119 protein-coding genes and 1 other RNA gene (2 of these 120 only partly in view) are annotated in these 115,343 nt (G+C 36.0%); 83 read left to right on the top strand and 37 right to left on the bottom strand.

The genetic code is table 11. The features are described 5' to 3' along the window. From AC4BC7_RS04130 to AC4BC7_RS04120, 3 genes are all read right to left on the bottom strand, one after another. Positions 1–576, bottom strand: partial view of an NAD(P)/FAD-dependent oxidoreductase gene (locus AC4BC7_RS04130; RefSeq protein WP_207942577.1) — the 5' portion only. It extends 330 nt beyond the left edge of the window; 576 of the gene's 906 nt are visible here — the first part of the coding sequence; its start codon is at positions 574–576; its stop codon lies off the left edge, out of view. A 28-nt stretch (positions 577–604) separates the two neighbouring features. Beyond that, positions 605–1,411, bottom strand: coding sequence for a sulfite exporter TauE/SafE family protein (locus AC4BC7_RS04125; RefSeq protein WP_490503925.1), 807 nt, complete (start codon positions 1,409–1,411; stop codon positions 605–607). Between the two features lie 111 nt (positions 1,412–1,522). After that, on the bottom strand, positions 1,523–1,927 hold the full coding sequence (locus tag AC4BC7_RS04120) for an Rrf2 family transcriptional regulator (RefSeq protein ID WP_207942575.1): 405 nt from the start codon (positions 1,925–1,927) through the stop codon (positions 1,523–1,525). 243 nt (positions 1,928–2,170) lie between these two features. Between AC4BC7_RS04120 and AC4BC7_RS04115 the strand changes: the two genes are divergently transcribed. Together AC4BC7_RS04115 and AC4BC7_RS04110 are read left to right on the top strand one after the other, a co-directional pair. Then, positions 2,171–3,904 carry an ABC transporter ATP-binding protein gene (locus AC4BC7_RS04115; protein WP_490503924.1) on the top strand — a complete coding sequence of 578 codons (1,734 nt, stop codon included), beginning with the start codon at positions 2,171–2,173 and terminating at the stop codon, positions 3,902–3,904. After that, positions 3,901–5,628 carry an ABC transporter ATP-binding protein gene (locus AC4BC7_RS04110; RefSeq protein WP_490503922.1) on the top strand — a complete coding sequence of 576 codons (1,728 nt, stop codon included), beginning with the start codon at positions 3,901–3,903 and terminating at the stop codon, positions 5,626–5,628. Before AC4BC7_RS04115 ends, AC4BC7_RS04110 begins: the two co-directional genes overlap by 4 nt. Before the next feature lie 49 nt (positions 5,629–5,677). Here the strand turns inward: AC4BC7_RS04110 and AC4BC7_RS04105 are convergent, their stop codons facing one another. Beyond that, positions 5,678–6,460 carry an L-threonylcarbamoyladenylate synthase gene (locus AC4BC7_RS04105; protein WP_207942608.1) on the bottom strand — a complete coding sequence of 261 codons (783 nt, stop codon included), beginning with the start codon at positions 6,458–6,460 and terminating at the stop codon, positions 5,678–5,680. 261 nt (positions 6,461–6,721) lie between these two features. Here AC4BC7_RS04105 and AC4BC7_RS04100 point away from each other — a divergent pair, with 261 nt between their 5' ends. Continuing rightward, complete coding sequence (locus tag AC4BC7_RS04100; RefSeq protein WP_490503921.1) at positions 6,722–10,333, top strand: ABC transporter ATP-binding protein; 3,612 nt, start codon at positions 6,722–6,724, stop codon at positions 10,331–10,333. 42 nt (positions 10,334–10,375) lie between these two features. On the opposite strand, the gene AC4BC7_RS04095 is transcribed toward AC4BC7_RS04100, so the two are convergent. Further along, complete coding sequence (locus AC4BC7_RS04095; RefSeq protein WP_490503919.1) at positions 10,376–11,338, bottom strand: ABC transporter substrate-binding protein; 963 nt, start codon at positions 11,336–11,338, stop codon at positions 10,376–10,378. Positions 11,339–11,540: 202 nt separating this feature from the next. Here AC4BC7_RS04095 and AC4BC7_RS04090 point away from each other — a divergent pair, with 202 nt between their 5' ends. The 6 genes from AC4BC7_RS04090 to hemH all read left to right on the top strand — a co-directional run bounded on the left by AC4BC7_RS04090 (position 11,541) and on the right by hemH (position 17,484). Continuing rightward, the gene (locus AC4BC7_RS04090; RefSeq protein ID WP_207942607.1) at positions 11,541–12,344 is read left to right on the top strand and encodes an ABC transporter ATP-binding protein; all 804 of its coding nucleotides are present in this window, start codon (positions 11,541–11,543) and stop codon (positions 12,342–12,344) included. Beyond that, complete coding sequence (locus tag AC4BC7_RS04085) at positions 12,337–13,341, top strand: FecCD family ABC transporter permease (protein WP_207942571.1); 1,005 nt, start codon at positions 12,337–12,339, stop codon at positions 13,339–13,341. Before AC4BC7_RS04090 ends, AC4BC7_RS04085 begins: the two co-directional genes overlap by 8 nt. After that, the gene (locus tag AC4BC7_RS04080; protein ID WP_490503918.1) at positions 13,338–14,324 is read left to right on the top strand and encodes a FecCD family ABC transporter permease; all 987 of its coding nucleotides are present in this window, start codon (positions 13,338–13,340) and stop codon (positions 14,322–14,324) included. The genes AC4BC7_RS04085 and AC4BC7_RS04080 overlap by 4 nt, the downstream gene beginning before the upstream one ends. A gap of 153 nt (positions 14,325–14,477) precedes the next feature. Then, positions 14,478–15,230 (top strand): hydrogen peroxide-dependent heme synthase, encoded by a 753-nt coding sequence (hemQ, locus tag AC4BC7_RS04075; protein ID WP_207942569.1) that lies wholly within the window; start codon positions 14,478–14,480, stop codon positions 15,228–15,230. 13 nt (positions 15,231–15,243) lie between these two features. Next, the gene (locus AC4BC7_RS04070; RefSeq protein WP_207942568.1) at positions 15,244–16,581 is read left to right on the top strand and encodes an MFS transporter; all 1,338 of its coding nucleotides are present in this window, start codon (positions 15,244–15,246) and stop codon (positions 16,579–16,581) included. A 6-nt stretch (positions 16,582–16,587) separates the two neighbouring features. Next, complete coding sequence (gene hemH, locus AC4BC7_RS04065; protein WP_490503917.1) at positions 16,588–17,484, top strand: ferrochelatase; 897 nt, start codon at positions 16,588–16,590, stop codon at positions 17,482–17,484. Positions 17,485–17,554: 70 nt separating this feature from the next. On the opposite strand, the gene lexA is transcribed toward hemH, so the two are convergent. Further along, on the bottom strand, positions 17,555–18,172 hold the full coding sequence (gene lexA, locus AC4BC7_RS04060; protein ID WP_207942566.1) for a transcriptional repressor LexA: 618 nt from the start codon (positions 18,170–18,172) through the stop codon (positions 17,555–17,557). 173 nt (positions 18,173–18,345) lie between these two features. Here lexA and AC4BC7_RS04055 point away from each other — a divergent pair, with 173 nt between their 5' ends. The 8 genes from AC4BC7_RS04055 to nth all read left to right on the top strand — a co-directional run bounded on the left by AC4BC7_RS04055 (position 18,346) and on the right by nth (position 25,328). Next, positions 18,346–18,588 (top strand): DUF896 family protein, encoded by a 243-nt coding sequence (locus AC4BC7_RS04055; protein ID WP_490503916.1) that lies wholly within the window; start codon positions 18,346–18,348, stop codon positions 18,586–18,588. A 101-nt stretch (positions 18,589–18,689) separates the two neighbouring features. After that, the gene (gene tkt / locus AC4BC7_RS04050) at positions 18,690–20,684 is read left to right on the top strand and encodes a transketolase (RefSeq protein WP_490503915.1); all 1,995 of its coding nucleotides are present in this window, start codon (positions 18,690–18,692) and stop codon (positions 20,682–20,684) included. A 243-nt stretch (positions 20,685–20,927) separates the two neighbouring features. Further along, complete coding sequence (locus AC4BC7_RS04045; RefSeq protein ID WP_490503914.1) at positions 20,928–21,815, top strand: glucosaminidase domain-containing protein; 888 nt, start codon at positions 20,928–20,930, stop codon at positions 21,813–21,815. Positions 21,816–22,032: 217 nt separating this feature from the next. Further along, positions 22,033–22,965, top strand: a complete 933-nt coding sequence (cysK, locus tag AC4BC7_RS04040; protein ID WP_490503913.1) for a cysteine synthase A — start codon at positions 22,033–22,035, stop codon at positions 22,963–22,965. A gap of 124 nt (positions 22,966–23,089) precedes the next feature. After that, positions 23,090–23,521, top strand: a complete 432-nt coding sequence (gene perR / locus AC4BC7_RS04035; protein ID WP_490503912.1) for a peroxide-responsive transcriptional repressor PerR — start codon at positions 23,090–23,092, stop codon at positions 23,519–23,521. Between the two features lie 2 nt (positions 23,522–23,523). Further along, the gene (locus tag AC4BC7_RS04030; RefSeq protein ID WP_207940619.1) at positions 23,524–23,907 is read left to right on the top strand and encodes a RidA family protein; all 384 of its coding nucleotides are present in this window, start codon (positions 23,524–23,526) and stop codon (positions 23,905–23,907) included. A 72-nt stretch (positions 23,908–23,979) separates the two neighbouring features. Continuing rightward, positions 23,980–24,678: a DnaD domain protein gene (locus tag AC4BC7_RS04025; RefSeq protein WP_207940618.1), complete on the top strand. Its 699-nt coding sequence runs from the start codon at positions 23,980–23,982 to the stop codon at positions 24,676–24,678. A 2-nt stretch (positions 24,679–24,680) separates the two neighbouring features. Further along, a complete protein-coding gene (gene nth / locus AC4BC7_RS04020; RefSeq protein ID WP_490503911.1) occupies positions 24,681–25,328 on the top strand; it encodes an endonuclease III in 648 nt (215 codons plus the stop codon). Between the two features lie 48 nt (positions 25,329–25,376). Here the strand turns inward: nth and AC4BC7_RS04015 are convergent, their stop codons facing one another. Continuing rightward, complete coding sequence (locus AC4BC7_RS04015) at positions 25,377–27,797, bottom strand: PBP1A family penicillin-binding protein (RefSeq protein ID WP_490503910.1); 2,421 nt, start codon at positions 27,795–27,797, stop codon at positions 25,377–25,379. Positions 27,798–27,799: 2 nt separating this feature from the next. Further along, a complete protein-coding gene (gene recU, locus AC4BC7_RS04010) occupies positions 27,800–28,420 on the bottom strand; it encodes a Holliday junction resolvase RecU (protein ID WP_207940615.1) in 621 nt (206 codons plus the stop codon). A gap of 70 nt (positions 28,421–28,490) precedes the next feature. Here recU and AC4BC7_RS04005 point away from each other — a divergent pair, with 70 nt between their 5' ends. The 7 genes from AC4BC7_RS04005 to AC4BC7_RS03975 all read left to right on the top strand — a co-directional run bounded on the left by AC4BC7_RS04005 (position 28,491) and on the right by AC4BC7_RS03975 (position 33,954). After that, positions 28,491–29,036 carry an SLOG family protein gene (locus AC4BC7_RS04005; protein ID WP_207940662.1) on the top strand — a complete coding sequence of 182 codons (546 nt, stop codon included), beginning with the start codon at positions 28,491–28,493 and terminating at the stop codon, positions 29,034–29,036. Positions 29,037–29,110: 74 nt separating this feature from the next. Next, positions 29,111–29,527, top strand: coding sequence for a cell division regulator GpsB (gpsB, locus tag AC4BC7_RS04000; RefSeq protein ID WP_207940614.1), 417 nt, complete (start codon positions 29,111–29,113; stop codon positions 29,525–29,527). 23 nt (positions 29,528–29,550) lie between these two features. Then, positions 29,551–29,926, top strand: an RNA gene (rnpB, locus tag AC4BC7_RS03995) — RNase P RNA component class B. Positions 29,927–30,027: 101 nt separating this feature from the next. Continuing rightward, positions 30,028–31,191 (top strand): THUMP domain-containing class I SAM-dependent RNA methyltransferase, encoded by a 1,164-nt coding sequence (locus tag AC4BC7_RS03990; RefSeq protein ID WP_490503909.1) that lies wholly within the window; start codon positions 30,028–30,030, stop codon positions 31,189–31,191. 14 nt (positions 31,192–31,205) lie between these two features. After that, positions 31,206–32,705, top strand: coding sequence for a carboxypeptidase M32 (locus AC4BC7_RS03985; protein ID WP_207940613.1), 1,500 nt, complete (start codon positions 31,206–31,208; stop codon positions 32,703–32,705). Positions 32,706–32,871: 166 nt separating this feature from the next. After that, entirely contained in the window at positions 32,872–33,513 is a 642-nt protein-coding gene (locus tag AC4BC7_RS03980) for an HD domain-containing protein (protein WP_207940612.1), read from the top strand. Between the two features lie 81 nt (positions 33,514–33,594). Further along, positions 33,595–33,954 carry a hypothetical protein gene (locus AC4BC7_RS03975; RefSeq protein ID WP_207940611.1) on the top strand — a complete coding sequence of 120 codons (360 nt, stop codon included), beginning with the start codon at positions 33,595–33,597 and terminating at the stop codon, positions 33,952–33,954. 61 nt (positions 33,955–34,015) lie between these two features. On the opposite strand, the gene AC4BC7_RS03970 is transcribed toward AC4BC7_RS03975, so the two are convergent. Further along, positions 34,016–34,342, bottom strand: a complete 327-nt coding sequence (locus AC4BC7_RS03970) for a hypothetical protein (RefSeq protein WP_207940610.1) — start codon at positions 34,340–34,342, stop codon at positions 34,016–34,018. Positions 34,343–34,431: 89 nt separating this feature from the next. Here AC4BC7_RS03970 and AC4BC7_RS03965 point away from each other — a divergent pair, with 89 nt between their 5' ends. After that, complete coding sequence (locus tag AC4BC7_RS03965; RefSeq protein WP_490504409.1) at positions 34,432–35,583, top strand: VanZ family protein; 1,152 nt, start codon at positions 34,432–34,434, stop codon at positions 35,581–35,583. A gap of 59 nt (positions 35,584–35,642) precedes the next feature. After that, positions 35,643–36,989, top strand: a complete 1,347-nt coding sequence (locus AC4BC7_RS03960) for a DEAD/DEAH box helicase (RefSeq protein WP_490503908.1) — start codon at positions 35,643–35,645, stop codon at positions 36,987–36,989. A gap of 37 nt (positions 36,990–37,026) precedes the next feature. Here AC4BC7_RS03960 and AC4BC7_RS03955 read toward each other — a convergent pair whose 3' ends face one another. After that, positions 37,027–37,932: a DNA-deoxyinosine glycosylase gene (locus AC4BC7_RS03955; RefSeq protein ID WP_490503907.1), complete on the bottom strand. Its 906-nt coding sequence runs from the start codon at positions 37,930–37,932 to the stop codon at positions 37,027–37,029. 70 nt (positions 37,933–38,002) lie between these two features. On the opposite strand from AC4BC7_RS03955, the gene AC4BC7_RS03950 reads away from it, so the two are divergent. The 4 genes from AC4BC7_RS03950 (at position 38,003) to cls (ending at position 44,772) form a co-directional block, all read left to right on the top strand. Continuing rightward, positions 38,003–39,055, top strand: a complete 1,053-nt coding sequence (locus AC4BC7_RS03950) for a DUF7278 family profilin-like fold-containing protein (RefSeq protein WP_490503906.1) — start codon at positions 38,003–38,005, stop codon at positions 39,053–39,055. A gap of 285 nt (positions 39,056–39,340) precedes the next feature. Next, positions 39,341–41,983, top strand: a complete 2,643-nt coding sequence (gene alaS / locus AC4BC7_RS03945; RefSeq protein WP_490503905.1) for an alanine--tRNA ligase — start codon at positions 39,341–39,343, stop codon at positions 41,981–41,983. Between the two features lie 175 nt (positions 41,984–42,158). Continuing rightward, a complete protein-coding gene (locus AC4BC7_RS03940) occupies positions 42,159–43,295 on the top strand; it encodes a cation diffusion facilitator family transporter (RefSeq protein WP_207940658.1) in 1,137 nt (378 codons plus the stop codon). A gap of 10 nt (positions 43,296–43,305) precedes the next feature. After that, positions 43,306–44,772 (top strand): cardiolipin synthase, encoded by a 1,467-nt coding sequence (gene cls / locus AC4BC7_RS03935; RefSeq protein ID WP_207940606.1) that lies wholly within the window; start codon positions 43,306–43,308, stop codon positions 44,770–44,772. Here cls and AC4BC7_RS03930 read toward each other — a convergent pair. Next, positions 44,752–45,168, bottom strand: a complete 417-nt coding sequence (locus tag AC4BC7_RS03930; RefSeq protein ID WP_207940605.1) for a ribonuclease HI family protein — start codon at positions 45,166–45,168, stop codon at positions 44,752–44,754. The two genes, cls and AC4BC7_RS03930, sit on opposite strands and share 21 nt — an antisense overlap. A 74-nt stretch (positions 45,169–45,242) precedes the next feature. Between AC4BC7_RS03930 and AC4BC7_RS03925 the strand changes: the two genes are divergently transcribed. The 18 genes from AC4BC7_RS03925 to AC4BC7_RS03840 all read left to right on the top strand — a co-directional run bounded on the left by AC4BC7_RS03925 (position 45,243) and on the right by AC4BC7_RS03840 (position 64,455). Next, entirely contained in the window at positions 45,243–45,644 is a 402-nt protein-coding gene (locus AC4BC7_RS03925) for an EbsA family protein (RefSeq protein ID WP_207940604.1), read from the top strand. A gap of 96 nt (positions 45,645–45,740) precedes the next feature. Continuing rightward, the gene (locus tag AC4BC7_RS03920; RefSeq protein ID WP_207940603.1) at positions 45,741–47,405 is read left to right on the top strand and encodes a formate--tetrahydrofolate ligase; all 1,665 of its coding nucleotides are present in this window, start codon (positions 45,741–45,743) and stop codon (positions 47,403–47,405) included. Positions 47,406–47,540: 135 nt separating this feature from the next. Next, positions 47,541–48,200, top strand: coding sequence for an HI_0552 family protein (locus AC4BC7_RS03915; protein WP_207940602.1), 660 nt, complete (start codon positions 47,541–47,543; stop codon positions 48,198–48,200). 123 nt (positions 48,201–48,323) lie between these two features. Beyond that, a complete protein-coding gene (locus AC4BC7_RS03910; RefSeq protein WP_207940601.1) occupies positions 48,324–49,013 on the top strand; it encodes a CBS domain-containing protein in 690 nt (229 codons plus the stop codon). Between the two features lie 17 nt (positions 49,014–49,030). Beyond that, positions 49,031–49,489, top strand: a complete 459-nt coding sequence (gene lspA / locus AC4BC7_RS03905; RefSeq protein WP_207940600.1) for a signal peptidase II — start codon at positions 49,031–49,033, stop codon at positions 49,487–49,489. 1 nt (position 49,490) lies between these two features. Beyond that, complete coding sequence (locus tag AC4BC7_RS03900) at positions 49,491–50,396, top strand: RluA family pseudouridine synthase (protein WP_490503903.1); 906 nt, start codon at positions 49,491–49,493, stop codon at positions 50,394–50,396. 246 nt (positions 50,397–50,642) lie between these two features. After that, positions 50,643–51,179, top strand: a complete 537-nt coding sequence (pyrR, locus tag AC4BC7_RS03895; RefSeq protein WP_207940598.1) for a bifunctional pyr operon transcriptional regulator/uracil phosphoribosyltransferase PyrR — start codon at positions 50,643–50,645, stop codon at positions 51,177–51,179. Between the two features lies 1 nt (position 51,180). Next, positions 51,181–52,464 (top strand): solute carrier family 23 protein, encoded by a 1,284-nt coding sequence (locus AC4BC7_RS03890; protein WP_207940597.1) that lies wholly within the window; start codon positions 51,181–51,183, stop codon positions 52,462–52,464. Between the two features lie 12 nt (positions 52,465–52,476). Next, the gene (locus tag AC4BC7_RS03885) at positions 52,477–53,403 is read left to right on the top strand and encodes an aspartate carbamoyltransferase catalytic subunit (protein WP_207940596.1); all 927 of its coding nucleotides are present in this window, start codon (positions 52,477–52,479) and stop codon (positions 53,401–53,403) included. A 12-nt stretch (positions 53,404–53,415) separates the two neighbouring features. Continuing rightward, positions 53,416–54,702 carry a dihydroorotase gene (gene pyrC / locus AC4BC7_RS03880; RefSeq protein ID WP_490503902.1) on the top strand — a complete coding sequence of 429 codons (1,287 nt, stop codon included), beginning with the start codon at positions 53,416–53,418 and terminating at the stop codon, positions 54,700–54,702. A 2-nt stretch (positions 54,703–54,704) separates the two neighbouring features. After that, the gene (locus AC4BC7_RS03875) at positions 54,705–55,784 is read left to right on the top strand and encodes a carbamoyl phosphate synthase small subunit (protein WP_207940594.1); all 1,080 of its coding nucleotides are present in this window, start codon (positions 54,705–54,707) and stop codon (positions 55,782–55,784) included. A gap of 1 nt (position 55,785) precedes the next feature. Further along, complete coding sequence (gene carB, locus AC4BC7_RS03870; protein ID WP_490503901.1) at positions 55,786–58,968, top strand: carbamoyl-phosphate synthase large subunit; 3,183 nt, start codon at positions 55,786–55,788, stop codon at positions 58,966–58,968. Positions 58,969–58,989: 21 nt separating this feature from the next. After that, positions 58,990–59,769, top strand: a complete 780-nt coding sequence (locus tag AC4BC7_RS03865; RefSeq protein WP_207940592.1) for a dihydroorotate dehydrogenase electron transfer subunit — start codon at positions 58,990–58,992, stop codon at positions 59,767–59,769. Beyond that, entirely contained in the window at positions 59,769–60,701 is a 933-nt protein-coding gene (locus AC4BC7_RS03860; protein ID WP_207940591.1) for a dihydroorotate dehydrogenase, read from the top strand. Before AC4BC7_RS03865 ends, AC4BC7_RS03860 begins: the two co-directional genes overlap by 1 nt. Continuing rightward, entirely contained in the window at positions 60,698–61,414 is a 717-nt protein-coding gene (gene pyrF, locus AC4BC7_RS03855; protein WP_243430445.1) for an orotidine-5'-phosphate decarboxylase, read from the top strand. The genes AC4BC7_RS03860 and pyrF overlap by 4 nt, the downstream gene beginning before the upstream one ends. A 3-nt stretch (positions 61,415–61,417) precedes the next feature. Beyond that, on the top strand, positions 61,418–62,050 hold the full coding sequence (gene pyrE, locus AC4BC7_RS03850; RefSeq protein WP_243430443.1) for an orotate phosphoribosyltransferase: 633 nt from the start codon (positions 61,418–61,420) through the stop codon (positions 62,048–62,050). A gap of 83 nt (positions 62,051–62,133) precedes the next feature. Then, positions 62,134–63,684, top strand: a complete 1,551-nt coding sequence (locus AC4BC7_RS03845) for a histidine kinase N-terminal 7TM domain-containing diguanylate cyclase (protein WP_243430441.1) — start codon at positions 62,134–62,136, stop codon at positions 63,682–63,684. A gap of 90 nt (positions 63,685–63,774) precedes the next feature. Further along, entirely contained in the window at positions 63,775–64,455 is a 681-nt protein-coding gene (locus AC4BC7_RS03840; protein ID WP_207940656.1) for a carbonic anhydrase family protein, read from the top strand. Between the two features lie 281 nt (positions 64,456–64,736). Here the strand turns inward: AC4BC7_RS03840 and efbA are convergent, their stop codons facing one another. After that, positions 64,737–66,431 (bottom strand): fibronectin-binding protein EfbA, encoded by a 1,695-nt coding sequence (gene efbA / locus AC4BC7_RS03835; protein WP_207940590.1) that lies wholly within the window; start codon positions 66,429–66,431, stop codon positions 64,737–64,739. A 200-nt stretch (positions 66,432–66,631) separates the two neighbouring features. Between efbA and AC4BC7_RS03830 the strand changes: the two genes are divergently transcribed. From AC4BC7_RS03830 to AC4BC7_RS03755, 16 genes are all read left to right on the top strand, one after another. Then, positions 66,632–67,213 carry a hypothetical protein gene (locus tag AC4BC7_RS03830; RefSeq protein ID WP_490503899.1) on the top strand — a complete coding sequence of 194 codons (582 nt, stop codon included), beginning with the start codon at positions 66,632–66,634 and terminating at the stop codon, positions 67,211–67,213. A gap of 336 nt (positions 67,214–67,549) precedes the next feature. Further along, positions 67,550–68,569, top strand: a complete 1,020-nt coding sequence (gene trpX / locus AC4BC7_RS03825; protein ID WP_207940588.1) for a tryptophan ABC transporter substrate-binding protein — start codon at positions 67,550–67,552, stop codon at positions 68,567–68,569. Beyond that, positions 68,566–69,450, top strand: a complete 885-nt coding sequence (locus AC4BC7_RS03820) for an ABC transporter permease (protein WP_490503898.1) — start codon at positions 68,566–68,568, stop codon at positions 69,448–69,450. Before trpX ends, AC4BC7_RS03820 begins: the two co-directional genes overlap by 4 nt. Further along, a complete protein-coding gene (locus AC4BC7_RS03815; protein WP_490503897.1) occupies positions 69,450–70,214 on the top strand; it encodes an ABC transporter ATP-binding protein in 765 nt (254 codons plus the stop codon). Before AC4BC7_RS03820 ends, AC4BC7_RS03815 begins: the two co-directional genes overlap by 1 nt. Before the next feature lie 360 nt (positions 70,215–70,574). Further along, entirely contained in the window at positions 70,575–71,441 is an 867-nt protein-coding gene (aroE, locus tag AC4BC7_RS03810) for a shikimate dehydrogenase (RefSeq protein WP_207940585.1), read from the top strand. A gap of 33 nt (positions 71,442–71,474) precedes the next feature. After that, positions 71,475–72,494 (top strand): 3-deoxy-7-phosphoheptulonate synthase, encoded by a 1,020-nt coding sequence (gene aroF, locus AC4BC7_RS03805; protein ID WP_207940584.1) that lies wholly within the window; start codon positions 71,475–71,477, stop codon positions 72,492–72,494. A 30-nt stretch (positions 72,495–72,524) separates the two neighbouring features. Continuing rightward, positions 72,525–73,580, top strand: coding sequence for a 3-dehydroquinate synthase (gene aroB / locus AC4BC7_RS03800; RefSeq protein WP_207940583.1), 1,056 nt, complete (start codon positions 72,525–72,527; stop codon positions 73,578–73,580). Positions 73,581–73,591: 11 nt separating this feature from the next. Beyond that, positions 73,592–74,758, top strand: coding sequence for a chorismate synthase (gene aroC, locus AC4BC7_RS03795; RefSeq protein ID WP_490503896.1), 1,167 nt, complete (start codon positions 73,592–73,594; stop codon positions 74,756–74,758). An 18-nt stretch (positions 74,759–74,776) separates the two neighbouring features. Next, positions 74,777–75,874 carry a prephenate dehydrogenase gene (locus tag AC4BC7_RS03790; RefSeq protein WP_490503895.1) on the top strand — a complete coding sequence of 366 codons (1,098 nt, stop codon included), beginning with the start codon at positions 74,777–74,779 and terminating at the stop codon, positions 75,872–75,874. A gap of 9 nt (positions 75,875–75,883) precedes the next feature. Next, entirely contained in the window at positions 75,884–77,170 is a 1,287-nt protein-coding gene (gene aroA, locus AC4BC7_RS03785) for a 3-phosphoshikimate 1-carboxyvinyltransferase (RefSeq protein WP_207940580.1), read from the top strand. 1 nt (position 77,171) lies between these two features. Continuing rightward, the gene (locus AC4BC7_RS03780) at positions 77,172–77,678 is read left to right on the top strand and encodes a shikimate kinase (RefSeq protein ID WP_207940579.1); all 507 of its coding nucleotides are present in this window, start codon (positions 77,172–77,174) and stop codon (positions 77,676–77,678) included. Further along, positions 77,679–78,512, top strand: a complete 834-nt coding sequence (gene pheA, locus AC4BC7_RS03775) for a prephenate dehydratase (protein WP_207940578.1) — start codon at positions 77,679–77,681, stop codon at positions 78,510–78,512. A gap of 116 nt (positions 78,513–78,628) precedes the next feature. Beyond that, entirely contained in the window at positions 78,629–79,696 is a 1,068-nt protein-coding gene (locus tag AC4BC7_RS03770) for an LCP family protein (RefSeq protein ID WP_490503894.1), read from the top strand. An 80-nt stretch (positions 79,697–79,776) separates the two neighbouring features. After that, positions 79,777–80,625, top strand: coding sequence for a DegV family protein (locus tag AC4BC7_RS03765; RefSeq protein WP_207940576.1), 849 nt, complete (start codon positions 79,777–79,779; stop codon positions 80,623–80,625). Positions 80,626–80,778: 153 nt separating this feature from the next. After that, the gene (locus AC4BC7_RS03760) at positions 80,779–81,171 is read left to right on the top strand and encodes an HIT family protein (protein WP_207940575.1); all 393 of its coding nucleotides are present in this window, start codon (positions 80,779–80,781) and stop codon (positions 81,169–81,171) included. Continuing rightward, entirely contained in the window at positions 81,168–81,758 is a 591-nt protein-coding gene (locus tag AC4BC7_RS03755) for a histidine phosphatase family protein (protein WP_207940574.1), read from the top strand. The genes AC4BC7_RS03760 and AC4BC7_RS03755 overlap by 4 nt, the downstream gene beginning before the upstream one ends. A 2-nt stretch (positions 81,759–81,760) precedes the next feature. Here the strand turns inward: AC4BC7_RS03755 and AC4BC7_RS03750 are convergent, their stop codons facing one another. Continuing rightward, positions 81,761–82,126, bottom strand: coding sequence for a PaaI family thioesterase (locus tag AC4BC7_RS03750; protein ID WP_207940573.1), 366 nt, complete (start codon positions 82,124–82,126; stop codon positions 81,761–81,763). 140 nt (positions 82,127–82,266) lie between these two features. On the opposite strand from AC4BC7_RS03750, the gene menB reads away from it, so the two are divergent. The 13 genes from menB to AC4BC7_RS03685 all read left to right on the top strand — a co-directional run bounded on the left by menB (position 82,267) and on the right by AC4BC7_RS03685 (position 92,830). Then, positions 82,267–83,082 carry a 1,4-dihydroxy-2-naphthoyl-CoA synthase gene (menB, locus tag AC4BC7_RS03745; RefSeq protein WP_207940572.1) on the top strand — a complete coding sequence of 272 codons (816 nt, stop codon included), beginning with the start codon at positions 82,267–82,269 and terminating at the stop codon, positions 83,080–83,082. Then, entirely contained in the window at positions 83,082–84,491 is a 1,410-nt protein-coding gene (menE, locus tag AC4BC7_RS03740) for an o-succinylbenzoate--CoA ligase (protein ID WP_490503893.1), read from the top strand. Before menB ends, menE begins: the two co-directional genes overlap by 1 nt. Beyond that, positions 84,472–85,824, top strand: coding sequence for an isochorismate synthase (locus AC4BC7_RS03735; protein WP_207940570.1), 1,353 nt, complete (start codon positions 84,472–84,474; stop codon positions 85,822–85,824). The genes menE and AC4BC7_RS03735 overlap by 20 nt, the downstream gene beginning before the upstream one ends. Further along, positions 85,799–87,493, top strand: coding sequence for a 2-succinyl-5-enolpyruvyl-6-hydroxy-3-cyclohexene-1-carboxylic-acid synthase (gene menD, locus AC4BC7_RS03730; protein WP_490503892.1), 1,695 nt, complete (start codon positions 85,799–85,801; stop codon positions 87,491–87,493). The genes AC4BC7_RS03735 and menD overlap by 26 nt, the downstream gene beginning before the upstream one ends. Further along, positions 87,486–88,283: a 2-succinyl-6-hydroxy-2,4-cyclohexadiene-1-carboxylate synthase gene (gene menH / locus AC4BC7_RS03725; RefSeq protein ID WP_207940568.1), complete on the top strand. Its 798-nt coding sequence runs from the start codon at positions 87,486–87,488 to the stop codon at positions 88,281–88,283. The genes menD and menH overlap by 8 nt, the downstream gene beginning before the upstream one ends. Then, complete coding sequence (gene menC / locus AC4BC7_RS03720) at positions 88,280–89,389, top strand: o-succinylbenzoate synthase (RefSeq protein ID WP_207940567.1); 1,110 nt, start codon at positions 88,280–88,282, stop codon at positions 89,387–89,389. The genes menH and menC overlap by 4 nt, the downstream gene beginning before the upstream one ends. Positions 89,390–89,413: 24 nt before the next feature. Beyond that, positions 89,414–89,956, top strand: a complete 543-nt coding sequence (locus tag AC4BC7_RS03715) for a DUF1697 domain-containing protein (RefSeq protein WP_207940566.1) — start codon at positions 89,414–89,416, stop codon at positions 89,954–89,956. Positions 89,957–90,102: 146 nt separating this feature from the next. Beyond that, a complete protein-coding gene (gene rpmF, locus AC4BC7_RS03710) occupies positions 90,103–90,270 on the top strand; it encodes a 50S ribosomal protein L32 (protein ID WP_207940565.1) in 168 nt (55 codons plus the stop codon). A 12-nt stretch (positions 90,271–90,282) separates the two neighbouring features. Further along, positions 90,283–90,651, top strand: a complete 369-nt coding sequence (locus tag AC4BC7_RS03705) for a hypothetical protein (protein ID WP_207940564.1) — start codon at positions 90,283–90,285, stop codon at positions 90,649–90,651. Between the two features lie 56 nt (positions 90,652–90,707). Continuing rightward, the gene (gene rpmG, locus AC4BC7_RS03700) at positions 90,708–90,857 is read left to right on the top strand and encodes a 50S ribosomal protein L33 (RefSeq protein ID WP_207940563.1); all 150 of its coding nucleotides are present in this window, start codon (positions 90,708–90,710) and stop codon (positions 90,855–90,857) included. 100 nt (positions 90,858–90,957) lie between these two features. Next, positions 90,958–91,488 (top strand): nucleoside/nucleotide kinase family protein, encoded by a 531-nt coding sequence (locus tag AC4BC7_RS03695; protein WP_207940562.1) that lies wholly within the window; start codon positions 90,958–90,960, stop codon positions 91,486–91,488. Further along, complete coding sequence (locus AC4BC7_RS03690; protein ID WP_490503891.1) at positions 91,485–92,003, top strand: GNAT family N-acetyltransferase; 519 nt, start codon at positions 91,485–91,487, stop codon at positions 92,001–92,003. The genes AC4BC7_RS03695 and AC4BC7_RS03690 overlap by 4 nt, the downstream gene beginning before the upstream one ends. A gap of 275 nt (positions 92,004–92,278) precedes the next feature. Then, positions 92,279–92,830 carry a tyrosine-type recombinase/integrase gene (locus AC4BC7_RS03685; RefSeq protein WP_207940560.1) on the top strand — a complete coding sequence of 184 codons (552 nt, stop codon included), beginning with the start codon at positions 92,279–92,281 and terminating at the stop codon, positions 92,828–92,830. A 799-nt stretch (positions 92,831–93,629) separates the two neighbouring features. On the opposite strand, the gene AC4BC7_RS03680 is transcribed toward AC4BC7_RS03685, so the two are convergent. From AC4BC7_RS03680 to AC4BC7_RS03665, 4 genes are all read right to left on the bottom strand, one after another. Then, positions 93,630–94,985: an amidase gene (locus tag AC4BC7_RS03680; RefSeq protein WP_490503890.1), complete on the bottom strand. Its 1,356-nt coding sequence runs from the start codon at positions 94,983–94,985 to the stop codon at positions 93,630–93,632. Between the two features lie 39 nt (positions 94,986–95,024). Further along, positions 95,025–95,459 (bottom strand): VOC family protein, encoded by a 435-nt coding sequence (locus AC4BC7_RS03675; protein WP_207940558.1) that lies wholly within the window; start codon positions 95,457–95,459, stop codon positions 95,025–95,027. Between the two features lie 65 nt (positions 95,460–95,524). Continuing rightward, the gene (locus tag AC4BC7_RS03670) at positions 95,525–95,962 is read right to left on the bottom strand and encodes a GNAT family N-acetyltransferase (RefSeq protein ID WP_490503888.1); all 438 of its coding nucleotides are present in this window, start codon (positions 95,960–95,962) and stop codon (positions 95,525–95,527) included. Between the two features lie 140 nt (positions 95,963–96,102). Further along, complete coding sequence (locus tag AC4BC7_RS03665) at positions 96,103–96,603, bottom strand: GNAT family N-acetyltransferase (RefSeq protein WP_490503887.1); 501 nt, start codon at positions 96,601–96,603, stop codon at positions 96,103–96,105. 107 nt (positions 96,604–96,710) lie between these two features. Here AC4BC7_RS03665 and AC4BC7_RS03660 point away from each other — a divergent pair, with 107 nt between their 5' ends. Beyond that, complete coding sequence (locus AC4BC7_RS03660) at positions 96,711–97,598, top strand: AraC family transcriptional regulator (protein ID WP_490503886.1); 888 nt, start codon at positions 96,711–96,713, stop codon at positions 97,596–97,598. 139 nt (positions 97,599–97,737) lie between these two features. Here the strand turns inward: AC4BC7_RS03660 and AC4BC7_RS03655 are convergent, their stop codons facing one another. The 9 genes from AC4BC7_RS03655 to AC4BC7_RS03615 form a co-directional block, all read right to left on the bottom strand. Further along, the gene (locus AC4BC7_RS03655; protein WP_490503885.1) at positions 97,738–98,355 is read right to left on the bottom strand and encodes a histidine phosphatase family protein; all 618 of its coding nucleotides are present in this window, start codon (positions 98,353–98,355) and stop codon (positions 97,738–97,740) included. A 42-nt stretch (positions 98,356–98,397) separates the two neighbouring features. Beyond that, a complete protein-coding gene (locus AC4BC7_RS03650) occupies positions 98,398–99,189 on the bottom strand; it encodes a GNAT family N-acetyltransferase (RefSeq protein ID WP_490503883.1) in 792 nt (263 codons plus the stop codon). A gap of 12 nt (positions 99,190–99,201) precedes the next feature. After that, positions 99,202–99,570: an ACT domain-containing protein gene (locus tag AC4BC7_RS03645; protein ID WP_490503882.1), complete on the bottom strand. Its 369-nt coding sequence runs from the start codon at positions 99,568–99,570 to the stop codon at positions 99,202–99,204. Further along, positions 99,561–100,091, bottom strand: a complete 531-nt coding sequence (locus AC4BC7_RS03640) for a GNAT family N-acetyltransferase (protein ID WP_490503880.1) — start codon at positions 100,089–100,091, stop codon at positions 99,561–99,563. Before AC4BC7_RS03640 ends, AC4BC7_RS03645 begins: the two co-directional genes overlap by 10 nt. A gap of 278 nt (positions 100,092–100,369) precedes the next feature. Beyond that, on the bottom strand, positions 100,370–101,251 hold the full coding sequence (locus AC4BC7_RS03635; RefSeq protein WP_207940551.1) for a cation diffusion facilitator family transporter: 882 nt from the start codon (positions 101,249–101,251) through the stop codon (positions 100,370–100,372). A 336-nt stretch (positions 101,252–101,587) separates the two neighbouring features. Further along, complete coding sequence (locus tag AC4BC7_RS03630) at positions 101,588–101,920, bottom strand: type III secretion system protein PrgN (protein WP_207940550.1); 333 nt, start codon at positions 101,918–101,920, stop codon at positions 101,588–101,590. Between the two features lie 147 nt (positions 101,921–102,067). After that, on the bottom strand, positions 102,068–102,286 hold the full coding sequence (locus AC4BC7_RS03625) for a hypothetical protein (protein ID WP_207940549.1): 219 nt from the start codon (positions 102,284–102,286) through the stop codon (positions 102,068–102,070). A gap of 16 nt (positions 102,287–102,302) precedes the next feature. Beyond that, complete coding sequence (locus tag AC4BC7_RS03620) at positions 102,303–102,476, bottom strand: DUF6366 family protein (protein ID WP_207940548.1); 174 nt, start codon at positions 102,474–102,476, stop codon at positions 102,303–102,305. Positions 102,477–102,518: 42 nt separating this feature from the next. After that, positions 102,519–102,959 carry a GNAT family N-acetyltransferase gene (locus AC4BC7_RS03615; RefSeq protein ID WP_207940547.1) on the bottom strand — a complete coding sequence of 147 codons (441 nt, stop codon included), beginning with the start codon at positions 102,957–102,959 and terminating at the stop codon, positions 102,519–102,521. 64 nt (positions 102,960–103,023) lie between these two features. On the opposite strand from AC4BC7_RS03615, the gene AC4BC7_RS03610 reads away from it, so the two are divergent. Then, the gene (locus AC4BC7_RS03610; protein WP_490503879.1) at positions 103,024–103,437 is read left to right on the top strand and encodes a MarR family winged helix-turn-helix transcriptional regulator; all 414 of its coding nucleotides are present in this window, start codon (positions 103,024–103,026) and stop codon (positions 103,435–103,437) included. A gap of 93 nt (positions 103,438–103,530) precedes the next feature. Here AC4BC7_RS03610 and AC4BC7_RS03605 read toward each other — a convergent pair whose 3' ends face one another. Beyond that, on the bottom strand, positions 103,531–104,334 hold the full coding sequence (locus AC4BC7_RS03605) for an HAD-IIB family hydrolase (protein WP_490503878.1): 804 nt from the start codon (positions 104,332–104,334) through the stop codon (positions 103,531–103,533). Between the two features lie 156 nt (positions 104,335–104,490). On the opposite strand from AC4BC7_RS03605, the gene AC4BC7_RS03600 reads away from it, so the two are divergent. After that, a complete protein-coding gene (locus AC4BC7_RS03600) occupies positions 104,491–105,492 on the top strand; it encodes an ROK family protein (protein ID WP_490503877.1) in 1,002 nt (333 codons plus the stop codon). 130 nt (positions 105,493–105,622) lie between these two features. On the opposite strand, the gene AC4BC7_RS03595 is transcribed toward AC4BC7_RS03600, so the two are convergent. The 7 genes from AC4BC7_RS03595 to AC4BC7_RS03565 all read right to left on the bottom strand — a co-directional run bounded on the left by AC4BC7_RS03595 (position 105,623) and on the right by AC4BC7_RS03565 (position 110,073). Further along, positions 105,623–106,447, bottom strand: coding sequence for a dihydrodipicolinate synthase family protein (locus AC4BC7_RS03595; protein WP_207940543.1), 825 nt, complete (start codon positions 106,445–106,447; stop codon positions 105,623–105,625). A 13-nt stretch (positions 106,448–106,460) separates the two neighbouring features. Next, a complete protein-coding gene (locus AC4BC7_RS03590) occupies positions 106,461–107,237 on the bottom strand; it encodes a PhzF family phenazine biosynthesis protein (RefSeq protein WP_490503876.1) in 777 nt (258 codons plus the stop codon). 12 nt (positions 107,238–107,249) lie between these two features. Then, entirely contained in the window at positions 107,250–108,128 is an 879-nt protein-coding gene (locus AC4BC7_RS03585; protein WP_207940541.1) for a PhzF family phenazine biosynthesis protein, read from the bottom strand. Positions 108,129–108,207: 79 nt separating this feature from the next. Continuing rightward, complete coding sequence (locus tag AC4BC7_RS03580; RefSeq protein ID WP_490503875.1) at positions 108,208–108,717, bottom strand: QueT transporter family protein; 510 nt, start codon at positions 108,715–108,717, stop codon at positions 108,208–108,210. A gap of 120 nt (positions 108,718–108,837) precedes the next feature. Further along, positions 108,838–109,578, bottom strand: coding sequence for a 3-oxoacyl-ACP reductase (locus tag AC4BC7_RS03575; protein WP_490503874.1), 741 nt, complete (start codon positions 109,576–109,578; stop codon positions 108,838–108,840). Further along, entirely contained in the window at positions 109,575–109,799 is a 225-nt protein-coding gene (locus tag AC4BC7_RS03570) for a DUF2829 domain-containing protein (protein ID WP_207940538.1), read from the bottom strand. The genes AC4BC7_RS03575 and AC4BC7_RS03570 overlap by 4 nt, the downstream gene beginning before the upstream one ends. An 85-nt stretch (positions 109,800–109,884) precedes the next feature. Beyond that, positions 109,885–110,073: a hypothetical protein gene (locus AC4BC7_RS03565; protein ID WP_490503873.1), complete on the bottom strand. Its 189-nt coding sequence runs from the start codon at positions 110,071–110,073 to the stop codon at positions 109,885–109,887. 146 nt (positions 110,074–110,219) lie between these two features. Between AC4BC7_RS03565 and AC4BC7_RS03560 the strand changes: the two genes are divergently transcribed. The 3 genes from AC4BC7_RS03560 to AC4BC7_RS03550 are packed head-to-tail and all read left to right on the top strand — an operon-like array spanning position 110,220 to position 113,104. Then, complete coding sequence (locus tag AC4BC7_RS03560; protein WP_490503872.1) at positions 110,220–111,128, top strand: AraC family transcriptional regulator; 909 nt, start codon at positions 110,220–110,222, stop codon at positions 111,126–111,128. 11 nt (positions 111,129–111,139) lie between these two features. Continuing rightward, complete coding sequence (locus tag AC4BC7_RS03555; protein WP_490503871.1) at positions 111,140–112,300, top strand: MFS transporter; 1,161 nt, start codon at positions 111,140–111,142, stop codon at positions 112,298–112,300. A 3-nt stretch (positions 112,301–112,303) separates the two neighbouring features. After that, the gene (locus AC4BC7_RS03550) at positions 112,304–113,104 is read left to right on the top strand and encodes a Cof-type HAD-IIB family hydrolase (protein ID WP_490503870.1); all 801 of its coding nucleotides are present in this window, start codon (positions 112,304–112,306) and stop codon (positions 113,102–113,104) included. Between the two features lie 79 nt (positions 113,105–113,183). Here AC4BC7_RS03550 and AC4BC7_RS03545 read toward each other — a convergent pair whose 3' ends face one another. The 3 genes in view from AC4BC7_RS03545 to AC4BC7_RS03535 are tightly spaced (at most 25 nt apart) and all read right to left on the bottom strand, a layout consistent with a single transcriptional unit that may run on beyond the window. Continuing rightward, positions 113,184–113,564, bottom strand: coding sequence for an iron chaperone (locus AC4BC7_RS03545; RefSeq protein WP_207940534.1), 381 nt, complete (start codon positions 113,562–113,564; stop codon positions 113,184–113,186). A 15-nt stretch (positions 113,565–113,579) separates the two neighbouring features. After that, positions 113,580–114,839: an MFS transporter gene (locus AC4BC7_RS03540; RefSeq protein ID WP_490503869.1), complete on the bottom strand. Its 1,260-nt coding sequence runs from the start codon at positions 114,837–114,839 to the stop codon at positions 113,580–113,582. A gap of 25 nt (positions 114,840–114,864) precedes the next feature. Beyond that, on the bottom strand, positions 114,865–115,343 hold the 3' portion of the coding sequence (locus AC4BC7_RS03535; RefSeq protein WP_490503868.1) for an NAD(P)H-binding protein. Its footprint extends 139 nt past the window's final position; the window shows 479 of its 618 coding nt (coding positions 140–618); its start codon lies off the right edge, out of view — the gene reads right to left on this strand; the stop codon is at positions 114,865–114,867.

Raw genomic sequence — 115,343 nt, 5'->3', positions numbered from 1 at the left:
TATTAAGGTAATTTTTTTAGCCTTTAATTTAGCTTTGATTTTTTCATTTACAGATAAGCCATTTGTAAAGAGCGTTAATTCGTTACTCCAGTGAAAAATCATTGCGGCAAAATGGAGAATCATTTCTTCTTGTTCAACGATTACACCTAAAGATTTATCTTTCATTTCCCAACCATCACAAAATGGGCAATTGAAAAATGATTGACCATATACATTAGTCAGACCAGAAATTTCAGGTAATGTTTCCTTTAAACCAGTGGCTAAGAGGAGTCGACTAGCTGTAAATGTTTGGCTTTTAGTTGTAACATTAAAAATTTGATTCTGCTCATCAATGGTTTCAACACGATCTATCACTGTGTGAATCGTCGAATAATACGATAAATCATTCAAGGCTCGTTTTTTTATTTCAGAAGGTGCCAAACGATCATTAGTGATAAAGCCATGTGCTTCATGAGTTACCTTGTTTCGGGCATTGTTATCATCAATTACTAAAACCTTTAGTTTTGCTCTGCCTAATACTAAGGCAGCACTTAAGCCAGCAGGGCCTCCGCCAACAATAATACAATCATATAACATTTTTAATAAGCTCCTTTATCTATATCATCTAATTAAATAGCGTATTGAATAACATATAAACACTCAAACTGATTAAAAAGAGTGCAAATAGAGTTTTTACTTTTCTTTCAGGTAATTTAAGCATCAATTGAACACCAATTTTTGCTGTGGGGATAGATAGCAGTGCTAGAATAAGCACTGTCGGTAAGTGGATATAACCCAAAGAGTAGGGAGGTAAATTTGTTTGAGAAAGACCACTAAAAATAAAGCCTAACGAAGCAAATGTGGTTAAAAAGACGCCACAAAACGATGCTGTGCCAATTGCCTTTTTCAAAGAAAGACCAGTTTTATTCAAATAAGTGATGATTAAACCCGACCCAGAAATACTACCTAAAGTTGCAATTGTTCCGATAGAAAGAGCATAGAGGAGATCTTTTAATTTACTTGTTTGTTGACTGTCAACTGCTGTTTTTTTTCTTTGTAAAAGCATTTTACCACCTAGATAAATTAAAAAAATTGAAAAAGCTATTTTTAAAAAGTTTGGATTAATTGATGTTACAAATTGACTAACGAGTAATGTAGTCAATAATAAAATTGGTAAGAATAAACGAATCCGTTTAAAATCGATATTTTGATTCTTGTAATGCGTATAGGCTGAAGCGCTGGTACTAATAATCATAGTAGCAAAAGCAGTTCCCATCGCCATAAATATTACATGGGTTTGAGGAACGTGAATCATTGGGAGAAAAATTAAGAGCGCAGGGACGATAATACCACCACCACCTAAACCAAACATACCAGAGACTAAACCTACGAAAAAACCTAAAAAAAGAACACCAATCAAATAGCTGAGCATTCATCACACCTCATTTCATTTTTAGAAGTATTTAAAAAGAGTTATTAAAGATATATTATATCTCTAATCATTGGATAAAAGAAAGAGAAACACTTTTAGTTTCTCTTTCTTTTATCCAAAAACAGCTTTTTTTTGCTGAACAATGGACACCAAACATTGATTTTTTAAATAATCTTCCATCAAGTCTTCTGCTTGATACATGATATTTTTTACAACACATTTTGGATTATCATGTACATAACATTCGAAAATTGATTGTTTTCCTTCAATCGCTTGAATAATATCTAGAAAAGAAATGGATTCCCAATCATTTCGAATAGAATAACCACCATTAGCACCTGAAATAGCTTTAACTAAGCCTTCCTTAGACAGTTTAGTCAATATCTTTGATAGATAAGTGGGTGAGATAGTTTGATATTCAGCTAATTCCACGACACTAATAGGTGGTTCTTGATGTTTTTCGGCTAATAAAACCATGGTGTGGAGCGCATAGTCGGTAGCTTTTGAATATTTCATAACTGTTCCCTCTTTTTGATTAACGACTTTATATATCTATAATAGCGACTAAATAAGTAAATTGTCAAGCTCTAAAATGATTCTCCTAAGATTGTCGCGAATTTGTAGTTGCTTTTTTTGTATGAAAGAATATAATTGGTAATGAGAATCATTCTCAATTGAAGTTGTTGCGATTATTCTAACGACTTTAATAGTGTATCGAAATATTTGTTACATTACTCACGAGAGCTAGGAGGGTATAGCATGGAAACCAAGAGAAAAACAAATATTGCGTTTATTTTAAAAGAAGCGGATTCACAAAAGTACAAAATGTATTTATCAGTTTTTTTTAGTGTCGTTTCTGGTTTATGTAAGATTTTCCCCTATATTTTGTTGCAAGTTATTATTGTAGAGTTGTTGTCTGCCAGTCCAGATAAAGAAAAAATTCAGCTGTATATATTTATTTGTTTTGGAACCGTGGGTATTAATATTTTATTTTTAGCATTAGGATTAGCCTTTTCACATATTGCCGCTTTTTCTATTTTATTTAAAATTAGGGAAAATGCGATTGACCATATGGGAAAACTAGGTTTAGGTTTTTTTCAAGAACGTTCATCAGGGCAAATAAAAAAAGCATTGGATGAAGATATTGAAAAGCTAGAATTATTTATTGCTCATCAAATTCCTGACTTGGCAGAATCGATTATTACACCGTTAGTCGTTATTATTTATTTGATGCAAATTAATTTTTGGTTGGCACTTATTTTATTCATTCCTTTTCTTCTTTCTTTGCTATTACAAGCTTGGATTTTTAAAGGATACGAAGAAACAATGACGAATTATAATCAAGTATTGAAAATTATGCATGGAACAATTGTAGAATATATTCATGGAATGCGCGTGTTTAAAGCTTTTAATTTAAGTGCTACTAACTTTAAGAAATATACACGAACGGTAGATGAATATTTAAAATATTGGATTAAAATTTGTGATGATACCATTAAAAGCTATACGATAGGTTTAACAATTATTGACACCTCGGGATTATTATTAACTATTCCAGTAGGTGGATTGCTATATTTATCAGGAAAATTAGATTTTTCTGGTTTTGTGATGTTTTTATTACTGTCTACGGTATTTTTAACAGCTTTTTTGAAGATTTTATCGATGGGTGGGAATTTAGCACGATTGTTAACGGGAGCCGATAATATTAGAGAGATGATGGAAGTTCCTGCTTTAACCAATGGAGACGAATATTTAGAGGATGCTATAGGAGAAGTGGCGTTCCAAAAAGTAACTTTTGCATATGATGAAAAAAACGTTTTGGAAAATCTCTCATTTACTTTAAAACCAAATACAGTAACTGCTTTAGTCGGACCTTCAGGATCAGGAAAAACAACAGTAGGAATGTTACTGGGGCGTTTTTGGGATATTTCGCAAGGAAGTATTACAATTGATGGCAAAGAGCTACAAGCACTTGCGTTGGACTCATTGATGGAAAAAACAGCTTTTGTTTTTCAAGACGTTTTTATGCTGAATGACACGATTCTAAATAACATTCGTTTGGGGATGGATAAAACGGAAGAAGAAGTTTTTGTTGCGTGTCAAAAAGCTCAAATACATGATTTCATTTTAACTTTGCCAAATGGCTATGGCACGGTTATTGGAGAGAAATCAGGCATTAAATTATCTGGTGGTGAGAAACAACGAATTGCTATTGCTAGAGCGTTATTAAAAGATGCTCAAATTGTGATATTAGATGAAGTGACAGCATATTCTGATATTGAAAATGAAAAAAATATCCAATTAGCATTAAGGAATCTTTTGTTAAATCGTACGGGATTAATTATTGCTCATCGTCTCTATACTATTCAAAACGTAGATCAAATTTTAGTTTTAGATGAGGGGCAGTTGGTGGAACAAGGAACACATCGAGAATTACTCGCTAAAGAAGGTCTTTACCAACGATTGTGGCAAAAAGGAGGAAAAGGCGCATGATAAAAGAAATCAAACGATTGATAGGTGAAGCCGATTACCGTTTATTTTTAAAAGCTGTGAAATTGTTAGTGGCCGATGCCTTGTTTCATGCAGTTATTTATAGCATGTTATTTCTAGTTTTATTGGACTTGGTAAATGATTCGTTAACCTCTGTTAAGATTAGTTCCTATACAGTCATTACTTTTGTCATGATGATTGTGCGTTTTTTTGTTTTAAATAAAGGTTATTATGCAGCACAAGCTGATGGTGCGCGAATTGTGGCTCATTTACGAATTAAAATGGGAGATTATATTCGCAAGTTAAACATGGGATTTTTCAATAAAAATAATATTGGTGAGCTAACAAATACCCTCACAAATGATTTAAATGATTTCGAAACATTGATTACGCACATGGTGTCTGATTTTATCAAATATTTCATTCTAACGATTTATCTAGCAGTTTGTTTGCTTTTTATTAACCCAATGATTAGCTGGCTCCAAATGTTGTCAGTTATCCTCACTTATTTTATTTTGAAATTAGGCCGAAAACAGTTGAAAAAAGTAACGATTAACTCAAAAAAAGTGCGTTCAGGTATGTTATCTAATATTATCGAATACGTCAATGGAATTAGTGTATTTAAATCGTATAATATGATGGGTAGTCAATTTGAACGTTTAAATAAAAGCTTATCAGAAGTAAAAAAAGAATCAATCAAAGTTGAATTATCTGCAATTCCGTATATTTTACCTGTTCAAGTGATTCTCATGCTTTCTTTCCCACTATCTGCTTATCTAGCAACGCAACAATTTTTTAATAATCAACTATCAATGAATGAATTATTGATTTATTTAGTAGCTTCTATTTCATTTATGAATGTAGCGATTAGTTGGGCGGTGTTGTCTTTAGAATCTGCATATTATCAAACAGCTGTACAAAAGTTATTGAACATCCTTGATTTGCCAGAAATTTCCTATGAAACGACTACTTTTGAACCAAGTGATTATGCAATTCGTTTTCAAGATGTGGCTTTTGGTTATCTTGCGGATAAAGCGGTTCTTGAAGAATTAAATTTTGAAGTAAAACAAGGGGAGATGGTCGCTTTAATCGGCGCTTCTGGTTCGGGAAAATCGACTGTTTTAAATCTACTTGCTCGATTTTGGGATCCAACACGTGGAGAAATTTTGATAGGTAATCAAGATATCAAAACAATTTATCCAGATTCGTTATTAAGTAAAATTAGTATGGTATTTCAAGATGTGTATTTATTACAAGATACTATTTTTGAAAATATTCGCATTGGTAATCCTAAGGCAACGGTAGAAGAAGTAATCCAAGCAGCTCAAATGGCGAATTGTCATGAATTCATTCGTACCTTACCGGATGGTTATGAGACCATGTTACATGAAGGAGGAGCGGGTCTTTCAGGTGGAGAAAAACAACGAATATCAATTGCTCGCGCCTTTTTAAAAGATGCACCGATTATTTTATTAGATGAAGCAACGGCGTCTTTAGACATAGATAACGAAGCGATTGTTCAGCAATCAATTCAACAATTGGTTACGAATAAAACCGTAATGGTCATTGCTCATCGCCTAAACACTATCCGTAAAGCGTCAAAAATCATTTTGTTGGAAAATGGCCGGATTATTGAAGCTGGTTCACATGACGATTTATTGAAGCAACAAGGAAAATATTATCAAATGTTCCAGACAATGCATGCGGCTTCTGAATGGAGTTTATAACAACAAAGAACTCGACTATTTGCAAATAGTCGAGTTCTTTGTTGTTTTTTTAATAGTATTCCCCTTGACGATAGTCCCAAGAGTTGAATTGTTCTGATAAATACATCATGATTTTATCAATATCCAAACCTTTACGAATAACAATCGGTGCAGGAGAGATTGAGCGTTCAGTTCCTTGTTCCGGAACCAAGTTACCATCTTTATCTACAAATGATACCATTACCCCTTGTTCGTAACGAGTTTCAATTGTTTTATCTGGTTGAATGGATGCGACATAATCGTTACCTTCGATGATTAAATCAGCTTCATTTTCAATTTGTTCACCAATACCTTCGACAAGACCGCGATTTCCTTTTCCTGAAGGATTTGCAGAACTTGCAAATAATAATGTTTTATCTTTCGCCCAAAGTTCTTGTGCGATTTGTTCACCAGGTACACCGAATTTTAATACAAAACAGCTTGTTCCACGTGTATCTGTCATTAATTCGTCAGAACCATCATTTGGAATGTATTGTTTTCCAGATTCTTTCCAAGGAAGGATTGCGCCAAAAAGAACATCTTCTTCCCAACATTTTTTATAAACAGCAGCCATTTCTTCGTTCATATCAGCTAGTTCAAAAAGTTGTTCAAGTGAGCCACATAATACGACTCCAGGTTTATTTCTTTTACGATTTTTTGCAGAGAATTTTCTTTCTAATCCGGCTTTATCTGCTACAGTGATGATGTAGCCAACTTTTGTTGGACAAACAACCACTTTGCCTCCGCTTTGTAGTAAATCAATGGCCTCTTGTGTAGGGGCACCTGTCCATGAAATGTATTTATCTTGACTCATGTAATCCAATCCTTCCTTAACTAACATTTTCTTATGCTCTTAATGAGTAATATTCAGAAAATTTTGATTTTTCTAAGTGTATCAAATGATAGTATATCTTACACGGATAGTCAAGAGGGATTTCACAAAATGTTCCTAATTAAAATAGAAGAGGTTATTCTAATTAGGCAAAAGGACAAAATATTCTAAATATATTGCAATTATTCAATGAATAGCTATAATTGACGTTGAGAATCATTCTCAATTGAAAGGGGAGCGTTTATGAGTAAAAAGAAAAAACAGCCTTCTGTATTGAAGAAATTACAACCTTTTTTAGGGAAGCGCAAGTTGTTTATTTATAGTTCAATGGTAATGTCTATTTTGGCTGCACTTTTTGGTTTAGTACCATATGGTATTGTTTATTTATTTTCTGTTGAAATTTTAGAAAGACCAGCAGATAATCCTAATATTTTTATTTTATATGCAGGAATTGCATTTTTAGCAATTATTTTAAAAGGCATTTGTTATAAATTATCGAGTGATTTTGCCCACCAAGCGGCGTTTGATATTTTATATGATATTCGTATCACTTTAGCAGAGAAGTTGACCAAATTACCTTTGGGCTATTTTGATACGCATGATACAGGAAAAATTAAAGTTACGATGAATGAAGATGTAGAGCAACTAGAAGAAGGCATTGCTCATTTAATTCCAGACATTACGACGGGCGTTTCGATACCACTTTTGACGTTCTTGGCCATGTTTATTTTAGATTGGCGCATGGCAATGGCAGCATTATTGATTATTCCATTGTTGGGTCTTTTTTATGCGAATGTCATGAAAAAAATGAAGCCGTTAGTTCCGAAACAAATTGAGGTAGGCGGTTTAATCACTAATGCTGTTTTACGTTATGTTTATGGAATGAAAGTTATTCGTGTGTTCTCACAATCAGAAAAAGCCTTTGAAGAATATGCCACTGTTGTAAAAAAAGCCGCAGATTTAAGTGTTGAAATTGAAAAAGAAACGCTTGAGGGGAAAACAATTTTTGCAGCTGTCGCTCAAATGCCGTTATTAATTGTGATTCCAATGGGTGTTTGGTTATACAGTGCAGGTGAAATTTCACTGTCTTTATTTGTTTTATTTATCATGTTAACGATTGGAATTGGCAATACATTGGTTAAGGCATTTCGTTCGAATGGTCAAGTATCTTTTCGTTTAGCTGGTGTCACACGTAAAATTACAGCAATGTTAGATGAGCCAGAATTAACCCAACCAACACAGGCGGTACAACCACAAGAAGCAACGATTACTTTTGAAAATGTATCCTTTGCTTATAATGAAGAACGTGATGTATTAAGGAATGTTACTTTTACTGTACCAGAAGGAACCTTGACCGCTCTTGTTGGAGAATCGGGAGCTGGTAAAACTACGATTGCTCGTTTAGTGCCACGTTTTTGGGATGCAACAAGCGGACAAGTCAGCATTGGTGGAGTAGATGTTAGAAATATCGGCAGTCAAGATTTAATGAATTTCGTTTCTTATGTTTTTCAAGATGTTTATTTATTTGAAGGAACCATCATGGACAACATTCGCATGGGACGACCAGAAGCAACAGACGAAGAAGTGATTGCTGCCGCTAAACAAGCCTATTGTCATCATTTTATTATGCAATTAGAAGACGGCTATCAAACAGTAGTCGGAGATGGTGGTGGAAAACTAAGTGGCGGACAACGCCAACGAATCAGTATTGTTCGAGCTTTTTTGAAACAAGCACCTATTTTAGTCTTAGATGAAGCAACCGCTTTAATTGATGCTGAAAATGAAGCCTATATTCAAGATGCGATCAATAAATTGATGCACCCTGTAAATGGACAACCGAAAACAATTATTATGATTGCTCATCGTTTGCATACTATTGTAAAAGCAGATCAAATCCTGGTTATTGAAGATGGACAAATTGCGGCCAAAGGCACACATCAAGAGTTGTTAGCTACTCATGCTTCCTATCAAACACAGTGGGAAGCTTACCGTGGCGAAGGTAATGCATTATTATCTAAAGTCGAGACAACCGATAAACCACTTCCTTTCAAAGCAAAATTACTGACGAAAATTTCTGAGGAAAATAAAATAGAAGATGAAGCCTATCGTCATTTAAGTGAATATTCAGTGTATAAACAATCGCTAGTTGTTGCTGGAAGTTCAGAAAATAAAAAAGAACTAAAAGAAGGGTATCGTCGGACTTTTATTGAGAGTTTCTTTATCAGTATTCCTTTAATTGTAGTTGCGTATATTGTTTATTTGCTCTTTACAGATAGTGTGACGGATGTCTGGAAAGTAGTTGGCGGCATGTTCCTTGCGTTGCTTTTACAAGGACTAACGTATTACTATTCCAACCGGATTATGTTTTTGATTTATTATAAGATGACAGCAAGTATTCGACTATATTTGGGAAGACGTTTAAAAAATTTACCGTTAGGATATTTTTCAAAACAAGATGCTGCTTTATTAGAAATGAACGTCAAACAAGATGCGATGTTTTTAGGATTTACGCCAGCCATCGTCATTGGGATTATCAAAGGTGTTATTACGCCAGTTATGACATTGCTGGTATTAGCATGGATTGATTGGACGTTAGCACTTATTGCTATCGCAGGAATTCCCATGTGTTTATTCATAACAAAGCTAGCCGACCAACAGCTACAAAAAGTGATGAATCGACTACAAACTGCTCGAAAACAAGCCAATCGTCGTATTCTTGATTTCATTCGTGGTATTTCAGTTATTCGCTCGTTTGGTTTAGCTGGTAGTAAATTATTAGGTTATCAAGAAACAATGGATGAATTTCGTAAGAGTAGCATTCAGTTAAATAAAAAATTATCACCGTATACGGCCTTAAATGTTATCATGTTTGAAATAGGTTATGTCATTGTTTTGGTTGTCGGTGGGCTAAAATATACAGCAGGAACAATTGATGGGGTGTCGTTAATTTGTTTCTTAATTTTGACGGCTGCATTGTATGAGACTTTACCAATCATGGATTATGTGGTGTATAAACGTCTAATGAAGACGACATTAGATAGTCTTGATGATGTCATTCAAGAAGAAGATTTACCACAACCAGAAATTGGTCAAGAAAAATTACCAGCAACATTTGGCGTAACGTTAGAAAACATTTCTTTTGGCTATACGAATCAAGAGATTTTACACAAGCTTAATCTAACGATTCCTGAAAATGGTATTACAGCGCTTGTAGGACCCTCTGGAGGTGGGAAAACAACCACATTGAATCTGATTGCACGTTTTTATGATATCGCGTCAGGGAGCATTAAAATAGGAAATGTGGATATTCGAGACATGCGTCATGATACTTTGATGCAACATATTAGTTTTGTTTTTCAAGATGTGTATTTGATGCCAGATACGATTATGAATAATTTGAAATTTGGCAATCCACATGCTAGTTTTGAAGAAGTGGTAGCGGCTGCTAAGTTGGCATGTTGTGATGAATTTATCATGGAGTTTCCAGAAGGATATGATACTCAAATTAGTGATGGGGGTGCAAACTTATCCGGTGGTCAGAAGCAACGGATTAGTATTGCTCGAGCGTTGCTTAAAGATGCACCGATTGTTTTATTAGATGAAGCAACGGCAAGTGTTGATCCAGAGAATGAATTATATATCCGTGAAGCGTTACAAGTACTAGCGCAACATAAAACAGTTATTATGGTGGCGCATCGCTTGCATACCATTCGCAACGCAACAAAAATTGCCGTAATTGAAGATGGGAACGTTGTGGAATCAGGGTCCCATGAAGAATTATTTACTAAAAATGGTCGCTATAAACAATTTTGGCAAGAACGTCAACGAGCAGAACAATGGCAAGTTGAGATATAGAAAAATGCCTCGTCCTAAAAGTTTTAGGGTGAGGCATCTTTTTTAGTTTGTTTCAATTAATGAAGCTTTGACATCTTCAATAATTTTAGTGTTAGCAATTGGGCCATTATACAACCAGCTAGAGTCACCATCGAATTCATGAACATGGTCATTTTTAACAGCTTTTAAGTTTTTCCAAATATCTTCTTGGAATAAAGGGGCTGACGTATCACTATTAATTAAGAAAATTGAATCAGCATCAAGTTCTGCTAATTTTTCTAAAGAAACAGGATTCCAGTCAGCAGTGGCTTCTTTAGAAACTTCTTCAACAAGAGTCGGTTTATCTAAACCTAAATCTCCATATAATACTGCACCGCTTGAACGTCCCTCTGTTACCATAAAGATTGAATTATTGACTACCCATAAAACGGCAACGGATTGATCTTTTACTTGGTCGTCTAGTTCTTTTTTCGTATTCTCTGCTAAGGTTTCATATTCATCTACTACTTCGTTAGCTAAGTCCTCTTTATTCAAAACAGTAGCAATGTCAGCTAATTGGTCGCGCCAATTGACATCTTCGCCGTTTTTAACAACATAAGTAGGAGCAATTTTTGCGTACTCTGCATATTTACCACCTTCAACAGTTGAAGAAGAGCTAATTAATAATAAATCAGGTTCAAAGCCAAGAACTTCTTCGTAAGGTAAAGAAAAATCAATCGTTGGGATGTCTTTTAATTCATCTTGTAAATAGGTTTGAATACTAGAATCATTGACTGTCCATTGGGCAACAGGAATTGTATCTAAGGCAACTAGATAATCTTCTAGATAGCTAGCGATGATTCGTTCTGGTTTAGCAGGAATCGTCACTTCATTTCCTAAGGTATCTGTTAAAACACGGTCTTTAGCTACGCTTGAAGTGGTAGTCGATTCGCCAGTGTTTTGATTATTGGTATTTCCACAAGCACCTAACAATAAAAGACTACTTAAAGCTAATGCAGCTCCTACTAATTTTCTTCTTTTTTGCATAATGTTTCCTCCTAAAAAAATATCACGATAATGATAATCATTATCAATTAAAAAGCGGGAAAAGTCAATATAGATCTTTTTATATCAAGCAATTTTGTGAAAGAAAGAATTGCAAAACCTAAGAGGCTAACCTATAATAAATCCAATGAGAATGATTCTCATTGAATAGCTGGCTTTGAAGTAGATATAAGGGATGAAGAAAATGGGAATTTTAGTAGCAGAACAACTATCCACTGGTTATGGTGAATATTTAATTAGTGAAAATTTAAATTATACGTTTCGTGAAGGGACAATTACCAATATTATTGGGCCTAATGGCTGTGGTAAATCAACTTTTTTAAAAACTTTGGCACGAGTGTTACCCAATCAAGGAGGCACGGTTTTATTAAATAGTAAAGCACTAAATCAATACAGTAGTAAAGAAATCGCAAAAGAATTAGCGATGTTAGCACAAACTTCTGAAGCCCAAATTGATTTATCGGTATTTGATGTTGTTTCTTATGGGCGTTATCCATATCAAAAAGGATGGGGAAGTTTATCTGGAGAGGATCAGCAGATTATTCAATGGGCTTTGGAAATTACAGGGTTAACGGAATTAGCTAGACAATCCGTCATTACCTTATCTGGTGGACAGCGTCAAAGAGTTTGGATTGCGATGGCTCTTGTTCAAGACACAGATATTGTGATTTTAGATGAACCAACCACTTATTTAGATCCTGCACATCAACTGGAAGTATTAAACGTCTTAAAAGAGATTAACCAAACGAAAGGTAAGACGATTATTATGACGAGTCATGATATTAATTTATCTTCACGTTTTTCAGACAGTATTCTTGCGATGAAAGATGGCAAGATTTTGAAGGAAGGAACACCAGAAGAAGTGATTACGCCCGCTGTTCTGAAAGAAGTCTTTCAAATTGATGCTGAAATTATAATTCATCCAAAAACGCAACGACCATTGATTCTCTCTTACGAAGTATTAAAAATGGGGAACGCTTATGAATAATACAAAAATATACAATATTTGGGTAATAGGTAGTCTAATGTTTTTATTTTTAATTGCTAGTATGATGGTGTCATTGGTGATAGGCGCAGTGAGCATTCCTCTGCAAACATTTATCGATGCGTGGTTAAATTTTGATAAAAGTAATCAACTACATCAGGTATTAATGAATGTTCGTTTGCCGAGAATTTTAGGCGCCGCAATTGTCGGAACAAGCTTAGCCATTAGTGGTGCATTAATGCAAGGAATAACGCAAAATCCATTAGCTGACTCGGGTTTATTAGGAATTAATGCAGGAGCTGGTTTAGGATTGGCTGTGATGTTTGCATTTTTCCCAGATACTAGCTATCGGTTTATTTTAGTTGCTTGTTTCATGGGTGCTGCAATTAGTGTAGGTGTCATCTATTTAATTACTAGCTCAAATAAACAGGTAATGACTTCGTTGCGCTTAACTTTAGCAGGTGCGGGGATTAGCGCGCTGTTTATTGCAGCAAGTCAAGCAATTGCACTACAGTTTAATTTGAGTCAAGATATTACATTTTGGTCAATTGGCGGAATTAGTGCGATTTCTTGGAGCCAATTACGTTTAATCACGCCATTTTTTCTGTTGGCATTATTATTGGCGATAATTAATAGTCCAGCCATTACTATTTTGCGATTTGGTGATGACACAGCCATTAGTTTAGGGAAGAAACCTCAACGAACACGGATTGTTGCTTCAATTATTGTCTTAGTATTATCGGGGCTATCAGTAGCAGTTGTGGGTTCAATTAGTTTTGTTGGTTTAATCGTACCGCATGTATTACGCTATTTTGTCGGAGAAAACTATCGCTATTTAATTCCATTATCGGGATTAGGGGGAGCTTTATTAGTTGTTTGGGCCGATTTAATTGCCCGCTCAGTCAATCCGCCTTTTGAAACGCCGTTTGGAATTATCACAGCGCTAATTGGCATTCCGTTCTTTTTGTATCTCTCAAGAAAGGGTGGACTGCGTTTATGAAAAAAAGATATATTTTTCCTATACTGCTTCTTTTAATTGTTCTATTAGTGTTATTTGCATTGACTCATGGCAAATTAGCTTTAACTTGGAGTGAAATCTGGGAAATTATGCGTGGTGGAACGTCTGCTAAACGTTTATTATTAGTTGATTTTCGTTTGCCACGGATTGTTTTAGCTATTTTAGCTGGAGCTGCATTGGCAGTCGGTGGGGCAGTACTACAGAGTACAACCCAAAATCCATTGGCAGACTCAGGGATTTTAGGCATCAATGCTGGTGCAGGTCTATTTGTTTTGCTGTTTATCAGTTTTGTCCAATCGACGACCGTAACAATCTTTTTGTTGCCATTGATTGCCTTAGTGGGTGCGTTGTTGACAGCTGTTATTATCTTTGCTTTTGCTTATAAAAAAAGAATCGGTATTATGCCAGTAAGATTAGTATTAACAGGGGTAGTCGTTGGCACAGGAATTTCTGCCTTAACATTATTGTTAGTTACAAAACTTGATAGCGAGAATTATCGATTTGTAACAATGTGGCAGGCAGGTAGTATTTGGGGCAGCAATTGGTTTTTTGTGTGTGCGTTATTACCATGGCTCTTGATTTTAGTACCATGGTTTGTCTTTAAGCATCGCGAATTAGATATTCTACAATTTGGCGATGCCACTGCAATTTCTTTAGGCATTAATATTCAAAAAGAAAGGATAAAATTGATTGTTGCAGCAGTTGCTTTAACTGGTGCCGCAGTGTCTGTGACGGGAGGTATTGGATTTTTAGGGTTGATTGCTCCTCATATTGCCAAGCGATTAGGCTTTAAAAAGCATTGGCAATTACTACCAATAGCAGCTATAATCGGCAGTTTATTGTTATTATTGAGCGATACCATTGGTCGTTTGTCACCTGGTAGTGGTGAAATTCCTGCTGGAACAGTCGTTGCTATCATTGGTGCGCCTTACTTTTTATTTTTATTATTAAAGGAATCTACGTGATAACAAACAGCATGTACCATTGTTGTACATGCTGTTTTTATTATGCGCTGATGTTTTTGAAAATTTCACAAGCAAAAGCTCTGCTTAAATTTATTTAATATGATATAACGAATAACGGTAACACATATAATTAATTTTTTAGGGAGGATACACATGATTACAGAAAAGGTGGAAACCTTAGATGGATGGTATTGCTTGCATCTTGTTTTTCAAATGAATTGGGCAGCATGGCAAAAAGAAACAAATGAAACAAAGCAAGCAGCAATCAACGAATTGTCTGAGTTAGTGAACGAATGGCAAGAAATTGAGGATGCACAAAAAGGCAGTCATTATTTGTGGAATGTGACCGGTCACAAGGGTGATTTTGGTTTTATGCTGTTGCGACCAGAATTAAAAGAACTCAATGCTGCTGAAAACGCATGGCATAGTTTGGCAATCTATCAATACCTACAACCAGTTCACAGCTATGTTTCCGTAATTGAACTTGGCACATATAGTGGAATGCCAAAAACAGAGACAGCTTGGGCAAGAACAAATAAAAATCTTTATCCAGAATTACCGAAAGAAGAGTATATCTGTTTTTATCCGATGAACAAAGTCCGTTCAGGCGATGTCAACTGGTATACGTTATCTTATGACCAAAGACGTGAGCTAATGAAAGAACATGGATTAATTGGTCGTAAATATGCAGGGAAAATTCGTCAATTTATCACAGGATCAATTGGTTTTGATGATCATGAATGGGGCGTAACTTTATTTGCCGAAGATCCATTAGAATTTAAAAAAATTATTTATGAAATGCGCTTTTCAGAAGCCAGCAGTGTATATTCTGATTTTCCATATTTTATGGTCGGAACGTCATTAAATACAACACAACAATTACAAACATATTTAGGGTTGCTTTAGGAGGATTTGTTCAATGGAGTTACGTGCCACAAAATCAGAAAGATGGTTTGCCCCATTATTAGTTATTAGTTTATTTATCACACAATTAGATTCGGGAATTATTAGTACTAATTTATCTTCAATGGCTAGAGGATTAATGTTAACACCTGCTGAAAAAAGTTGGATTGTTTCTATTTATACATTAGGTTTATTATTTGCTACGCCTGTTATGGGAAGTATGATCGACCGTTTTGGTTATCGTATGGTCTTTTTAACAGAATTAGCGTTTTATTTCGTTGGTGTATTAGGGATTGCTTTAAGTCAATCGTTCCCAATGTTACTAGTCTTTCGTGCGCTGCAAGCTTTTGGTAGTAGTTCGCTATTAACGTTGACACTTTCTTTGGTTTTTGCCAAGACAGAAAGGAAAATTGGTGGAAGAGTTGGGAATATCGGGGCATTAGTTGCCTTATCGACAATTGTCGCACCTATTATCAGTGTAGTTAGTTTAGCCAAAACCCATGATTGGCGTAATATTTATTTTGTTATGGCATGTTTAATTGCGATTATTTTCTTACTTGCATTCTTCATTGTGCCAAAAGTAACAAACTCAGAAACAAAATCGTTTGATATCAAAGGAAACAGTTTGTTTGTATTAGCTTTACTAGCATTTAATTTATTATTAACAAGAGGGTTTTCTCGTGGTCATATCGTAGAATTAGTTGTTTATGCAGCAATTTTAATTATCGCTAGCACTTTATTTATGAAGGTAGAAACAGCACGAGAAAATGAAAAATTAGCTGTACTATTTTCACGAAAATTATGGCAAGTACCTGCGTATCGTACAAGTTTACTTGGAGGAATTACAACAGGTTTAGTGATGTCTTTATTTGCTTTCTTACCGTCATTTATTGAAATGACATTCCATCTTGATGCAAGAAAAGCAGGATCATTAATGACAGTAATGGCTGTAGGAACTTTTATTGGTTCGAAAATTGCGGGAATTTGGACAGATAGAAAAGGGGCAACACATTCTACAACAGGCACAATGATGCTAGTTTTTATTAGCTTAGTTACTATGTACTTCTCGGTTGTTTCGTTTAAAATGTTCTTGATTGCACTGTTGTTCTTTGGTATTGCGATTGGGGCATTAATGACTGTTCCGTTACAAGTATTAGTGGTAGAAGCTTCGCCTAGAGATCGTAATGCTTCTTTGAGTTTATTATCGGTTTGTAAAAAATTAGGTATGACAATTGGTATTACCATAATCGGTGTCTTGGCACATGCGACTGGTTCGCTTGGTTTTTCCCAAATGTTAATTGGTTTAATGGTTGTCACACTAATTTTTATTTTTTATATGAGAAAGAAGGCATAATTTGTCATGCAAAAACAAGCAGTTTTACTAATGAGTTATGGGACACCAAACAATACAGAAGAAATTTGGGATTATTATACCCATATTCGTCATGGGAAAGAACCTTCCCAAGAACTTTATGATGAATTAGCTGGTCGTTATGAAGAAATTGGTGGAGTTTCACCCTTAGCTCGTATCACAGAGGCGCAACGTTTAGCTGTTGAGGAAAAATTAAATGCGACTAGCGCAGTAGAGTATCATGTGTTTACTGGTTTACGTCATATTCGTCCATTTATTGAAGATGCAGTGGCAGATATTGTAGCGCAAGGATTTCAAACGATTCATGGAATGGTACTAGCACCACATGATTCTAGTTTTATTAAGCAATATCATGATCGTGTTGAAAAAGAATTGGAAGTTTATCCAGAAATTTCCTATACAGCACATCGTCACTTTTGGCAACATGAAGGATTTCAAGTATTTTGGGCTAACCAAATTCAAGCAGCATTGAATTCTGAGAAAAAGCAGAAATTTTTGTTCACGGCACATAGTTTGCCTGAGCGTCTATTGCTAAATGGCGATCCGTATGTTGATGAAATAACCGGTGCCGCTAAAGCAATTGCGCAACGTGTAGCAGGTTCATTGGACTTTGGTCATGCGTGGCAAAGTGCTGGACGTACAGCGGATAAATGGATTGGTCCACGTGTTGAAGATGTGACCGAAGAATTGTTAAAAGAAGGTTATGAAGAGATTATTTACCTACCATTTGGTTTTGTTGCAGATAATTTAGAAACACTCTATGATAATGATATTGAGTGTAAAGAATTAGTAGAAGAATTAGATGGAGAGTACCGTCGCTTAGATATGCCGAATACTCATCCCGATTTTATTAACGGTTTAGCAGCAGAAATTCTTTCAAATTAAATAAAAATGAAGAGCACTCAAAATTTAGGTTAACATTTTGGGTGCTCTTCGTTATAGATATGAAGAATTTTTAAAAGTGACGATACAAACCGACAACTAGCCCTAAAATTTTAACACTTGGTAAAATAATTGGTTCCATATAATCATTTTCCGGTTGTAATCGAATATAAGTTTTTTCTTTATAAAATCTTTTACAAGTTGCTTCATCTTCATCAGTCATAGCAATAACAATATCGCCATTTCCAGCAATGTCTTGTTTTCTTACAATTACTTGATCACCATCTAGAATGCCAGCATTAATCATGCTTTCGCCGCGAATGGTTAACATAAATAATTGGCCACTATCTTCAACTAGATTAGGAGGGATTGGGAAAAAATCAGAAGCCTCTTCTACTGCTAAAATGGGTTCACCAGCAGTTACTACACCTAACAAAGGGATTTTTTGTTGTTGAGCACCGATTGTTTCTAAGCCCAGTGTGGTTAATTCAATGGCTCGAGGTTTTGTAGGGTCTCTTTGGATTAAGCCTTTTTTTTCTAAACGTGATAAATGACCATGAACAGTTGATGTAGAGGAAAGTTGCACAGCTTCACCAATTTCTCTCACTGTAGGTGGATACCCTTTTTCACTGACTCGAGTATGAATAAATTTTAAAACTTCAAGTTGTCGGTTTTCTGTACGTTTTGCCAAAACGAACACCTTCTTTCCTTTATTTGAATCATTATAAAATGAAAAATATGACTAGTTTTATTAAACGTAGTGTAACATATGCTCTGAAAAAAATCAAACAAACGTTCGGTTTCTGTTTTGATTGTTTTTTTTGATTGTTTTGTATAAGATGGAAAAGAAAGGAGCTTGATATCATGTTATCCAAAGAAAAATTAGATAGAATTAATGAGTTAGCTAAAAAGAAAAAAACAGAAGGACTTACTGAAAAGGAACAAGCAGAACAGCAAACATTAAGACGAGAGTATATTACAGCTTTTCGTGGTGGGATGAAGCACCATATTGAAGGGATGAAAGTAGTCGATCCAGAAGGCAATGATGTGACGCCGGAAAAACTAAAACAAATTCAAAAAGCGAAAGGTTTACACAATAGAAAGTAAAATAAAAGATACCGATGCAAAAAGTATTGATAATTGCAGAGGTATCTTTTATAATAGATATGTAATATAGGTAAAAAAAACCTAAATAGGAGGCGTTAGTATTGTTTGATAAAATTGATCAACTTGGTGTTGATACGCTACGTACATTAAGTATTGATGCGGTACAAAAAGCAAATTCGGGACATCCAGGACTACCAATGGGGGCTGCTCCAATGGCCTACGCATTATGGACAAAACATTTGAAAGTAAATCCAAAAACTTCTCGTAATTGGGTCGATCGTGATCGTTTTGTGCTTTCGGCAGGACATGGTTCAGCGTTATTATATAGCTTATTGCATTGCGCAGGTTATGATGTAACGACCGATGATTTGAAAAACTTCCGTCAATGGGATAGCCGTACACCAGGGCATCCAGAAGTTGGCCATACAGATGGCGTCGAAGCAACGACTGGACCACTGGGACAAGGGATTGCCATGGCAGTCGGAATGGCAATGGCTGAAGCTCATTTAGCTGCTACTTACAATCGTGAGAAATTTAACGTGATTGATCATTACACCTATGGACTTTGTGGAGATGGTGATTTAATGGAAGGTGTTTCTCAAGAAGCAGCTTCAATGGCAGGTCATATGAAATTAGGAAAATTAATTGTATTATATGATTCAAATGATATTTCCTTAGATGGTCCAACATCAAAAGCGTTCACAGAAAATGTCGGACAACGTTTTGAAGCTTACGGTTGGCAACATATCCTTGTAGAAGAAGGAACAGATTTAGAAGCGATTTCTAAAGCGATTGAAGAAGCGCAAGCAGAAACAGAGAAACCAACCTTGATTGAAGTGAAAACTGTCATCGGGTTTGGCGCACCAAATGCAGGTACCTCTTCTGTTCATGGTGCACCGTTAGGAGCAGAAGGCATTCAAGCAGCGAAAAAAGCGTACGGCTGGGACTATCCTGAATTTTCTGTACCTGAAGAAGTTGCAGCACGTTTTAAAGAAACAATGGTCGACAAAGGTGCTGAGTATGAAGCAGCTTGGAATGAATTATTTGCAGCATACGAAACCGCTTATCCAGAATTAGCCAACCAATTCAACCAAGCTTTTGCCGGAGAATTGCCAGAAAATTGGGAAGCAGAATTACCAACTTATGAAGTGGGATCAAGTCAAGCTAGCCGTGTGTCAAGTAAAGACATGATTCAAGCGTTATCAAAAGCTGTCCCTAGTTTATGGGGTGGTTCAGCCGATCTATCTGCCTCAAACAATACGATGGTCGCTGCTGAAAAAGATTTCGAACCCGGACAATACGAAGGCCGTAATATTTGGTTTGGTGTTCGTGAATTTGCGATGGCAGCTGCGATGAACGGGATTCAATTACATGGAGGCACACGTGTTTATGGCGGAACGTTCTTTGTTTTCGTTGATTACTTACGTCCAGCGGTACGTTTGTCAGCGATTCAAAATATTCCCGTTACTTACGTGTTAACACACGACTCTGTAGCAGTTGGGGAAGATGGACCAACCCATGAACCAGTAGAACAATTATCTAGCTTACGTAGTATGCCAAATGTGCAAGTGATTCGTCCAGCGGATGGGAATGAAACACGTGCCGCTTGGAAATTAGCCATGACATCAGCGGATAAACCAACTGTTTTAGTATTAAGTCGTCAAAACTTACCAGTCATTGAAGGGACAAAAGAAAATGCCGATGAAAATGTAGCCAAAGGTGGGTATGTCATTTCGGCTCAAAAAGGAGACAAACCAGAAGGTATTTTAATTGCGACTGGTTCAGAAGTCAACTTAGCTGTGGAAGCACAAAAAGTGCTAGCTGAAGAAGGAATTGACGTATCGGTTGTTTCTTTACCAAGTTTTGATTTGTTTGACGAACAATCAGATGAGTACAAAGCTTCTGTTTTAGTTCCAGGCGTGAAAAAACGTGTGGCAATTGAAGCAGGTTCCTCATTTGGTTGGGCAAAATATGTGAAGTGCCATGGAAAAACCATTACGATTGATCATTTTGGTGCATCTGCCCCTGGTGATAAAGTCTTAGCTGAATTTGGCTTCACTGTTGAAAATGTTGTAAATACATTTAAATCAATTTAATAAAAAAGAGGGCAGATTCGCCCTCTTTTTTTGTTTTATGGAGAAATATTATACATCTTATTGAAAGTTTTTTTAAAAACTTTTTGTAATGTGGAAGTTGATAAATCAGACTTTATGTTCGTTTTTTTTAAAAGACTTGAACAAAAAAATTGTTTTCATTGGCATTTTGTCATACAATGGCTTTATCATTAGATTGTATGGTTTTTTTCATATAGTTTTCGAAAAGCTTTTTAGGAGGATGTTATGACTTACAAAACACGTAGTGAGCGCCATCAAAAAATACAAAGGAAATATACTTTAAATCGAAAAGCAGTATTACCTTTATTAGGCACAGGATTAGTGTTAGCTCCGACTACTATGGCAATGGTTCCTCAGCAAGTGGAAGCACAAGAATATGCTACTGAAAATGGGGCGCAAGGGTTAATCAACCAGATTGGTGCAACTGCTCAACAAATTGCAGCAAGCAACGATTTATATGCATCTGTAATGATTGCTCAAGCTTTATTAGAAAGTGGCAATGGAACATCACTGTTATCTTCAGCTCCACATTACAATTTGTTTGGTATTAAAGCGTATGGTTCTGAACCATCTATTTGGTTAGGAACACAAGAATACATTAATGGGCAATGGGTCTCTATGAATGAACCATTTAGAGTATATGGCTCTTATTGGGAATCTCTACAAGATCATGCCGCATTATTAAGAAGTACAAGCTATTCCACAGGCGTTTCTAATTATAGTGGTACATGGAAAAGTCAAACTACTAGTTTTTACGATGCTACAGCATATTTGACTGGTCGTTATGCTACAGACCCAACATATAACCAAAAATTGAATTGGTTAATTGAAACATATAATTTAACTAGCTTTGATACTCCTTCACAAGTAGTAACTACTTATGTAGAACCTGAACAAACTGGTTATGTAACTGAGACAGCTACCGCAGAAACTGGTTATACAGAAACAGCGTATACTGAACCAGCTTATGCAAGTAGTGGCACGCATACTGTGGTTGCAGGAGATACATTATGGGACATTGCAAATGCTTATGGTACTTCTGTAGATCAATTAATGGCTAATAATGGATTGACTGATGGACTAATTGTCGTAGGACAACAATTAGTTGTTTAATTCTTAGGTGAACAATAAAAACAATCATAACAATTTAAGAGGAGCCTTTCGCTCCCCTTAAATTGTTTTTTTGTTTAGCTAATAAGATTAAAAAATGATAGATGCTAGCTATCACTATCGATAAATTGATGATTTGTATTTTTATTGTTCTTAAAAGAATTTGCTATCAAGTCATGAATTCGCTACAATGAGTTATAAATAAAGGAGGAGAGTCGAAATGAGTGAGATTTATCAATCGATTACAGAACTTGTTGGCAATACCCCTATCGTAAAATTAAATAATATTGTACCTGAAGGAGCAGCGGATATTTATGTGAAGCTGGAATCATTTAACCCAGGTAGCAGTGTCAAAGATCGTATTTCTTTAAGTATGATTGAGCAAGCAGAAAAAGATGGTCTTCTAAAAGCTGGCGATACAATTATCGAACCAACGTCTGGTAATACAGGTATTGGTTTAGCAATGATTGGAGCGGCCAAAGGGTATCGTGTGGTGTTAGTGATGCCAGAAACAATGAGTATTGAACGACGTAAACTAATGCAAGCATATGGAGCAGAATTACTTCTTACTCCAGGCACAGAAGGTATTTCTGGATCTATTAACAAAGCGAAAGAATTAGCAGCTGAAAATGGCTATTTTATGCCATTACAATTTGATAATCCAGCAAATCCAGCAATTCACGAAGCAACTACTGGTAAAGAAATTATTCAAGCATTTGGCGAACAAGGATTAGATGCTTTTGTTGCTGGAATTGGGACAGGTGGAACAATTACAGGAGCTGGTCGTGCATTAAAAGATGCGTATCAAGAAATTAAAATTTATGGCGTTGAACCAGCGGAATCAGCAATTTTGAGCGGAAACCAGCCAGGGCCACATAAAATTCAAGGAATCGGGACAGGTTTTGTACCTGCTGTTTTAGATGTGGAAATATTTGATGAGGTTTTGGCAGTCTCAAGTGATGATGCCATAGCAACCGCTCGTGAAGTTGGCGTGACAGAAGGTATTCTTGTCGGGATTTCATCAGGAGCCGCTATCAATGCGGCATTACGTGTCGCTCAAGCACTAGGAGCAGGTAAAAAAGTTTTAGCGATTGTTCCTGATAATGGTGAACGGTACTTATCAACGGCATTATATCAGTTTGATGAAGCTTAATTGTTGGATAAAAATAGAAACCTATTCTTGTTGGCGCAAGAATAGGTTTTTTTGATATAAATTGCTAGAAAAAAAGAGAGAGTCATAGTATGATAAAAAAAGATAGAAGAATGGAGGGAATCCTGTGACGACTTTTGATGATGCATTGAACCATTTAAAAGAAGAAAATATTCGCATCACACCACAACGGATCGCCATTTTAGAATTTTTAGCAAATGCCAAAACTCATCCAACTGCTGAAGATATTTATCAAGCAATTGCTGTGAAATTTCCTGGTATGAGTGTTGCAACTGTTTATAATAATTTACGATTATTTACAGAAATCGGCTTTGTTAAAGAAATGAATTATGGTGACGCTTCTAGTCGTTTTGATTTTCATACAGATCCTCATTATCATGCTATTTGCAAACAATGCGGAAAAATTGCAGATTTTCATTATCCAGGACTTGAAGACGTTGAGATGGCTGCTCAACAATTGACTGGTTATACAATTAGTTCACATCGTTTAGAAGTTTATGGAGTGTGTCCTGATTGTCAAAAAGGAGGAAATAATTAAATATGCGTATTATTCAAACGAACAAAGCACCTCAAGCAATTGGCCCATATGTTCAAGGTCGTATTGCTAATGGATTTTTATTTGCATCTGGTCAGGTACCATTGAATCCAGAAAACGGTGAGGTTGTGGGTACAACAATTCAAGAACAAACAACTCAAGTACTAAAAAATATTTCAGCAATTTTAGAAGAAGCAGGAATTACTGCCGATCATATTGTGAAAACAACTTGCTTTTTAAAAAACATGGATGACTTCGTGGCATTTAATGAAGTATATAGCACTTTATTTAATGAAGCATTACCTGCTCGTTCAGCAGTTGAAGTAGCACGTCTTCCAAAAGATGTATTAGTAGAGATCGAAATTATTGCTTCTGTGACTGAAGCTTAAGGACATGGAGCTGTTTCTATTTTTTAGAGACAGCTTTTTTATATGATAACTTATTAAAAGAAGGGATTTTATATGCTTTCATTACAAGAATATTTAAATAATGGACAAACGACTTTGTCCAATCTGCTAGTGGATAATTATCGTCGATTAGGGATGTCTAACGATGAATTTCTGTTATGGGTTCAATTATATCGTTATCACGAAGCAGGGGATGTTTTTCCTGATTTAGCACCTATTGCAGCTAATATGGGGTATTCACAAAACGAGTTGTATCTTTTGTTAAATCAATTAGTGCAAAAAAAATTATTAGTCATTGATTCGAAAAAAGATTTGAATGGTAGAATGAATGATTATTATGAGTTTAATGTTATTTTTGAAAAACTTGAACTTTTACAAAAACAGCAAAAGCAAGAGGTTGAAACACAAACATTTGAGAAGCAAGTGCAGTCTGTTTATCAAATGTTTGAATCAGAATTCGGGCGTGCGTTGTCACCTATTGAATATCAACGAATTGGCCAATGGATTGAAGAAGATCGTTATCATCCTGAATTGATTCAATTGGCGTTAAAAGAAGCTGTTTTGAATCAAGCGTACAGCTTAAATTATATTGATCGTATTTTACTTTCATGGGAACGGAAAAATATTACTTCGAAAATGCAAGTCGAAGAAGAACAAAAACGTCGTAAAAGACAGATGCTACAAAAAGAAACGCCAACAGCTGCACGACAATTACCTCGTGTATCTATGCATAATTGGCTAGAAGAGGAATAGACATGATTAGCAAAGAGAAAACGATGATTGCATTAAATAAAATGTACGAAATGTTTCCTGATGCGCATTGTGAGTTAAATTACGAAACACCTTTTCAATTAGTTATTGCGGTCGCTTTGAGTGCGCAAGCAACCGATGTTTCCGTTAATAAAGCAACTCCAGCATTATTTGAAGCATTCCCAACTCCTGAAGCATTAGCCGCAGCATCAATTGATGAGATTATTGATAAAATTCGTACGATAGGATTATATCGTATGAAAGCTAAGAATATTAAAGCATGTGCTGAACAAATTTTAGAGCGTTTCGATGGTCAGGTACCTCAGACACGAGAAGAATTAGTAAGCTTACCCGGCGTTGGACGAAAAACGGCAAATGTAGTTTTGGGAGAAGCGTTTGGGATTCCAGCATTTGCAGTAGATACGCATGTGGAGAGAATTGCGAAGCGTTTACGCATTTGTAAATTAGATGCGAATGTTTTAGAAGTAGAAGCAACTTTAATGAAAAAAGTACCAAAGGAGTTATGGGTAAAAACACACCATACCATGATTTTCTTTGGACGCTACCACTGTACAGCACGAGCTCCGAAATGTGAAGTATGTCCGTTATTAGATATGTGTCAAGAAGGTAAAACACGAATGAAGAAAAAATAAAAGACTTAACTATTTCTCTAACAAGAGGTAAATAGTTAAGTCTTTTTTCTATTGACTTGTTCCGGGTGTTTCTGTAGGTGTTGAGGTAACAGGTGGTGTTGTTTCGACTGGTACTGATGATACAGGTGGTTCTTCTGAAGACGGTATCGGTACACTTGACTCAGGTTCTGGCGTCGTTTCAGAAGGCGTCGTTTCGACTGGTGTACTACTTTCAGTAGGTTCTGTTTCAGGTACCGTTTCAATCACAGAAGACGACGTTTCCGGAACAGATTCAACGGTTGATTCGATCGTTGATTCAGACGTAGAACTTGACTCAGTTTTCTTAGAGCTTTCAGTTGTTGGCTTAGGTTCTTCTGATTGAGTGGTTTCAATCACTTCTTTAGAAGATGGCGTTGTTTTAACTGAAGACGGTGTTGTCTGACTTTCTATGGCATCTTTTAGATAGAGTTCATTCCCAACTCTCACTAAACCATCCGGCATTTCCCAATCTTTATTTTCTATTGATGCTGAAACAAATTGCATTAAGTTACGATACACATCTGTGGCAACTTGGGATGATTCGCTAGTGACGGGTGTTAATTTATCTTCATAACCAGTCCAAACAGCTAAAGAATAATGCGGTGTGTAACCAACAAAACTAATGTCTGGAGAAGGTGAGTTCACTGGTCCTACTTGAGCAATCTCGCTATCTGTATAGTTTGAAGTTCCTGTTTTCCCAGCCTGATATAAACCAGAAATCGCAGCATTTGTGCCTGTGCCATCTGTAATAACATCTTTTAGAATGTCAGTAATCATATAGGCAGTCGTGTCTTTCATTGCTTGTGAGCCTTCTGGATGGAAGGCATCAACTTCTTCTGTGCCATCTTGATAAACAATTTTATTTACATATTGTGGTTCATAATACGTACCACCGTTAGCAAAAGCAGCATATGCGGCAGCCATCTTAAGACTGGATACACCGTATTTTGTCCCTTCTTGAACACTTGTATTACTAGAAATCGCATTAGATTGTTCTAAAGTATCATATTGAATGCCTAAACCTTCAAGGAATTTTTCAATATTTTCTGTACCGACTTCTGCGAAAAGTTTTGCAGCTGGAACGTTACGTGACAAAGCTAAGGCTTTTCGCAAGGTCATCGTACCCATATATTGATTATCCCAGTTGTTAATACTGATGTCGGTACCTTCATATTTGTAAGGCTCATCAACAATTGTTTTTCCTGTTGAATAATCTAAATATTCAAAAGCAGGACCGTAATCAACGAGTGGTTTGACAGTTGAGCCAAAATCACGTCCAGTATTTACTGCATAGTTGGATCCCCAAACGACACCTTCTTCAACATTACGACCGCCAAGTTGTGCAGTTACTTTGCCAGTTTCTGCATCAATTAGAGTAGCGGCTACTTGCATTTCATCATCAGGGTATTGAACGTATTGATCGCTGTTAACAATATCAAATAAACGTTTTTGCGCAGGTAAATCAATATTTGTATAAATATCTAAACCATTTTGCATACTGTCTTTACCGACTTTTTCTTCGACTTCAGCCAAGACTTCTTTTAAATAATTATCATAATAACGCCAATCATTTTCTGATTCTGTAAGTTCTTGTAATCCATCATCGATTGGTGTTGCGACTGCTTCATCGTATTCTTGTTGAGAGAGTTTTTCATTATCTAACATAGTCATTAAGACGGTGTCACGTCGTTGTTTCGCAGCTTCTGGATTGACATAGGGATCGTAATAGTTTGGTGCATTTGGCATACCAGCAATCAAAGCAGTTTGTGCAGTTGAAAGTTCGTCTAAAGGTTTACCATAGAAGATTTCAGAAGCTGTTTCCATTCCATAGACACCGTTAGACATATACACTTTGTTGATATAATACGTTAAAATTTCTTGCTTTGATTTTTCTTGTTCTAATTGAACTGCCATCCAAGCTTCTTGTGCTTTTCGGCGTAAATTTTGATCCTCTACTTTTGTTGAGAAGTAAGATAGCTTAATCAATTGTTGGGTTAAAGTACTCCCACCTTGTTTCCCACCATTAATCAAATTGGAAACAGCTGAACCGATAATACGAACAGGGTCAACACCAATATGATTATAAAAACGACGGTCTTCCACTGAAACAATGGCGTCTTCTAATTTTTTAGGGATTTCGGTTGCAGAAATTGTTTCACGTCGTTCAATTCCAAAATCCTGAAATGCTTCGCCGTTTGCAGCAAAGAATTGGATGGAATTGGCGGATTCAAGTTCTGCATCTGTTAATTCTGGTGCATCTTTAGCATAATACCAAAATAGTCCCATACCTGATAAAATACCAATGCAAGCAAGAAAGACCAGTCCTATGATTACTTTTAAGAAAATAGAACCAAATGATTTCTTTTTCTTTTTCTTGGGTGTTTTCTGCTTGCTAGATTTAGGTGCCTTGGTACTATGGCGTGAAGCGCGGGAATTTTGTTTATTTGCCATAACTAATTTTTCTCCTTTTCTTGTAAATAGTGGTTTACAGCTTCTAGATATGGGATACGCGGGGCAATTCTTGGTTGAATTTCAATCCCAATTTCTTCAATTAATGAAAGAGATAATGATTTCTTTGCTGTATGTTGCGAATCCCAATAATGAATAAGATGCTGACTATCAAGAAAAAAACAACGTTCTAGCGTTGAGAACCATAATAATACGAAACAAATGCCATTTTGTTTCAAACAATTTCTCATATGAATAATCTGATGCTCGTGGAAATTTTTTAACGGAAACGAGGTTTTATTTTTCGTTTCTTTCGCTTCAAAATCAAGATAATATCCTTGATAAACGCCATTATAATCTGTCGTAGAGGCTTCTTTAAAGTACGCTTCTTTAATTACAGCAGCGCTTCGACGAGGATAATCTACGTGAACAATTTGAACAGGGGTAGGTTTTTTATGAATAACAGCTTGTCCACGATTGAGATAATAGTCATTACTTACATTGATAGCTTCTTCAAATCGCATGCCACGATTTGCAAAATTGGTTGTTTTTTCTTTTGCTTGCATTTTTTGTTTCATCGTTCCATCATAGGATATAGGATGGCCATTGGGGTATCGAAAAACCATAATATTCACACTCCTAGGGCACATTATACCAAAAAGAGAAAAAGAAAGAAAAGGGAAGTGTGTGAAAAGAATGCAAACAATGGTTGTTTCCGGTTATCGAAGCTTTGAATTGGGCGTTTTTCAAGAGAAAGACCCAAAAATTAAAGTTATTAAGAAAGTTCTAAAAACAACGATTCAACAATATATTGAAGAAGGTTTAGAGTGGATTTTGATTGGTGGGAATTTAGGTGTTGAGGTTTGGGCAGGGCAAGTCGTGATTGAATTGCAAAAAGAATATTCGGAATTAAAACTAGGAATTATTTTTCCTTTTGAGGAATTTGGAAACAATTGGAATGAAACGAATCAGCAAGTGTTAACTGAATTAAAGACGCAAGCAAACTATGTCAATGCCGTTAGTCACCACCCGTACCAACATCCAGGACAATTAAAAAATCATTCACACTTTTTATTAACCCATGCAGGCGGGCTAATCCTAGTGTACGATGATGAATATCCTGGCAAGACGCAGTTTTTATTAAAAGAAGCACAAGAATACGCTACTGAAAATGCCTTTATCATTCATCAAGTTACTATGGATGATTTACAAAACACTTTTTTTGAAGACGATAGTGTTTGATTTATTCGGTTTTTTTGGATAGAATAGAAAAGAAGAGCTAAAACTAGCGGAATCTAAATTAATGAGGTGTAAATATGGCAGATTTAACATACAGTCCAACAGATATTTTACAACAAGAATTCAAAACGAAAATGCGTGGGTATGATCCTGTTGAAGTGGATGAATTTTTAGATGGTATCATCAAAGATTATGAAACATACAATCAAGAGATTTTAGCATTACAAGAGGAAAATGATCGTTTACATGCAAAAATCGCACAATTAAGTAAGACACAAGAAATTAAAGCAACACGTACGCAGACCGAAGCACCAAAAAGCCAAACTGTAACTAATTTTGATATTCTAAAACGTTTATCAAATCTTGAAAAAGAAGTGTTTGGTAAAAAATTAGATCAAGAAATCCCAGTTGTTGCGACAACTAAAGTAGTCAATGAAAACTATACACAAACAAAAAATGATGACGACGATTTAGAGAAAACACGTCAATTTTAATTAAAACAGTCATAAACTCTGTGATTTTCAGATAATCGCGGTTTGAGTTAGATCAAGCTGAGGAAAGTCCATGCTCGCACAAGCTGCGATGCTTGTAGTGTTCGTGCCTAGCGAAACCATAAGCTAGGGTACTTTATAATTAGAGTAACGGCAGGAAAAAACGGCTAAGGCTTTTTGCTATGCCCAAGTATCCTTGAAAGTGCCACAGTGACGAAGCAACAAGGGAAACTTTGTTGGTGGAACGCGGTAAACCCCTCGAGCGAGCAACCCAAACAATGGTAGGGGCGCTTTTTGTAACGGAAATGAACGGGACAATGAGGCAATTTTTATTGCAGATAGATGATTATCCAAATTATTTTGCTCCCTGTAAAATAATTGGACAAAACATGGCTTATAGAAAATCACAGTTAATCAGGGAATCCTTCCATATGGGAGGTTTTTTTTATCACTATTTATGAAAAAATTATGAAAATAACAAACGAAATTACAAGGAGTAGATTATGAAAGAAAAAACCTTTGAGCTAGTAGCTACAGCGGCAAGTGGTTTAGAAGCATTAGTTGGAAAAGAGTTACGTAACTTAGGGATTGAATGTCAAGTTGAAAATGGCCGGGCTCGTTTCAAAGGCACAGTGGAAACGATTGCTAAGGCTAATTTATGGTTGCGCACAGCTGATCGTATTAAAATTGTTGTTGGCGAATTTGATGCCTATAGTTTTGATGAATTATTTGAAAAAGTAAAAGCTTTGCCATGGGAAGACTATCTACCATTGGATGCTGAGTTCCCAGTTGCTGGAAAATCAATCAAGTCAAAATTATATAGTACGCCGGATTGTCAAGCTATTACAAAAAAAGCAATCGTTAATCGTTTGCGTGAATATTATCATCGTCCTGCTAGTGTGCCATTGGCTGAAACAGGCGCTTTGTTTAAATTAGAAGTTGCTTTATTAAAAGACCATGTGATGGTAACCTTAGATACAACTGGTCCTAGTTTATTTAAACGAGGATACCGTTTGGAAAAAGGGGGAGCACCGCTAAAAGAAAATATGGCAGCAGCTTTAGTACAATTGACTAATTGGCATACGGATCGTCCATTTGTTGATCCTGTATGTGGTTCAGGAACGATTTGTATTGAAGCAGCACTTATTGGACATAACATTGCGCCAGGGTTTAATCGTGAATTTGCTTGTGAAGCATGGGATTGGTTCCCAGCAGAAACTTTTGAGAAGGTGCGAGCTGAAGCAGATGCAGCAGCAGACTATGACGTTGAATTAGATATTATGGGAATGGACATTAATGGTCGAATGATTGACATCGCTCGTGCTAACGCTGAAGAAATCGGTTTAGGTGATTCAATTACTTTCAAACAACAAGCTTTGAAAGATTTTAAAACAGAAAAAGAATATGGCGTTATCTTAGCCAATCCGCCTTATGGTGAACGTCTAGGTGAAGAAGAGAGCGTCCGTCAATTATACAAAGAGATGGGTGAAGTTTTCCGACCTTTAAAAACATGGAGCAAATATATTTTAACAAGTGATTTATTGTTTGAAGAATTCTATGGTGAGAAAGCAACCAAAAAACGTAAGCTATATAACGGTGCGTTAAGAACGGACTTATTCCAATATTGGGGAACAAGACCTCCAAGAAAACCAAGAATTGAGGAATAAAAGGAGCTTATGTCATGCAGGAACAGGAATTTTTACAAGAATTAAAAGAAATTGATTTGTTACAGCAAGCTTTAGCTATTTTAGAGTGGGATTCACAAACAGGGATGCCTGATAATGCCAATGATTATCGTAGTGAGGTGACAAGTTATTTATATGGTCAATATTTTGAAAAAAAAGTCGGACCAAAAATAGCAGAAGCGATTACTTATTTTGACAATCATCCAGAAGAATTATCAGAAGTAGGTGCTGCTGCATTCCAAGTAGTGAAGGAAGAATATGAGCTAAATCATGCTGTTCCTAATGAATTGATGACTGAATATTCACGGGCAACGTCAAAAGCGCATAGTGCTTGGCAAAAGTCCCGTGCACAGAAAGATTTTAAGCTATTTCGTGATGCTCTAGCAGAAAATATTCGTTTAACGAAGGCACTCATTCCTTATTGGCAAAAAGAGGAAAAAACAGCCTATGATGTTTTGTTAAATCAGTATGAACCTAACATGACGACTGCCATTTTAGATCAAGTGTTTGCTGAAGTTCGTGATGGAATTATTCAAATTCGTCAAACGTTATTAGAAAATGGGCAAGAACCTCGTGTTGATTTTCTTGCGCGTAAGATGCCTGAAGCACAACAACGTAAGTTTATTAGTAAAGTAATTCAAGAACTGGGTTACGATATGGACCGCGGTCGTTTAGATAATACGATTCATCCGTTTGCTACGGGAATTAATCATCGTGATGTACGATTAACGACTCGTTGGAATGAACATGATTTTTCGATGGGGATTTTCGGAGTGATTCATGAAGCAGGTCATGGGATGTATGAACAAAATATTGATGAAAAATTTGAATATACCCCTGTACATGAAGGTGCTTCTATGGGGATTCATGAATCTCAATCCTTGTTTAACGAAATCATTATTGGAAGTAATCAGGCTTTTTGGCAAAAACAATATCCCTATTTCCAAGAATGTGCAGAAGGAACATTTGATGATATTTCATTTGACGAATTTTATAAAGCGTTAAAACGAACTCAAGCTAGTTTAATTCGAATTGAAGCAGATAGTTTGACCTATGTGTTGCATATTATTATTCGTTATGAAATAGAAAAAATGATTTTTAATGATAATGTTTCAGTGGATGAATTGCCACAAATTTGGAATGATAAATACGAAGAATATTTGGGAATTCGTCCAGAAAATGACTTGGAAGGTATTTTGCAAGACGTGCATTGGTCTGGCGGTAGTTTTGGTTACTTCCCGTCGTATGCATTAGGTTACATGTATGCGGCGCAATTGTATCATGCGATGCAAAAAGAGCTAGATGTTGATCAAGTATTAGCTTCTGAGGACTACACGCCTATTAAAAATTGGTTAACAGAGCATATTCATCGTTTTGGTGCGTCTAAAAAACCAAATCAATTAATTTTAGAAGCTACAAATGAGCCGTTAAATCCAACCTACTTATTAGATTATTTACGGACAATTTATTATACTGTTTATCAAGTCAACGAATAGAACGTGAGGTTGTGACATAAATAAACTATTCAAACTATATAGAGATTGTTTCTGCAATCCGACAGGTTGTTGTCGCAAATTTACGCGCCTCTTATTTTATATAGTTCGAATAGTTTTTCCTTGTCTTTATTTATGTTACCGCCTCATTTTTACGAAAGGATAGATTATGAAACGATTGTCACAAGTTATTACCTATACAAAAGAAAAACTGGCACATGAACAAACAGGACATGATTTTTTACATGTTCAACGAGTAGCACATCTTGCTGATTTTATCATTGAACAAGACAAGTTAGCTGTCAATCGGGAAGTAGTATTAAGTAGTGCTTATTTACATGATGTGATTGATGATAAAGTGGTTGTAGATGTTGCCCGAGAAATTGATGAATTAACCCAATTTCTGCTATCAATTGATTTTTCATCAGCAAGGGTTCAAGAAATTTTAGCCATTATTCAAAATCTATCCTTTTCAAAAGAAGTAGAATCGGGAAAACAACTCCTGTCTTTGGAAGGGCAAATCGTACAAGATGCGGATCGCTTAGAAGCATTAGGTGCAATTGGAATCTTGCGTACTGCCTACTATGGTGGCGGACATAATCATCCTATTCATAATCCGGAATTGCCCCCGCAAGTATTTACTTCAAAAGTAGATTATCGTAAAGGAACAACGGTGATTAATCATTTTTATGAGAAATTATTTTTATTACCAGAAAAGATGAACACGCAAGCTGGAAAAAAAGAAGCGAATCGACGGAAGAAATTTATGGAAGACTTTTTAACAGAGTTTTATCAAGAATGGAATATTTAGACAATTTTAATCTTTTGTGCGTATATTTTCCATTTTTTAGGAGTTTTCTTATAATGAAAGAGAAGGGGGCGCGACGAGCAAATGTTTTTTCAGCATAGTTTAAAACCAAAAGAATTATCTAAAGTGATTACGAATGTTAAAGAATGCTTTTTTGTTATCTCAGCAAAACTCGAAACACGCAATTATCACGTGGCCGTTTACAAGTATAATGGGGAATATTTCGTTTTAAGTGACGCACGTATTTTTGAACAAGTTGAAGGGCTCTGTGAAGAAAGACAAGGGGACGAAGAAGAATTATTACCTTATATTGAAGAAGCGATGGAAGATAATTTATATTCCATAGTACATGAAAATTATGTGCGTTTGGATTTGGATATTTTAGCTCATGTAGACCAACCGAGTAAAATTAATGCACACTACTACGAATTTATTGATGTATAACAAAAAGCAGGATGAATTGCTTAATTAACTAGCCATTTATCCTGCTTTTTCATGAAATAAATTATTTTGTACGTAGACGAAAATCTTTGATATGTTGGTAACCTCGATAAGCATTTAAAAAGATTAACAATAATCCTAATGCAATAGGGATTGCCAATAAATATAAAGGATAGCCATATGTTTGCTCAATAACTTTTTGAGAAGTTGTTTGTAGCTCAGTAAATGCTTGTTGAATTACTTGGAAACTAAACACAGTTAGAAAAGACGCAATGATGAATAATGCAAATTCAAGATAGGGTATCTGCGAGTTTTTTCTAAAAATGGCAAACCCAATGTATAAGATTAAAAGAAAGATAGGGACACCAAAAGCAAAAAAACTATTTAACATAGAGAACACCTCCTAATCCTATGATACTGCAAAATAAATTGTTTGAAAAATATTTACGAAAAAAAGTATAAAGAATTGAGGTGGAAGCTATATCTGCATATATCGAACCCATTAAGATTGCCGTGCTAGTCTTTCCATTTTTAGCACTAGCTATTTCTGCAATTTTCTTTATCATTCAATATCGCCGTTACGGTCGTTTTGTTGTATCACGTGCTCTTATTTTATATTCATTTATTTTTTATTTACTTTGTGCTTATTTTTTAGTGATATTACCGTTACCATCCATTGAGGAAGTTGCTAAATTAACAGGCCCATCAATGGAGTTGACTTTAGGAGCATCTGTACAAAATTTTTTAAAAGAGACGGTATTAGACATTCACCGTCCACAAACGTATCTAGCAGCTATGAAACAATCGGTTTTTTTGGAACCGGTCTTTAATGTATTGCTAACTTTGCCTTTTGGAATTTATTTGCGTTATTACTTTAAAAAATCATTCAAACAAACGGTACTATTAACGTTTTGTCTGTCCTTATTTTTTGAATTGACGCAATTAACAGGTTTGTATTTTATTTATCCTCGTTCCTATCGATTGTTTGATGTCAACGACTTGTTGCACAATACTCTTGGTGGCATATTAGGTTATTTCATTACACCGATTTTCACTTTCTTATTGCCAACTAGAGAAGAAATCGATGGGCGTTCTTACGCAAAAGGAACCGAAGTTACGTATATTCGCCGAGGTGTTGCGTGGGGAATTGATTGGCTTTTTATAGGATTTTTAACGACGCTCATCACGATTGTTTTACGTCTATTTACAAATGATTATACGATTACGTTAGACAACAATTTAATTGTTTATTTTGTCCAAATTTTTCTTTATTTTATCTGTTTACCATATCTAACAAATGGGCAAACACTGGGTAAAAAGATTGTTCGAATTCGTGTAATTGGTGACGATACGACAAGGCTTTCATTCAAAGCCTTATTTCAGCGATATGGTTTACTTTATATGATATATTTTGCCTTGAGTCGCATTAGTTTAGCATTAGTTCCAGGAATTCAAAGCGATGATTATTTTCAAATCGTAGTTTCTGTGCTATTGTCTTTAATGATTTTTGCTATTCAAGCAATGTTTGTTATTAATATTAGTTGGGCGATTATTAGAAAAAATCGTCGACTATTCTACGAAAAAATTAGCCACACATATACGATTAGTACGATTAAAAAGAGATCAGCATAGGATTATCCAAAGCAATATGCTATACTTTGAAAGATTCTAAAAGGAAAGAAGGTGCTAAAATGTCATTCAAACGATTTGCATTTCAGCCATTTATTTATCAAGCTTTAGAGGATAAAAAATTCTCGGAGCCAACCGAAGTACAGGAAAAATTAATTCCTGTTATTAAAAAAGGAAAAAGTGTTGTTGGACAATCACAAACAGGAAGCGGAAAAACGCATACGTTTTTACTTCCTTTAATGGATAAAATTGATCCTTCAAAAGATGAAGTTCAAATAGTAATTACAGCGCCAAGTCGTGAATTAGCCACACAAATTTATCAAGCGGCTAAACAAATTGCTCAATTTTCAATACCCGAAATTCGAGTGACCAATTTTGTTGGCGGAACAGACAAACAGCGTCAGTTAGATCGTTTAAAAAATCAACAACCACATGTGGTTATCGGAACGCCTGGACGTATTTTAGATATGATGAATGAACAAGCTTTATCGGTTCATACAGCATTGGCATTTGTTGTTGATGAAGCAGATATGACATTAGATATGGGCTTCTTAGCAGAAGTTGATCAAATCGCTGGACGTTTGCCGGATAAACTACAAATGTTAGTCTTTTCAGCGACGATTCCTGAAAAACTACGCCCATTCTTAAAAAAATATATGGAAAATCCATTAATTGAAGAAATTCGCCCGCAAGCAGTTATTTCTGAAACAATTGACAACTGGTTAATTTCAACCAAAGGAAAAAATACCAATGCTTTAATTTATGACTTGTTAACAACGGGGCATCCGTATTTGGCCATCGTATTTGCAAATACAAAAATGCGTGTTGATGAAATTACAGAATATTTACGTGAACAAGGATTAAGAGTGGCGAAAATCCATGGAGATATTACACCTCGTGAACGCAAACGAGTAATGCGTCAAGTACAAAATCTGGAATATCAATATGTCGTAGCAACCGATTTAGCTGCACGTGGAATTGATATTGAAGGTGTATCACATGTAATTAATGCAGAAGTACCAGAAGATTTAGATTTCTTTATCCATCGTGTTGGGCGTACAGGGCGTAATCAACTTTCTGGAACGGCGATTACTTTGTATGAGCCAAGTGATGAACAAGCTATCACTGAAATTGAAGCGCTAGGAGTAACGTTTAAACCTAAAGAAATTAAACAAGGTGAAATCGTGGATACTTATGATCGTAACCGTCGTAAAAAACGTGAAAAAAGCCGTGACGAACTTGATCCAACATTAATCGGTTTAGTGAAGAAGAAAAAGAAAAAAATCAAACCTGGATATAAGAAGAAAATCCAATGGGAAATTGATAAGAGTAATAAAGCAAAACGTAAAATTGAGCGTCGCCAACAAACCCGTACTGCTAGAAAAAATAAAAAAAGCTCAAATAACTAAATAAAAAATCGGTTATGCATCGTGCATAGCCGATTTTTTATTTAGTTAATCGTTTTCGCATAGTCACACATAAGATACCATCTTCTTCAAATGGTTCAGATATGCGTTGATACGCTAATTTTTCATAAAAAGCAATCGCTGTTATTTCGGCGGATAGAAGCGCATAGTGATAGCCGTCTTTCAGCGCTTGTTCTTCAAAACGTTGCAGTAATTGTTTACCAAGCCCGCGCTTGCGATGTGTTTTGGCAACACAAAAACGGTCCGGTTGAATCGTATCGTGCGAATAAGCTTGATAACGAATGGTCGCAACAGGAATAGTACGTTCAAATAAAACAAAATAATTTGGTTGTTGCGCATCAATTTCATCAAACTCCCAGTGAGGAGGAATGTTTTGTTCTTCAACGAAGACTTGATAACGTAAATGGAAAGACGCTGCTTGTAACCAAGCGTCACTGCCATAATACAAGGCAAAGTTGATTGAAAGGGCCTGTTGCCATTCAGATAGACGTTCAGTCATTCGGCCATTATTTGCGCCACTGGTAGATAGGCAATTTATGACGGTTAAGTCAGTGAACAAGCGGTGAATTTGAATTTCTTCAGCCGCTTTTTTGCCATTAGCAATAATTTTCTTAATCGGCGCATCAGCCAATAAGGATGAAAAATCATTTATAGTGGTTTCTTGGAATTGATGGTCCATACTACCTGTCCGATGAAAACTGCCATATACATCCCATAAACCTATTCCATACGCTTTTAATATGCGCAATCGCTCGGTATATTTTTGAGGATCACGGACACCAAGCGCCTGGAAAAGCACACGCCAAAATTGATTGCCTTTGTTGGCATAATATTGTTGCGCTACCAAAGATTGCTGACTGGGCGCACTACCAACAATTAAAATTTCGGTATGTTCATCATAAAATGGAGGCAAACCTTGGTTCATTCTAGTCACCTGCTTTCATTTAGTGCTATACTGATTGTAACAAATATGGATTGGAAAAGGGGAGAAGAATGTGCATCTCTTTGAAGCCTTAGAGTGGAGTAATTGGAAAAATTTATCCATCGAAGTCAAAAATCAAGTGATTAATCAAGTACTTATGTATTTTGTAAGTCCATTAAAACGAATCTCTGATGTGGAATACAAAGAATTTGAATTAGCAGGAGTGAAGTGTGGTACCTTTGAATGTTCAATTGATGGTGAACGTTTTGTTTTGGTTCCTGGAAGTAAAGAAGTTATTTTAGGTTGGGATTTAGGAATACAAGGCTTGCCTGTAACTGTATGGGATACCAAAGTAGAACAACATGATTCGCATTTTAAAACGATTGTACAAAATTATGGATTGGAAAACGCCGAAGATTGGGATATTTTTGTTAATGAATCAACTAGTGCGTTAAGAAAGGTTTCAATATCACCAATGCTCGTTCAAAAAGATGCGCTACCTGCTGGAACAAAATTTATCGGGCAATTGGATACCATCACTGGTGAATTTCAAGGCTTGGTGGAAAAATTCACACCGATTGAAGAAAAATTGCGCCAACATTTCAAACAGCCGACTAATTTTGAAGAGAGTTTAATGTGGCAGTTACCAACACAAATCTTTGAAAAAGATTCATTTTATGCCTTATTAAATCCTACTGATGAAACTTATCGTATTTATCGTCATCAAACTTGTACATTAACGACACTGCGCCAGTATCTCCATCAACAGATGTTTGACCTGCTTGATGAAAATCAATGGGAATATGCTGTTGGCGCAGGAACACGTAAATTATTTCGCTGGGGAATGGAATTAGACGAAAAAGTTAATTACTATGGTAAACAAGTCACGAAAAAAATGCATCAAGAAAACATGTTTGGTTTATTTTTTGATGTAAGTCGCACGCGATGGGAAATTACAGATTCCAATCGTTTGAAATTAGAAAAGCAAAAAGATGTGGGGATTTCACTGCTTGATAAACTACCCTTATCTTCGTATTATCGCTCACGAAAAATTTTAGCTGAAGATGAAATCTTAGACCCGTGTGACTTTTTATATCGTAAAGTGATTGTCATCGCACACCAATAAAATATAATTGACTTTTTCAGAAAGTTTGCATATACTTTGTGAGGAGAAGGATATGGTCATAAGCTACGCACTTCACAGAAAACTTTTCATAGCTGAGAGAAAAGTAAGGCTACTTGTGGTTGCTCCCTTTAGATGAATTGATAGAAATATCAACGCAACTCAGCGTTATCGAGTTTAAGAGGTAATGATATGACATCATTGCAAACAAGGTGGTACCGCGTGTAAACGTCCTTGTCTTGCAAGATGTCTTTTTGTTTGCTTCAAAGAGATAAGGAGAGAAAAAAGATGAAACAATTAACTAGTGCAGAAGTACGTCAAATGTTTTTAGATTTCTTCAAATCAAAAGGACATTCAGTAGAACCAAGTGCATCACTTGTTCCTGTAGACGATCCAACTTTATTATGGATTAACTCAGGGGTGGCAACGCTAAAGAAATATTTTGATGGATCAATTGTTCCTGAAAATCCCCGCATCACAAATGCACAAAAATCAATTCGTACGAACGATATTGAAAATGTGGGACGCACCGCTCGTCACCATACCATGTTTGAAATGTTGGGAAACTTTTCAATCGGTGATTATTTCAAAAAAGAAGCTATTCACTGGGCATGGGAATTTTTAACATCACCAGAATGGATTGGTTTCGACCCTGAAAAATTATATGTAACGGTTTATCCAAAAGATACAGAAGCAAAACGCATTTGGCTAGAAGAAGTTGGCTTGTCAGCAGACCATGTTGTTGAAGTGGAAGATAATTTCTGGGATATTGGAGCTGGTCCAAGTGGTCCAGATAGTGAGATTTTCTATGATCGTGGCGAAGAGTTTAACGACTTAGCAGCAGATGACCCAGAAAATTATCCTGGTGGCGAAAATGAGCGTTATTTGGAAATCTGGAATTTGGTCTTTTCAGAATTTAACCATAAACCAGATGACACATATGAGCCATTACCTCATAAAAATATTGATACGGGTATGGGCTTAGAACGGATGGTTTCAATTATTCAAGATGCACCAACCAATTTTGAAACAGATTTATTCTTACCGATTATTCATGCTATTGAAGAAATCAGTGGCGCAGTGAAATATGGCGAAAATCCAGTAACTGATGTGTCATTTAAAGTAATTGCGGACCATATTCGCGCCTTATCATTTGCGATTGGTGATGGCGCATTACCTTCAAATGAAGGACGTGGGTACGTTTTACGTCGTTTATTACGTCGCGCAGTTATGCATGGACAAAAATTACAAATTCAAGATTCGTTCTTATATAAATTGGTACCAGTTGTCGGTGAAATTATGGAAAGCTATTATCCAGAAGTTTTAGAAAAACAAGCATTCATTGAGAAAGTTATTCGTACAGAAGAAGAACGTTTCCATGAAACAATTAATGAAGGTCTAGCTATTTTAGATCAAGTTATCGCTCAAGTGAAAGCAGATGACACGGATACATTGAACGGAAAAGACATCTTCAAATTATATGATACGTACGGTTTCCCAGTAGAATTAACTGAAGAAGTAGCTGAAGAAGCTGGTTTGAAAGTCGACCATGCTGGTTTTGAAAAAGAAATGAATGCACAACGCGAACGTGCCCGTGCAGCTCGTAGCAATGAGCTTTCAATGGGCGAACAATCTGCTTTATTAACAGATATTAAAGTGGATAGTACCTATGTTGGTTATGAACGTTTACAAGCAGAAAGTCAATTGTTGGTGATTGTTCAAGAAGATAGTTTAGTTTCTGAAACATCTGCTGGTCAAGCACAATTAATTTTTGCTGAAACACCATTCTATGCAGAAATGGGTGGACAAATTGCGGATACTGGTTCTATTTTAGATGAACATGGAACATTGGTTGCTACTGTAGAAAATGTGAAAAAAGCACCAAATGGCCAATTTTTACATCATGTAGAAATAAAAGAAGCGATTACAGAAGGTGTAAACTATTCATTAGTCGTAGATGTGGCACGTCATAATCGTATCATTAAAAACCATACAGCAACTCACTTGTTGCATAAAGCGTTAAAAGAAATTCTCGGTTCACATGCAAACCAAGCAGGGTCATTAGTAACTCCAGGACATTTACGTTTTGACTTTACTCATTTTGGTCAAGTAACAACCGAAGAATTGCAACAAATGGAACAAATTGTGAATGAAAAAATCTGGGCTGCATTACCTGTTGTGACCGTTGAAACAGATATTGATACTGCAAAATCAATGGGTGCTATGGCATTGTTTGGTGAAAAATATGGACATGATGTGCGTGTAGTAAATATCGCTGATTGGTCAATTGAATTGTGTGGTGGAAATCACGTAATTAATACAGAAGATATTGGTATTTTCAAAATCGTTTCTGAGTCAGGGATTGGTGCAGGTGTACGTCGTATTGAAGCTGTAACAAGCAAAGAAGCTTATGAATTGTTGCATCAGGAAGAACTACGTTTACGTGGAATTGCGCAAATTGTGAAAGCACCACAATTGAAAGAAACGGTTTCTCGTGTAGAACAATTGCAAACACAATTACGTGAAGTACAAAAAGAAAATGAAGCATTAGCAAGTAAATTAGCCAATCAACAAGCTGGTGATATTTTCAAAGACGTAAAAGAAAGCAATGGCTTGACGTATATTGCTGCTCAAGTGAATGTAAAAGACATGAATCAATTACGCCAATTAGCCGATCAGTGGAAGCAAAAAGCCACTTCAGAAGTATTGGTTCTAGCAACTGTTGCTAACGAAAAAGTAAACTTATTAGCTGCAGTTAATCCAGATGGGTTGGAAAAAGGTCTAAAAGCTGGTGATTTAATCAAAGCAATCGCTCCAAAAGTAGGCGGTGGCGGTGGTGGACGCCCAGATATGGCTCAAGCTGGTGGTAAAAATCCAGAAGGTATTCCAGCAGCCTTAGCTGAAGTAGCAACTTGGTTAGCAAATAAATAAAATAAATACCTTATGTTTTGATGGAAATCAGAACATAAGGTTCTTTTTATGCCAATCGTGTTAAATTGTCGTTCTTTTCGTGAATTTTTACTATTTCATTTGGCGAAAATGGGGGTTTCAAGGTAAAATAACAACAAGTGTATTGAAAAGGGGTTCTTTGAGAATGTTGAATTTTTTGTTAAAAAAAATTGAGAAGGAAAATAAAGAGACTCAAAGGACAAAAGTAGGCCAACTAGCAGGTGTTTTAGGTCTACTTTCAAATTTAGTTCTGTTTATTGGGAAATTTTTAATAGGTTTTGCGGCAGGGTCAGTTTCCATTATGGCTGATGCGATGAACAGTTTATCGGATACTATCTCATCAGTACTAACGTTAATAGGTTTCAAAGTAGCCGCTAAACCGGCAGACAGTGAGCATCCTTATGGGCATGAGCGCTTTGAATATATTAGTGGTTTACTCATCTCATTAATTATTGCATTGGTTGGTTTTCAATTTTTAAAATCTTCTTTTGAAAAAATTTTGAATCCTGAACCAATTAAATTATCATTGGCATTATTCATTGTCTTAATTGCTTCGATTGTTATTAAGGTCTTGCAAGGAAGAATGTACCTTACTTTATCGAAAAAAATTGACTCACAAACGTTAAAGGCTACTAGCAAGGATAGCTTAAATGACGTCTACACAACACTTGCTGTTTTAGTTTCAGCATTGTTTGAGTGGGCAACAAATTTACGAATCGATGGTTATGTTGGATTTTTATTGGCACTATATATTTTGTATAGTGGATATACGATGGTCAAAGATTTTATTAATGAATTATTAGGAAGTCGTCCAACAGATAAAGAGATTCAAGAGATGGAAAAGAAATTATCCTCCTATGGTTCGATTTTAGGTTATCATGACTTATTGGTTCATGACTATGGACCTCAAAAACGATTTGCTTCCGTTCATATTGAAGTGGACGCGGGGATGACCTTAACCAAAGCGCACCATATTATTGATGAAATTGAAAAAGACTTTCATAATAAATTGGATGTCGAACTAGTGTGCCATTTAGATCCTGTAAATATTCGCGATGCAAATTATATTGCTATTTTTCATCGTATGCGTTCCATTGTGTTACAAATTGATGAAAAATTACGAATGCATGATTTTCGTTTGAAAAGTGAACAAATTTTACAGTTTGATTTAGTCATACCTGATGATTTTCATTTAACTGATACGGAATTAATAGACTTGCTTCAACAGGCAGTCCATGAGAAAATTGGTATGTACGGGTTAGATGTAACGTTAGATCATAATTATTTATTATAAGGAGAATAAGATGGAATTTACAATGGATATGGCAATTGCCTATCAAGTAGTGTGGGGACTAATCGTGATTAATACGATTGGGGCGTTTATAACCGTTTTTCGAAAACCACGATCAATTGCCAGTGTGCTGGCATGGATGATGACATTGGTCTTTCTTCCAGGTGTTGGCTTTATTTTATATGCTTTTTGTGGAAGAGGAATCGACGGAGAAATCATTTATCGCTTTAGCGAAGGTCATCAAAATAGAATTGCCGAGATAAACGAAATTATTGAAGAAAACAATCGTTATTTTCATCAAACAGTGAAAACAAAAGAATCTGAACTATTAAAAAATTATTTTAGAAACATGGAAGAATCACCACTAACCAAAGGGAATGCCGTCACTTTTTATACAGATGGTAAAGAGAAATTTGATGCGTTGTTTGAAGATATACGTCATGCCAAAGATAACGTTCATGTTGAATATTATGCTTTTTTCGATGATAAAATTGGAAATCGTTTTTTAGACCTCCTCGTTGAAAAAGCAAAAGAGGGCGTAGAAGTGCGTGTGGTTTTCGATCCTTGGGGTGGAAAAACCAATGAAAAATTTTTCCGTCCATTACTGAAAGTTGGTGGGAAAGTGGCTCCATTTATCACTTCACGTAATTTAATTCGTAAAACAAGACTGAATTATCACTTACATCGCAAAATTGTGGTAATTGATGGTATGATTGGCTGGACGGGTGGCTTTAACGTAGGGGACCAATATCTTGAAGAAACGAAAAAGTTCGGTTATTGGCGTGATACTCATGCTCGAATTGTAGGAACAGCTTCATTTACGTTGCAAGAAGTTTTTATTCGTGATTGGAATGCGTCTATTTTGAAAGAAGAAGATGTGTTAGAATACGAAGATCGCTATTTTGTGGTACCACCTATTGAGCAAGCGGGAAATGTGAGTATGCAAGTTGTTGCTGATGGTCCAGAAACCGAAGAGCAAGTTTTAAAAGGTGGCTTTACTAAAATGTTGTTAGCTGCAGAAAAACGTGTGTGGTTACAAACGCCGTATTTAATTCCAGACGATGCAATGATTAATGCCTTTTTAGTTGCGGTTCGTTCTGGTGTGGATGTCCGAGTGATGATTCCTTCAATGCCAGACCATCCTTTTATTTATCGTGCAACACAGTATTATGCGAACTATTTACAACGTCGAGGAGTTAAAATTTATATTTACGAAGGTGGCTTTATTCATGCAAAAACGATTGTCATGGATGATACAATTGCAGCTTTTGGTACGACCAACCAAGACATTCGTAGCTATGCATTAAACTTTGAAGTGAGCGCCTTTGCTTATAATCGCGAAGTTGCGGAAGAGTTAGCAGAAATCTTTGAGGAAGATATGAAACAGTCAAGTTTATTAACTGATCGAATGATTAAAGAACAATCTTATTGGCTACGATTTAAGCAAAACTTCTCACGCTTACTTTCGCCGATTTTGTAGTTTTAACGCTTTTTGTAATCCTTGTCGTGCTAAATTATCAGCCCCTTTGTTTTTACTTTCCGGAATCCACTGTAATATTAGCAAAGGGAAATATGGTAGTTTTTCTTGAATATTGTGTAAATAATCTTGGAAATCTGAATTATTCGTATAGTTTTTATCAACAGTTTGCGCTAAAATCTTACTATCGGTGTAAACCATAATCGTTTGGGTTTGGTAGTTGTTCGCCAATAAATAATCTAATAAGGCGCAAAAACTCGCAAATTCTGCTTGATGATTACTTAATTTTGGTAAAGCAAATGATTCCTGGATATATAATTGTTCTCCTGTGAGCATAAATCCACCGCCACTAGGTCCAGGGTTTCCTTTAGTTGCTGCATCAATATAGGCTTTAATCATGAACAAAACTCCTTCTTGGTTAGTGCTCCAACTTTATTATACGCATTGATGATTCATGTGGAAAGGGGAAAAGAATGAAATACAAGATTCGTTGGCAATTAGAACATGCCTTGGCAGTTATTTATTGGTCAATTGCATTAATTGCATTATTTTTTAGTTTGATTTTTGCTTTAGAAAAAGCAGAAATTCATTTTAAGAGTTTCCTATTTCTACTTTTGTTTTTGCTATTAGTTTATCTATCGCGAAAGCGCTGGCTAATGATAGATAACAAAGGTGTTCAAGTGACCTATGCGCGTTTTTGGAAAAATGAGACTTTTGCTTATCAAGATATTAAGCAATTTCGTTTTTTAGAAAATAAAATTGAAATAGAATTACCAAAACAAACCCTTGAATTTAGGGTGAATAGAAAAATGTTGCCATTATTTAAAGAAGAGAGTAAACAGATTATTCCCATTCAGCTACAAAAAGAAGGTTAGGAGCTTAGGCTTTTAACCTTCTTTAAATTTAAGATGCTTTTTACGACAAGTTTAGTTATAATAAATGGAAAAAAGGTTTAAAAAAGGAGTTTATGTATGAAGTCAGATATTGAAATTGCTCAGGAAATAGAATTAAAACCAATTCAAGAAATTGCTAAAAAGGTGAAGCTTACAGAAGATGATTTAGAATTATATGGTAAATATAAAGCAAAAATTGATATTACTAAGTTAAATAACAATGCTGATTTAGGAAAGTTAATTTTAGTCACAGCAATTAATCCCACGCCAGCTGGGGAAGGTAAATCAACTATTTCGATTGGTTTAGCAGATGGTTTAAATCAAATTAATAAAAATGCGGTCATTGCTTTACGCGAACCTTCATTAGGCCCAGTCATGGGAATGAAAGGTGGCGCAACAGGTGGCGGTTATGCGCAAGTTTTACCAATGGAAGATATTAACTTACATTTTACAGGCGATATGCACGCAATTACGACAGCCAACAATGCGCTTTCTGCTTTGATTGATAACCATATTCATCAAGGAAATCAATTAAATATTGATCCAAGAAGATTAATTTGGAAACGAGTTGTTGACTTAAACGATCGTGCGTTACGTCAAGTTGTAGTAGGACTAGGTGGTCCACTTCAAGGTGTTCCAAGAGAAGATGGATTTGATATTACTGTAGCAAGCGAAATTATGGCAATATTATGTTTAGCAACAGATATTCATAACTTAAAAGAGCGCTTAAGTCAGATTTTAATTGGCTATACTTACCAAAGAGAACCTGTGACAGTAGGTGATTTGAAAATCGAAGGTGCGTTAGCGTTGCTACTGAAAGATGCCATTAAACCTAATTTGGTTCAAACTATTGAAGGGACACCTGCTATTGTCCATGGTGGACCATTTGCCAATATTGCACATGGTTGTAATAGCGTGATTGCTACTAAAACGGCTTTAAGCCTAGGTGATTATGTTGTAACAGAAGCAGGCTTTGGTGCCGACTTAGGTGCTGAAAAATTTTTAGACATCAAAGTACCTAATCTAGGAAAAGCGCCCGATGCGGTAGTAATTGTAGCAACTATTCGAGCATTAAAAATGCATGGTGGCGTTACAAAAACAGATTTAGGTCAAGAGAATGTAGAAGCCGTTATTAAAGGTTTTGCAAATCTACAACGTCACATTCAAAACATTCAACACTACGGCTTACCAGTTGTAGTAGCAATTAATGAATTTATCACTGACACAGAAGCCGAGTTTTTACAATTAGAAGCATTGTGTCAACAAGAAAATGTGACCATCCGTCGTGCGTCTGTTTGGGCAAATGGAGGTCTTGGTGGAAAAGACTTAGCAGAAGCCGTCGTGGACGCTATTGAAACGAAAGAAGCGAACTATCAACGTTTATATGAAGACTCATTGTCTATTGAGGAAAAAGTGAAAACAATCGTTTCTAAGATTTATGGTGGGAAAGATGTGTCATTTGGTGCGAAAGCACAAACCCAATTAAAAACTTTTGCGCAACAAGGCTGGGACAATTTACCAGTTTGTATGGCAAAAACGCAATACTCATTTTCTGATAATCCTACATTATTAGGAGCACCAACTGATTTTACTGTGACTATCCGTGAGTTTGTTCCAAAACTAGGAGCTGGTTTTATCGTTGCCTTGACGGGCGATGTTATGACGATGCCTGGATTACCAAAACAACCTGCAGCATTGAATATGGATATTGATGAAAATGGTCGTGCAATCGGTCTATTTTAAAAAAGGGGGAACAGTCTAGCTGTTCCTCTTCTTTTGTAAAAAAACTTTTAAAAGTTTTTTGATATGGATTATTGTAGTTAACTATTCATCATGTATAGGAGTTTTTTTAAAGTCTTTTTAAGGAGGGAGCTTGAAATGACAACTTTATATGAGAAAGATTTTGCTATTTTTGATAGAAAACAATTTGCGTTTAAACAATTAAAAGAAACCCATACAGAAGAAGAGCTTTCACAGGTAAAAGCATCTTTTAAAGATGTTTGGGACAAATGGAAACACCTGCAGCAAAACATCTATCAAGAACTTGCTTCTAATTATTTTGCACAGCCCAAAGTTGAAAGTTGGACAAATGGTTGGAATCTTCGCTCGCATTATTGGAGTGCCTATCGAGGAGCGCATAGACAAAACGAGAATGCGTGTATCGGTGTTTTGTTGAACAAAAAACAATTACAAGTTTATTTGATGTTTCAAGAATATAAAAGTGAGACACGTCAAGGAACAAAAGAGCAATACAATCAACTATTAGCGTATTTACCAAAATGGAGTGAACAAGTGGATGTGAGCGATTATTATATTTGGCCTCAGCAAGAACATGAGTTGACGGACCATTTACCTTTGAAAAATTATTTAGCGGATGCGCAGGTTCAGCAGAGATTTCAAGATGAAGTGAACCAACAAACCTTTCAATTGGGCAAACTTTTTTTCCGCGCAGAACTGCCCGATGTTGAAGGACAAATCATCCAGGTTTTTAATGAGTTGACACAACTTTATCGTTTATTAGAAGAAATAACGGATTAACTTCAAGCAGAATTTTTCTTTTTTGAACAAATTCGTTATAATAAATGAATAAGTGATTCCACTCTAGACATTTCTACGCTATACTAAGAAAGTCTATGGATAGGTAGTTGAAGGAGGATTTTCATGGGTGAAGCGGCAGATGTATTTTTAAGTAGTTTCAATCGTATTGAAAAATGGCTGAAAGATGAACTTGGTAATCCGAAAAATATGGGCTTTAGTCAAATGGTGCGCAAACTTTCTAACCGCCCTGATTTACCAATAAAAAAATATGAAAATGATTTACTTCAAATTTCACAGTTGCGTAATGCAATTGTACACGAGAAAATTGGTGAGAATTTTGTTATTGCTGAACCAAATCAATGGTTAGTCAATCGTATTCGGAAAATTGAGATGGATTTGCTTCAACCGGAATTAGTTTTGCCGCGTTTTGCCAAACATGTCACTGGTTTTGAACAAGACATTTCGATTCGAGAATTATTACAAATCGTTGCTAAAAAACGTTACTCACAGTTCCCCTTATATAACCAAGGACATTTTGAAGGGTTGATTACTTTAAAAGCGTTGGGATATTGGTTTGCAAAAGAAAGTCTAAAAGGTGATATTCAAATAGACAATCGAACAGCCAAAGACTTAATTATCAAAGATGGTAAACCGACGAACTATACATTTGTTTCACAATATACTTCGATTAATGAAATTGAACGAATGTTTCATGATAATGGCATGTTGGATTCAATTTTGATTACTAAAGACGGAAATCCTAATGGGCGTTTATTAGGGATTATTCGTCCACGAGATATTTTTAAACTATAAGAAAAGAGTTGAAAAAATTGTTAGCTTTTTATTTTCTATTAAGTGCGATTATTATTGGACTGGATCAATGGGTGAAATTTTGGATTGTCTCTAACTTTGCTTTAGGTGACGCCCAATCTATTATCCCTAATATTCTTTCCTTTACGTACGTTCAAAATACAGGTGCTGCTTGGAGTATTTTTGAAGGACAAATGGGCTTTTTTACAGTCATTACGCTAATTGCAGTGGCAGTAGTAACGTATTTAATGATTCGTTACCGTAACGAAAACAAATTATTTATCCTCGGTTTATCCTTCGTGTTAGCAGGAGCTTTAGGGAATTTTATTGACCGTATACGCTTAGGATATGTGGTAGATATGTTCCAAACTGATTTTATGAACTTTCCGATTTTCAATGTGGCAGATATGGCTTTATGCATCGGAGTAGGTTTAATTTTTATTTATACAATTTTCGATGAAAAGATGAAAGGAAAGTAAAATGACACAATTAGAAGTAACAATTACGGATGAAAAAGGTCGTTTAGACAAAGTATTGGCAGAGAAGTTAACAGATTATAGCCGTTCACAAGTCCAACAATGGCTAAAAGAAGATGCAGTGACTTTGGACAATCAACCAGTTAAAGCCAACTATAAAGTGAAAGCAGGGAATCATTTTACTATTACGATTCCTGAACCAGTTACTTTAGATTTAGTAGCAGAAGATATCCCATTAGATATTGTGTATCAAGATGAAGACGTTGCAGTGATTAATAAACCTCAAGGAATGGTTGTTCATCCTTCTGCGGGACATCCTAACGGCACACTAGTTAACGCATTGTTATATCATTTAAAAGATTTATCCAGTATTAATGATGTAGTACGCCCTGGGATTGTTCATCGGATTGATAAGGATACATCGGGCTTATTAATGGTTGCCAAAAATGATGCGGCTCATGAATCTCTTGCAAAGCAATTAAAAGACAAAACCTCTTTACGAAAATATATTGCTTTGGTGCATGGAAATATTTCTCATGAAAAAGGAACCATCAATGCACCAATTGGTCGATCTAAAACGAATCGCAAAATGCAAGCAGTCATTGAAGAAGGGAAACCTGCAGTGACGCATTTTACAGTTTTAGAACGCTTTGGTGATTTCACTTTAGTTGAATTGCAATTAGAAACTGGAAGAACCCACCAAATTCGTGTGCATATGCAATATATCGGTTTTCCTGTAGCTGGTGACCCAATCTACGGTCCGAAAAAAACATTAAAAGGCAACGGCCAATTTCTTCATGCAAAATTACTAGGGTTTACTCATCCTAGAACAAACCAACAAATGGTCTTTGAAGCACCTTTACCAGAGATTTTTGAAAAAAATTTAAAAAAACTACGTGAAAAGGTTTGATTTTTTCTCTCAACAAAGGTATAGTTGTCTTTAAGAAAAATAACAAAACTTAAAATGATCCTTTAAGTTAGTCCCGTGAGGCTAAGAAGGAAGTGAGCAAATAGATTCGTTATCTGCGGATAAACGAAATACTATTTGAAGAGACGAAGTGTGTCTTTTTATAGGACGCGTGTATAGTTGAACCTTCACTCCTGCCTTATTCGGGCAGGAGTTTTTTTATGTTTTAAATTCTAGGGAGGATGACATATGTCAAAAAAAGAAGTCATTGATGCAGTGACAATGAAACGCGCGTTAACTCGTATCACGTATGAGATTATTGAGAGAAATCGTGGGATCGAGAATGTGGTATTAGTCGGAATCAAAACTAGAGGCATTTACATTGCTCAACGCATCGCCCAACGTCTACAACAATTAGAAAATGTAGAAGTGCCTGTTGGTGAACTAGATATTACCTTATATAGAGACGATCATAAAGAAGTTGGCGAAGCAGAATTGCATTCTTCTGATATTCCGGTTTCTTTAGAAGGCAAAGAAGTTATCTTGGTCGATGATGTATTATATACAGGACGAACAATTCGCGCAGCCTTGGATGCTGTAATGGATTATGGACGTCCGAAACGTATCTCGCTAGCTGTTTTAGTTGATAGAGGACACCGCGAATTACCGATTCGCGCAGATTTTGTTGGTAAGAACATTCCAACAGCCTTAACTGAAGAAATTATTGTAGAAATGGAAGAAACGGATGGAGCCGATCGAATTTTAATCGATCGTGAGGAGGCGTAACATGAAGGATAAGACCTTTAGAAATCCTGAGGCGGTTCTTGATATTCAAGATAAACCAGCTGTCTTACCATGGATAGGATTAAGTTTACAGCATTTGTTTACCATGTTTGGTGCGACAGTTTTAGTTCCTAAATTAGTGGGACTAGATCCAGGTATTGCGCTGGTGAGTTCAGGAATAGGTACCATTGTCTACTTAATGATTACAAAAGGGAAAATTCCTGCTTATCTAGGAAGTAGCTTTGCTTTTATAGCTGCGATGAAAATGCTCCTAGAAACAAAAGGCTACGGCGCGATTGCTCAAGGTGCAATTACTACTGGAGTTGTTTATTTTATTGTTTCGATGATTGTCAAACGCAGTGGAACAGATTGGTTAAATAAAATTTTACCACCGATTGTTGTTGGTCCAGTAGTAATGGTTATTGGTTTAGGATTAGCTAGTAATGCTGCTAATAGCGCCATGTTCAATGAAGCTGGAAAATATGATTTCAAATATGTAGTAGTTGCTTTATTGACATTGGCTTTAACGATTTTTTTCAACATGTGGTTCAAAGGATTCTTAGGATTAATTCCAATTTTACTAGGAATCATTAGTGGGTATGTACTTGCTCTAGCATTCGGGATTGTGGATGTTAGTATTATCCAACAAGCACCGTGGGTTGGCTTACCGAATTTTGAAATTCCGTTCGTCCAATATACACCGACCTTAGAAATCGGAGCGATAATTACGATGGCACCAATTGCGTTTGTAACAATGACTGAACATATTGGTCATTTAATGGTTTTAAATAAATTAACTAAACGTAACTTTTTTGAAGACCCAGGCTTGCATAAAACGTTGGCCGGTGATGGTGCCGCTCAAATCGTCGCTGGACTAATCGGCGGTCCACCAGTAACAAGTTATGGCGAAAACATTGGTGTACTTGCGATTACACGTGTTCACAGCGTGTTTGTCATTGGCGGTGCTGCAGTGTTTGCTATCGCACTTGGCTTTGTTGGCAAGGTTAGTGCAGTCATCTTAAGTATCCCTGGACCAGTTATTTCTGGTATCAGTTTTGTCTTGTTCGGGGTTATCGCCGCTAGCGGGTTGAAAATTTTAATTGAAAATCAAATTGATTTTGACCGAAAGAAAAATTTATTAATTGCCTCCGTTATATTAGTAACAGGAATCGGTGGTTTAGTAGTTGAAGCAGGTGCCTTCACATTATCAGCGATGGCACTGGCAACCGTCTTAGGAATAGTTCTTAATTTAATTTTACCAAATACAGCACGCAACGAAGAAAAGTAGGGGGCAAAAGGAATGATTATCAAATCAGAACGAGTTAGTTTAAAACATTTATTAACAGTGGAAGCATTAACAGATCAAGAAGTGATGGGACTAATTCGTCGCGGACAGGAGTTCAAACGCGGAGCGAAATGGACACCTGCAAAAGATCAGTACTTTGTAACTAACTTATTTTTTGAAAATAGTACACGAACACATAAAAGTTTTGAAATAGCAGAGAAGAAACTAGGCGTCGATGTGATTGAATTCGATACAGATAAAAGTTCAGTACAAAAAGGGGAAACCTTATACGATACGGTTTTAACCATGTCAGCTATTGGCGTGGATGCTGCCGTAATTCGACATGGAGATGAAAATTACTATGATGAATTAATCCAAAGTCGTACGATTCAATGTAGCATTATTAATGGCGGCGATGGTAGCGGTCAACATCCAACCCAATGTCTATTAGATTTACTAACTATCTATGAAGAGTTTGGTTCTTTTGAAAACTTAAAAGTAGCTATTGTTGGGGATATTACCCATTCACGAGTAGCGAAATCGAATATGCAAATGTTAAAACGTTTAGGGGCACAAGTATTTTTCTCAGGACCTGAAACATGGTATGATCAATCCTTTGAAGTTTATGGACACTATATGCCCTTAGATGAGTTGATAGAAGAAGTCGATGTTATGATGTTATTACGTGTGCAACATGAACGTCATGATGAACACGAAAGTTTTTCAAAAGAAGAATATCATCAACAGTATGGACTAACAATCGAACGTGCTGCTAAAATGAAAGAAAAAGCAATTATTATGCACCCTGCCCCAGTTAATCGCGATGTCGAAATTGCGGATTCATTAGTTGAAAGCTATAAATCAAGAATTGTTACACAAATGTCAAACGGTGTCTTTGTTCGTATGGCAATTTTGGAAGCTATTTTAGAAGGTAAATCATAAGGAGGAATTTAAATGAATACATTAATTAAAAACGGGAAAATTATTTCCCACGACAATCAATTAACACCTGTGTCAGTTTGGATTAAAGATGGCAGAATCCATGCTGTTGGTGAGGACTTTACTAATGAATCATTTGATCAAATTGTTGATGCAAAAGGCCAATTGATTACACCAGGTTTGGTCGATGTTCATGTTCATTTTAGAGAACCAGGGTTTACCTATAAAGAAACGATTGAGACAGGTAGTAAGGCAGCGGCACGTGGTGGTTTTACAACTGTTTGTGCAATGCCCAATCTTGATCCAGTACCAGATACTGTTGAAAAATTCAATCAAGTACAAGCGATTATCGATCGCGATGCAGTAGTGAAAGTTTTACAATATGCACCAATTACTGAAGAATTACGTAGTGAAACGCTAGTTGACCAAGTCGGTTTGAAAAAGGCAGGTGCTTTTGCCTTTACTAATGACGGTGTGGGTGTTCAAACAGCTGGTACCATGTATCTTGCGATGAAAGAAGCTGCGAAAAATAACATGGCAATTGTGGCTCACACAGAAGATGAATCACTATTATTTGGCGGGGTAATGCATGCAGGAAAACGTTCAGAAGAATTAGGATTACCAGGGATTATAAGTGTAACAGAATCATCACAGATTGCTCGCGATTTGTTATTGGCTGAAGAAACTGGCGTACATTATCACGTCTGCCATGTGTCTACTAAAGAGAGTGTTCGTGTTATCCGTGAAGCGAAAAAAGCTGGTGTACATGTAACTGCTGAAGTTTGCCCACATCACTTAGTGTTAATCGATGAAGATATTCCAGAAGATAATGGTTTTTGGAAAATGAACCCCCCTTTACGTGCGAATGAAGATCAAAAGGCGTTAATTGAAGGCTTATTAGATGGCACAATTGATTGTATTTCAACAGACCACGCGCCACATGGCTTAGAAGAAAAGTGTCAAACATTCTTAAAATCACCATTCGGTATTGTTGGTTCAGAATATGCTTTCCAAATGGTTTACACCCACTTTGTTAAAACAGGTATCTTTACTTTAGAACAAGTTATTGACTGGATGGCAGTTAAACCAGCAGAAATTTTTGGTTTAGAAGCAACTGGACGATTAACAATCGGAGCGCCTGCTGACTTAGCAGTCTTTGATTTAGATACAGAATATATCGTTGACGACAAACAATTCTTATCAAAATCTGTTAATACACCATTTGTAGGATGGAAATTGTACGGAGATACTTTATTCACTTTTGTGGATGGAAAACTTGTATGGCAAAAGGACGGTAAATAATCATGAAGCGTTGGCTGATCTTAGAAGATGGAACCTATTTTGAAGGCGAAGGATTTGGCGCCGAAGTAAATGTTTATGGAGAAGTTGTTTTTACAACAAGTATGACCGGATATCAAGAAACGATTACCGATCAAAGTTTCAATGGACAAATTATTACTTTTACGTATCCAATGGTTGGAAACTACGGTGTCAATCGTGATGATTACGAATCAATTGCACCAACTTGTAAAGGTGTTGTTGTAAAAGAGCATGCGCGCCGAGCAAGCAATTGGAGAAATCAAATGGCATTAGACGAGTTTTTAAAACGTAAAGGAATTCCAGGGATTTCTGGAATTGATACACGTGCACTAACTCGTAAAATTCGTCAACATGGAACGATGAAAGCAAGCATCGTTGATAGTGGCGACGAGTTCAGTCACGCATATGATCAATTAAAAGCAGCAGTATTACCAACAAACCAAGTGGAACAAGTCTCTACAATGAAGCCTTATCCAAGTCCTGGAACAGGTCACAATGTGGTAGTAATTGACTTTGGTTTGAAACACAGTATTATGCGCGAACTATCAAAACGCAATTGTAATTTGACGGTTTTGCCTTATAATACGACAGCCGAAGAAATTTTAGAATTATCTCCAGATGGCGTAATGTTAACAAATGGTCCTGGTGATCCTAAAAGTGTTCCTGAAGCCATTGAAATGATTCAGGGAATTCAAGGGAAAGTACCAATTTTCGGGATTTGCTTAGGTCACCAACTATTTTCTCTCGCCAATGGTGCAGACACTTATAAAATGAAGTTTGGTCATCGAGGATTAAATCATCCAGTCCGTGAGATTGCAACTGGACGAATTGATTTTACTTCTCAAAATCATGGCTATGCTGTAGATGAACAATCTGTTGACACAGAAAAACTAATTGTAACTCATGTGGAAGTAAACGATGGGACTATTGAAGGTGTTCGTCACCGAGACTATCCAGCATTTAGCGTGCAATATCATCCAGACGCAGCACCTGGTCCGCATGACGCAGTACACTTATTTGATGAATTTTTAGAAATGATGGATGCATGGAAGGAGCAGAACTAAATTGCCAAAACGTACAGATATTAAAAAAATTATGGTTATCGGTTCTGGACCAATTGTCATTGGACAAGCCGCAGAATTTGATTATGCAGGAACACAAGCCTGTCTTGCATTAAGAGAAGAAGGGTACGAAGTTATTTTAGTTAACTCCAACCCAGCGACAATTATGACGGATAAAGAAATTGCTGATAAAGTGTATATTGAACCAATCACATTCGAATTTGTTTCAAGAATTTTAAGAAAAGAGCAACCAGACGCTATTTTACCGACATTAGGCGGGCAAACAGGACTAAATATGGCGATGGAACTTGCTAAATCAGGTATCTTGGAAGAATTAGATATCGAATTACTTGGAACAAAACTTTCAGCGATTGATCAAGCGGAAGATCGTGATTTATTCAAACAGTTAATGGAAGAATTAAATCAACCAATTCCTGAATCAGTCATTGTAACAACTGTTGAAGAGGCTGTTGATTTTGCCAATGAAATTGGATACCCAATTATTGTACGTCCAGCATTCACGTTAGGCGGAACTGGTGGCGGTATGTGTGCTAACGAAGAAGAATTACGCCATATCGCAGAAAATGGGTTAAAACTTTCACCAGTAACCCAATGTTTGATTGAACGTAGTATTGCAGGGTTCAAAGAAATTGAATATGAAGTCATGCGCGACTCTGCTGATAATGCGATTGTAGTGTGTAACATGGAAAACTTCGATCCAGTGGGGATTCATACGGGTGATTCGATTGTTTTTGCTCCAAGTCAAACATTGTCTGATTATGAATATCAAATGTTACGTGATGCCTCTCTATCAATTATTCGTGCTTTGAAAATTGAAGGTGGTTGTAATGTTCAGCTAGCCTTGGATCCACATAGTTTTAACTATTATGTCATTGAAGTAAATCCGCGTGTTTCTCGTTCATCGGCTTTGGCAAGTAAAGCTACAGGTTATCCAATTGCAAAATTAGCGGCTAAAATTGCAGTGGGCTTAACATTAGATGAAATGAAAAATCCAGTGACTGAAACCACGTATGCTGAATTCGAACCAGCATTAGACTATGTTGTAGCTAAAATCCCTCGTTGGCCATTTGATAAGTTTGAATCTGGTGAACGTATTTTGGGAACACAAATGAAGGCGACAGGGGAAGTCATGTCTATTGGCCGTAATATTGAAGAGGCCTTGCTGAAAGCTGTGCGTTCGCTAGAAATTGGTAGTCACCACCTAGAAATTTCTGAGTTTTCAGAAGTTTCAGATGAAGTTTTAACTGAAAAAATAATAAAAGCACAAGATGATCGTTTGTTCTACTTAGCAGAAGCGATTCGTCGTGGATACACCATTGAAGAATTAGCAGATTTAACAAAAATCGATAGTTTCTTTTTAGATAAATTATTACACATTATTGAAATTGAACAGGCCTTACAACAAAAACCAAATGATTTAGAAACCTTAAAAACAGCGAAACAAAACGGCTTTACAGATCGCAAAATTGCCGAACTTTGGCAAACTGAAGCGGTTGAAATCCGTCAGTTACGTACAGAAAAGGGTATTTTGCCAGTTTACAAAATGGTAGATACTTGTGCAGCTGAATTTGAATCTGCAACACCGTATTTCTATAGCACGTATGAGTTTGAAAATGAAAGTATTCGAAGTGAAAAAGCTTCGGTTCTAGTATTAGGTTCAGGACCCATCCGAATTGGTCAAGGCGTAGAGTTTGATTATGCCACAGTGCATTCAGTAAAAGCCATTCAAGCCGCTGGTTATGAAGCAGTTATTATGAATAGCAACCCAGAAACAGTCTCTACTGACTTTTCAATTTCTGATAAATTATACTTTGAGCCGTTAACTTTAGAAGATGTGTTGAATGTGATTGACCTTGAAAAACCAGTGGGAGTTATTGTCCAATTCGGTGGACAAACTGCTATTAACCTAGCGGAACCACTTGTTAAAGCTGGTGTGAAAATTTTAGGAACTAGTATTGAGGATCTTGATCGCGCTGAAAATCGTGATTTATTTGAACATGCCTTAAAAGAGTTAGATATTCCACAACCACCAGGTGATACAGCAACAAATGCGCAAGAAGCAGTAGTAATTGCAGCGCGTATCGGGTATCCTGTTCTTGTACGACCAAGTTATGTCTTAGGTGGACGTGCAATGGAAATTGTAGAAAATCAAAGTGATTTAGAAGATTATATGAAACATGCCGTAAAAGCTTCACCAGAACACCCAGTTTTAGTCGATCGATACTTAATTGGGAAAGAATGTGAAGTCGATGCGATTTGTGATGGTCAAACAGTCTTAATTCCAGGTATCATGGAACATATTGAGCGTGCAGGAGTTCACTCAGGCGACTCAATGGCCGTTTACCCACCACAAAATCTATCAGATGAAATTATTGCAACGATTGAAGACTATACAAAACGTTTAGCATTAGGCTTGAATTGTGTCGGTATGATGAATATTCAGTTCGTTATCCATGATAACCAAGTGTATGTTATTGAAGTTAATCCACGTGCTAGCCGTACCGTTCCTTTCTTGAGTAAAGTAACGGGTATTCCAATGGCACAGGTAGCAACCAAAGCTATTTTAGGCGAAAGTTTAACGGAATTAGGTTATGAAGATGGCTTGTATCCAACGACAAATGAAGTTCACGTGAAAGCACCGGTCTTCTCATTTACAAAACTATTAAAAGTAGACACTTATTTAGGCCCTGAAATGAAATCAACAGGAGAGGTTATGGGGTCTGACAATAATTTGGAAAAAGCCTTGTATAAAGCATTTGAAGCGTCAGGTTTACACATTCCAAAATTTGGCTCAGTATTATTTACGATTGCTGATGAAACGAAGGAAGAGGCACTAGATTTAGCCAAACGTTTTGCAGATATTGGCTTTAGCTTAACTGCAACTAGTGGGACGGCTACCTATTTCGAGGAACACGGTTTACATGTAAAACAAGTTGCGAAAATTACTGAAACAAATGAAGAAACGGTCTTAGATAAAATCCGTAATGGAAATACGCAAGCAGTAATTAATACAATGGATAAAAATCGCCAAGATGCGTCTCAAGATGGCTTTATGATTCGTCGTGAAGCGGTTGAACATGGGGTACCGTTATTTACTTCGTTAGATACGGCAGATGCCATTTTAAAAGTGATGGAGTCGCGCGCCTTTTCAACTAAAGCGATTTAAAACAGAAGGGAAAATCAGCACATGAAACAGGAGTTAATGGAAATTACTGCACAACGATTATTAGCACCACGAATTTATGAAATGACTTTAAAAGGGGCACTGGTTGAACAGATGGAAGTTCCTGGTCAATTTTTACATCTTCGTGTACCACAAAATGATTTGTTGTTACGCAGACCAATTAGTATCAATGATATCAATCATGAAGAAGGAACTTGTCGCATTATTTATCGGGTAGAAGGTGATGGCACACGAGTATTTTCTGAAATGAAAGTAGGAGATAAACTTGATGTAATGGGGCCTTTAGGCAATGGTTTCCAACTTTCTGAACTTCATGCAGGAGATACAGCATTTATCGTAGGTGGAGGAATCGGAATTCCTCCACTTTACGAGCTGTCTAAGCAATTAATCGCAAAAGGTGTCACACCTGTTCATTTTTTAGGCTTTGCTTCAAAAGAAGTAATGTATTATGAAGAAGAATTTTTGGCATTAGGTGACACGTATATTGCCACAGACGATGGTAGTTATGGAACGCATGGACATGTCGGGCATTTATTAGCACAGATGATGGAACAACCCAATGCTGTTTTTTCTTGTGGTGCAAATGGGATGTTACGTGCCGTGGAAAGTCGTTATTTAGGTAAGATAGCGAACGTCCAATTATCCTTAGAAGCAAGAATGGCATGTGGAATGGGTGCTTGTTATGCCTGTGTTTGTCATTTACAAGAAGATGAAAGTGGTCAGAAAAGTGTGAAAATTTGTGATGAAGGACCTATCTTCCCAGCTGGAAAGGTGGTATTATAATGTCCAACCCCCTAGCTATCCGTTTACCTGGTTTGGAACTAACCAATCCAATTATGCCCGCAAGTGGCTGTTTTGGCTTTGGAAAAGAATATGATACGTATTATAATATTGATAAACTAGGTGCTGTTATGATTAAAGCAACAACTCCTGAAATTCGTTTTGGAAATCCGACACCGCGTATTGCGGAAACGCCTAGTGGAATGCTTAATGCAATCGGATTACAAAATCCTGGATTAGAAACTGTGATGACGGAAATTTTACCTGATTTGCAAATCAAACATCCAGATTTACCGATTATTGCGAATGTCGCAGGTTCTAGCCAACAAGATTATGTTGAAGTATGTCGTGAAATATCCAAAGCACCAAATGTCAAAGCGATTGAATTAAATGTTTCTTGTCCGAATGTAAAGCATGGTGGTATCACATTTGGAACTGATCCAGATGTAGCATATGAATTAACAAAGGCAGTTAAAGCTGTTTCTCAAGTGCCTATTTATGTCAAATTATCACCAAATGTAACCGATATTGTCCCCATCGCTAAAGCTATTGAAAATGGTGGAGCCGATGGTTTTACGATGATTAATACATTGTTAGGCATGCGTATTGATTTGAAAACACGTAAGCCAATTTTAGCAAATCAAACAGGTGGTTTATCTGGACCAGCAATCAAACCAGTGGCCATTCGTTTAATTAATCAAGTTGCTAATGTATCAACACTGCCAATTATCGGAATGGGTGGTGTGATGACGGTGGATGACGTGTTAGAAATGTATCTAGCAGGAGCCAGTGCAGTTGGTGTAGGGACGGCAAACTTTACGGATCCGTATATTTGTCCAAAATTAATTGATGAATTACCAAAACGAATGGCCGAACTGGGAATTTCATCACTAGAAACATTAATTAAAGAAGTGAGAGAGGGCAGAAATCAATGATCGAAAGACCAATTATTGCTTTAGATTTTCCATCAAAAAAAGAAATTGAAAGCTTTTTAGCCAAATTTCCTGCTGACGAAAAATTATTTGTCAAAGTAGGTATGGAGATTTTTTATCAAGAAGGGCCAGCAATTGTACGCTGGTTAAAAGACTTAGGTCATGATATTTTCCTAGATTTAAAATTGCATGACATTCCCAATACAGTTGAGCATGCAATGAAGGGATTAGCAAAATTAGGTGTAACAATCACCAATGTTCATGCGGCTGGTGGAATCGAAATGATGGCAGCAGCTAAACGTGGCCTAGCTAGTGGAACAAAATCTGGCGAGCCTGTTCCGCAACTAATTGCAGTGACGCAATTAACCTCAACTGGGGAGGAACAAATGCAAAAAGAACAATTAATCTCAGCAACATTGGAAGAAAGTGTGTTAAATTATGCGAAATGTGCTGAAAAAGCTGGACTTGACGGTGTGGTTTGTTCTGCACTAGAAGCTGCGAAAATTCATGAAGCAACTTCTGACGAATTTATGTGTTTAACACCTGGTATTCGTCCAAGTGGAGCGGCTGTAGGAGATCAAAAACGCGTGGTTACACCAGCATTAGCACGAGAAATTGGTTCAAGTGTAATTGTTGTTGGTCGACCAATTACCCAAGCAGATGATCCAGTAGCAGCATATCATGCTATTAAAAATGAATGGAATGGAGAAAAATAATTAATGACAACAATTGAAACGACAATCGCAAAAGACTTATTAGATATTGAAGCAGTATTCTTAAACCCTAATGACCCATTTACTTGGGCAAGTGGGATTAAAAGCCCAATTTATTGTGATAACCGCATTACAATGAGTTATCCAAAAGTTCGTAAAGCAATTGCACAAGGATTAGCTGATAAAATTAAAGCGACGTATCCAAATGTTGAAGTAATTGCCGGAACCGCAACTGCTGGGATCCCTCATGCAGCTTGGGTAGCAGATATTTTAGATTTACCAATGGTTTATATTCGCAGCAAAGCAAAAGACCATGGTAAAGGCAACCAAATTGAAGGCCGTATTACAGAAGGTCAAAAAATGGTTGTTATTGAAGATTTAATTTCAACAGGTGGTAGTGTTTTAGAAGCTTGTGAAGCAGCGAAACGTGAAGGTGCAGATGTTGTAGGTGTTTCAGCTATCTTTACTTATGAATTACCAAAAGGTGTAGCGAATTTCGAAAAAGCTGGAATTGCTTTAACAACGTTAACAAACTATTCTACTTTAATCGAAGCTGCATTAGCTTCAAACTACATTAAAGAAGATGATGTAGAATTATTAAAAGCTTGGAAACAAGACCCAGAAAACTGGAATAAATAAGAAAACAAATAAGAATAGTTGGAAAATCGCGCTTAAGTAGAATATTAAGTGCGATTTTAGCCTATAAAGGAAAGTGAAGATCAATGATGGGGTTATCTGAATTCCCCGTATTAGTCAGTTTTATTTCAATTTTTATTTCGATAGGTATGCTTTTATATTCGTTGAAATATCGAAAAGCAGAAAATTCGTATTTTTTTATTTTATTGTCTCTACAATTATTTCTTTATATATTTGGTTATTTCTTAGAATTGGTGTCAGATAACTTCTATGAAGCCTTTTACAGCGTTCGTATGCAGTATATGGGATTTCCATTCATTCTATCAAATAGTTATTTATTTTTAAGAGATATTTTTGGGCAAAAAAAAGTTACGAAGTTTCAGTTGTTTATTTTGTTTATTTTTCCCATGATAAGCTCTATAGGAATGCAAACATATCCGTATCAACGTCTTTTTTACGAAGATGTACAGTATGTTTCGAATACTATTATTGCAAACGCGCAAATCACACCAGGACCACTGTACCACATTCATGTTGTCTATCAATATTGTGTTACAGTTTGTATTTTAGGCTTATTATTTGAAGCGTTTTTTGGCGACAATTCTTTAATGAAAAAACAAAGTGTGCCTTTATTAATTGGTTTTTCTTTACCAATTTTTACCTCAGTCATTTATGTGATGGCTGAAACAGATAAGGTGCGTTTTGATTATACGCCTTTAGCGACACTTGTTACGATTGTCATGTTGATTTATTCTTCGAACAGTCATAATCTTTTACGAGTCATGCCTATTGTTAAAGATCAAGTGATTGATACAATGGCAGATGGATTTATCGTATTTAATAAGAAAAAACACTATATTGATGCGAATACTTCTGCGAAACACATTTTTCCAGAATTAAATAAAGTGAGTGCAGGAGAAAGTATTCCACTCTTAGAACAGCTCTTAACCAATAAACAAATCGTCGTTTTTGTTGATGAGATTGAACACATTTATGAAGTCTCGCAAATTCAAGAAATTACCAATTTTAAACAAGGCGGATATTATATTGTATTACATGATGTTACAGAAAAAGAACAATTACTAAAGGAATTACACGTACAAGCGACGATGGATTACTTAACAGATATTTATAATCGAAGAGCATTTTTTGACAAGGCAGAGCAATTACTGATAAAAAATCAAGAAGATACAGGAAATATAGCATTACTTTTGGATATTGATAATTTCAAACAGATTAATGATCGTTATGGACATCCCTGTGGAGATAAAATATTGCAAATTTTATCTTATGAAATGCGTCAAAGTATGCAAGGATTTCAGCAGGCTGTGTTCGGTCGATATGGAGGGGAAGAATTTTCTTTTTTATTCACTTCGATTGATATTGAACAAGCAAAAGTAATAGCTGAAATGCTTCGACAAAAAATTTCTGAAACTGATTTTACATGGGTAAATCAAAAAATTGAAGTCACAGTTAGCATTGGTATTAGTGTTTCCAATGAAAAAGAAAAAATATCATTAGAAGACTTACTTTTACAAGCAGATGTGGCATTATACGAAGCTAAAACAAAAGGACGAAATCAAGTTTGTTTGTATAAAAATACACAAGAAATGCACATAAATTCAAGTGCAAAATGATTTTCTTTTTATTTGAAATTTGCTAGCATAAAAAAATGAGTGATTATAACACTCATTAAAGGAGGAAATTCATTGAAGAAAAAAAGGAATATGGACGTGGAATGGAGCTACTCTGGAGCTAATGGTCCAGAACATTGGCACACCTTATGTGATTGGTACGCTGAAGGAGCGAAATATCCTTATCAATCACCAATTCATCTGATTCATGATGAAACACAAGACATTGGCGATGAAATTCTTTCTTTCCACTATAAAAAAGAAAAATTTACCGAAAAAGAATTCAAAAACACTATCCATTTTGTACCCTACAACACAGAAAGTTATGTTGTTTTCAAAGGCGTCGAATATCATTTGACAGATATTCATTTCCATATGCCTAGCGAACATGTCATTGATGACACACAAACAGAATTAGAATTTCATTTAGTGCATACAAATGCAAACCAAGAAAACTTAGTAGTAGGAGTCTTGTTTAATTTAACAGACAAATTAAATTGGATTTGTAACGATCAAGATGATAGTATCTGGGATTTTGATCATCATATCCAATGGTTCGATCCATCAATTTTCTTACCAGAAAAACACAGTCATTTCCATTATGTAGGCTCGTTAACAACGCCTCCAACCAAAGGACCTGTGAATTGGTTTGTCTTTGATACAATCGGAGAGATGAGCCGCTTGTTTATTGAAGAGTTTCGTGAAGAAGTGTTAGAAAACAATAATCGTCCGCTACAAAATAAAAAAGATCGTCCGATTTACTACAGTAAATAAAGAGAAGAAACAGTCATTAAGTTGGCTGTTTCTTTTTTTTAGAAGGAAAGAAACTATTATCGCATACGCGATATAGAAATAAAGAGAATTAATACATACAAATCGCCTATTCGAACTATTATTGCATTTAAAATAATCCTATCAAAATCAATCCACCCTCACCAAATTTAGCAAAAATTGCACTTCAATAAAACCCACCCAGCAACAACATCAACAAACATCCTTCAGATTCTAAATACGTAAAAAAACCTCTCATTACACATCGTAATAAGAGGTAATAGCTATTTTTTCAATTTTAGTACATTTTCTTCATATGGAGTGACATAATAAGTCGTTTGATTTTCATAAATCACATAACCAGGTTTGGCACCATTTGGTTTACGAATATGTTTCACTTGAACGAAATCAACGGGAACTTGTGCTGAATAACGATATTTTGAGTAATAAGCTGCGATTTCGGCAGCTTCTAAAATTGTTGTTTCGGATGGTTCATTGCTACGAATAATGACATGTGATCCAGGAATATCTTTTGCATGTAACCAATAATCGGTTTTACGCGCAGTACGTAAAGTTAATTGGTCATTTTGTAAATTATTTTTCCCAACTAGAATTTCTGTACCATCCGAAGATAGAAAGTGTTCAGGTTGTGATTTTTTCTCTTTTTTCCTTGTTTTCAGATTGCGATTTTTTAAATAGCCTTGCTCAACTAACTCTTCACGAATCACATGAATATCCATAGGTCCTGCTAATTCCAGTTGCGATAAAATCGATTCTAAATAAGTTAATTCTTCTTTGGTCTCACGGATTTGTTCTCCGATTAATTTTACAGCATTACGTAATTTTTGGTAACGTTGAAAATATTTTTGGGCATTTTGATTGGGTGTTAATGCTGGATCAAGTGCAATTTCTATTAAACGGTTCTCGTCATAATAGTTTTCTAATTGAACAGCAGTAGCACCTCTAGGAACTTGCGTCATAAATGTGGTTAGCAGTTCGCCTTTTTGACGAAATTCTTCAGCATTTTCTGAATCGGCAAGTGTTTGTTGTCGTTTTTTTAATTTTAATTGGTTTCGTTTGTATTCATTTTCAACTTTTTTTAACAGCTCACTGCCTTGTTGTTTGACTCGATCACGCTCAGCTTTTTCATGGTAAAAAGCATCTAAGAGTGTGCTTAAAGAAGGATACGTTGTCAGTTCAATACCATGTAAAGAAGGATAAAGAATCGGTGTGAAGAATTCTTTTTGTTCGGTTTGAATATAGGTTGGTACTGGCGCTTGCAACTCGTTAAAAAATGCTTGCCATACTGGAAGTTTTTCATTAGGTTTTTCGTTTAAACGAGCGGCTAATTCGTCAGCAGTATCTTTTCCTAATCCTTGGAACCGTTGCTGTAAAGCTTTGCCATTTAGTTCAGGAAGTGTAGATAGCTTTTCAAAAATTTGCGTATCGCTGGCTGTAAATGGATTTAAGGTATCTTGCTTAGGAGGAGCGATATATTCCGCACCAGGCAGCAATGAACGATAGGTGTTATGTGCACTACCGATATGCTTAATCGCATCTAAAATTTTACCAGTCTCTTTATTTAAGAGTAAGACTGTGCTATGGCGTCCCATTAGCTCCACAACTAAAACAATTTGCTGCAAATCACCTAATTCATCTCGTTTTTTAAAATTAAAATGTAATACACGATCATTATCCAACTGTTCAATTTGTTCTAAAATAGCACCGTCTAAATATTTACGAAGCATCATAACAAAATTAGGTGGAGTGTCTGGATTTAAGTAGTTCATCGAAGTTAATTGAACACGTGCATAATTTGGATGAGCTGATAATAACAATTTATGATTTTTTCCTTTTGAACGAATGATTAAGACGATTTCATTCTCATAGGGTTGTTGAATTTTATTGATTCTTCCATGAATCAGTTCTTCGGATAACTCTTTTACCATTAAATGGGTAAATACACCATCAAAAGACATCGTTTATCCCTCATTTCTTAAATAGTCTTTCTCCATTATAGCTAAAATACTTCAGAAAACAAAGAGGAAGATAGCGTGAGGAAAATTCAAAAAATATTAGAAAAAAACAAGTGATTTAGGAACTTACTTGACGATTGTGTTGTTTAATTGCTAGTATTTTAGTATAGTTAAAAGATAATTTACTAAAGCGGGTGTATCCATTGAAAACGATTAAAATGATAGCAGAAACGATCTTGTTCCAACTGCAAGAATCATGGATAGAATTTGGCTATGCAGTCAATGCCAATCGTAAGAAAACTCTTATCCGAATAGTGATTACGGCAGTTTTAATGGGCGCATTAACCTTAGCCATGCTGACAGCAAGTCCTATGATTCGGAAAGCGCAAATCGATCAACTGATTATTAATGAATTACCAACAGAACAAATTATTCCTTTTTCTTATGAGCAAGGCGATCGAGAAATTAAGAATAAAGCAGCTATTTCAGTCATGTTCACTAAACCTAATGGCGAACAATACGATGACGTGATGGCTTTGTTGAGTGAAAAAGGCGATGAATTGAATCGGAAATTTTATTATTATCCTATTGTTTATGATGCAGACGTATTGAAACAGCAATACAATGTAGAGCCAGACAAAGTTACGTTTATTTTCTTTCAAAATGGTGTTGAAAAAAATCGTTTTACGCTGGATTCGCTAGAAGATGCCGAACAAGACTTGGTTCCTGAATTAAATCGTTTGCCAATGTTTAATATTCAAGCTGCAGAAAAAGAAGAGAATTAAAATAAAAAGCTAATTTACTAGTTGACGGATACTAAAGATTACGGTATTCTAATTTCAACATTACTAAAGGAGGAAGTATTCATGAAACTATTTTACGCGTATCAACCAAAAACATGGCAAAACTGGCGTAGATAGTTGTATTAGTGGATGCTTTAATCCATAGATACAACTTTTTAGAGAACATTCTAAAGTGTGTATCTATGTCGGTAAATGAACTTGTAAATATCGCCGCATAGAGGAATAAATCTGTGTGGCTTTTTTGTTGAAGCAATTGCCACGCGCAATTGCTTTTTTTACTTTTAAAAATGTATAACAAAATAGAAATGGGGAGAAAAAATGAAAAATAAAGGGTTAATTGCAACATTAATTGTCATTTTTGTCGTTTTAATTGGCACATTTGCTTTCCAATATGGAAAAGCAAGTGCAGAAAAACCAAAAGGAGCAGACAACTCGGAAAACAAAATTGTCGGAATTTTGCAATTTGTTAGTCATCCCGCACTTGATGCTATTCGTGATGGCATCGAGGATTCTTTAAAAGAGGCGGGTTATATCGAAGGTGAAAATCTAACGATAGAATATCAAAATGGTCAAGCCGATCAAAGCAAGTTAGCGACGATGAGTGAACAACTTGTCAATAAGAAGTCAGATGTTATTGTAGGTATTGCCACACCAGCTGCTCAAGCATTAGCAAATGCCACACAAGATATCCCAATTGTTTTAGGGGCAGTTACTGACCCAGTCGGTGCTAACCTTGTTGCAAATATCGAACGCCCAGGTGGCAATATCACGGGTGTTTCAGACAAAGCACCCGCAGATGAACAAATTCGTTTAGGAAAAGAATTGATGCCCGATGCTAAGACGGTGGGTATGCTGTATTCCTCAACCGAAGACAATTCTAAATATCAAGTGGAAGAAGCCGCTCAAGCAGCTAAAGAATTAGGGCTAGAAGTCAAAACGTATCCAATTCCATCCACAAATGAAATTACACAAACCGTGCAAGTAATGAGCAATGCCGTTGATTTCATCTATATTCCACTCGATAACACTATTGCCAATGCGATGCCAACAGTTGTCGGTGAAGCTAACAAGAAAAAAGTACCGATTATTACGTCAGTTGATACGATGGTTGAACAAGGCGGATTAGGAACTATTGGAATTGACCAATATACTTTAGGTAGAAAAACTGGAGAAATGGTGGTTTCGATTTTAGAAGGAGCAGATCCGGCCACTACACCAATCTACACATTTAAACAAGGGGATGTCATTTTAAATGAAAAACAAGCTGAATTTTTAGGAATTAACATTCCCAAAGAATTAAGAGAACAAGCAAAATTTGTTGGAGGTGACGAAGAATGATTATTTCTTCTATTGGACAAGGGTTATTATGGGGTGTTTTAGGTTTAGGAATTTTTATGACCTATCGAATTTTAAATTTTCCAGATATGACAACGGAAGGATCGTTTCCTTTAGGAGGAGCAGTATGTGTGGCAGCCATTGTTCAAGGTATTCCGCCAATTATTGCAACTTTTCTAGGTGTTTTAGCTGGCATGTGTGCAGGGTTGGTGACTGGTTTGTTATATACGAAAGGAAAAATACCAGTCATTTTATCAGGGATTCTGGTCATGTCTGCTTTGAATTCGGTGATGTTGTTTGTCATGCAGACCCCTAACTTATCACTATTAAATCAACCACGAATTTTAGACTTTTTTACAAAATTAAATCTACCAAATCATTACGACACGGTTTTTGTTGGTCTCATTGTCATTTTCTTATTAATTGCTTGTCTGGTATATTTCTTTAATACTGATTTTGGACAAGCGTATATCGCAACTGGAGATAACGAATACATGGCCCGTTCTATGGGGATTAAAACGGATCGTATGAAAATTATTGGCTTAGTCTTATCCAATGGCGTCATCGCTTTAGCTGGGGCATTGATTGCTCAAAATGACGGTTATGCCGATGTAAGTAAAGGAACTGGGGTTATCGTTATCGGTCTGGCATCAATTATTATCGGAGAAGTTTTATATGGTGAATTAACTTTTACAGAACGTTTAATTGCCATTGTAGTTGGAAGTATTATCTATCAATTGCTCATCTTGTTAGTTATTCGTTTAGGGTTTGATACGACTTACTTGAAAATTTTCTCAGCAATCGTGTTAACGATGTGTCTATTAATTCCACAATTTAAACAAGCGTTACATCTTAAAACTGGTTTTGAAAGAGAGGAAAAATAATGGCTATTTTAGAATTAAAAAATGGAACAAAAATTGTTAATAATGGTCCTAGCGAACAAAAAGTTCTACTAAACAATGTGAACCTCTCAATTAATCAAGGCGAATTTATCACAGTTTTAGGTGGAAATGGAGCAGGAAAAAGCACGTTGTTTAATAGCATCTCTGGCACAATCCCATTAACTAAAGGACAACTATTTATTCATGATCAAGAGGTGACGAATTTTTCAGAAGAACGTCGTGCCCAGTACATTTCACGTGTTTTCCAAGACCCTAAGATGGGAACCGCACCACGGATGAGTGTGGCAGAAAACTTATTGTTAGCAAAAAATCGTGGACAAAAACGAGGCTTAAAATTACGTCAACTTAAACAAAATCGTGAGTTGTTCTATTCTTTATGTGCTGAAATCGGAAATGGACTAGAAAATCATTTGGAAACACCTGCTGGTAATCTTTCAGGGGGACAACGACAAGCGTTAAGTTTATTGATGGCAACTATTCAAACCCCCGAATTACTTTTACTGGATGAACATACTGCAGCATTGGATCCTAAGACGTCTAAACAATTAATGGAAATTACTGCTCGCCGTGTCGAAGAGCAACAGTTAACTTGTTTAATGATTACTCATCGCATGGAAGATGCATTGAAATATGGGAATCGAATGATTGTCTTGCAAAAAGGTGAAATTGTTAAAGACTTAAATGCAGAAGAAAAAGCTAAATTAACCTTACCGGACTTGTTGCAATTCTTCGAAGAAATTGTGTAACAGAACAAAAATTAGACAAATTTTAATTTTACTGTTGACAGATTCTAATTAAAACCATATACTAAATTCAATCTTACATCAGTTTGGAGCGATTTTTTATGAAAAATACACGACAACCAAAACTGAATAATTACTACTTTAGCTATTTTAGATAGGTTTGTATTCATGAAACCATGGGTACAAACAGACAGTTTGTATCTATGATGGCTAGAGCGATTCGTATTGATTTTAAGCCACGTAGATCAGGGAAAATCTATGGTGGCTAAGTATAAATTTTCATACTTTTTTTGAGTATTAAAATGTCCACTAGTAGATTTTTCAGCCTACTAGTGGACATTTTTTATTGTAAGGAGGAAGCAAGTGGAAAAAACAGCAATTAGTGGCTATACTCGTTTAGTTGGTTTTTTAGCTAGTCCAGCTAAACACAGTATTTCTCCCAAAATGCATAATTTAGCTTTTAAAGAAACAAATACCGATGCAGTTTATCTTGCTTTCGATGTATCAAAAGACGAATTGGAACACGGCATACAAGCGATTCGAACCTTTGATATGTTAGGAGCAAACGTCTCAATGCCTCACAAAATTGCCGCCGTTTCTCATATGGATGAATTAACAGAAGCTGCCGAGCTAATTGGGGCGATCAATACCATTATTCATCGTGAAGGTAAATTAATTGGGCATAATACGGATGGTATTGGTTTTTGTGAAAGCTTACGAGAAAATCAGGTACTCATCAAAAATGAAACCATGACGTTACTCGGCGCAGGGGGAGCAGCAACCGCAATGATTTGCCAAGCGGCTCTTGACGGGATGAAAACCATCCATATTTTTAGTCGTAAAAGCCCACGCTATGAACGGATGCAAGAAAAAATCAAAGAAATTACTGCAAAAACCAATTGTGTGATTACGCTAACAGAACTAAGTGATCAAAATAAATTAGCAACGGCTTTAGCACAATCAAGTTTATTAGTAAATGCGACAAGTGTTGGAATGTCAGACGATACATCGCCAATTAGCGACACATCGTTGCTGCGTAAAGACTTAACCGTCTATGATGCTATTTATAATCCACGCGAAACGTATTTATTAAAACAAGCCAAAACAGCGGGTGCTAAAACCATTAACGGTTTAGGAATGCTTGTGTACCAAGGTGCCGCTGCATTTGAATGTTGGACAGGCAAAAAAATGCCTGTGGAACAAATTAAACCAATTATTGAAAATAGTTAACATTAAAAAGACAAATGAAAGAAGGATAAACAAATGATCGTAATTATGAAACCAGGTGCAACACAAGAGCAAGTAGATGTCGTTATTAAGCGTATTAAAGATAGTGGCTTAGATGTCCAAATTAACCAAGGGAGTGAACAAGTTGTATTAGGTTTAATCGGAGATACACGCAACATTCAAGATGTCGCTTTCCGTAGCTACCAAGGTGTCGATAAAACAGTACGTATCAGTAATACGTACAAATTAACTTCTCGTGAATTCCACCCACAAGATACAGTTGTTGATGTGGATGGAGTAAAAATTGGGGATGGTAGCTTTGTAACAATGGCTGGTCCATGTTCCATCGAAGGTTTAGACCAAATCCGTGAAACAGCTCGTATGGCCAAAGCTGGTGGTGCAAAAATTTTACGTGGCGGAGCTTACAAACCACGTACATCTCCATACGCTTTCCAAGGTTTAGAAGAAGAAGGCTTAAAATACATTCGCCAAGCTGCCGATGAATACGATATGAAAGTCATTACTGAAGTGATGGATGAAGCACATATTGATGTTGTTGCAAAATACAGTGACATTATCCAAATTGGTGCGCGTAACATGCAAAACTTCAAATTATTAGCGGCTGTTGGCCAAACAGGAAAACCAATTGGCTTGAAACGTGGAATTTCTGGAACCATTGATGAATGGTTAAATGCAGCAGAATACATTGCTATTTCAGAAAAAAGCCCAGTTATTTTCATTGAACGTGGAATTCGTACGTACGAAACAGCTACCCGCAATACGTTTGACTTAAGTGCTGTTCCAATCATGAAAAAATTAAGCCATTTTCCAGTTATTGTTGACCCAAGCCATGGTACAGGTGTCTGGGATTTAGTTCCACCAATGGCACGTGCCGGCGTTGCTGCAGGAGCAGATGGAATGATTGTTGAAATCCATCCAGATCCAGCGAATGCTTGGTCAGATGGTCCACAATCATTAAACGAGAAAAACTACTTGAAAATGATGAAAGAAGTCGATGTTATTTTCAATGCGATGAAACAAATTCGTGAAATGTAAAAATAATTAACTTAAGGGATGTGTCAAGAAATGCTAAGGGTAAATTTAACCAATCATCAATATGATATTCAAATTGAACGTCATTTGCTAAAAAAATGTGGACAATGGGTACAAACTTTATGGAAACCACAGCGAATCGCAGTGATTACTGATAGCAATGTTGCCCCACTTTACGGTAAAATGGTAACAGAGTCACTTGAAGCCTGTGATTTTCAAGTAAGCCTCTTTGTTGTACCAGCCGGTGAGCAAAGTAAGTCATTAGAACAAGCAGCAAACTTATATGATTTATTAGCAGAAGATGGGTTCACACGTAGCGATGGCATCATCGCATTGGGTGGCGGCGTTATCGGTGATTTAGTCGGTTTTGTTGCTTCCACATACATGCGTGGCTTACATTTCTTGCAAATTCCAACTACTTTAGTCTCACAGGTCGATTCAAGTATTGGAGGCAAAACAGCCGTCAATACGAAAAATGCAAAAAATTTGGTGGGAACTTTTTCCCAACCCGATGGCGTGTTAATTGATCCAGAAGTATTAAATACCCTAGATGACCGCCGCCTGCGTGAAGGTATTGCTGAAATTATTAAATCTGCTGCAATTGCAGATGAAAATCTTTGGGATTTATTAGCTTCGATGAAAGATGAGTTTGAATTACTTGAACGTGCAGAAGAAGTGATTATTCCTTCATTAAAGGTGAAGCGCACAGTCGTTGAAGAAGACGAATTTGATAATGGTAGCCGTTTGACCTTGAATTTTGGTCATACAATCGGTCATGGAATCGAAAATACTGCAGGTTATGGTGTTGTCAGCCATGGGGAAGGTGTTGCTGTCGGAATGGTAATGATTTCAAAACACGCCGAAGCAATTGGTGAAATGCTTCCAGGTACCACAGAACAATTAATTCAAATGATTGAGAAATTCCATTTGCCAACACAGCTAGAAATCGACTCACAAGCTGTTTATCAAGCGATTACGCATGATAAAAAAGCACGAGGCTCGCAATTAAAGATTATTTTACTTGAAAAAATTGGCCAAGCAAAAATTGTGTCAATTCCAATTGAAACGATGAAAGATTACTTACAATAGGGGGAACTTATATGCGTTATATTACAGCAGGAGAATCACATGGACCAGAACTAACAGCAATTATTGAAGGACTACCAGCAGGAATGCCTTTGTCCGCAGAAGATATTAATCATGAATTAGCACGTCGTCAAGCCGGTTATGGTCGTGGAGGCCGCATGTTAATCGAAACAGACCAAGTACGTATCACTTCTGGTGTTCGTCACGGCAAAACACTTGGCTCACCAGTGACAATGGTTGTTGAAAACAAAGACTGGAAAAACTGGACCAAAGTCATGAGTATTGAAGAAGTGGAAGAAAAACAAAAAAAATTACGTCGTGTTGCCCGTCCAAGACCAGGACATGCAGATTTAGTAGGTGGTATGAAATATCATCATGATGATTTACGTAATGTTTTGGAGCGCTCTTCTGCTCGTGAAACAACGATGCGTGTTGCTATTGGTGCAGTTGCGAAAAAAATCTTATCTGAACTAGGAATCGAAGTAGTTGGCCATGTTACGATGCTTGGTGGCATTAAAGCAACAATTCCAGAAGGGATTACGGTCAGTGAAGTAAAAGCTATTTCCGAAGCTTCGGATGTTCGTGTTGTGGATCCAACAGTCGAAAGCGACATTCGTCAATTGATTGATCAAACCAAACGTAATGGTGATACTATCGGTGGTGTTGTTGAAGTTTTAGTTGGTGGTGTACCAGCAGGACTTGGAAGTTACGTACAATGGGATAAAAAATTAGATGCCAAAATTGCACAAGCAGTAGTCAGCATTAACGCCTTTAAAGGTGCTGAATTCGGTGTTGGGTTTGAAGCTGGTGTCTTACCTGGTTCAAAAGTGATGGATGAAATTTTATGGAACGAAGAAGATGGCTACACACGTCGCAGTAATAATTTAGGTGGTTTTGAAGGTGGAATGACAAATGGTGAGCCGATTGTTGTCCGTGGGGTAATGAAACCAATCCCGACATTATACAAACCATTACAAAGTGTAGATATGGATACAAAACAACCGTATAAAGCTAGTGTAGAACGCTCGGATAGTACTGCTGTGCCAGCAGCTAGTGTAGTTGCTGAAAGTGTAGTTGCAACAGTTGTGGCAAATGAAATTTTAGAAAAATTTTCTAGCGATTCATTTGAAGAGTTGGTTCAAGCTGTCAAAGAATACCGTGAATACTTGAAAAATTACTAAGATGTTGGGGAGGTAGGCATGAAACAAAATGTATTAATCATTGGTTTAGGTTTAATCGGTGCGTCATTAGCTATTGCTATTAAAAAAGAACATCCCGATGTGCAATTGATTGGTTGGGATTACTTTGAAGAAACACGTATGATTGCCAAAAATCAAAAAATCGTAGACGAAATTCCAACTACGTTTGAAGAAGGAGCACTTAAAGCAGATATTATTTTATTAGCTGTTCCAATTAAAACGTCGTTAACTTATTTAAAAGAATTAGCCAAACTTCCATTAAAATCAACGGTCCTTGTAACCGATGCAGGCAGTACGAAACAGGAAATTATGCTGCTTGCAGAGCAACTGCCCTTTGATTTTATCGGTGGACATCCAATGGCCGGTTCGCATAAATCAGGTGTGTCAGCCGCTGATGGGAATCTTTTTGAAAATGCCTACTATATTTTTACTGTCCCACAAGATGAACAAGTAGCCAAACGGGTAGCTGAATTACAAGAGTTGTTCCAAGGTGCTCGTGCCAAGTATGTCATATTGACTGCTGATGAACACGACCAAATTACAGGTATGTTATCGCATTTGCCACATATTATTGCGTCTGGATTAGTCAATCAAGCCGATGTTTTTAATCAATTACACCCACGCGCTAAACAATTAGCTGCAGGTGGTTTTCGAGATATTACACGAATTGCTTCTGCTGATCCACAAATGTGGACGGATATTTTGTTAAGCAATCGGGAAGCCTTGCTTTCATTAATGGTCACTTGGCAAGAACAAATGACAGAAATTTCTGACTGGTTAAAAGCAGGCGATCGTACGAAAATTTTTGAGTTTTTTGAAAATGCGAAAGATACACGTGATAGCTTACCCGTTCATAGTAATGGGGCGATTCCGGCTTTTTATGATTTAATGGTGGATGTTCCAGACCGTCCAGGGGTAATTGCTGAAATCACGAGTATTTTAGGACAGGCCGAGCTTTCTGTTATTAATATTAAGATTTTAGAGACACGAGAAGACATTATCGGCGTCTTACAGTTAACCTTTAAAAATCAAGGCGATTTACTTGCCGGTAAACAATGTATTGAAGAGAAGACCGACTATCCTTGTCGTCTGAAATAGGAGGAAACTATGAAATTATCACAGGCAAATCAATTAAAAGGGACGTTACGGGTTCCAGCAGATAAATCAATCTCACATCGCAGTATCATGTTTGGGGCGTTAGCAAGTGGAAGAACGACCGTGAAAAATTTTCTACGTGCGGAAGACTGTATGAGTACGCTTCATGCCTTTCAAGCCCTAGGTGTACCAATTGCGGACGACGGCGAAACAATTACGATTGATGGGCAAGGGTTTGACGGTTTAAAACCAACAGATTCGCCAATTGATATTGGAAATTCTGGGACAACGATTCGTTTAATGATGGGTATCTTAGCAGGTTCTGGGTTTAAAACTACGTTATTTGGTGATGACTCTTTAAATAAACGTCCCATGAACCGTGTGATGTTGCCATTGTGTGAAATGAATGCTCAAATGCACGGAGACAATGATTCTGAATTTCCGCCAATTACAATTGAAGGCGTGGATGAGCTACAGCCAATTAATTATGTGATGCCGATGGCGAGTGCGCAAGTTAAATCAGCGATTATTTTTGCTGCTATGCAAGCAAATGGCACTTCAACTATTCTAGAAAAAGAAGTATCACGCAACCACACAGAAGAAATGATTCGTCAATTTGGTGGCGAAATTAATGTTTCTGGCAAAGAAATTTCAATCACAGGTCCACAAACATTAACCGGTCAAGCTGTAACAGTTCCTGGAGATATTTCTTCTGCAGCATTTTTCTTAGTTGCGGGTGCAATCACACCAAATAGCGAAATTACCTTAACAAACGTAGGGATTAATCCCACACGTACAGGAATTGTGGATGTTTTAACGGATATGGGAGCTGATTTAGAAATATTAAATGAAGATACAAAAAATCAAGCAGCAGATATGGTGATTCGTACCTCTCATTTAAAAGCCACAACGATTGAAGGAGATTTAATCCCTCGTTTAATTGATGAACTACCAGTAATTGCGTTATTAGCAACTCAGGCGCAAGGAACAACGGTAATTAAAGACGCTGAAGAGCTAAAAGTTAAAGAAACCAATCGTATCGATGCAACAGCTGACCAATTACGCAAAATGGGCGCTGATATTACAGCAACAGAAGACGGTCTAATCATTAACGGTCCAACACCATTGCATGGTGCAACCGTTTCTAGTCTAGGCGATCACCGTATTGGTATGATGTTGCAGGTTGCTGCATTAATTAGCGAAGGGGATGTTGAATTAGAACGCCCAGAAGCGGTGGCTATCTCTTATCCAGCCTTTTTTGATGATGTTCAATCGTTAATTCAAGGAGGCGCAAAATAAAATGAATCAAATTGTTTTGATTGGTTTTATGGGTGCGGGTAAAACAACTGTCGGAAATCTTTTAGCTGAAAAACTGAATAGTCAGCAATATGATTTTGATCAACTTATCGTAGAAAAAATCGGTATGAGTATTGCCGATTATTTTGAACAATATGGCGATGTAGCCTTTCGTGAAATTGAAACAACTGTTTTAGCTGAAGTTGACGCGTTAGACGGTATTCTGTCAACGGGTGGCGGGATTGTTTTAAAAGCAGAAAATCGTGAATTACTCAAAAAAATGGCGAATGTGGTCTATTTAAAAGCTGACTTAACAGAATTAATTCAACGAGTAACGCAAGATGAAGAGAATATCCGTCCGCTAGCAGATTCAAAAACGCCGCAAGAAATTGAAGCTATCTATCGTCCAAGAGTGCCTTTATATGAAGAAAGTGCACAAATTATTATTGAAACTACAGGTAAAACGCCGCAAGAAATCGTCACAGAAATTTTGAAACAAGTAGGTGAGTAAATGAAAGTTGGTTATTTAGGACCTAAAAATTCCTTTACCTTCCAAGCAGCAAGTACCATCGCAGACGAAACAGAACTTGTCGCATATCCGTCTATTCCTTTTTGTATTCAAGCTTTAGAAGAACATCAAATTAGTTTTGCAGTAGTTCCTATTGAAAATTCATTGGAAGGTTCAGTTCATGCCAGTGTGGATCGCATTTTCCATCAAGATAAGCTGTTTGTTGCCGGAGAAATTGTCTTACCGATTCGACAACAATTATTAGGCTATTCCAATGAACAACCAATTACTAAAATCCTTTCGCACCCGCAAGCTCTTGCGCAGTCGCAACGCTTTTTAGAAACGAACTATCCCTTGACTCCGTTGGAAGCAGTAGCATCGACCACCTTTGCAGCAGAATATGTCGCAAATCATCCAGAAGAACAAGTTGCTGCTATTGCTTCGGAAAAAGCAGCAAGTGAATATGGATTAAACATTTTAGCACATGGTATTCAAGATAATGCTTTAAATCAAACACGTTTTTGGATATTAACTGCTACGAAAGGTGAAACGTTAGATACCTTAGGAAAACCGGCTCGCAACACCTTATTTATTACGTTACCAGATAATTTACCCGGAGCTTTGCATAAGGTCTTGTCTTGTTTTGCGTGGCGAAATATCGATTTGAGTAAAATTGAGTCGCGTCCTTTAAAAACAAGTTTAGGTGAATATTTCTTTATCGTTGATTTAACTTTGGAAGATAATCAAGCTTTAATTAAAAATGCAATTGAAGAAATTGAGCTTTTAAATGGACGTACCAGAAACATCGGGAGTTATCCTGTAAAAATCATTCAGTAACCTATGCTTTTGGCATAGGTTTTTTTGTAGAAAAAGGTTAAGTTTTCTTATTTTAATTTGCTTTATTGTAAGGGTCATGTATGCTATAAGAGAATATATCTTTGGAGGAACAAATTATGAGTCGAATGGATCGTCATAAAAAACAAAAATCAACAGAACAAATTTTTGCTCGTAAAACGATTGAAAAACAAACAGACTGGGAAGAAGATTGGGAGGACGTTGAGAGTGGGAATAAGCTACCACCTAGTGCACCTCCACCTAAATCAAGCTTTTTTAAAAAGAAGCCCAAAAAACAAAAAAAACATCGCTTTGTCCGATGTTTGATTACCTTTTTAATTGTATGTATTGGGTATTCGGGTATTTCATTTTTTGTCGGGCAACTAGTCGCTAAAAGTGATAGTGCTTCTGTCCAACCAGAAACCTTTAACGGAATGACCGCAGCAGACGGGAGTCACAATATTCTATTGATAGGAAATGACAGTCGTGAAGGAGAAACAGCACGTGCTGATACGATTATGGTCTTGCAATTAGATGGACCTGCCAAGAAACCTAAACTTATTTCTTTCATGCGCGATACTCTTGTGACTATTCCTGGTGTAGGCGATAATAAAATTAATGCTGCGTATGCCTATGGAGGAGCAGAATTAGTCCGAACAACGTTATCACAAAATTTTGGTATTGAAACTAGCTATTATACAACAGTTGATTTCCAGACATTCGAAAAAGTGATTGATACTCTTTTTCCAAGCGGTGTAAAAATTGATGCCGAAAAAGACATGAGTAAAAATTTAGAAGTAGCCATTAAACAAGGTCCACAAAAAATGGATGGCTTGACCCTTTTACAATATGCTCGGTTTAGAATGGATGAAGAAGGGGACTTTGGTCGCGTTCGTCGTCAGCAACAAGTGATGAACGCCGTATTTAGTCAATTAAAAAATCCTATTTCTTTATTAAAATTGCCTTATGCAGCTGGGAAAGTCATGGGATATGCGTCAACAGATTTATCGATGGGCTTTTTATTGAAAAATACCTTGTCGATTGCTAAAGGAGCGGCTGGTGTCGATCGTTTAAGTGTTCCTGTTGAAGGCTCATGGTCTTATGGTGAAACCTATGAAGCAGGTAGTGTATTAGTCGTTGATACTGAGATGAATCGTCAAGCTATTCAACAGTTTCTGTCAAAATAATTAGAAGCACTTTTAAAAACGGATAGGTTTATGCTATATTAGTACTAACGTTTGAAAATTGTTTGAAACGAGGATAGAAAATGAAATTAGCAATTGTTACAGATAGTACGGCATTTTTACCTGAACGCATTCAAAAACATTCTGATTTATTCGTTATCCCAATCCCTGTTATTTTAGATGGGAAAATTTATAACGAAGGAATCGATATTGAAGCAGAGGAATATTATGGATTACTAAAAAACAGCAAGGAATTTCCAACAACTTCACAACCGGCATTAGGCGAAGCTCTTGAACTATATGAAAGTATCGCTGCAAAAGGTTATGATACCATTATTAGTATTCATTTATCTTCGGGTATTTCAGGATTTGTTCATAATTTGCACACAATTGAAGAGGCCATTGATGGTGTGAAAATAGTCCCTTATGATTCGAAAATTACGAGTATGCCCATGGGCCATATGGTGGAAGCAGCTCTTGACTTAGCCGATCAAGGTAAAAGTTTAGAAGCTATTTTAACTCATTTAGATGTCATTCGTGACAATACCTATGCGTATTTAATTATTGATGATTTAAATAATTTAGTGCGTGGTGGACGTCTAACCAATGGGGCAGCAGCTATTGCGGGGCTTCTAAAAATCAAACCAATATTAACTTTTGAAAATGGAAAAATTGTATTATTTGAAAAAATTCGTTCCAGTAAGAAGGCTTTCAATCGTGCTGAAGAAATAATTGGCCAACATAAACAGGAAATCAATCGTCCTTTAAAATTATATGTTATTCATGCGAATAATCCAGAAATGGCTTTAGAAGAACAAAAAAAATTACAAGAACGTTATCCCGATGTATCAGTTGAAATTGGTTATTTCGGACCAGTTATCGGCACTCATTTAGGAGAAAAAGCAATTGGTTTAGCGATTTCTGCGCAATAATTGAAAAACTCGTGCATAGGTACGAGTTTTTTTTTGCCTGAGAAAACCATAATAAAATTATGTAAACTTATATTCGATGAGCTTTAATCTAGACGAATTGACTTTTTCTTGGAATAATAAACGCATCAACTATTTATCAGGAGGCGGTAGCAGATGCTTTGTCAATTTTGTCATGCGATTTCCTCGCATAATTACTTAAAAACCACCGCTCACTTTTATGTCGTCTACGATATCGATCCTATCCAACAAGGCCATTTGTTAATCATCTCTAAAGAACATTATACGAATTTACGGAGTCTTCCGAGACATAGCTTATATGAATTAATTGAGTTAGAACAAGAACTAACAGAATTATTAGAAACTCATTTTGATATTCAAGGAGTATCGATTCTGCAAAATAACGGAAAAGTGATGGATGAGGGGACTCATTTTCATGTCCATGTTGTCCCGCGTTACCCAAACGATGCTTTTTGGGATAATCAATACGTACCACAGCAGCCACTTTCACTGACAAAATTAACGAACTTATTAGGAGGAATAGTGTGAAACTAATTTTAATTCGACATGGCGAATCGACTTATAATAAATTTAATCGTGAGAATCCACAAAAACGCGTCTTTACCGGACAATTCGATACCCCTTTAACAGATATGGGTCGCCAACAAGCATTGCAATTACAACAATTTCAAGAATTGAGAACGATTGAAACGGTCTATGCATCTACGCTATCTCGTGCTTTTGAAACTGCTCAGTTAGCAACAAATAGAAAGGATATCTTGCTTGATGAGCGTTTGAAAGAGCGATCGTTAGGCGAACTAGAAGGACAGTCATTAGCTGACTTAACTGATTTTTGTGCCACATTACCACAAGATTTCACTCATAGTTTTCACACGAAAGCACCAGGAGGCGAAAGTTATACGGATGTTCTGCAACGAATGCATGCTTTTTTTAGTGATTATTGGCATGATGAAATGGCTGTATTCTCACATCAAGGTTGTATCCGTACGATTATGATGCATCTGATGAATTTAACGGAAGCCGAAACATTACGCTTACAGATCCCCAATTGCTATCCAATTGTCTTAGAAGGCGAGCGCGTAGGGGAATTCATTCAAAAAACGAGCAACTCGTAGAGTTACTCGTTTTTTTTGTTCACCATTAATGTACATTTACCGGTTGCTATTAATGTTTCTGCTAAATAAATCTCTGCGTGCCAAAATTGTAAACGTCCGCCTACTTTTTCTGGGGAAGCGATAACTTGGATCTTGCCTGACTGTACAGTATTAAGATGGCTGATTTGTAAATCAACACCTACCGCAAATCCATCTGTAAGGTGCTGATTAGCACCCAGACTACAAGCAGTTTCAATCAAGACACCACTTACACCGCCATGCAAATAACCAAATGGCTGTTTATGGATTGCTGCTACTTCTAAAGATAAAATAACTTTTTCTTTTGTTACTTGCTCTGTGTGTATTGCTAAATGCTCTAATAAATTCATTCTCTTACTCCTTCGTTTTGTTTAGTATAGCGCAGAGTGAAAAAATTGGCTAGCTGCTTTTTATTAAGCATAAACTCTCTCTTTTTTTGCTATCTTACTGTATAATGAGTAAGTGATGCAATAAAGGAGGAATTAAATCCATGAGAGAATGGCAAACAATTAAAGAATACGATGAAATTCTTTTTGAACAATACGAAAAAGTGGCAAAAATAACAATTAATCGTCCAGAAAGACACAATGCATTTACGCCTAAAACAGTAGCGGAAATGATTGAGGCGTTTAACATTAGTCGTGATCGACAAGATATTGGTGTAATTATCTTAACGGGTGCTGGCGATAAAGCCTTTTGTTCTGGTGGTGACCAAAAAGTCCGTGGACATGGTGGCTATGTTGGCGAAGATCAAGTTCCTCGTCTCAACGTTTTAGATTTACAACGTTTAATCCGAGTTATTCCTAAACCGGTCATTGCGATGGTTAAAGGCTGGTCTATTGGTGGCGGAAATGTCCTTCAATTAGTGTGTGACATTACTATCGCCGCAGATAATGCTAAATTTGGTCAAACTGGTCCGAATGTTGGTAGTTTCGATGGTGGTTATGGCTCTGGTTATTTGGCACGTGTTGTTGGACATAAAAAAGCCAAAGAAGTTTGGTTTATGACAAAACAATATACGGCAGAAGAAGCCCTAGCAATGAATTGGATTAACACTGTTGTTCCTTTAGAAGAAGTAGAAGATGTGACAATGGAATGGGCAGGAGAAATGTTGAAGAAGAGTCCATTAGCTTTACGTATGATTAAGGCAGCGATGAATGCAGATACTGACGGCTTAGCCGGTATTCAACAATTAGCAGGGGATGCAACATTATTGTATTATACAATGGATGAAGCTAAAGAAGGTCGCGACGCCTTCAAAGAAAAACGTGAACCTGATTTTGATCAGTTCCCTAAATTCCCATAATGAGACCAAATAGTTGGTTACAGCGACAAGCGCAATTTTATCCAGAAAGACCAGCTTTTTATTGGAAAGATAAAAGCTGGTCTTTTCATGCGTTAAATCAAGACGTCCAAGGGTACGCGCAGTATTTTCAACAACATCTTCCTAAAAATTGCTCACGTGTCGCAATTTTTAGTAGCAATTCTCAGGAGATGTATTTGACGATTTTAGCACTTTGGGAATTAGGAATTGAGATTCAATTGTTAAATACTCGTTTAACAGATGAGGAAATTACCTTTCAATTACAAGATGCTGACACACAAGTGGTGATTAGCGAAAAACCACTTACGATTGCGATGTCTTTAGCTTTTCCAAACGAAATTCCATCGGTTCAACCAAACAATTTCGTTGATTACGGGTATCAAGCGACTGCTACTGCATCAATCATGTATACTTCAGGAACAACAGGCAAACCAAAAGGAGTTCCCCAAACTTTTGCACATCATCACGCAAGCGCAATAGCCACACAAGAAAATATGCAGATTGCAGCCAATGATTGTTGGCTGTGTCCTACAACCTTATATCATATTAGTGGTTTATCTGTTTTGCTACGTTCGTTAGTGTTAGGGATGAGTGTACGTTTGTATGAAAAATATGAGGTTGAAAAATTAGTTCATGATATTCGTGAAGAGCGTGGAACAATTGCCTCTGTAGTCAGCAAAATGTTGATGGAGCTATTACCTTTATTACCTGAATGTCCTACTTCGTTTCGTCACTTTTTATTAGGTGGAGGTCCGATTTCCAAAGAAGTATTACAACAATCGGAAGCACAACGGTTTTCAGTCATTCAATCGTTTGGTATGACAGAAACTTGTTCTCAGGTTATCGCCTTACCTCCTGAAAAAGCGAGCCAAAAGCTTGGTTCAGCTGGACTTCCTTTGAAAAATGTCGAATTGAAGATTGAAAAGGGAGAGATTTTATTAAAAGGTCCTAGTATTGTGTCCTCTTATTTGAATCAGCATACAAGTATGGATGAGGAGAACTGGTTTCATACAGGTGATTTAGGTTATCTGGATGAAGAAGGTTATTTATATGTGCTCAGTCGGATGAGTGAATTAATTATCTCTGGTGGTGAAAACATTTATCCAGCAGAAATTGAGTACGCTTTGATGCAGCATCCACAAATCAAAGAAGCGATTGTCGTTGGAACAGAAGATCCAACGTGGGGGCAAGTCCCTGTCGCCTATCTAGTGATAAATGATTCCTTACAAGCACGGACTATCCCTTCCTATTTAACAGGATTAGCAAAATATAAACATCCAAAAGCTTATTTTATCGTTTCGAGCATTCCTAAAACGGCTAGTGGGAAACCACTAAAACGAAAATTTCTAACAGAAGAAAGAGTGAACTATATTGTGTACCAACTTACATGAGCAACTAGCAGCTATTCAAACAGAATATATTAGTTATTCTTATCCGATTGCATCAGTTGCTTTAGAAGATTTATTTGCCAAAAGTGATGCGTATCAAGGAACACGTTTCTTTTGGCAATCAGCAGATAAAAAAGTAGTCTTTCTAGGGTTAGGTCAGTTGGAAATTTTATATGGTAAAACAGTTGAAGAAATTCGTGCGTTTCAAACGAATTTTTTTGAGAACTGTACGATTTTGCCAACAGAAGTCTATCAAGAACCGCTTTTATTTGGTGGATTTGCATTTGATTTAAATGGAAAATCCGCCCCATTTTGGCAAGAATTAGAACAAGGCTCTTTTCAAGTCCCAACTATCTTATTTAGCCAACAAGAAAAACAGCTATTCGCGACGTTAACCGTTCGCAATCAAAAAGAAGTGGCGCAAACTTTTGCAAAACTAGAGCAGCAAGTTGAAAACCTCTTAGCAGCACCACTTCCTAAAATGATATCAACACCACTTCAAGAGCAGGAATTAGGCGTTCCTGAATGGTTAGCCTTAGTCAACAAAAGTGTCTCTGCGATTCATGCAGGCAAACTAAAAAAAGTCGTGTTGTCTCGTCAAATGAAGGTCACTACACAAGGCACGTTTCATTTAGCAGCTATTTTAAAAAATCTATTATCGCAACAACCAAATACGTATGTCTTTTTATTAGAAGGGGCTACAAGAACGTTTATTGGTGCAACGCCTGAACGATTAATTGAAGGAACACCCGATTATTTTGCTACAGCAAGTGTAGCGGGTTCGATTAGACGGGGAGCAACAGAGACAGAAGATGAGCAACTGGGACAATCGTTACTAACCGATCCAAAGAATTCTCATGAACATGGTTTAGTCGTCAATCGAATTGAACAAGAGTTAGCTCCTTTTATTGATGAACTAACGTTAGGCCCTCGCCGACTGTTAAAAAATAGAGATATTCAACATATTTATTTACCATTATTTGGTAAACGAAAAAAAGAGGTTTATTTGCTACAGTGTATTCAAGCCTTACATCCAACTCCTGCATTAGGGGGCGAACCTAGACAAGCCGCCATGCAGTGGTTAGCCAAACATGAAGCAGCTGGTCGTGGACTATACGGTGCCCCGATTGGTTGGTTAAGCTTAAAAGAAGATATTGGCGAATTTGCAGTAGGCATTCGTTCGGGTGTTTTTAGTCAGGATGAAGGTTTGTTGTATGCAGGTTGTGGTATTGTAGGAGAATCCATCCCTGAAGAAGAAGAAAAAGAAACACGGATTAAATTCCAACCGATGTTGCGAGGAGTGAAAGGTATTGAGTCACCAAAAAACGATGACTAGCTATTTATTAGCGTTTATTGCAGGATTAAAAACAGCAGGGATTAAACAAGTAGTGATTAGTCCCGGTTCTCGTTCGACCCCACTAGCATTATTATTGCATCGGGATACAGAGTTAACTTGTTTTATTGATGTCGATGAACGATCAGCTGGTTTTTTTGCCTTAGGGTTAATCAAAGCTTCTAAAGAACCTGTTGCATTGGTTTGTACTTCTGGAACAGCTGCGGCGAATTATTATCCAGCGATTTGTGAAGCAGATGCAACCAATTTGCCATTAGTTGTCTTAACAACAGATCGGCCACCAGAACTACGAAATGTCGGTGCACCTCAAGCAATGGATCAGCAACAACTTTATGCTAGTCATGTAAAACAATTTACAGAAATGACGGTTCCAGAAGATAGTGAAGAATTGTTACGATATAGTCATTGGCAAGGATTAACCAATAGCTTACATGCGCAACAAGCTCCAAAAGGTCCTGTGCATGTAAACTTACCACTACGTGAACCATTATTACCTGATTTGAAGCTAAAAGCACCTGAATTTCTAAACTCAATGATTCTTCCAAGTCAACGTATCGTCGATTTAAGTGAGTTAATGCCTTTTTTCACTAAAAAAGGGTTAATTATTGTGGGAGAACAACACACTACCCAAGAAGCAAAACGTTATCTAGAATTAGCTGCTTTATTGAATTGGCCCATTGTAGGTGATCCGTTAACCAATTTAGCAACTTGTCAGTCATCACCGTATTATTTGAAACAAGCGGATTTGATCTTTAGTCAAACAACGTTAGAACCAGAAGTTATTCTGCGTTTTGGACGTTTGCCAGTAACCAAAAATGTTTTATTGTATTTACAAAAATTAACGGCACCAACAATTTTTGTGGAAGAAACTTTATCTTGGCAAGATCAATTACAAACGACCAATTATTTTATTGAAGCGACAATTGATGAGCTATTGACAAGCATAAAGAAGAGGACATTTCAGCCAATAGCTACGCAATGGGTAACTTCATGGCAAGTGCAACAAACCATTGCAACAACAACTTTAACAAAACAAGCGCTGTTAACTGAATTCAATGAATCTGCTGCAACGGTGGCGTTAGTCGAGCAGTTAAAAAACAGTCAATTATTTGTGGCCAACAGTAATGCGATTCGTTTTGTCGATCGATTGACTGCAGTGAATGCCAATAATGTGACCATTCATGGAAATCGTGGCGTCAACGGAATTGATGGTTTAATTTCTACTACAGCAGGAATTGCTGCCAATCAAGCTCAACCTACCTTTTTATTAATTGGCGATTTAGCTTTCTTCCATGATATGAATGGCTTACAGATGATGAAACACTACCAACTCCCTGTAACAATTGTTTTGTTAAATAATAATGGGGGTGGCATTTTTTCATTTTTATCGCAAAACCAACTACAACCAGAAGACTTTGAACCGCTATTTGGTACACCTCTAAATATGGATTTTCAGCATGTAGCAAAATTATATGGGGCGGTTTATCATCAACCTAAAACATTAGCAGCATTCGAACAATTAATTAGCGAGGCACAACAACAGCCGATTTTCCAAATTATTGAAGTCTGTGGTACACAAAAAGAACCCGTTAATTTATGGCAACAAATTTGTCAGCAGTATCAAACGGCACTAGGTGAGCAAGATGGTTAATTACTTTTATCAATGGTTTACCCCTTATCAAGCGCACCGACCGACAATTATTTGTTTACACGGTTTTACAGGGACGTCGAATACCTTTCGATCCTTAACATTTTCAGCAGAGTATAACTACTTAGGGATTGATTTGATTGGTCATGGCAACAGTAGTGTCTTTGTCCATCCCGATGAGTACCAAATGGAGCAGGTCGTTAATAAATTGCAATCACTCGTGCAGCAACTAGATATTTCGACCTATTATTTAGTAGGTTATTCGATGGGTGGACGTGTGGCATTAGCTTGGGGATTGCAAGATACAAATGTTCAAGGGATTGTTTTAGAAAGTGCTTCTCCAGGATTAGCCAGCCAAGAAGAAAGAAACCAGCGAATAGCAAGCGATAATAAACTTGCACGACGTTTATTAACAGAATCGCTAATCGAATTTGTTGATTTTTGGCAAGAGTTGCCCTTATTCGCCTCGCAAAAACAGTTGCCAGCATCTACTCAAGCCACGATTCGTGCTGAACGAATGAGTCAACAGGCATATGGTTTAGCGATGAGTCTCTATATGATGGGGACCGGCCAACAGCCGAGCTATTGGCAATACTTAGAGACTACTACGCCAATGCTTTTAATTACTGGTGAATGGGATCAAAAATTTCAACAAATTGCATATAACATGCGCAAAAAAAATCCAAGCATACAAATTCAGGAAGTATCTGGTGCTGGTCATTGTGTGCATATTGAACAACCTGCAGCCTATTGTCAGATTGTCGAAGATTGGTTAAAGGAGAATGCTAAATGAAGATTGTTGAAGTGAAACATGTACAATTACGCTTACCATTGAAATCTCCATTTGTAACAAGTTACGGCGTTTTAAAGGAGAAAGCCCTTGATTTATATCTTTTATATGATGAAGCTGGCAATCAAGGAATTGGTGAACTGGTATCTTTTGAAGTACCTGATTATATTGAAGAGACTATTGAAAACTCCCGCCACGTTATTCACAATTTTTTATTCCCTTTATTAGGACAGACTGACATTTACCATCCGAAAGACGTTTGGCAATTATTTCAAGGAATTCAAGGTAACTATATGGCTAAATCGGCATTAGAAACAGCGGTATGGGATTTATATGCGAAACGCCAGAAGCGATCATTGGTGACTTATTTTGAGGAAACACGCCAAGTCCTTCCAGTGGGTGTAAGCATCGGAATCCAGCCGTCTATCTCACAGTTACTAAAGATCGTTCAAGACTATGTGGCACAAGGGTACCAGCGGATTAAGTTAAAAATTAAACCAAATCAAGATTACGAACCATTGACAGCTATTCGGCAACAGTTTCCTGAGTTATTGTTGATGGCGGATGCTAATTCAGCTTATTCTTGGGAAGATTTACCTTTGCTTCAAAGAATAGATACGTTAAACTTAGCGATGATTGAGCAACCTTTTCATCAACGAGATTTTGTTATGCATCAGCAATTACAAAAAAGATTACACACACCAATTTGCTTGGATGAAAATATTCGTAGTTTAGAAGATGTACAGACAGCGTACGCTTTGGGCAGTTGTCGAAGCATTAATTTAAAAATTCCTCGTGTGGGTGGAATTACAGAGGCGTTACGTATCGTTGATTTCTGCAAAGAAAAAGGGCTCATTGTGTGGCTAGGTGGCATGTTTGAATCGGGAGTTGGACGGGCGTTAAACCTTCAATTTGCTAGCCAATCAATTTTCCAATTTCCTGGCGATATTTCCGGTTCAGATCGGTATTACTATGAGGATATCATTATGAATCCAGCAAAAGTCGTGGCTGGAACATTGAAGGTTCCCAAAGGCGAGGGGATTGGTGTAAAATTAGATTGGACAACAATCGAACGTTATACGTATTCTTCAAATAAATTCTTATTGTAATCTTAGAGAAAAGAGGGGAGAGCGATGATTCAACTCGTATTCTTACGTGGTGTGATGCCTTCTGGTAAAAATAGAGTCCCAATGAAACAATTGCAAGAGTTGCTTCAAGAAAATGGCTATCCTAATGCACGAACATACCTGCACACGGGAAATATTATTCTTACGTCTGAAAAGAATCCTAATGAATTAGCAAAACATATTTATCAACTGATTCTAACAAATATTGGGCCAGATTTAGGTGTTCTAGTACGAACGCCTGAAGCCGTTCAACAAATATTGATAAATAATCCTTTTCAACAGCCGGAAGATGAATTAAAACGTGTTTTTTTCAGTATGCTTAGTCATAGTCCAACAAAAGAAGCTGTACAGGTTGTCCAAGAAAAAATTAAAGAAACGACGGAACGTTTAATCGTTTCTGGAGATACAGCCTATATGTATATTCCAGGTAGTGCTGCTAGAAGTAAACTGAGTAACATCACATTAGAAAAGTCGTGGAAACTAGTAGCGACGACGCGTAATTTTAATACTTTATCCAAAGTGTTAGCGATTGCTGAAACTTTCAAGTAGAATACGTAATATGAAATAACATGATTTCTTCTTCATTTGAATGAGAAATCATGTTATTTTTTTGTTGACAGATTGTTTATATAATGATAAAGTAACTACATTAAATCGTAATTATTACGATTTACAGATTAAAAGGAGTGAATGAAATGGCCGTACCAGCAAGAAAAACATCCAAAGCAAAGAAACGATTACGTCGTACACATCAAAAGGTTACTAAACCTGAAATTGCTTATGATGAAACAATAGGCGATTATCGTCGTAGTCATCGGGTATCGTTAAAAGGATATTATAAAGGGAAAAAAGTGATTGAATAAGAGGTGAATGAAATGAAAATAGTTTATCCGCCACTCGTTGAACAAAGTGTGACTTATCATGCTACTCAACACATCAGTAAAGCAGATATGTATCGTTCGATGGTCGAGAAAGGAATCATTACAGAAAATGGCTTGCCAACTGAATACGCATTGGAAAATGGTTGGATTAAGGATTTTTATGAAAAAGAAAATTTATCGTTTGATGAATTTCTAGCTATCTATCCAATTTTTGAAGAATACGATCAAGAGTTGTTTAAATTAGTAGATGGCTTTTGGGAGATTCCAATTACATTGAAAGAAGAACTCTTACAAGCTTTAGCTTCTGAGAATGTTAATTACGATGAAAAAATACAGATAGAAGAATATCTAGCAGATCGATAATCAACTAATACGGCTGGATATCTATTAACCATTTTACCTAAATAGGAGAGACAAATATGAGACAAAATATTATTTTAGAGTGTGTGGAAACGAAGGAACGAATTTATCTAACGAGCAAAAATAAACGCAATACACCAGATCGTTTAGAATTAAAAAAATATTCACCAAAACTAAGAAGAAAAGCTCTTTTTAGAGAAACAAAATAAGGCTAAGCAGATGTATCTTTCAGATATGTCTGCTTTTTGTAGACGAAAATATTTTTTATTGAGATAATCGCTTTATTACATCAATGAGGAGCGATAACTAATGAAAAAAGTTTTAGTTTTTAGTAGCATTACTGGTGGTGGAAAAACGACCTTGATTCAAAAATTAGCTGTAAGAATAGAAAACTGTGTCGTGATTTCATTTGATGATTATAGCATTGATGCATTGCCTTCAGCGCCACCATTAGATACACCGATAGAAGACGCGATCAATCAATATGAACTGCAACAGTTGATGGATGATTTTCTTAATATTCCGGATGAAACAGAAATTGTATTAATTGATTTTCCTTTTGGTAATCGTCATGAAGTATTGGCGCCATATATTGACACCACATTTTACATTCAAACGCCTTTAGATATTGCTCTTGCTCGACAAATTTTGCGTGATTTTTCGGCTAAAACGCAGAAAGAGATTTTAGAATGGGCAGCAACATATTTGAATTTTGCTAGACCTATTTTTGTCAATCATGAAGCTTATGTATCTGAAACAGCAGATATTATCCTAGAGGGTACAGCTTCGATTGAAGACAATGTACAAATTGTCTTAGAATCTTTAGAGGAAAATGCATGATAACTGTAAGGAAATTAGATTTAAATGATTTAAGTCAATTTATTGATTTACGATTAAAAGTTTTAAAAGAGGTTCCTGAAGCATTTGCATCAGCTTATCAAAAAGAGTGTGATTTACAAGAAGAAGTTTTCGCTAATCGATTAAAAATCACTGATAATCAGTTTACGATAGGCGCCTTGGATAATAACGATCTTAGTTGTGTAGCCGCTTTTTTTAGAGAGACAAGAGAGAAGAGCAAACATAAAGGAAATGTCGTCGCTGTGTATTGTTTACCTGAATATCGTAAAAAGAAAATTGCAACGATAGTTATGGAAACCTTAATCACAGAAGTCCGAAAAATACCAGACCTGATTGTATTGAATTTGAGTGTCGTATCTGAAAATAATCGAGCAAAGCAATTTTATGAGAAATTAGGATTTGTTGTCTATGGTAAAGAACCCAAAGCATTGTTTGATGGCCAAAACTATTTTGATGAGTATTTATTACAGTTATCCCTATACATAATAGTAATTTAAACACAGATGAAGAATAATTTTTCATCTGTGTTTTTTCGTTCATTGGATTAGATAGAAATTCATATTAATATTTTGAAAAGCTCTTAGAATGCGTTTCTAACGCACGTTATTTATTGATTGCTTTTTGAAGTTATTTTGCAATCTTATTCACTATTTGTATGATTTTCATGAATAAGAATTATTGATTTTATTGATTTTCTTAAAAATATTTATTTTAATTCCTTATTATGTTAATATAATATAAAAATAATGAATAGTTGATTTGGAGGGATTTTATGCCGTATAATGTTGAACCATTACGTACGAAAATAGAAATAGATGATTTTTTATTTTGCTTACGACGAACAGCAAATCCAGAAAGAGATTCTTTTCTTTTTTTGTTAGGAATTAATACCGGATTAAGAATGTCAGACATCGTAAAACTGCAAGTAAAAACCATTCGCTATTCAGCACGCCCGGTTATTATCGAACAAAAAACAGGCAAAAGGAAAATTCTCTATTTAGATAATATGCAAGAATTGATTGGAAAATATATTGATGGACGTGAAGACGACGAATTTCTATTTCCGTCTAAAAAGGGTGGGCATCTAACAGTTAATGCTGTATACAAAATATTTCAAAGCGTTGCAAACACCTTAGATAGAGAAGATATTGGCACGCATACACTTAGAAAGACGTTTGGTTATCACTACTACAAGAAAACTAGAGATGTTGCTACTTTAATGGAATTGTTTAATCACAGCAGCGAACGCGTGACTAAAAAGTATATAGGAATCAACGCAGACGAAATTGGGAACTCTTTAGAAGGATTTCATTTAGGGTTTTGATCTTCAAAAATATTAGTTTATTATATATTAATTATGTAAATTTATTTGTTATGTAAACTGTTTTTTCTTTTTTTAAAGCTATTTTATAATAATTTGAATATTATAGTTATTCGGATAAATAACTAATATGCAGTTAAAGAATCTATGTAAAATGATCAAAAACCACTCATGAAGAAAAATAATTCCATGAGTGGTTTTTGATATATAAATTTTGAAACTATGAAATTAAATATGACTGTATAGCAATAATTTGAATATAATTTATAATGTTAAATTTGAATCTATGAATGTTTATTGGAGAAATAACTATTGAATAGATGAATAGATACTGGGATAATGAAAATAAAATAATTATTATTTTTAAATAACTGTAAATAAAAATAACGAATAAAGATGTAAACACATAGATTGTTAGTTAATAATCAACAAAAGAGAGGCTAAAATTGTAAAATTATTAGCTTATTCACTACTTAAATTTCCGATATAACTTTGTATAATATATATTATGTAAACTAAAATATATATTTTTTTAATGATATTTGAAATGAATGTTTTTAATCCTTTAAACTCATTGGTCCTCCCCTAGTTTCAAATGACTTTGTACATAATACACGAAATCAAATTTCCACTTTTAATATCCGATGCACCAATATAAAATCAGCAAACATAGATACATATTTATATAGTTTTGATATTTCTCTAGTTGTAATCCAATAGACATTTTTAAGCCAGTTAAATTATAAATCAAATTTGCAACTCTCTAAAAAGCACCCAATAAATTGAATGCTTTTTTAAATTGCTAAATTAAATTGGGCATATAATCTGGTAGTTTGTAATAAAATTGAAGTTGCTCTCCAATATCTATCAAACGTTGCTCACAATCAAAATCGGAAATAATTTGAACAGCAATAGGTAAATTTGTTTTATCAGATAAGGCTATTGGGATAGTAATGACCGGCAAACCGGCGTTGGAAAAAGGTTTGTTAAACTTAGGAGAGCCTGTACTTTTAAGCCCTTCTGGTGCAGTTTCTGGAGTAGCAGGCGTAATTATTAAATCTATATCAGAAAAAATCTTTACAAATTCTTTCTGATATTCATATCTCATTTCTTGGGCTTCTAAATAATCATGAGCAGAATAAGATAAACCTTCTTCAATATCAGTTCTTAGCTCTGTGCTAAATAATTCTCTCTTTTTATTGAAATAAGAAGAATGATAAAAAGCTGTTTCAGAATCTACAACAACGCTATGTGCAGCGTTTGCTTTTTCAAAAAGTGCAGGCATTTTTATAGAGATAATCTCGTGCCCCATATCTCTTAATTTCTCCATAACTTTTTGAAAATTATCCATAATATCGATAGTAGCCATAAAATAATCATCAGTTAAAACTGCTATTTTAAATTTTTTTGATAGATTACCATTTGTCAAATGTAAAACTTTATTTTTATAAGGATAAGTGTATTGATCTTTAATATCAAAACCTGCTATCTCGTTGTAAATATATTTTAAATCTTTTACATTTTTAGTAAAGATACCTATGCAATCAATACTCCAACTAGCTGGGATTATTCCAGATTTACTAATTTGTCCAAAAGTTGGTTTAAGAGCGACTACTCCACTATATGAAGCTGGTCTGATTACTGATCCTGAAGTTTGAGTTCCTAGAGCAAACATTACCATCTCTGAAGCTACAGAGGCTGCAGAGCCAGAACTTGAACCACCAGGGGTATGTGATAAATTCCAAGGATTCTTAGTACTTGGCGCGCCACCACCACTTGCAAATTCAGCAGTTGTAGTTTTTCCAATCAAAGCAGCACCAGCTCTATTTAATCTGTTAATAACTGTTGCATTTTTAGTTGCTATATTACCTTTTAAAATTTTTGATCCAGCTTCTAAAGGCAATCCTTCAACTTGAACTAAATCTTTAACACCATAAGGAATTCCCAATAATGGACATTGATTAACTTGGTTCCTCAACAGAACATTTATTTCATCGATTACGCTATATTCCTCTTTAAGAAATGAAAAAGCATTAATTATAGGTTCAACAACTGCTATTCTTTTATAATACGAATGTACCAAATCAGTAGGAGTCATTTGCTTTAATTCAATCATTTTTCTGACTTCTTCTATTGAATTATCTTTTATTGTAGTCATCTAATCAACTCCAATCATCTTTTGTGCCAATGGTAGTTTTTAAAAATTTATAACTAACATATCATTTTCGTCAAATTCCCAAGAATCAGCATATGCAACTTCCCAATAGTATCCATCTGGATCTTGAAAATATCCACTGTACCCACCCCATTCAACTACTTGTGGTTCTTTTACAATTACTCCATCAATTTCTTTTACACGCAAAAACAAATCATCCACTTCTTGCTTTGATTTCATATTACAAGCTAGTGTTATACCCGAGAATTTATATTGATTAATTTCTGGTGGATTATCTGCGTTGATATCTTTCACTAGTTCTTCAATTGGAAACAATTCTAATTTAGTTCCTTGATTATTAAAAAAGACAATCCCCGCATCTTCTTTCGCTTGAGTTTGAAAGCCAATATTTTTATAAAATAATAAAGATTTTTCTAAATCTTTAACACCTAAGCATATTAAATTAATTCTATTCATTGTCAAAACTCCTTTTGATAGATTATTTTGCATCCAATTTTGCTGCGACTTTATTGAGCTACCAGTTAAATGTTTTTAAATAATGTGATACAAAGAATCTGATCTTCCTCATAAATATCGCCTATTTGAATATAACCTAGTTTTTCATAAAATCTTGCAGCTGTTATTTCAGCATGGATTAGAATTTTTTTATAATTTTGGGAAACAGCTAAATTTTCTAGACTTTGCAACACTTTTTTACCACACTGTTGTCCTCGATACTCTTTTAAAGTAGCAACACGTCCAATGCGCATAATTTCTGTACTTTCTTTAATAGAACGAGCTGTAGCAACTGGTTTATTTTTATCAAAAAGTACAGCATAAGTCGTTTGACACGTATCATTTTGATCGAATTCTTCTTCTAAAGATAGCTTTCTTTCAAGAACAAAAACTTCCATTCGAACATACAAATTAGAGGCTAGTAAAGATGGTGTGTTCCCTACTTCAATTTTCCAATTGTTCATAATTTTTCTTCTCCATATGTTTCATAAATTTTGTTTACTTATGTCCAATAATATAAATATTATACTGAGCGTTTTTTGTAAATGAAGTTATTGATCATCGTAAAAAGTTATAACTATTCCTAAAAATAAAATGTAGTCATCTAACTACATTTGTTCTTCAAATCTCGATACATCACATACATATTTGAGAAACTATTATCTTTCATACGAAATCCATTTCTAATAGTACCGACTATCTCAAATCCATGATTAATATATGTTTTAATCGCAGCATAGTTTGTGGACACAACAGCATTAAATTGCATGCCTAAAAATCCTAATTCTTTAGATTGAATCAACGACTGCCCAACCATATGATTAAAAATCCCTTTACCTCGAAATTTCTTATCTATTACATAACTTGCATTTGCCACATGCGCACACCTTCCAATATTATTGGGATGAATCACAAAGAAACCTGCTAACTCTCCGTTTAGCCAGACACAAGTCACTAAAGATTGTTCTCGTAAATAATTATCAAAACTAGCTTTTGAATAATATTCTTCTCCAGGAAAAGCATTTCCGTCCAATAATACTGCATTCCACATATCGGTCATTTGTTTTAAATGTTCCTGCTTATATGCTGAAAATAAAATAGTCATCATTTCACTCCTATGAATTTAATGATATAATAATATCATCAAAAAAAGAATATTTATAGCAAAATTTCTGCGTAATTATAACAAAATATCGTCAAAAGGTGATTTAAATGACTATTTTATATGAAAAAAATCAATACAATGACCCTCGCTTCCCCTTTGAAATCTATCAAACGGATATGACTGGAACTATTCCTCAAGGGCGTGGCTTTAATGACTTACACTGGCATGAGGAATTACAGTTTACACTTATAAAAAAAGGAAAGATTTCGATTCAAATAAATGGTGAGGATCTTATACTTCAAGAAAATGAAGGTATATTTATAAATAGTGGCGTCCTTCATCAAATGATTGAAATGGAAACAAATTCGAAGTATCATAGCATCAATTTTCCAAAAGAATTATTGGGATTTTCTCCTAATAGTAGAATAGAAATAAATTATGTAAACCCGTATACAGAAAAGTTAGTCCTTCCTTACCTAACACTTCATTTGGACAGTTCTTGGCAAAATAGAATCCTTGCTAACTTATTAGAAATAGAAGAAATTTATTTAACGATTCAAGAAAGAGACTTTGCGTGGCAGTATCAGATTTCAATTTTACTTGTAGAGTCTTGGTTGATCCTTATCCGAGCAATCAAAGAGATTCCAAACAAAGAAATTTCAACTAAATCTTATCTGCATTATGAACGGATGCAAATCATGCTTCAATTTATCAATGAACACTATTTTGAAGATACCTCATTAAATGACATTGCTGAAAGTACCAATATCAGTATCTCTGAATGTACACGTACGTTTAAAAAATTTACACACACTACACCATATAACTACTTGATTAATTACCGAATTAAGAGAAGTTTAGATTTGCTATTAAAGGAAGATTCGTCTATTTCAGAAATAGCTTTAAAGGTAGGGTTTAATCAATCAAGTCACTTTATCAAAGCATTTAAAAAACAATTTGGTTACCCACCAAAACAATATAAAGATTTTTATTAGAAAATAGTAACCAGCTACATTCAGAGACAGGAGTGATGGAGCTGGTTAAAGTTATTCAAAAGTACTTCTCGTAAATGGCCGTCCAAGTCTATAAAATCTGCATAATATCTCCAATTTTGTTTCTTTTCACTCTCTCTTTTTAATGCTCAATAAACTCCGTGACAAATGACATATCACTTAATCTACGAATTCTCTTTTTTCTACCCTCATCATACAAAAAAGATACACCGCCTGCTTGACCGTAGAAATCCATTGTATTTAATGTTTCCTTTTCAAGACCTAACCATACGGCATTGAAAACACTAAGACAGTCACCGTGGGAAACTAAAATAAAATTTTCCTGTTCGGATTTATCAATTTCATGGACAATCGGTACTAGACGTTCCCATAATTCGCTGCGAGATTCAGCAGATGGGATGAGACGATCGTAAACTGTTTCTTCGGGAATTAAGCGGTCTTGAAACCACTTCACCGATTTTCCAACAGCTTCTCCTAAATTTCTTTCACGTAATTCTTCCCTCAAATGAAGTTCTATTTCCAAACTTTTTGCAAGATAACTTGCTGTTTGTTGCGCTCTTTTTAAATCAGAGCTGTACAGTAGCCATTTTTGAGAAGCGATGGTTGGTGCCAGTCTCTCAGCAAGTCGTTTGGCTTGTTGATGCCCTTTTTCTGATAATTCCCAATCTGTCCAAGAGCCAATCATACCATTGGAGTGATGAATGGATTCCGTGTGTTGAATGGTAATAATGGTTTTCATAGTTTCTCCTCTTTTATATGCTATCAACTTTGCAGTAGTAACTTATTTTTTAGAAATCGAATAATAATTCATGACATTTTTTTCAATAAATCCACAAGATTGATAGAGAGATAGCGCATTTTCGTTAATAGTGTCAACTTGTAAGAATACGTTCTTGATTCCCAAAGTTAATAGTTTTTCGATGGTTTGCATTAATAATTCACGCCCATATCCTTGTCTACGAAAACTAGGATATATTTCTAAGCCGTAAATTCCTCCAAGTTCCCCCACTACTTCGATACGAACTTGACCGACCACTGTATCTCCTATTCGCCCATTAAAAAGATGTTTTTGAGTGTCGATTTCTTTTAGCTCTAAATGATAATTATTCATAGGAACAAATAAATGACTATTTAAGTACATGTCATATTCAGCATGATGATACGCTGCTTGCTTCTTTTCGATAAACTGAATACCTGTGTTTGAATCTTTGGGGCAAATAAACAATAATTCTTTGGCTGGTCGTTTATTAAATTCAGCTTGAACAAGATTGTATAATTGAGTAAAAATACCTTGATTCCGAAAATTAGGATAAACCATTCCAGTAGCTTCTAATACTTCGTTATCAAAATCGCAAATGCCAAGATAACCAATTAAGTTGTTATTTATAAAATATAAAAATTCATTGATTTTCTGATTATTTTCATGAGACATACTATTCTTTAATTTATAATCTAGTTCTAGTTTATACGAATCAACTTCCTCATTCTGAAGGCAAATTGTTTCTAACTCTTTAATTTTCTGATAAAGTTGTACATCTATTGTTTGACGTAAAATAATTTGGGGATTTTCCATGAATACCTCCCTTTATTCCTGAATCTGATAGTCCTGATGAAGCAAGACTTTCTTAGCCTCTTCAAAATCAGCGGTTTTAACTAAAATATAATCGGTATTAAATGTTGATAGGGCAAATATACTGATTGACTGTTCAGCTAAGATAGTTGCTAATTTAGCTAAAATTCCTACTAAGCTAAAATCCAAAACTCCGTCAATTTTAAAAACTTTCCAATAATCTTCACGATTTAATGTAGAAACCGTGATAGCTTTCGTGGGTAAAACAACAGAAATTTCATCTGCAGTTTGTCCAATAAAAAGTGGTGAGATTGCCAAATCAATCATTGATATGTCGGATACTTGAATGACTGAGAATTCTTCTGATAAAACAGTTAATAACAAGATAAATCAGCTCCTTTTTTGACTTTAAAAATATAATGTGGCATATCTATGCCTTTATAATGTTTCGTAACACGTTTAAATACTGTCATACCATTACGAATAGCCACATTCATTGATGATAGATTGGTATCACGTACAATCGATACTACCTCTTCTGCTTTTAGTACTTCAAATGCATAGGTTTTAACTGCTTGCACAGCTTCACTCATATAGCCCTTGTGCCACTCATTAGATATTAAATGATAACCGATTTCTAAATAAGTTGTGTCATCAATGGTTTGATCGGTTAATCCGCACTCACCAATAACCTTCCCATCTGATTTTCTTTCAATTGCCCAAAGACCATATCCTTTATCATGATATAAAGCGAAGTTCCAAGATAGCCAATCCATGATTTTTTGGTCATTAAATCCACCTTCATAAGCATACATTACTTCATCAGAACCTAAAAATGTTTTTAAAATGGTCTCTTCTCCGGCACGCCATTCTCGTAAACGTAAACGGTTGGTTTCTAAAATCATTTATTCAACTCCTTTATTCACTCTACTACTTCTTATTTCACTTTATTTTGACGATTTCAAAAAGAAAAGTGTTCTATTGCTGAATTTCTTCTTCACCAAAAACGATTATCAATATATTGATTGTAACTTATTTCCATTTGCAATGCGAAAACATTTCATGACGTATCACAATTTTTGAAATCTACAAAGCTTGTTTATTAGCTTGATGAAATTTTTCTTGTAGAATCACCTCTCGTATAATAATTACAAATGTCAGGTCAAAAAAAACAGCTAGTTTTTCAACTAGTCTGTTTAAATGGTTCAATATGAATATCGGTATCAAATACATGAAATTCTTCATATAAAATCGTTTCAATTTCATCCGCGATGGCGTGACTTTTTTCGACTGTTAGATTTTTATCTACCTTTATAACAACATCTAAAAAGATATTTGCGCCATAATAACGACCACGAATGGACACCAGTTCATCTACGCCAGCAACTTGTTTCACTGCTTCCGAATATTCCGCTAACAAGTCTTCTTCAAAACCGTCTGATAGCGAAAAAGCACTTTCTCTAAAAATATCGACAGCTGTTTTTAGAATTAAACAAGCAACCACGACTGCAGTTAAGCTATCTAACCAACCTAAATTGAAGGAAGCAGCAAAAATAGCAATAGATGTTCCTATACTGGTCCAGGCATCACTTCGATTGTCTTTTGCAGCAGCTAATAGTGCAGAGCTACGTACCTTTTCGGATAATTTTTTATTGTATAGGTAGACACCATACATGATAACTGCAGAAACTACACCAACAATTGCGGCACTACTATCAGGGCTATGCATGTCATTTTTCAAAATGGCTTGTATCGATGAATAAAGCACCTCTAATCCAATCAATAGCATGATAAAAGAGGTTATCAAACTAGCAACATTTTCAGCTTTCCAATGGCCATACGTATGATCTTTGTCTGCGGGTTTGCGAGCAATTCGTAACCCAATGAATACGACGATTGAGGCAATAATATCGGTAGAATTGTTTAATCCATCCGCAATAAGTGCTTTAGAATTAGCGAAATTTCCGACAATTAATTTTAGTACAGTGACAATAATATAGGAAACGATGCTAAGAATTGCACCGGTTTCAGCTTTTTTGAGGTCTTGTTGTCTATCTTTGTGCATGATTATCCCTCCATTAATATGAGTGCTCTTATCATACAAAAAATTTTCTGAAAAAAGGTGAACATTTGAGAAATGTAATGTTTTTGGTAGCACATATAACCTAGGTTTCAGTGCACCAAAAAATGGAATCAGTAACCCTTAAAAATAACTTGTTAGTAACAATCAACAACGTTTATCTACACGTAATATTTCATTTATTATATACTCAATAAATGAGTAGAGAACAAATGAATCGAGTAATGTGAATGCTTGAGTGATATGGTTGGAAGGAATTTTTTGTATTATCTGACATGAAAAAAATCCTCATTATGCACGGGAAACGAGGATTTTCTACAATTACTCCATGGTATCTTGTAAAGGAATTGCTTCTGCTACATCTTCTAGGCGCTCTTTTGCCTTCTTTTTATTCTGTGCCAATTGTTTATCATAGTCATCTTGTAAAGCTAACAAGCGACTATATACTGTGTTCATACTACGACTGGATGCTAAAGATAAGGCATAAATAAACGATACGGGCAGTGATTCAATGCGACGATCTCGATGAATCCAAGAAGCAACAGTTGATTGCTTGAAACCATGCATCTCGCACAATCTATCTAATGAAACACCTAAGTCACGAATAACAAAAACATTGATTGGATGGGGGTAGACATAAGTATTGATTGTCATATTTGATTTGCCTCCTTTTTATGTATATCGTGAACGCAATAATAGTAATTATCCTTATCATAGCACCCTTTTTTAACGAAAGCCAATTTTTTAGACAAAAAAGGAATGAGCAACGATTCGTCTTCTCATTCCTTTTATTTGTGTAAATTAAATATGTTCCACAATTTGATATTCCTCGCGATCTGTTAACTGGTCGAAATCCGTTTTGTTAAATAAAATATACTCGCCGTCACGATTTTTCTGTACAATAACAAATTTTTCATTCGTTCCACGATATTTTTCGATTTGCGCGGTTTCATATAAACTTTTCAAATCAACATTTGAAGAAATTGCATTACCTTTATTGAAAAAAATCGATTCTTCCATCACTACTGCCCCTTTCTTATTTAAAAAATGTCACATACACAATATAGCCAACAATGACAATCCCAATCATAATTAAGGTATCTTTCCAACTATTTTGATGATACTGATCACCATGATTGCCAGTCATGAAACGATTGAGGTTCCCACCTACATCAAAAATTGGATGTTGTTTTTTAATGTCTTTCTTCATCTCCTTTGCCTCCATTCTGTAGAGTTATTACTTATAATATAATTATAGCACAGCTTTTTCTAATTTCATTTCCACATGCGGTGTGCCTTCAAAAATAAAGGTTTCTCCAATAATTTCAAATCCAAATTTTTTATAAAAGGATACTACCTGTTCTTGCGATTCAATCACAATTTCTTGTCCTTTAAAATACGTTTGACACGTTTCTAAAATATGTGTCATTAACTCTTTCCCTTGACCAGTTCCACGTAAAGTTTTTTGAATCACAACTCTCCCAAACGTCACATGATCTTCAAGGTTAAATACTCTGGCATAAGCCTCGACTCCCTGTTCAGTTTGATAAAATACGTGATAAGCAACTTTATCGTAGTCATCTACTTCATGATAAATTCGTGTTTGTTCCACGACAAATGTATCAATCCTTAAACGTAAAACCTCTAACAATTCCTCACTAGTCAATTCTTTTAAGCCTTTCACTTTCCACATAGCAGTTCCTCTTTTCTAAATAATCCTGTAAAATAGTGAACAACAAGCATAAAGGAGTTTCATTATGAATGATATTGCACTATTTCGATTAATTGGTTCGATTTCCAGACAAGCAACAACGGATATGAATCAATATGCGGCTACTTATCAATTAGATAATAATTTATTTTTGTATGTAATTCGTATTGTAGAAAATGAAGGTATCTCTCAGTCTGAATTAGCACAACTAGTCAAAATTGATAAAACCACACTCAGTCGTGCATTAAAAAAACTAGAGATTGAAAATTATTTAATTAGAAAAACCAATCCTATGAATAAAAAATTTAATCAACTCTTCCCTACCCCAAAAGCACAAGAAATTTATCAGACATTACATACGCTTGAAAGCCACTATATTCAGCAAGCATTACAACAATTGACTTTGGAAGAAAAACAACTACTCAATCAATTATTACAAAAAATAAACCTAACTAATTAATGTTGGGTTTATTTTACCACATACAGTTGCAAATGCAACTGTATCTAAAAAAACAAACATATCTATGAAATTATAGATATGTTTGTTTTTGGCTTATTTTGCTTGTAAAGCTAATATCTTTTCAATTGTTGATAAGACACCATTTTCATCATTCGAAGTGGTTACAAATGCTGCCGCTTTTTTTGTTTCTTCAAAAGCATTACGCATCGCAAAACTATATGTCGCAGCTTGCATCAGTTCAACATCATTTAATCCATCGCCAAAGGTCATTGTTTCTGCTTCTGTGACATTTAAGAGCTGTTGCAATTCTTTTACTGTTGTTCCTTTATGCACACCGTAATTTGAAATATCAATCCACGCGGCTTCTGAAGCAACAATATACGTCTCATTCTTAAATTCCTCCAATTCTAAGACACTATCAAAACAACGTAATTTCGGATCATAGATCGTAATTTTAACAAAATCTTCTTCGATTTTTTGTAAATCAGCCAATGTTTTTACAACAGCATACGAACCACGCACTTTTTTTGCTTCTTTTTCTGGAACAGAGTCTTGAATAAATGCTGCAGTTGGTGTACAAGCGATAATCACGTGATCTGAAGCAATTGTAGCTAACTTAGCAATCATTCGACGCCCCAATTGATTCGGAAGAAGTGATTCATAGACATACTGACCTTCATGTTTGATACGAGTCGCACTATCACCTAAAATCCAAATATCTTTGGTTTCATCGCCAAAAAGTTCTTCCACTCGCTCACATTGTTTTCCAGTACATGCAGCAAAATAAACATCCTGCTCGTTCATTTGTTGTCGCACTTTTTTGTAATAAGCTTTGTCGAATTCTCCTTTATTATTTAAAAAAGTTCCATCTAAATCGGTAATAATTAATTTAATCATCGCTATCCTCTTCTTTTTGTTAAACTTATTAATTAAGTATATTAATTATAATAAAACTTGTCAATAAGATTTCTGTCAACGTTTTACTTTTCCGTGAATCTATATTATATTGAAGCTATTATTAATTAACTTATTTAATTAAATTGGAGGCTAACAATGTCTAAAAACAAAAATCTAATTAGAGATAAAAACTTAGCAATCCTCAAATCCTTTCTTTTTCAAAAAGGTACAGCCTTAAAAGCTGAGATGGCTAAGGAAACCGGAATTAGCGTTGTGACAATCAATACCTTAGTCAAAGAATTAGTTGCAGAAAATATTATCATCGAAGGCGAAATGGTTCAACCACCTTTGGGACGCCCTGCCATTTGTTATCATTTCAATTATGACTTGAGCCATTTTCTATTGCTTAGTATCCAAGAACAACGAATCCATGCGAAACGCTCCTTATGTATCGTTGGAAAAATTGTCAATTTAGCGGGAGATGTCAAATATGACGCAAGATTTGATTTTACCGATATCTCAATGGAATTTTTTATAGAGAAACTCACCCATTTTACCCACTTAGGTTTTGATTTAACTAAAATCGGTTTATCTTTTCCCGGAAAAATTTATAATGGCGTTGTTCTGTCTAGCTGGGAAAGTTTATTCGATCATTGGGAATTTGAAAGCGAATGGTCCAAGCATTCCTCAATCCCCTTATTGGTTCAAAATGACGCGCATTTATTAACCGTGGGCACTACAATTCAGCAAAAGTTAAGTAAACTAGAAACTATTGTAGGTATTTTTTATCCCGAAAATAGTATGCCAGGAATTACCATTTATGCGAACGACGGACTGATTGAAGGTGGTCATAATTTAGCAGGAGAAGCAAAATTCCTTCCCCACCTCATTGACGCGGCTACGCCAGATACTACTGCAGCATTTATGACCAGTTTGTTAGAAATTCTAGCCATCTATAATGCCGTGCTTGCTCCAGATACCTTTATCATCTCTGCGGATTCAGTTGAAGAAGCGACTATTCGCCAAGCAATCCAGCAATCCACTCTTTTAGCGAAACAAATCAATCAACCCAACTTACTCTTTGTAGAAGATTTTCAGACGGCCTTGACTTATGGCCTACGTTGGTTAGTAACTTCGGAGAGTATTTATCAACTATAACGGGGCTATGAACACGTCTATTAACAATAAAAACTATCCGAACGATAAGTGTCTGCGAATTCACCAGAATTAGTGTTCCTCACTTGCTATCGTTCGAATAGTTTTTGTTTTTATATGATGTCTTTAGTTCCTAAGTATTGCCCAACGGTAAACGGGCACTTCCCATTTTAATGCCTTCATTCTCACTGATGGCTTGCTTGAGTGCAGGTAGTACGCTCTCACTAAATAATTCATCTAGTGCTTCTTGATGACAAAAAGGACTGTTTTTTCCGGCTAATAATTCTTGAAACCATTGTTCCATTTCTTTTGGATAGAGATTGCCACCAATGGAAGATAGTCTGGTAAAGCCTAACGTAATTTTTTCAGCTAGATTCGCTTCACCACCTGCATAGAAATAAAAGCTACGATTTTTAGGGAGATGAAACTGCGAAATTCGTTGATACACGCCGGCTTCTTTCAATCCAATAAGTTGAGGAATGGTCATTAACTCATTCATCGTTGCAACAGCAAGATCAAAACCCGTTCGTTTAGGATTATTATATAGAATAATTGGTTTTTGAATGATTTTTGCTATTGCTAAAACATAAGCTTTTGCTTCTTGCTGGGTTGGTAAAATATAAGGTGGAAAACCTAACAATACGCCCGCAATTTTTGTTGAATGAGCAATTGCTTGAGCCAATAGTTCTGCCTCTTTTTGACGAATGCTGGCGACACCAAACAGAATTTCAAAAGATTCAGGGAAAACAGTCTGTTCAATGCCTTCAATTAAAGCTAATTTTTCTTCCAGAGTAAGACTGTGCTGTTCTCCAGTTGAACCACAAATTAAAACGGAAGACACTCCTTGTCTTTGGAGGTGAGACACATGTTGAATTGTTGCGGAAACATTTAATTCTTCATCTTTGAAAAAAGCCGTTGGAACAGCTATGTGATACGCACATTGTAAATTTGTTTTCATTATCTTAACTCCTTTATGAAATGAAAATATCCGCTATTGCAAACAAAGTTGCATACCCGGCTAATTTAGTCCGATCACCCGCATAAGTACCGTATAAAATACCTCCTCTTGCAGATGCTTGATAAGCAATGATTGTCTCAGTCTGCAATTTTTTTGCCCAATAAGGAACAATATGACAATGCCCACTCCCACATACAGAATCTTCGGCGATATTTAATTTTGGCGCAAAGGTTCGAGAAACACAGGTATATTCTCCCTCGCTTTTAGCTGTCACATGCAATAATAATCCGTCTAATGCAGCAATTTTTTCTTGATTTGGAGTGACACAGTAAACATCTTCTGCTGTATCAAGAATACACAACAAATCTCTGCCCAGATACACTGCTGTTGGTTGACAACCTATTGCCGCAACCAGTTCATCTGTAATCGTAACTTCTTCCAAATCAAATGAAGGAAAGCTGATTTCAAAACGTTCCTCTTGCTGACTAACAGCGATGTCGCCACTCATCGTGTGAAAAATCAACTCTGCCGTATGCTCATAGAAATTGGCAATTACATAGGCTGCTGCCAATGTTGCATGACCACACAAATCAATTTCGCCATTTAACGAAAACCAACGCAAATGATAGTGACCCGCTTTTTTTACAACAAATGCTGTTTCAGATAAATTATTTTCTAAGGCAATTGCTTGTAGATGGCTATCAGATAACCAAGTATCCAGAATACACACAGCAGCTGGATTGCCTTTAAATACTTCTTGAGTAAAGGCATCGACAATATATTGTTTCATCTCGTTGGCTCCTTATAAGTTAATAACGATTGTATCTACATACACAGCAGTTCCTGATATGGCTATCTGTAATTGGTCGTCACCAGTTACATGCACGACTACCTGACCATCTCGATTCATTTCTATCCCTTGTTCTACGAAAATAGTCTGTGGTGATGTCTGTTTTTTGACATATGTTTGATAATACGCACCCAGCACGCCTGAAGCTGTCCCTGTGACGGGGTCTTCCACCGTTCCTGAATAAGGTGAAGAAAAATGGCGTGCGTGTAAATCGTTGTCTGAATGGACTGTTTCAAAGCAAAATGGATGAATCGATGTTGTAGGAATTTCAGTTAATATTTCAGGAAATTGTTGATTATTTGGAACCATTTGTTGAAAGCTGGCTAATTCCTTGATTGGAACTACGAGTGTCCAAATTCCTGTATTACCATAAACAATCGGATAGCGTGAATCAATCGCAGTTTCAGTTAAACCCAATCCCTTAGCTAAAAGTGCCGTTGATCCATTGAATTTTCGGAATTTTGGCGTAGTCTGCTGCATGGTGACAACTAATTGTTCTTTTTCAACTGTTGCTTGAATGGGTAAAACGCCAGCTTTTGTTTCAATTGTAAATTTTTTTGCCGCGAACCGATTATGACGATACAAACTGTAGACTGCGCCGATTGTACCATGTCCGCATAAATTCATTTCATGTCCAGGAGTAAAATAACGGAATTGAAAATCCGCAATTTCTGACTGGCAAACAAATGCAGTTTCATTAAAGCCGACAGTTGCAGCAATTTTCAACATTTCTGCCTCTGTATAGTCATCACCATTGAGTACCACACCCGCAGGATTCCCTTTATTTGGTAATGAACTGAATGCATCAATATGTTCCACTTGAATTTTCATCGAAAAACCTCCTTTGCGTGTTGTCATTTATTATACTAGAAAAAAACGCGTATCTTCAATCCTAGATACGCGTTTATAATTAGTTTATTAAATCGATTTTTTGGTCGATGGTATAAACAATCATGCCACCAACAGTCATCGAAAGTAGTTCTCCTACACCGATAATTAACCAGTTATAGAAAAAGGGTAAGCCATATAAAAGGGTTAATTGTCCAGCTACAGTAAACATAGATACTGCAAAAACAATGGCGGTCATCACCATTTTATATTTCATAGTTTGAATTCGTTTCGTTGCATAAACACTTACAAGTAATACCAAAAACGTACCGACACTCCCAACAACAACATCTACTAAGCCATTCGGTGAAGAGAAGTTAGCAATCGCAACGCCTAATGTTACCGCCCAAATATAGCGTTTATTATACAATGCGAAGTAATTAAACATCTCTGATAATCGAATTTGTACAGCACCAAAACTGATAACGGATAATCCGACCGTTACAACGACGTATAAACTCGTAACTAGTGCCATTTTTGCTATTTCTTGTGTTGTCCAATGAGTAACTGAACGTGTTTTTTCTTTATTCATGTCTTTTCTCCTTTGCAAGGACGTGCCTTGGTAAATAACTGCGACCAAAGGATTGAAGTGTCGCAGTGTGGAAAACCACTATTATTCATGATAATGAAAAATGTTCAGTTTGCAAGGCTTTTATTTTAATAGCCAGCCTCCGTCAATTGGTAAAATTGTTCCTTGCATGTAACGAGCTTGCTCACTTGCTAAAAAGAGCGTAACAGCGGCAACTTCTTCTGGTTGAGCCCAACGTTTCATGGGTGTTTCTTCTGCTACCCATTTTGCCATCGCACCATCTCCAGCAAAATCAGCAGCATTCATTGGTGTTTGAATTGCTCCTGGTGCCAGACCATTGACATGGATTCCTTTTCCAGCGTAATCTAACGCTAATTGTTTCGTAAAGCCAGCCACGGCATGTTTTGCTGACGTATAAGCAATACCACCGCCACCACCAACAAAACTCGCCACCGATGCCATATTAATAACAGTACCTGACGCTTTTTTAACCATTTGAGGTAAAATTTCTTTTGTAATCACAAACATGCTTGTCAAATTAGTCGCTAAAACTTTTTGCCATAAATCAAGCTCGGTTTCCTCAATTGTTTGATAGTCATCTAAAATTCCGGCAGTATTCAAAAGAATATCCACGTCACCAAAAGAATTCTGACAAGCTAAAACGGCTTCTTGACAAATTTCAGCCTGGCTTAAATCACCTGAAAATGATTTGAAATGACTATGGTCGGTTAAATTGCTAAAATCATGCTGAATATCTACACCAAAAACCAAACTTCCAGCTTCTAAGAATGCTTTAGCTTGTGCATAACCAATACCGGAAGCCGCACCTGTAACAAACACTACTTTATTTTGAAATTCGCTCATTCTTCAACGACTTTCCAATCATCCGCCAAAATATCACAAACGGTTGGTGCAAAGCTCGAAAAGCCTTCATCGGATGTTTTAATTAAAAAATAAGGCGTGACTGGACAACCCTCATATTCTTCTCCTGAAACAAGCGTGACGTATAATTCGAATCCACCCCAGCCTTCACGAATAATTTTTTTGCCTTGCTTTAACTTTGGTAAAATTTCTTCAAATGTCATTAGTATCCCTCCATTTTCTCTCCTAGTTGTAACATAAAACAGACTAGAAAACCATCCTCGCTTTCTAGTCTGTTTGATCTTTTCTTTACGTATCTTCTTCTTTTACGTTCTTTTTAAATAACCATAAATCTTTCGTCATTCCAATAATAAGCAACAGTAAAACAACGATATATATCTTATTACCTAAATATATGGCTCGGCCAAACACAAGAACTACTGCAATTAGAAGCAAGAAATAGATGATTTTCAATATCAAATACGTTTTTTTATTCATTAACGCCACCTCTTTCTACTATTTGATATTTTATCTCAATTTCCGTTGACAAAAACGAAAAACAAAAATATTATTATAGTATCAATTGTATCATATTTATCAAATAATTTTCGTTTAAATATAAAAATAGTATCAAAGGAGACCCTATGCAAAACTATCGTGAAATTCCAGTAACGCCAAATTTAGAAGAACAATTTGATTATCCGGTTAACAACTTTTTATATGACTGTTGGGTGGATGACTATAGTGAATTAAAAGATGATACATTAAATTGTCATTGGCACGATTCGTTTGAATTTGGCTATGTACTGTCAGGCTCATTTGATTATTTTATCAATGGTACCCATTTTAAGTTAAAAAAAGGAGATGGTTTTTTTATCAATGCTCGCGTCTTACATATGGCTATTGCTGACAATCAAGAAAAAGAGAATCAAATTTTTGGTTTTTTATTTCCCCATACGTTATTAACGCAAGGCTCACCTCAATTGTTTGAAAAATATTTTCAAACAATTATTGAAAGTTCGATTCAAGGGTTTCATCTACAACCCACAACGGTTAGTCAAAAACAATTACTTCACAGTATTCAAAGCGGGCAACGCTTAACACCCAATATGCCTTATTTTGAATTAGAAGCGATTACTCAAGCAAGTAAAGTTTGGAAATTAGTTGTGGAGTATGTGGATACACAAAATCCTATGATTCAGGCACCTCATCGTTCAAAAGAACAAGAAACCAAGGCGATTTTATCTTACATTTATCAAAATTATGCAAATAAGTTTACCATTGATGAATTATGTAAACAAATTGGGATTAGTCGTTCAGAATGTTTTCGTTGTTTTAAAAAATTTACCAATAAAAAACCGATGGAATACATTAACGAATATCGTTTGTTTCAAGCAAGCAAACTATTAAAACTGTCAACACTATCAATTGAAGAAATTACCAAAAAATGTGGTTTTTCTACTTCAAGTTATTTCGGAAAACAATTTAAAGAATTATACGGCGTCACCCCTCTGCATTATCGTAAAAACAATAAATTAAAAACTTACTTTTAAAGGAGAACAAGATGTATTCATTACTACTCGCCATTATTTATATTGCTTTTATCAGCTTAGGTTTACCTGATTCCTTAATCGGATCAGCTTGGCCAGTCATGCACCAAGAACTGCAGGTTTCAGTGTCCTATGCTGGGATTATTACTATGACCATCGCTGGTGGAACAATTGTTTCCAGTCTGTTTTCGGATAAATTAACACGTAAATTTGGGGCAGGTCTCGTCACTGCATTAAGCGTGTTAATAACTGCAATTGCACTATTCGGTTTTTCTATTTCTACTCACTTCTTAGCATTAGTGTTTTGGGCGATTCCTTATGGCCTAGGTGCTGGTGCTGTGGATGCAGCATTAAATAACTATGTTGCCTTGCATTATACTTCTCGTCATATGAATTGGCTGCATTGCTTCTGGGGTGTCGGAGCAGCGATTAGTCCATATATCATGAGTTTTTATTTAACAAACGGACAATCATGGAATAACGGTTATCGAACAATTGGTATCTTACAGCTGATTTTAACTGCCGTATTATTTTTCAGCCTACCACTCTGGAAACGACAAAAAGATACTTATACTAGTGATTCGACAACAAAAGCGTTAAGTTTTAGTGAAATATTAAAACTCAAAGGAATTTGGGCTATTTTAATTGCTTTTTTTGCTTATTCAGCCGTTGAACAAACAACCGGGTTATGGGCAAGCACCTTTCTAGTAACGGCCAAACATATTCATCCGGATATCGCTGCTCGTTTTGCTGCCTTTTTCTTTTTAGGGATTACTTTTGGTCGGTTCATTTGTGGATTTATTGCTGACCGTTTAGGGGACAAACAATTAATTCGTGTAGGCACAGGGATTATTCTAATTGGTCTACTTTTTATCCTTTTACCAAGTAGCCAAACATTTTGGGCATTATCTGGATTAATTATTGTTGGCGTCGGTTGTGCTCCGATTTATCCATCGATTATCCATGCGACACCTACTAATTTTGGTAAGGAGTATTCACAATCCGTCATCGGTATTCAAATGGCATTTGCTTATGTTGGAACAACTTTTGTCCCGCCATTTTTTGGTTGGTTAGCGTCAGTTACCTCTCTTGCCATTTATCCATTTTTCCTAGCCTTCTTCGCTTTATTAATGCTTTTTAGTACCGAACGATTAAATCAACTATTAAAGGGGTAAATAATGATGATCAAAGCAATTGCTGTAGATATGGACGGAACTTTTTTAGATACAACGAGTCGCTATGATGTTCAACGCTTTGAACGGATTTATCATCAATTATGTAAAAAACAAATCAAATTCATCGTAGCTAGCGGGAATCAATATTATCAATTAAAATCTTTTTTTCCTGGAAAAGATGCTGAGATTGTGTATGTTGCAGAGAACGGAGCAATTATTGGGGAAAATCAAAACTTACAGAGTGTCAGTCAGTTTTCATCGACCTTTGTTCAAACACTTCTGTCGGTATTATTAACGAATGATTATACGTTAGAATTTATCGTATGTGGCGTAAAAAGCGCTTATCTGTTGTCTTCAGCTAGTCAACAGTTCAAAGAGTTCGCTAAGAAGTATTATTATCACTTAACAGAGGTGTCTTCATTTAATACGCTACCTGATGATGTCTTTGTAAAAATCGCTTTGGATGTGGAAGTTGAGAAGACGAACAGCGTGGTAAAGCAATTAAATGTACAATTTGATGGACAGTTAGTAGCAGTAGCTAGTGGTCATGGAAGTATTGACATTATTATTCCCGATATTACAAAAGGTAGCACAATTGCAAAATTATTAAAAAAATGGCAGATAATGCCTGATGAGCTTTTAGCATTTGGAGATGCCAACAACGATTTAGAAATGCTTGGTTTAACTAAGCACAGTTATGCGATGGAACAAAGTAGCCCTCAAGTTAAAAGAACGGCAACATACCAAGCTCCTTCTAACAATAATTCTGGCGTACTTGCTGTCATTGAAACTTATCTCGATTAAACAAAAAAAACCCGAACGTCTTTTTTGCTTTAGCCTAGCAAAAGTGTACCGTTCGGGTTTGTTTTAATGATTGTTTCGTCTAGTTGGGCGCTTTACGCCAAAATTTAGTTTCATTAGCTTTATCTTCTATATTGAATTGAATCATTTCTCGTAACAATTCATAATGTACTTCTTGTTCCCATGTAATCCGAAAAGTATTCTCTGTATGCGCATAACCAACTATGTCTAGTTTATCTGCGAATTTTTGAATACCTGCAACTTCAGGTGAAACTGTGATATGTTTTTTTGTATGTTTAAAAGCAATAATAAACGTACCATGGTCAGTAAACATCGGTTGTCCCCAACCGAATTTTATTTGAAGTTGAGGAAATTCAGAAGTAAGCCAATCGAATAATTCTTGAAGTTTTTGACGCTTTGTATCATCGGTTACTGCGGCAACATATTCAGATAAGTTACTCATCGCTAACGCCTCCTTTTAGGCTTTTTTATTTAGCTTCGCTTGTAATTCTTTGTCATAATTGCGTGTAGCAGGAATGATAAAAGTCACGATTCCACAGAGTAATGTACCAATCCCTGCTAAGAGAAACATTTTTTCTACTCCAATTTTATCGGCTAAAGGACCAGCAAAAATTAAACCAACTGGACCAGTAATACTCATCAGTGAATTAAGAACTCCTAAAATCCGACCTAAATATTTAGGATCATAACTTTGTTGAATCATTGCCATGAGTAGCGTATTAAAATACGGCGTAGCAAATCCTGCTAAGGCATTTAAGATAATGAAGAAAATAAACCCTTGCTTTGTAGCTGGTAAGATACCACTTAATCCAATTGTGATACCAATAACAACATAGGCTAATAACACAGGTTTCATTCGATCTTTCCAGTTCCCAGCAATCCCGATTAACGCCCCACCTGCTAACATTCCAATAGCATAAATCATTTCAATTAAACCGGCATCTCCTACTGAACGATTAAAATATTCCATCGTCATTAACGGATACATACTTGCAGCAGGCATGAAAATTAAGGTAAATGCTGAACCAATTAACGTAATCCACCATAGACCTTTATTAGCCATTAACTGTTGCAAACCAAATTTAGTATCTGTTAATAGATGAACTTTTTCTCCTTGTGACACGACTTTAGGAATCGTTACAAAAATTAGTAAGCCGATTCCAAAAATAGCACCTAACACATCTAATAATATCAATTGATTCATAGGAACAATCGCAAATAAGAAAGCACCTAATGCAGGAGCGATAATAAAATTAGCAGATTGAACCATCCCTAACTGCCCATTAACTTTGGTTAATTCCTCTTCAGGAACCATCATTGGTAAAATAGATTGAATGGTTGGCATTTGGAACGTTTGCGCGATTGAACGCACTAATAGAGAAATAAATACTAACCACAATGGAAACTCTGCTGAAAATGTTCCCACTAAGGATAAAACCAAGGCGATAATTGCCACAATTCCATCCGTTACTATCAACAATGTTTTTTTGTTCCAGCGGTCAATTAAAGGACCCACAAAAGGACTGAGTATAACCATCGGCAACATCCCTAAAATAGTTGCAAAACTTAAAACTGTGGCTGAACCAGTCAATTCAGTTAAATACCAAATAATAGAATATTGGACAATCATACTGGTAATTCCTGATAGAAATTGCCCACTTAAAAATAAATAAAAATTTCTACGCCAATGCGCTAGTGAAAACTCAGTTTCTTTCATTTTATACTCCTTTTAAACAACAGAACTATTTTTCTTCTGTCATCTCTTTCATTTTAATGACAATTGCTTGTGCCACTTCTTCGACTTTTTGAGGCTGCAATTGTTTAATTGGTTGTGAAATGATGGGGACTTTTTTGGCTAAGTGAATCATTTTCGCTTGTATCGTAGTCAGTTTACGCTGTTTCCCATACATAAAGCTTGGACGAACCAATAACGCATGAGGAAAATAAGATAAAACAATCGATTCAGCTCTCGCTTTTGAGTGAAAATAACGTTTTAAGAAAAGAGTCGTAAAACGGTTCGCTGAAATATAAACAAAATAAGGAACCTTCATTTTTTGTGCTTCATCAGCAGTTATTTTAGCTGGTTCAATATTGAAACGCTCGTACGTTAAGCCTTTTTTACGATTTTCAACTAACAAACCAATCGCATCAATCACAATATCGGCGTCTTTAAGCACATGGCGCCAGCCGTTTGGTTGAAAAACGTCTCCTTTTACCCATT

It is taken from the genome of Enterococcus sp. AMC1623, assembly GCF_058216495.1.
This window is presented reverse-complemented; position numbering and strand designations above follow the sequence as displayed.

Bases quoted from the DNA above. Each gene is read 5' to 3' on its own strand.
- AC4BC7_RS03760 (WP_207940575.1), top strand. From the start codon at position 80,779: ATGCTTTGTCAATTTTGTCATGCGATTTCCTCGCATAATTACTTAAAA.
- pyrC (WP_490503902.1), top strand. From the start codon at position 53,416: ATGAATACATTAATTAAAAACGGGAAAATTATTTCCCACGACAATCAA.
- AC4BC7_RS03865 (WP_207940592.1), top strand. From the start codon at position 58,990: ATGAAACAGGAGTTAATGGAAATTACTGCACAACGATTATTAGCACCA.
- AC4BC7_RS03915 (WP_207940602.1), top strand. From the start codon at position 47,541: ATGACAACTTTATATGAGAAAGATTTTGCTATTTTTGATAGAAAACAA.
- AC4BC7_RS04045 (WP_490503914.1), top strand. From the start codon at position 20,928: ATGACTTACAAAACACGTAGTGAGCGCCATCAAAAAATACAAAGGAAA.
- AC4BC7_RS03670 (WP_490503888.1), bottom strand. From the start codon at position 95,962: ATGAACAATTGGAAAATTGAAGTAGGGAACACACCATCTTTACTAGCC.
- rpmG (WP_207940563.1), top strand. From the start codon at position 90,708: ATGAGACAAAATATTATTTTAGAGTGTGTGGAAACGAAGGAACGAATT.
- AC4BC7_RS03690 (WP_490503891.1), top strand. From the start codon at position 91,485: ATGATAACTGTAAGGAAATTAGATTTAAATGATTTAAGTCAATTTATT.
- AC4BC7_RS03650 (WP_490503883.1), bottom strand. From the start codon at position 99,189: ATGGAAAATCCCCAAATTATTTTACGTCAAACAATAGATGTACAACTT.
- menH (WP_207940568.1), top strand. From the start codon at position 87,486: ATGGTTAATTACTTTTATCAATGGTTTACCCCTTATCAAGCGCACCGA.
- AC4BC7_RS03840 (WP_207940656.1), top strand. From the start codon at position 63,775: ATGGACGTGGAATGGAGCTACTCTGGAGCTAATGGTCCAGAACATTGG.
- AC4BC7_RS03695 (WP_207940562.1), top strand. From the start codon at position 90,958: ATGAAAAAAGTTTTAGTTTTTAGTAGCATTACTGGTGGTGGAAAAACG.
- AC4BC7_RS03990 (WP_490503909.1), top strand. From the start codon at position 30,028: ATGAAAGAAAAAACCTTTGAGCTAGTAGCTACAGCGGCAAGTGGTTTA.
- menC (WP_207940567.1), top strand. From the start codon at position 88,280: ATGAAGATTGTTGAAGTGAAACATGTACAATTACGCTTACCATTGAAA.
- AC4BC7_RS04055 (WP_490503916.1), top strand. From the start codon at position 18,346: ATGTTATCCAAAGAAAAATTAGATAGAATTAATGAGTTAGCTAAAAAG.
- aroA (WP_207940580.1), top strand. From the start codon at position 75,884: ATGAAATTATCACAGGCAAATCAATTAAAAGGGACGTTACGGGTTCCA.
- AC4BC7_RS04110 (WP_490503922.1), top strand. From the start codon at position 3,901: ATGATAAAAGAAATCAAACGATTGATAGGTGAAGCCGATTACCGTTTA.
- aroB (WP_207940583.1), top strand. From the start codon at position 72,525: ATGCTAAGGGTAAATTTAACCAATCATCAATATGATATTCAAATTGAA.
- cls (WP_207940606.1), top strand. From the start codon at position 43,306: ATGGAATTTACAATGGATATGGCAATTGCCTATCAAGTAGTGTGGGGA.
- trpX (WP_207940588.1), top strand. From the start codon at position 67,550: ATGAAAAATAAAGGGTTAATTGCAACATTAATTGTCATTTTTGTCGTT.
- AC4BC7_RS04070 (WP_207942568.1), top strand. From the start codon at position 15,244: ATGGAGTTACGTGCCACAAAATCAGAAAGATGGTTTGCCCCATTATTA.
- AC4BC7_RS03550 (WP_490503870.1), top strand. From the start codon at position 112,304: ATGATGATCAAAGCAATTGCTGTAGATATGGACGGAACTTTTTTAGAT.
- AC4BC7_RS03655 (WP_490503885.1), bottom strand. From the start codon at position 98,355: ATGAAAACCATTATTACCATTCAACACACGGAATCCATTCATCACTCC.
- AC4BC7_RS03715 (WP_207940566.1), top strand. From the start codon at position 89,414: ATGATTCAACTCGTATTCTTACGTGGTGTGATGCCTTCTGGTAAAAAT.
- AC4BC7_RS03660 (WP_490503886.1), top strand. From the start codon at position 96,711: ATGACTATTTTATATGAAAAAAATCAATACAATGACCCTCGCTTCCCC.
- menB (WP_207940572.1), top strand. From the start codon at position 82,267: ATGAGAGAATGGCAAACAATTAAAGAATACGATGAAATTCTTTTTGAA.
- AC4BC7_RS04085 (WP_207942571.1), top strand. From the start codon at position 12,337: ATGAATAATACAAAAATATACAATATTTGGGTAATAGGTAGTCTAATG.
- AC4BC7_RS03560 (WP_490503872.1), top strand. From the start codon at position 110,220: ATGCAAAACTATCGTGAAATTCCAGTAACGCCAAATTTAGAAGAACAA.
- AC4BC7_RS03580 (WP_490503875.1), bottom strand. From the start codon at position 108,717: ATGAATAAAGAAAAAACACGTTCAGTTACTCATTGGACAACACAAGAA.
- aroC (WP_490503896.1), top strand. From the start codon at position 73,592: ATGCGTTATATTACAGCAGGAGAATCACATGGACCAGAACTAACAGCA.
- AC4BC7_RS04090 (WP_207942607.1), top strand. From the start codon at position 11,541: ATGGGAATTTTAGTAGCAGAACAACTATCCACTGGTTATGGTGAATAT.
- pheA (WP_207940578.1), top strand. From the start codon at position 77,679: ATGAAAGTTGGTTATTTAGGACCTAAAAATTCCTTTACCTTCCAAGCA.
- AC4BC7_RS04025 (WP_207940618.1), top strand. From the start codon at position 23,980: ATGCTTTCATTACAAGAATATTTAAATAATGGACAAACGACTTTGTCC.
- AC4BC7_RS03595 (WP_207940543.1), bottom strand. From the start codon at position 106,447: ATGAAAACAAATTTACAATGTGCGTATCACATAGCTGTTCCAACGGCT.
- hemQ (WP_207942569.1), top strand. From the start codon at position 14,478: ATGATTACAGAAAAGGTGGAAACCTTAGATGGATGGTATTGCTTGCAT.
- AC4BC7_RS03790 (WP_490503895.1), top strand. From the start codon at position 74,777: ATGAAACAAAATGTATTAATCATTGGTTTAGGTTTAATCGGTGCGTCA.
- AC4BC7_RS03555 (WP_490503871.1), top strand. From the start codon at position 111,140: ATGTATTCATTACTACTCGCCATTATTTATATTGCTTTTATCAGCTTA.
- AC4BC7_RS03960 (WP_490503908.1), top strand. From the start codon at position 35,643: ATGTCATTCAAACGATTTGCATTTCAGCCATTTATTTATCAAGCTTTA.
- AC4BC7_RS03770 (WP_490503894.1), top strand. From the start codon at position 78,629: ATGAGTCGAATGGATCGTCATAAAAAACAAAAATCAACAGAACAAATT.
- AC4BC7_RS03570 (WP_207940538.1), bottom strand. From the start codon at position 109,799: ATGACATTTGAAGAAATTTTACCAAAGTTAAAGCAAGGCAAAAAAATT.
- AC4BC7_RS03925 (WP_207940604.1), top strand. From the start codon at position 45,243: ATGAAATACAAGATTCGTTGGCAATTAGAACATGCCTTGGCAGTTATT.
- AC4BC7_RS03975 (WP_207940611.1), top strand. From the start codon at position 33,595: ATGTTTTTTCAGCATAGTTTAAAACCAAAAGAATTATCTAAAGTGATT.
- AC4BC7_RS03955 (WP_490503907.1), bottom strand. From the start codon at position 37,932: ATGAACCAAGGTTTGCCTCCATTTTATGATGAACATACCGAAATTTTA.
- AC4BC7_RS04005 (WP_207940662.1), top strand. From the start codon at position 28,491: ATGCAAACAATGGTTGTTTCCGGTTATCGAAGCTTTGAATTGGGCGTT.
- AC4BC7_RS03930 (WP_207940605.1), bottom strand. From the start codon at position 45,168: ATGATTAAAGCCTATATTGATGCAGCAACTAAAGGAAACCCTGGACCT.
- AC4BC7_RS03885 (WP_207940596.1), top strand. From the start codon at position 52,477: ATGATTATCAAATCAGAACGAGTTAGTTTAAAACATTTATTAACAGTG.
- AC4BC7_RS03635 (WP_207940551.1), bottom strand. From the start codon at position 101,251: ATGCACAAAGATAGACAACAAGACCTCAAAAAAGCTGAAACCGGTGCA.
- AC4BC7_RS03750 (WP_207940573.1), bottom strand. From the start codon at position 82,126: ATGAATTTATTAGAGCATTTAGCAATACACACAGAGCAAGTAACAAAA.
- AC4BC7_RS03585 (WP_207940541.1), bottom strand. From the start codon at position 108,128: ATGAAAATTCAAGTGGAACATATTGATGCATTCAGTTCATTACCAAAT.
- AC4BC7_RS03630 (WP_207940550.1), bottom strand. From the start codon at position 101,920: ATGACAATCAATACTTATGTCTACCCCCATCCAATCAATGTTTTTGTT.
- AC4BC7_RS03765 (WP_207940576.1), top strand. From the start codon at position 79,777: ATGAAATTAGCAATTGTTACAGATAGTACGGCATTTTTACCTGAACGC.
- AC4BC7_RS04015 (WP_490503910.1), bottom strand. From the start codon at position 27,797: ATGGCAAATAAACAAAATTCCCGCGCTTCACGCCATAGTACCAAGGCA.
- AC4BC7_RS03705 (WP_207940564.1), top strand. From the start codon at position 90,283: ATGAAAATAGTTTATCCGCCACTCGTTGAACAAAGTGTGACTTATCAT.
- AC4BC7_RS03815 (WP_490503897.1), top strand. From the start codon at position 69,450: ATGGCTATTTTAGAATTAAAAAATGGAACAAAAATTGTTAATAATGGT.
- AC4BC7_RS03565 (WP_490503873.1), bottom strand. From the start codon at position 110,073: ATGAATAAAAAAACGTATTTGATATTGAAAATCATCTATTTCTTGCTT.
- pyrE (WP_243430443.1), top strand. From the start codon at position 61,418: ATGACAACAATTGAAACGACAATCGCAAAAGACTTATTAGATATTGAA.
- AC4BC7_RS03890 (WP_207940597.1), top strand. From the start codon at position 51,181: ATGAAGGATAAGACCTTTAGAAATCCTGAGGCGGTTCTTGATATTCAA.
- AC4BC7_RS04080 (WP_490503918.1), top strand. From the start codon at position 13,338: ATGAAAAAAAGATATATTTTTCCTATACTGCTTCTTTTAATTGTTCTA.
- AC4BC7_RS03620 (WP_207940548.1), bottom strand. From the start codon at position 102,476: ATGAAGAAAGACATTAAAAAACAACATCCAATTTTTGATGTAGGTGGG.
- AC4BC7_RS03985 (WP_207940613.1), top strand. From the start codon at position 31,206: ATGCAGGAACAGGAATTTTTACAAGAATTAAAAGAAATTGATTTGTTA.
- AC4BC7_RS03640 (WP_490503880.1), bottom strand. From the start codon at position 100,091: ATGATTTTAGAAACCAACCGTTTACGTTTACGAGAATGGCGTGCCGGA.
- AC4BC7_RS03615 (WP_207940547.1), bottom strand. From the start codon at position 102,959: ATGTGGAAAGTGAAAGGCTTAAAAGAATTGACTAGTGAGGAATTGTTA.
- AC4BC7_RS04100 (WP_490503921.1), top strand. From the start codon at position 6,722: ATGAGTAAAAAGAAAAAACAGCCTTCTGTATTGAAGAAATTACAACCT.
- AC4BC7_RS03780 (WP_207940579.1), top strand. From the start codon at position 77,172: ATGAATCAAATTGTTTTGATTGGTTTTATGGGTGCGGGTAAAACAACT.
- gpsB (WP_207940614.1), top strand. From the start codon at position 29,111: ATGGCAGATTTAACATACAGTCCAACAGATATTTTACAACAAGAATTC.
- menE (WP_490503893.1), top strand. From the start codon at position 83,082: ATGAGACCAAATAGTTGGTTACAGCGACAAGCGCAATTTTATCCAGAA.
- AC4BC7_RS03680 (WP_490503890.1), bottom strand. From the start codon at position 94,985: ATGACTACAATAAAAGATAATTCAATAGAAGAAGTCAGAAAAATGATT.
- AC4BC7_RS04120 (WP_207942575.1), bottom strand. From the start codon at position 1,927: ATGAAATATTCAAAAGCTACCGACTATGCGCTCCACACCATGGTTTTA.
- AC4BC7_RS03600 (WP_490503877.1), top strand. From the start codon at position 104,491: ATGTCTAAAAACAAAAATCTAATTAGAGATAAAAACTTAGCAATCCTC.
- AC4BC7_RS03590 (WP_490503876.1), bottom strand. From the start codon at position 107,237: ATGAAACAATATATTGTCGATGCCTTTACTCAAGAAGTATTTAAAGGC.
- AC4BC7_RS03575 (WP_490503874.1), bottom strand. From the start codon at position 109,578: ATGAGCGAATTTCAAAATAAAGTAGTGTTTGTTACAGGTGCGGCTTCC.
- AC4BC7_RS04125 (WP_490503925.1), bottom strand. From the start codon at position 1,411: ATGCTCAGCTATTTGATTGGTGTTCTTTTTTTAGGTTTTTTCGTAGGT.
- AC4BC7_RS03675 (WP_207940558.1), bottom strand. From the start codon at position 95,459: ATGAATAGAATTAATTTAATATGCTTAGGTGTTAAAGATTTAGAAAAA.
- AC4BC7_RS03665 (WP_490503887.1), bottom strand. From the start codon at position 96,603: ATGACTATTTTATTTTCAGCATATAAGCAGGAACATTTAAAACAAATG.
- pyrR (WP_207940598.1), top strand. From the start codon at position 50,643: ATGTCAAAAAAAGAAGTCATTGATGCAGTGACAATGAAACGCGCGTTA.
- AC4BC7_RS03900 (WP_490503903.1), top strand. From the start codon at position 49,491: ATGACACAATTAGAAGTAACAATTACGGATGAAAAAGGTCGTTTAGAC.
- AC4BC7_RS04030 (WP_207940619.1), top strand. From the start codon at position 23,524: ATGCGTATTATTCAAACGAACAAAGCACCTCAAGCAATTGGCCCATAT.
- AC4BC7_RS03860 (WP_207940591.1), top strand. From the start codon at position 59,769: ATGTCCAACCCCCTAGCTATCCGTTTACCTGGTTTGGAACTAACCAAT.
- AC4BC7_RS03545 (WP_207940534.1), bottom strand. From the start codon at position 113,564: ATGAGTAACTTATCTGAATATGTTGCCGCAGTAACCGATGATACAAAG.
- AC4BC7_RS03685 (WP_207940560.1), top strand. From the start codon at position 92,279: ATGCCGTATAATGTTGAACCATTACGTACGAAAATAGAAATAGATGAT.
- AC4BC7_RS03605 (WP_490503878.1), bottom strand. From the start codon at position 104,334: ATGATTAAATTAATTATTACCGATTTAGATGGAACTTTTTTAAATAAT.
- efbA (WP_207940590.1), bottom strand. From the start codon at position 66,431: ATGTCTTTTGATGGTGTATTTACCCATTTAATGGTAAAAGAGTTATCC.
- AC4BC7_RS03920 (WP_207940603.1), top strand. From the start codon at position 45,741: ATGAAGTCAGATATTGAAATTGCTCAGGAAATAGAATTAAAACCAATT.
- AC4BC7_RS03910 (WP_207940601.1), top strand. From the start codon at position 48,324: ATGGGTGAAGCGGCAGATGTATTTTTAAGTAGTTTCAATCGTATTGAA.
- AC4BC7_RS03970 (WP_207940610.1), bottom strand. From the start codon at position 34,342: ATGTTAAATAGTTTTTTTGCTTTTGGTGTCCCTATCTTTCTTTTAATC.
- alaS (WP_490503905.1), top strand. From the start codon at position 39,341: ATGAAACAATTAACTAGTGCAGAAGTACGTCAAATGTTTTTAGATTTC.
- cysK (WP_490503913.1), top strand. From the start codon at position 22,033: ATGAGTGAGATTTATCAATCGATTACAGAACTTGTTGGCAATACCCCT.
- AC4BC7_RS03980 (WP_207940612.1), top strand. From the start codon at position 32,872: ATGAAACGATTGTCACAAGTTATTACCTATACAAAAGAAAAACTGGCA.
- AC4BC7_RS03540 (WP_490503869.1), bottom strand. From the start codon at position 114,839: ATGAAAGAAACTGAGTTTTCACTAGCGCATTGGCGTAGAAATTTTTAT.
- AC4BC7_RS03820 (WP_490503898.1), top strand. From the start codon at position 68,566: ATGATTATTTCTTCTATTGGACAAGGGTTATTATGGGGTGTTTTAGGT.
- pyrF (WP_243430445.1), top strand. From the start codon at position 60,698: ATGATCGAAAGACCAATTATTGCTTTAGATTTTCCATCAAAAAAAGAA.
- AC4BC7_RS04115 (WP_490503924.1), top strand. From the start codon at position 2,171: ATGGAAACCAAGAGAAAAACAAATATTGCGTTTATTTTAAAAGAAGCG.
- AC4BC7_RS04095 (WP_490503919.1), bottom strand. From the start codon at position 11,338: ATGCAAAAAAGAAGAAAATTAGTAGGAGCTGCATTAGCTTTAAGTAGT.
- recU (WP_207940615.1), bottom strand. From the start codon at position 28,420: ATGGTTTTTCGATACCCCAATGGCCATCCTATATCCTATGATGGAACG.
- nth (WP_490503911.1), top strand. From the start codon at position 24,681: ATGATTAGCAAAGAGAAAACGATGATTGCATTAAATAAAATGTACGAA.
- AC4BC7_RS03610 (WP_490503879.1), top strand. From the start codon at position 103,024: ATGAATGATATTGCACTATTTCGATTAATTGGTTCGATTTCCAGACAA.
- AC4BC7_RS03625 (WP_207940549.1), bottom strand. From the start codon at position 102,286: ATGGAAGAATCGATTTTTTTCAATAAAGGTAATGCAATTTCTTCAAAT.
- aroF (WP_207940584.1), top strand. From the start codon at position 71,475: ATGATCGTAATTATGAAACCAGGTGCAACACAAGAGCAAGTAGATGTC.
- rpmF (WP_207940565.1), top strand. From the start codon at position 90,103: ATGGCCGTACCAGCAAGAAAAACATCCAAAGCAAAGAAACGATTACGT.
- AC4BC7_RS04105 (WP_207942608.1), bottom strand. From the start codon at position 6,460: ATGAGTCAAGATAAATACATTTCATGGACAGGTGCCCCTACACAAGAG.
- AC4BC7_RS03875 (WP_207940594.1), top strand. From the start codon at position 54,705: ATGAAGCGTTGGCTGATCTTAGAAGATGGAACCTATTTTGAAGGCGAA.
- AC4BC7_RS03845 (WP_243430441.1), top strand. From the start codon at position 62,134: ATGATGGGGTTATCTGAATTCCCCGTATTAGTCAGTTTTATTTCAATT.
- hemH (WP_490503917.1), top strand. From the start codon at position 16,588: ATGCAAAAACAAGCAGTTTTACTAATGAGTTATGGGACACCAAACAAT.